At 70.4% G+C, this 86,511-nt stretch carries 79 protein-coding genes and 1 pseudogene (1 of these 80 only partly in view); 37 read left to right on the top strand and 43 right to left on the bottom strand.

Annotated elements, in window-relative coordinates; all coding sequences use genetic code 11:
* Positions 1-324: 324 nt before the first annotated feature.
* Genes HOW07_RS07270 through HOW07_RS07255 form a run of 4 tightly spaced genes read right to left on the bottom strand, consistent with a single transcriptional unit; the run spans position 325 to position 4,195 of the window.
* Entirely contained in the window at positions 325-1,128 is an 804-nt protein-coding gene (locus HOW07_RS07270; RefSeq protein WP_175116463.1) for an ABC transporter ATP-binding protein, read from the bottom strand.
* A gap of 1 nt (position 1,129) precedes the next feature.
* Positions 1,130-2,173: an iron chelate uptake ABC transporter family permease subunit gene (locus tag HOW07_RS07265; protein ID WP_175116462.1), complete on the bottom strand. Its 1,044-nt coding sequence runs from the start codon at positions 2,171-2,173 to the stop codon at positions 1,130-1,132.
* On the bottom strand, positions 2,170-3,240 hold the full coding sequence (locus HOW07_RS07260) for an iron chelate uptake ABC transporter family permease subunit (RefSeq protein ID WP_371743600.1): 1,071 nt from the start codon (positions 3,238-3,240) through the stop codon (positions 2,170-2,172). Before HOW07_RS07260 ends, HOW07_RS07265 begins: the two co-directional genes overlap by 4 nt.
* 4 nt (positions 3,241-3,244) lie before the next feature.
* On the bottom strand, positions 3,245-4,195 hold the full coding sequence (locus tag HOW07_RS07255) for a siderophore-interacting protein (protein WP_079001297.1): 951 nt from the start codon (positions 4,193-4,195) through the stop codon (positions 3,245-3,247).
* A 122-nt stretch (positions 4,196-4,317) separates the two neighbouring features.
* Here HOW07_RS07255 and HOW07_RS07250 point away from each other — a divergent pair, with 122 nt between their 5' ends.
* The 4 genes from HOW07_RS07250 to HOW07_RS07235 all read left to right on the top strand — a co-directional run bounded on the left by HOW07_RS07250 (position 4,318) and on the right by HOW07_RS07235 (position 8,903).
* Entirely contained in the window at positions 4,318-6,480 is a 2,163-nt protein-coding gene (locus HOW07_RS07250; protein WP_175116461.1) for an ATP-dependent Clp protease ATP-binding subunit, read from the top strand.
* A 224-nt stretch (positions 6,481-6,704) separates the two neighbouring features.
* The gene (locus HOW07_RS07245; protein WP_175116460.1) at positions 6,705-7,682 is read left to right on the top strand and encodes a PrsW family glutamic-type intramembrane protease; all 978 of its coding nucleotides are present in this window, start codon (positions 6,705-6,707) and stop codon (positions 7,680-7,682) included.
* An 87-nt stretch (positions 7,683-7,769) separates the two neighbouring features.
* On the top strand, positions 7,770-8,189 hold the full coding sequence (locus HOW07_RS07240) for a hypothetical protein (RefSeq protein ID WP_175116459.1): 420 nt from the start codon (positions 7,770-7,772) through the stop codon (positions 8,187-8,189).
* Positions 8,190-8,249: 60 nt separating this feature from the next.
* On the top strand, positions 8,250-8,903 hold the full coding sequence (locus HOW07_RS07235) for a DUF1345 domain-containing protein (RefSeq protein WP_371743599.1): 654 nt from the start codon (positions 8,250-8,252) through the stop codon (positions 8,901-8,903).
* 618 nt (positions 8,904-9,521) lie between these two features.
* On the opposite strand, the gene HOW07_RS07230 is transcribed toward HOW07_RS07235, so the two are convergent.
* Both HOW07_RS07230 and acs read right to left on the bottom strand, forming a co-directional pair.
* On the bottom strand, positions 9,522-10,103 hold the full coding sequence (locus HOW07_RS07230; protein WP_064295515.1) for a nitroreductase family protein: 582 nt from the start codon (positions 10,101-10,103) through the stop codon (positions 9,522-9,524).
* An 80-nt stretch (positions 10,104-10,183) separates the two neighbouring features.
* Positions 10,184-12,280, bottom strand: a complete 2,097-nt coding sequence (acs, locus tag HOW07_RS07225) for an acetate--CoA ligase (RefSeq protein WP_175116458.1) — start codon at positions 12,278-12,280, stop codon at positions 10,184-10,186.
* A 174-nt stretch (positions 12,281-12,454) separates the two neighbouring features.
* On the opposite strand from acs, the gene HOW07_RS07220 reads away from it, so the two are divergent.
* Positions 12,455-13,396, top strand: coding sequence for an NADP-dependent oxidoreductase (locus HOW07_RS07220; protein WP_175116457.1), 942 nt, complete (start codon positions 12,455-12,457; stop codon positions 13,394-13,396).
* Between the two features lie 115 nt (positions 13,397-13,511).
* On the opposite strand, the gene HOW07_RS07215 is transcribed toward HOW07_RS07220, so the two are convergent.
* The 14 genes from HOW07_RS07215 to HOW07_RS07150 form a co-directional block, all read right to left on the bottom strand.
* On the bottom strand, positions 13,512-13,853 hold the full coding sequence (locus HOW07_RS07215) for a hypothetical protein (RefSeq protein ID WP_147427131.1): 342 nt from the start codon (positions 13,851-13,853) through the stop codon (positions 13,512-13,514).
* A gap of 277 nt (positions 13,854-14,130) precedes the next feature.
* Positions 14,131-15,576 (bottom strand): threonine synthase, encoded by a 1,446-nt coding sequence (gene thrC / locus HOW07_RS07210; RefSeq protein ID WP_175116456.1) that lies wholly within the window; start codon positions 15,574-15,576, stop codon positions 14,131-14,133.
* Positions 15,577-15,668: 92 nt separating this feature from the next.
* Complete coding sequence (locus HOW07_RS07205) at positions 15,669-16,778, bottom strand: low specificity L-threonine aldolase (protein WP_175116455.1); 1,110 nt, start codon at positions 16,776-16,778, stop codon at positions 15,669-15,671.
* Positions 16,779-16,939: 161 nt separating this feature from the next.
* Entirely contained in the window at positions 16,940-17,377 is a 438-nt protein-coding gene (locus HOW07_RS07200) for a hypothetical protein (protein WP_175116454.1), read from the bottom strand.
* Positions 17,374-18,525 (bottom strand): ABC transporter permease, encoded by a 1,152-nt coding sequence (locus HOW07_RS07195; RefSeq protein ID WP_314140066.1) that lies wholly within the window; start codon positions 18,523-18,525, stop codon positions 17,374-17,376. Before HOW07_RS07195 ends, HOW07_RS07200 begins: the two co-directional genes overlap by 4 nt.
* Positions 18,522-19,406 (bottom strand): ABC transporter ATP-binding protein, encoded by an 885-nt coding sequence (locus HOW07_RS07190; protein WP_064295522.1) that lies wholly within the window; start codon positions 19,404-19,406, stop codon positions 18,522-18,524. The genes HOW07_RS07195 and HOW07_RS07190 overlap by 4 nt, the downstream gene beginning before the upstream one ends.
* A 187-nt stretch (positions 19,407-19,593) precedes the next feature.
* Positions 19,594-20,598, bottom strand: a complete 1,005-nt coding sequence (locus HOW07_RS07185; RefSeq protein WP_175116453.1) for an aldo/keto reductase family protein — start codon at positions 20,596-20,598, stop codon at positions 19,594-19,596.
* Between the two features lie 63 nt (positions 20,599-20,661).
* Complete coding sequence (locus HOW07_RS07180; RefSeq protein ID WP_079001312.1) at positions 20,662-21,369, bottom strand: response regulator transcription factor; 708 nt, start codon at positions 21,367-21,369, stop codon at positions 20,662-20,664.
* The gene (locus HOW07_RS07175; RefSeq protein WP_175116452.1) at positions 21,366-22,769 is read right to left on the bottom strand and encodes a sensor histidine kinase; all 1,404 of its coding nucleotides are present in this window, start codon (positions 22,767-22,769) and stop codon (positions 21,366-21,368) included. The genes HOW07_RS07180 and HOW07_RS07175 overlap by 4 nt, the downstream gene beginning before the upstream one ends.
* 133 nt (positions 22,770-22,902) lie before the next feature.
* Positions 22,903-24,336: a DUF6421 family protein gene (locus tag HOW07_RS07170; RefSeq protein ID WP_175116451.1), complete on the bottom strand. Its 1,434-nt coding sequence runs from the start codon at positions 24,334-24,336 to the stop codon at positions 22,903-22,905.
* A gap of 150 nt (positions 24,337-24,486) precedes the next feature.
* Entirely contained in the window at positions 24,487-25,326 is an 840-nt protein-coding gene (locus HOW07_RS07165; RefSeq protein WP_079001316.1) for an ABC transporter permease, read from the bottom strand.
* A 31-nt stretch (positions 25,327-25,357) separates the two neighbouring features.
* Complete coding sequence (locus tag HOW07_RS07160; protein WP_175116450.1) at positions 25,358-26,419, bottom strand: aliphatic sulfonate ABC transporter substrate-binding protein; 1,062 nt, start codon at positions 26,417-26,419, stop codon at positions 25,358-25,360.
* Positions 26,420-26,473: 54 nt separating this feature from the next.
* Positions 26,474-27,382, bottom strand: a complete 909-nt coding sequence (locus HOW07_RS07155; RefSeq protein WP_175116449.1) for an ABC transporter ATP-binding protein — start codon at positions 27,380-27,382, stop codon at positions 26,474-26,476.
* 131 nt (positions 27,383-27,513) lie between these two features.
* Complete coding sequence (locus HOW07_RS07150) at positions 27,514-28,095, bottom strand: TetR/AcrR family transcriptional regulator (protein WP_175116448.1); 582 nt, start codon at positions 28,093-28,095, stop codon at positions 27,514-27,516.
* A 138-nt stretch (positions 28,096-28,233) separates the two neighbouring features.
* Between HOW07_RS07150 and HOW07_RS07145 the strand changes: the two genes are divergently transcribed.
* Together HOW07_RS07145 and HOW07_RS07140 are read left to right on the top strand one after the other, a co-directional pair.
* Positions 28,234-28,620, top strand: coding sequence for a DUF1304 domain-containing protein (locus tag HOW07_RS07145; RefSeq protein ID WP_175116447.1), 387 nt, complete (start codon positions 28,234-28,236; stop codon positions 28,618-28,620).
* 111 nt (positions 28,621-28,731) lie between these two features.
* Complete coding sequence (locus HOW07_RS07140; protein WP_175116446.1) at positions 28,732-29,745, top strand: NADP-dependent oxidoreductase; 1,014 nt, start codon at positions 28,732-28,734, stop codon at positions 29,743-29,745.
* A 79-nt stretch (positions 29,746-29,824) separates the two neighbouring features.
* On the opposite strand, the gene HOW07_RS07135 is transcribed toward HOW07_RS07140, so the two are convergent.
* Positions 29,825-30,922: a Glu/Leu/Phe/Val dehydrogenase family protein gene (locus HOW07_RS07135; RefSeq protein WP_254628174.1), complete on the bottom strand. Its 1,098-nt coding sequence runs from the start codon at positions 30,920-30,922 to the stop codon at positions 29,825-29,827.
* A gap of 164 nt (positions 30,923-31,086) precedes the next feature.
* On the opposite strand from HOW07_RS07135, the gene HOW07_RS07130 reads away from it, so the two are divergent.
* From HOW07_RS07130 to HOW07_RS07120, 3 genes are all read left to right on the top strand, one after another.
* Complete coding sequence (locus HOW07_RS07130) at positions 31,087-32,007, top strand: AEC family transporter (protein WP_175116445.1); 921 nt, start codon at positions 31,087-31,089, stop codon at positions 32,005-32,007.
* A 160-nt stretch (positions 32,008-32,167) separates the two neighbouring features.
* Positions 32,168-33,760, top strand: a complete 1,593-nt coding sequence (locus HOW07_RS07125; protein WP_175116444.1) for an amino acid permease — start codon at positions 32,168-32,170, stop codon at positions 33,758-33,760.
* A 161-nt stretch (positions 33,761-33,921) separates the two neighbouring features.
* On the top strand, positions 33,922-35,502 hold the full coding sequence (locus tag HOW07_RS07120) for a DUF4832 domain-containing protein (protein ID WP_175116443.1): 1,581 nt from the start codon (positions 33,922-33,924) through the stop codon (positions 35,500-35,502).
* Positions 35,503-35,528: 26 nt separating this feature from the next.
* Here HOW07_RS07120 and HOW07_RS07115 read toward each other — a convergent pair whose 3' ends face one another.
* Positions 35,529-36,404: an exodeoxyribonuclease III gene (locus HOW07_RS07115; RefSeq protein ID WP_079001329.1), complete on the bottom strand. Its 876-nt coding sequence runs from the start codon at positions 36,402-36,404 to the stop codon at positions 35,529-35,531.
* Positions 36,405-36,575: 171 nt separating this feature from the next.
* Between HOW07_RS07115 and HOW07_RS07110 the strand changes: the two genes are divergently transcribed.
* The gene (locus tag HOW07_RS07110; RefSeq protein WP_175116442.1) at positions 36,576-37,274 is read left to right on the top strand and encodes a DedA family protein; all 699 of its coding nucleotides are present in this window, start codon (positions 36,576-36,578) and stop codon (positions 37,272-37,274) included.
* A 90-nt stretch (positions 37,275-37,364) separates the two neighbouring features.
* On the opposite strand, the gene HOW07_RS07105 is transcribed toward HOW07_RS07110, so the two are convergent.
* Complete coding sequence (locus HOW07_RS07105) at positions 37,365-38,315, bottom strand: LysR family transcriptional regulator (RefSeq protein WP_121291546.1); 951 nt, start codon at positions 38,313-38,315, stop codon at positions 37,365-37,367.
* A 71-nt stretch (positions 38,316-38,386) separates the two neighbouring features.
* On the opposite strand from HOW07_RS07105, the gene HOW07_RS19630 reads away from it, so the two are divergent.
* Positions 38,387-38,509, top strand: a complete 123-nt coding sequence (locus HOW07_RS19630; RefSeq protein ID WP_255376692.1) for a hypothetical protein — start codon at positions 38,387-38,389, stop codon at positions 38,507-38,509.
* Between the two features lie 90 nt (positions 38,510-38,599).
* On the opposite strand, the gene HOW07_RS07100 is transcribed toward HOW07_RS19630, so the two are convergent.
* The 5 genes from HOW07_RS07100 to HOW07_RS07080 form a co-directional block, all read right to left on the bottom strand.
* Positions 38,600-39,364 carry a FadR/GntR family transcriptional regulator gene (locus HOW07_RS07100; protein WP_175116441.1) on the bottom strand — a complete coding sequence of 255 codons (765 nt, stop codon included), beginning with the start codon at positions 39,362-39,364 and terminating at the stop codon, positions 38,600-38,602.
* Between the two features lie 53 nt (positions 39,365-39,417).
* A complete protein-coding gene (locus HOW07_RS07095; protein WP_194718745.1) occupies positions 39,418-40,206 on the bottom strand; it encodes a 3-oxoacyl-ACP reductase in 789 nt (262 codons plus the stop codon).
* An 82-nt stretch (positions 40,207-40,288) separates the two neighbouring features.
* Positions 40,289-41,644 carry an aldehyde dehydrogenase family protein gene (locus HOW07_RS07090; protein WP_175116440.1) on the bottom strand — a complete coding sequence of 452 codons (1,356 nt, stop codon included), beginning with the start codon at positions 41,642-41,644 and terminating at the stop codon, positions 40,289-40,291.
* Complete coding sequence (locus HOW07_RS07085; protein WP_175116439.1) at positions 41,641-42,477, bottom strand: gamma-glutamyl-gamma-aminobutyrate hydrolase family protein; 837 nt, start codon at positions 42,475-42,477, stop codon at positions 41,641-41,643. The genes HOW07_RS07090 and HOW07_RS07085 overlap by 4 nt, the downstream gene beginning before the upstream one ends.
* Entirely contained in the window at positions 42,464-43,831 is a 1,368-nt protein-coding gene (locus HOW07_RS07080) for a glutamine synthetase family protein (RefSeq protein ID WP_175116438.1), read from the bottom strand. Before HOW07_RS07080 ends, HOW07_RS07085 begins: the two co-directional genes overlap by 14 nt.
* Before the next feature lie 238 nt (positions 43,832-44,069).
* Here HOW07_RS07080 and HOW07_RS07075 point away from each other — a divergent pair, with 238 nt between their 5' ends.
* The 3 genes from HOW07_RS07075 (at position 44,070) to HOW07_RS07065 (ending at position 49,995) form a co-directional block, all read left to right on the top strand.
* Positions 44,070-45,626, top strand: a complete 1,557-nt coding sequence (locus HOW07_RS07075; protein WP_175116437.1) for an amino acid permease — start codon at positions 44,070-44,072, stop codon at positions 45,624-45,626.
* Positions 45,627-45,787: 161 nt separating this feature from the next.
* On the top strand, positions 45,788-46,336 hold the full coding sequence (gene pyrE, locus HOW07_RS07070; RefSeq protein ID WP_175116436.1) for an orotate phosphoribosyltransferase: 549 nt from the start codon (positions 45,788-45,790) through the stop codon (positions 46,334-46,336).
* The gene (locus tag HOW07_RS07065) at positions 46,336-49,995 is read left to right on the top strand and encodes a hypothetical protein (RefSeq protein ID WP_175116435.1); all 3,660 of its coding nucleotides are present in this window, start codon (positions 46,336-46,338) and stop codon (positions 49,993-49,995) included. Before pyrE ends, HOW07_RS07065 begins: the two co-directional genes overlap by 1 nt.
* A 24-nt stretch (positions 49,996-50,019) precedes the next feature.
* On the opposite strand, the gene HOW07_RS07060 is transcribed toward HOW07_RS07065, so the two are convergent.
* Both HOW07_RS07060 and HOW07_RS07055 read right to left on the bottom strand, forming a co-directional pair.
* On the bottom strand, positions 50,020-51,060 hold the full coding sequence (locus HOW07_RS07060) for a zinc-dependent alcohol dehydrogenase family protein (RefSeq protein ID WP_175116434.1): 1,041 nt from the start codon (positions 51,058-51,060) through the stop codon (positions 50,020-50,022).
* 62 nt (positions 51,061-51,122) lie between these two features.
* Positions 51,123-51,917, bottom strand: coding sequence for an HAD-IIA family hydrolase (locus HOW07_RS07055; protein WP_071262240.1), 795 nt, complete (start codon positions 51,915-51,917; stop codon positions 51,123-51,125).
* Between the two features lie 107 nt (positions 51,918-52,024).
* Here HOW07_RS07055 and HOW07_RS07050 point away from each other — a divergent pair, with 107 nt between their 5' ends.
* Both HOW07_RS07050 and HOW07_RS07045 read left to right on the top strand, forming a co-directional pair.
* Positions 52,025-52,693, top strand: coding sequence for a TrmH family RNA methyltransferase (locus HOW07_RS07050; RefSeq protein WP_079001339.1), 669 nt, complete (start codon positions 52,025-52,027; stop codon positions 52,691-52,693).
* Positions 52,694-52,940: 247 nt separating this feature from the next.
* On the top strand, positions 52,941-53,261 hold the full coding sequence (locus tag HOW07_RS07045) for a hypothetical protein (RefSeq protein WP_175116433.1): 321 nt from the start codon (positions 52,941-52,943) through the stop codon (positions 53,259-53,261).
* Between the two features lie 430 nt (positions 53,262-53,691).
* On the opposite strand, the gene HOW07_RS07040 is transcribed toward HOW07_RS07045, so the two are convergent.
* From HOW07_RS07040 to HOW07_RS07030, 3 genes are all read right to left on the bottom strand, one after another.
* Complete coding sequence (locus tag HOW07_RS07040) at positions 53,692-55,569, bottom strand: YhgE/Pip family protein (protein WP_121291556.1); 1,878 nt, start codon at positions 55,567-55,569, stop codon at positions 53,692-53,694.
* Between the two features lie 70 nt (positions 55,570-55,639).
* On the bottom strand, positions 55,640-56,296 hold the full coding sequence (locus tag HOW07_RS07035; protein WP_064295550.1) for a hypothetical protein: 657 nt from the start codon (positions 56,294-56,296) through the stop codon (positions 55,640-55,642).
* Entirely contained in the window at positions 56,286-56,981 is a 696-nt protein-coding gene (locus HOW07_RS07030; RefSeq protein ID WP_175116432.1) for a TetR/AcrR family transcriptional regulator, read from the bottom strand. Before HOW07_RS07030 ends, HOW07_RS07035 begins: the two co-directional genes overlap by 11 nt.
* 125 nt (positions 56,982-57,106) lie before the next feature.
* Here HOW07_RS07030 and HOW07_RS07025 point away from each other — a divergent pair, with 125 nt between their 5' ends.
* Positions 57,107-57,583 carry a DUF3151 domain-containing protein gene (locus tag HOW07_RS07025; protein WP_064295552.1) on the top strand — a complete coding sequence of 159 codons (477 nt, stop codon included), beginning with the start codon at positions 57,107-57,109 and terminating at the stop codon, positions 57,581-57,583.
* A 112-nt stretch (positions 57,584-57,695) separates the two neighbouring features.
* Here the strand turns inward: HOW07_RS07025 and HOW07_RS07020 are convergent, their stop codons facing one another.
* On the bottom strand, positions 57,696-58,448 hold the full coding sequence (locus HOW07_RS07020) for an HAD-IIB family hydrolase (RefSeq protein ID WP_064295553.1): 753 nt from the start codon (positions 58,446-58,448) through the stop codon (positions 57,696-57,698).
* Positions 58,449-58,700: 252 nt separating this feature from the next.
* On the opposite strand from HOW07_RS07020, the gene HOW07_RS07015 reads away from it, so the two are divergent.
* From HOW07_RS07015 to HOW07_RS06980, 8 genes are all read left to right on the top strand, one after another.
* A complete protein-coding gene (locus tag HOW07_RS07015) occupies positions 58,701-59,987 on the top strand; it encodes an adenylosuccinate synthase (RefSeq protein ID WP_064295554.1) in 1,287 nt (428 codons plus the stop codon).
* Between the two features lie 33 nt (positions 59,988-60,020).
* Positions 60,021-60,314: a winged helix-turn-helix transcriptional regulator gene (locus HOW07_RS07010; protein WP_064295555.1), complete on the top strand. Its 294-nt coding sequence runs from the start codon at positions 60,021-60,023 to the stop codon at positions 60,312-60,314.
* 42 nt (positions 60,315-60,356) lie between these two features.
* The gene (locus HOW07_RS07005; RefSeq protein WP_175116431.1) at positions 60,357-61,472 is read left to right on the top strand and encodes a beta-propeller fold lactonase family protein; all 1,116 of its coding nucleotides are present in this window, start codon (positions 60,357-60,359) and stop codon (positions 61,470-61,472) included.
* A gap of 49 nt (positions 61,473-61,521) precedes the next feature.
* Positions 61,522-62,154: a GNAT family N-acetyltransferase gene (locus HOW07_RS07000; protein WP_079001349.1), complete on the top strand. Its 633-nt coding sequence runs from the start codon at positions 61,522-61,524 to the stop codon at positions 62,152-62,154.
* A gap of 286 nt (positions 62,155-62,440) precedes the next feature.
* On the top strand, positions 62,441-63,550 hold the full coding sequence (locus tag HOW07_RS06995) for an ABC transporter substrate-binding protein (RefSeq protein ID WP_175116430.1): 1,110 nt from the start codon (positions 62,441-62,443) through the stop codon (positions 63,548-63,550).
* Entirely contained in the window at positions 63,550-64,518 is a 969-nt protein-coding gene (locus tag HOW07_RS06990; protein WP_254628173.1) for an ABC transporter permease subunit, read from the top strand. Before HOW07_RS06995 ends, HOW07_RS06990 begins: the two co-directional genes overlap by 1 nt.
* A complete protein-coding gene (locus tag HOW07_RS06985) occupies positions 64,515-65,327 on the top strand; it encodes an ABC transporter permease subunit (protein WP_175116429.1) in 813 nt (270 codons plus the stop codon). The genes HOW07_RS06990 and HOW07_RS06985 overlap by 4 nt, the downstream gene beginning before the upstream one ends.
* Positions 65,324-66,421 carry an ABC transporter ATP-binding protein gene (locus tag HOW07_RS06980; RefSeq protein WP_175116428.1) on the top strand — a complete coding sequence of 366 codons (1,098 nt, stop codon included), beginning with the start codon at positions 65,324-65,326 and terminating at the stop codon, positions 66,419-66,421. The genes HOW07_RS06985 and HOW07_RS06980 overlap by 4 nt, the downstream gene beginning before the upstream one ends.
* Before the next feature lie 23 nt (positions 66,422-66,444).
* Here HOW07_RS06980 and HOW07_RS06975 read toward each other — a convergent pair whose 3' ends face one another.
* Positions 66,445-67,599, bottom strand: coding sequence for an AI-2E family transporter (locus tag HOW07_RS06975; RefSeq protein ID WP_121291564.1), 1,155 nt, complete (start codon positions 67,597-67,599; stop codon positions 66,445-66,447).
* A 127-nt stretch (positions 67,600-67,726) separates the two neighbouring features.
* Here HOW07_RS06975 and HOW07_RS06970 point away from each other — a divergent pair, with 127 nt between their 5' ends.
* From HOW07_RS06970 to HOW07_RS06960, 3 genes and pseudogenes are all read left to right on the top strand, one after another.
* Positions 67,727-68,041 (top strand): hypothetical protein, encoded by a 315-nt coding sequence (locus HOW07_RS06970; RefSeq protein ID WP_121291565.1) that lies wholly within the window; start codon positions 67,727-67,729, stop codon positions 68,039-68,041.
* A 102-nt stretch (positions 68,042-68,143) separates the two neighbouring features.
* Positions 68,144-68,821, top strand: a pseudogene (locus tag HOW07_RS06965) (ABC transporter ATP-binding protein); the annotation flags it as partial.
* A 212-nt stretch (positions 68,822-69,033) separates the two neighbouring features.
* Positions 69,034-70,428, top strand: coding sequence for an FtsX-like permease family protein (locus tag HOW07_RS06960; RefSeq protein ID WP_371743597.1), 1,395 nt, complete (start codon positions 69,034-69,036; stop codon positions 70,426-70,428).
* Between the two features lie 85 nt (positions 70,429-70,513).
* On the opposite strand, the gene aztD is transcribed toward HOW07_RS06960, so the two are convergent.
* The 4 genes from aztD to aztB are packed head-to-tail and all read right to left on the bottom strand — an operon-like array spanning position 70,514 to position 74,937.
* The gene (gene aztD / locus HOW07_RS06955) at positions 70,514-71,758 is read right to left on the bottom strand and encodes a zinc metallochaperone AztD (RefSeq protein ID WP_175116426.1); all 1,245 of its coding nucleotides are present in this window, start codon (positions 71,756-71,758) and stop codon (positions 70,514-70,516) included.
* Positions 71,759-71,786: 28 nt separating this feature from the next.
* On the bottom strand, positions 71,787-72,719 hold the full coding sequence (gene aztC, locus HOW07_RS06950; RefSeq protein ID WP_175116425.1) for a zinc ABC transporter substrate-binding protein AztC: 933 nt from the start codon (positions 72,717-72,719) through the stop codon (positions 71,787-71,789).
* A gap of 2 nt (positions 72,720-72,721) precedes the next feature.
* Positions 72,722-74,047, bottom strand: coding sequence for a hypothetical protein (locus HOW07_RS06945; RefSeq protein WP_354293294.1), 1,326 nt, complete (start codon positions 74,045-74,047; stop codon positions 72,722-72,724).
* Positions 73,939-74,937, bottom strand: coding sequence for a zinc ABC transporter permease AztB (gene aztB / locus HOW07_RS06940; protein ID WP_121291568.1), 999 nt, complete (start codon positions 74,935-74,937; stop codon positions 73,939-73,941). The genes HOW07_RS06945 and aztB overlap by 109 nt, the downstream gene beginning before the upstream one ends.
* A 50-nt stretch (positions 74,938-74,987) precedes the next feature.
* Here aztB and aztA point away from each other — a divergent pair, with 50 nt between their 5' ends.
* The 3 genes from aztA to HOW07_RS06925 all read left to right on the top strand — a co-directional run bounded on the left by aztA (position 74,988) and on the right by HOW07_RS06925 (position 77,286).
* Positions 74,988-75,680, top strand: coding sequence for a zinc ABC transporter ATP-binding protein AztA (aztA, locus tag HOW07_RS06935; RefSeq protein WP_217485098.1), 693 nt, complete (start codon positions 74,988-74,990; stop codon positions 75,678-75,680).
* Between the two features lie 61 nt (positions 75,681-75,741).
* A complete protein-coding gene (locus tag HOW07_RS06930; protein ID WP_079001361.1) occupies positions 75,742-76,086 on the top strand; it encodes a chorismate mutase in 345 nt (114 codons plus the stop codon).
* A gap of 258 nt (positions 76,087-76,344) precedes the next feature.
* Positions 76,345-77,286, top strand: a complete 942-nt coding sequence (locus HOW07_RS06925) for an SDR family NAD(P)-dependent oxidoreductase (protein WP_175116424.1) — start codon at positions 76,345-76,347, stop codon at positions 77,284-77,286.
* A gap of 186 nt (positions 77,287-77,472) precedes the next feature.
* Here the strand turns inward: HOW07_RS06925 and HOW07_RS06920 are convergent, their stop codons facing one another.
* Positions 77,473-78,165, bottom strand: a complete 693-nt coding sequence (locus HOW07_RS06920; protein ID WP_121291571.1) for a FadR/GntR family transcriptional regulator — start codon at positions 78,163-78,165, stop codon at positions 77,473-77,475.
* Positions 78,166-78,402: 237 nt separating this feature from the next.
* Between HOW07_RS06920 and HOW07_RS06915 the strand changes: the two genes are divergently transcribed.
* From HOW07_RS06915 to HOW07_RS06895, 5 genes are all read left to right on the top strand, one after another.
* Entirely contained in the window at positions 78,403-79,635 is a 1,233-nt protein-coding gene (locus HOW07_RS06915; protein WP_175116423.1) for an aminotransferase class V-fold PLP-dependent enzyme, read from the top strand.
* A 107-nt stretch (positions 79,636-79,742) separates the two neighbouring features.
* The gene (locus HOW07_RS06910) at positions 79,743-81,041 is read left to right on the top strand and encodes a sugar ABC transporter substrate-binding protein (RefSeq protein ID WP_064294151.1); all 1,299 of its coding nucleotides are present in this window, start codon (positions 79,743-79,745) and stop codon (positions 81,039-81,041) included.
* Between the two features lie 6 nt (positions 81,042-81,047).
* Positions 81,048-82,028: a carbohydrate ABC transporter permease gene (locus HOW07_RS06905; RefSeq protein WP_064294152.1), complete on the top strand. Its 981-nt coding sequence runs from the start codon at positions 81,048-81,050 to the stop codon at positions 82,026-82,028.
* On the top strand, positions 82,025-82,861 hold the full coding sequence (locus tag HOW07_RS06900) for a carbohydrate ABC transporter permease (RefSeq protein ID WP_064294153.1): 837 nt from the start codon (positions 82,025-82,027) through the stop codon (positions 82,859-82,861). The genes HOW07_RS06905 and HOW07_RS06900 overlap by 4 nt, the downstream gene beginning before the upstream one ends.
* Before the next feature lie 145 nt (positions 82,862-83,006).
* Positions 83,007-83,999 (top strand): NADP-dependent oxidoreductase, encoded by a 993-nt coding sequence (locus HOW07_RS06895; protein ID WP_175116422.1) that lies wholly within the window; start codon positions 83,007-83,009, stop codon positions 83,997-83,999.
* Between the two features lie 195 nt (positions 84,000-84,194).
* Here HOW07_RS06895 and HOW07_RS06890 read toward each other — a convergent pair whose 3' ends face one another.
* The 3 genes in view from HOW07_RS06890 to HOW07_RS06880 are tightly spaced (at most 34 nt apart) and all read right to left on the bottom strand, a layout consistent with a single transcriptional unit that may run on beyond the window.
* Positions 84,195-84,335: a hypothetical protein gene (locus HOW07_RS06890; protein WP_175116421.1), complete on the bottom strand. Its 141-nt coding sequence runs from the start codon at positions 84,333-84,335 to the stop codon at positions 84,195-84,197.
* Between the two features lie 34 nt (positions 84,336-84,369).
* Complete coding sequence (locus HOW07_RS06885) at positions 84,370-86,484, bottom strand: YhgE/Pip domain-containing protein (RefSeq protein WP_175116420.1); 2,115 nt, start codon at positions 86,482-86,484, stop codon at positions 84,370-84,372.
* Positions 86,481-86,511, bottom strand: partial view of an MMPL family transporter gene (locus HOW07_RS06880; protein ID WP_175116419.1) — the 3' portion only. The gene runs 2,822 nt beyond the window's last position; only the last 31 of its 2,853 coding nucleotides appear in the window; the start codon falls outside the window, past its right edge; the stop codon is at positions 86,481-86,483. Before HOW07_RS06880 ends, HOW07_RS06885 begins: the two co-directional genes overlap by 4 nt.

Here is an 86,511-nt window from a genome sequence, read left to right as displayed (position 1 = left end):
TCACCGTGGACGTCGAGTACGCCGCCGAGTACCGCATCGGCGACAGCGGGTGGCTCCCCGTCATCGGGACCCTGCCGATCCCGACCGAAGAACCCCACACGGTCCAGATCGTCCGCAACTCGACCGTCGGCGTCGACAAGCCCTGCCGACCCGGCACACCCGCCATCGGCTGCTGACACCGGCACCCGCCCACCACGGTGAGCGCGCCCCACCGGCGTGAGCGCACCCCTCCGGAGACCCGCGCTCACGTCACCGGGGCGCGCCCACGCCAACAAACCCGCGCTCGCGCCAGCGCACCGCGCTGACGCACGCCACCACCACGGGTCAGTGCGCGCCCATCAGCGGGATGACGAGCGGCGTGTGCGACTCGGGGTCGTCGATGATCCGGCAGCGGAGCCCGAAGACCTCCTCGACGAGCTCGGCCGTCACGATGTCCGCCGGCGCACCCTGCGCGACCACGTGTCCGTCGCGCATCGCGATCAGGTGCGTCGCGTACCGGGCGGCCTGGTTGAGATCGTGCAGGACCGCGACGAGGGTGCGGCCACCCTCCTGGTTGAGCCGCGTGAAGAGGTCGAGCAGCTCCACCTGATGCGTGATGTCGAGGAAGGTCGTCGGCTCGTCGAGCAGCAGCAACGGCGTCTCCTGAGCGAGGGCCATCGCCACCCACACCCGCTGGCGCTGGCCGCCGGACAGTTCGTCGACGAGGCGACCGGACAGCTCGGTGACGTTCGTCGCCTCCATCGCCGCGAGCACCGCCGCTTCATCGGCCGCCGACCAGCGTCGGAGGATCGACTGGTGCGGGTACCGTCCGCGCGACACGAGATCGATCACCGAGATGCCGTCGGGCGCGATCGACGACTGCGGCAGCAGCCCGATGCGTTTCGCGACCTCCTTCGACGGGTAGCGCGTGATCTCCTGACCGTCGAGCACGACGTGCCCCTGGGTCGGCTTCAGCAGCCGGGCGAGGGCACGCAGGAGCGTCGATTTGCCACAGGCGTTCGGCCCGACGATGACCGTGAACGAGTCGTCGGGGATCGCGATGTCCAGCTCGTGGATGATGGTCCGCTGGTCGTAGCCGACGCGGAGGCCTGTCCCGGCGAGTCTGGTGGTGGGGCTGTCGGTCTTCATGTCAGCGCTTTCCCGCCTGCGTGATGAGCAGGGCGATGAGGTAGATGCCACCGAGGGTCACGGTCACCGCACCGACCGGCAGGGCGGCCGGGGCGATGATCCGCTGAGCCACGACGTCACTCACGAGGAGCAACGCCGCGCCCATGGCGGCCGAGGGGACGAGGGTGATGCCGGCGGACTTCGTCAGTCGCCGGGCGAGTTGGGGTGCGGCGAGGGCGACGAAGATGATCGGGCCGGCGACCGCGGTGACGGTCGCGGTGAGCGCGACGCCGATCACGAGCAGCAGCAGCCGCGTGCGCTCGACCGGGATGCCGAGGGCGCTCGCGATGTCGTCGCCGAACGCCAGCATGCCGAGTCGGCGGGACATGAGCGCGAGGAGGGGGACGAGGACCGCGACGGCGATCGTCATGGGCACGACGTCCTGCCACCCGAGGTCGGCGAGCGAACCCATGCCCCAGCTCGCGGCCGCGATGGCGGCGTTGAGGTCCGCCCGCAGCTGCAGGTAGTCGTTGAACGCGTTGAGGACGGCGCTGATCGCGATGCCGATCACGATGAGCCGGAAGCCCTGGACGCCCTTAGACCACGCGAGGAGATAGACGACGAGCGCCGTCGCGAGCCCGCCGATCAACGCACCGGACACCGTGGCCGCATAGTTCCCGCCGACGACGAGGGTGACGATGAGCGCGCCGGTGAACGCGCCGGAGTTGAAGCCGATGATGTCGGGACTGCCGAGCGGGTTCCGGGTGATCGACTGGAAGATCGCACCGGAGAGCCCGAGCGCGATCCCGCCGACGACGGCGATCACGACCCGCGGCAGGCGCCACTCCCAGACGATGCGGAGAACGCTCTCCGAGCCCGTGCCGGTGAACGCGGCGAGCAGCTTGTCGAGCGGGATGCGGTACTCGCCCTGGGTGAGCGCGAAGGCGCCGACCCCGACGACGACGGCGACCAGGGTGCCGACGACGACCAGCTCGCGCCGGTGGACCACCCAGCTGACCCGACCGACCCGCACGGTGCGCCGACCCGGCTCGGCGACCGCGGTCACAGCCCCTGCGCCTTCGAACGGCGGATGAGCACGATGAGGAGCGGGGCACCCACGAACGCCGTGACGATCCCGACCGGCATCTCGCCGGGGACGGCGATCCGCCCGACGAGGTCGGACAGCAGGAAGATGATCGGCGCGAACACCATCGTGAACGGGAGTACCCAGCGCTGGTCCGGTCCGACGATGGCGCGGGCGAGGTAGGGCGACATGAGTCCGAGGAAGGCGATCGGTCCGGCCGCCGCGGTGGCCGAACCGCACAACAGGGTGATCGCGACGACCGAGAGCACCCGCGTCCGGAGCACCTTCGTGCCGAGCGAGGTCGCGAGGTCGTCTCCGAGGGCGACGGCGTTGAGTGACCGCGAGACGACGAGCGCGAGGACGACTCCGACGATGAGGAACGGCAACACCCCGAGGAACACGTCCATCTGGCGGTTTTGCAGTGATCCAGCCTGCCAGAAGCGGATCTTGTCGAAGATGTCGGGGTTGCGGATCGTGATGGCGAAAGTCACCCCCTGCAGCGCTGCGGAGAGCGCGACGCCGGCGAGCACGAGGCGGACCGGGGTTGCCCCGGCGCGGCCCCGGGAGCCGATCACGTACACGATGACGGAGGCGAGGCCCGCGCCGGCGAAGGACCACCACACGTACGAGCTCAGGTCGGCGGTGCCGGCGATGGCGACGGCGAGCACGACCGCGATGTACGCGCCGGCGTTGACGCCGAGGATGCCGGGGTCGGCGAGCGGGTTCCGCGTGACGGCCTGCATCATCGCTCCGGCGAGACCGAGCGCCGCTCCGACGCCGATGGCCAGGAGCATGCGCGGCACCCGGAACCCGGTGACGAGGATCGCGTTGGTGTCGTCGCCGCCCTGCGTGAGGGCGCGCCACACATCTGCGGCACTGATGGTCCCCGAGCCGATGAAGAGGCTGCCGACGGCGATGGCGGCGAGCACGACGAGCGCTGCGACGAGGAGGAGCCAGCGTGAGGCGGTCGATCGGGCGATGCCGGTCGACGTCTCTCGTGCGCGGGCGGCCGCGGTCGGGAGCCGCAGGCTGTCGAGGTCGGCGCTCACCGGCTCATCGGTTGTCTTCGGCCTTGCCGTGTCGCCAGTAGCCCATGAACGCGACCGACTTGCGGTCGACGCCGCACCCGGAGACGAGGTGTCGGCGGAGCGTCTTGATGGCCGACGCCTCTCCGGCGAGCCACGCATAGAGCGGTGCGCTCTCGAGGACGGGGCCTCCGGTCGCGTTGACCGGTGCTTCCCAGAGCAGCTCGGTGTCGACGTCGACGTCCTCGAGTGCCGGCTGCGTGGCGATCGTGGCGGTGTCGACGCTCGGCGCGAGGCGGCTCGCGATGCGCTCGACCTCGGGGATGAGCAGGGTGCCCACGGGCTGGTCGCCGCGCGGGAGGACGACGACCTCGATCCCGTCGGGCTTCGTGGACAGGGCGGCGATGTCGTCCTCGTGCGGCAGCTCGACGACGGCGATCCCGCGCGCGGTGCTCGGCAGGCGCTCGAGGATCCCGGCGATCCCGGGCAGGGCCGTCTCGTCGCCGGCGAGGAGCACCTGGTCGACGGTGGCCGGCGCATGCCAGTCGATGCCGCCGGCCGGGACGGCCGACCGGGCGTTCGGGACGTTGACGACGAGCTCGTCGCCGACCTTCGCGTCCATCGCCCAGGTGGACGCGGGGCCGACGCGGCCGTGCAGGGCGATGTCGACGTCGAACTCGGCGAGCTCCGGCCGGACCTCGCGGATCGTGTACGTGCGCATCGGGTGACGCTTGTCGTTGGGCAGCAGCCGCCAGGCCTGGTACCAGTCGTCGTGCATCGGCAGCTCGTCGAAACCGGTGTCGGGCAGCGGGAAGAGCAGCTTGATGCGCTGATCGTGGCGGTTGTCCGCGATGTGCTGGACCTCGGGGCCCGTGAACGTGAAGCGCCGATAGCTCGGGCTCACCTGCTCGATGCGCCGGACGACGGCTGCGAGGAGGATGAAGATCGAGTCGGGGGTCTGTTCACTGAGGCGAGGCATCGATAGGTAAGCCTACCCTTCGATGCGCTGAAGGTCACCCGCCGATCGCACCTTGTCGGCGGGGAGTGGCGGTGGTAAACTTGAGTCAGATTCACTCAAGTTTTGAACAGGAGATCCTACCCATGCCAGCAGGCCAGACGCCTCAGCAAGAGGATCAGCGCAGCGCGCTCGAGCAGTACGGCGTCAACCTGACCGAGATCGCCGCCTCCGGCAAGCTCGATCCGGTCATCGGCCGCGACGCCGAGATCCGCCGCGTGAGCCAGGTCCTCACGCGGCGCACCAAGAACAACCCCGTCCTCATCGGCGAGCCCGGCGTCGGTAAGACCGCCGTCGTCGAAGGCCTCGCCCAGCGCATCGTCGCGGGCGACGTCGCCGAGAGCCTCAAGGGCAAGCAGCTCATCTCCCTCGACCTCTCCGCGCTCGTGGCCGGCGCCATGTACCGCGGGCAGTTCGAGGAACGCCTCAAGGCCGTACTCAAGGAGATCGACGAGTCCGACGGACAGATCATCACCTTCATCGACGAGCTCCACGTCCTCATGGGTGCCGGCGGCGGCGAGGGGTCCGTCGCGGCGGCCAACATGCTGAAGCCCATGCTCGCCCGCGGCGAGCTGCGGCTGATCGGCGCGACCACGCTCGACGAGTACCGCGAGTTCATCGAGAAGGACGCCGCCATGGAGCGTCGCTTCCAGCAGGTGTTCGTGGCGGAGCCGAGCGTCGAGGACACGGTGGCCATCCTCCGCGGCCTCAAGGAGCGGTACGAGGCGCACCACAAGGTGGCCATCGCCGACAACGCGCTCGTCGCGGCGGCAGCCCTGTCCAACCGCTACATCACGTCGCGGCAGCTGCCCGACAAGGCGATCGACCTCATCGACGAGGCTGCCAGCCGGTTGCGCATGGAGATCGACTCGGCCCCCGTCGAGATCGACGAGCTCCGACGCAGCGTCGACCGTTTGAAGCTCGAGGAGCTCGCCCTCAAGAAGGAGAAGGACGACGCCTCGAAGGAGCGCCTCGCCCGCCTTCGGGAGGACCTCGCGACCCGCCAGGCCGCGCTCGGCGAACTGCAGGCGCGCTGGGAGCGCGAGCGCGCGAGCCTCAACCGGGTCGGCGACCTCAAGAAGCAGCTCGACGCCGCCCGGAGCAAGGCCGAACGCGCCCAGCGCGAGGGCAAGCTCGAACAGGCGTCCAAGCTGCTCTACGCCGACATCCCGCAGCTCGAACGCGAACTCGCGCTCGCGGAGTCGGCCGAGCAGGACACCGACGGCGAACCCCGGATGGTCAACGACCAGGTGACCGCCGAGGACATCGCCGCCGTCATCGCCGCGTGGACCGGCATCCCCGTGGGTCGCCTGTTGCAGGGCGAAACGGAGAAACTGCTGCACCTCGAGCAGGAGCTGTCCCGCCGACTCATCGGGCAGCACCGTGCGGTCGCCGCCGTGTCCGACGCCGTCCGGCGCACCCGGGCCGGCATCTCCGATCCCGACCGCCCGACCGGCTCCTTCATGTTCCTCGGCCCCACCGGCGTCGGCAAGACCGAGCTGGCGAAGGCGCTCGCCGAGTTCCTCTTCGACGACGAGAAGGCCATGGTCCGCATCGACATGTCCGAATACGGCGAGAAGCACTCGGTCTCCCGGCTCGTCGGTGCACCTCCGGGGTACGTCGGCTACGAGCAGGGAGGGCAGCTCACCGAGGCCGTCCGTCGACGCCCGTACTCCGTCGTGCTGCTCGACGAGGTCGAGAAGGCGCACCCCGAGGTGTTCGACATCCTCCTCCAGGTGCTCGACGACGGCCGATTGACGGACGGACAGGGGCGCACCGTCGACTTCCGGAACGTCATCCTCGTGCTGACGTCCAACCTCGGCTCGCAGTACCTGATGGACGCATCGCTCTCGCTCGAGCAGAAGGAGGAGGCCGTCCAGCAGCTCGTGCGCCAGGCCTTCAAACCGGAGTTCATCAACCGTCTCGACGACATCGTCGTGTTCCAGCCGCTCAGCGAAGCGGAGCTCGGCCAGATCGTCGAGCTCTACATCGATCGCCTGCAGCGTCGACTGGGCGAGCGTCGGCTGCACCTCGCGGTCACGCCCGATGCGCGTGCGTGGCTCGCGGAGCGCGGATACGACCCCATGTACGGCGCGCGTCCGCTGCGTCGACTCATGCAGCGGGAGATCGACGACCGCCTCGCGCGGGCGATCCTCGACGGCTCGATCCGCGACGGCGACACCGTCCACGTCGGGCTCGCGAGCGACGGCGACGGCCTCACGGTCGAGCGAGCGGTGGTCCCGGCCTAGCCCGGCTGCTTGCGGCCAGCGCGGTGCGCTGACCCGAGCGCAGCCTATCGACGTGAGCGCGCCCCTCCGGAGGGGTGCGCTCGCGCGTCTGCCCTGCGCTCGCGCGACAGCACCGCGCTGGCATTGACCCCCGAGTGGGGGAGGAAACCCCTGGTGCCCGACGGATGCCGCGCACTAGCGTGATCCTCGCGGTGGGCCCGGTCGGCGCGCCCTGAGAGGACACGATGTCGCACGCAGCCCCGATCACGACGCCCGAGACCAGCGGCACCGCCGCGCCCCTCTGGCGTCACGCACACGCCCCCGCCTGGTTCTTCTTCGGCGGCCTGGCGCTCTGGCTGTTCCTGCTGCTGGTGCCGCACGTGCTCCTCGGCAACCCGGCGGTGGTCCCCGCGTGGATCCTGCTCGGCTCAGGGCTGGCCGCGTCCACCCTGCTGCTCATCATGGCTCGACGTCTCCAGTCGGGCGACGGCGTCACGACGGCGACGCTCCTCTGGGCGGTGCTGGTCGGAGGCTTCATCGCCATCACGCTCGGCAGCACCTTCGACTCCCTCATCGGCGTCGCCGCGACCGATGCCGGCGAGAACCCGCACGACATCGGGCTCTTCTTCGCCGGGGTCGCCGAGGAACTGGCGAAGATCATCGCCGTCGTGATCGTGGCATGGCGGTTGCCGGTGAAGACCGCCCGCGGTGGGCTCTTCGTCGGCGGTGCCGTCGGCATCGGCTTCGCCGTCCTCGAGAACCTCTGGTACATCGGACAGGGATGGGCGGCCGGCGTCGAAGCATCGCAGAAGCTCGCCGCCGGCTCACCACCCCTCGAGACCATCCTCACGCACCCGGCGTTCCAGGCGGCCGGAGCCGCGTTCGCCCGGACGATCTTCGACCCGGTCGGCCACCCACTGTGGACGGCGCTGCTCGCCGCCGCGGTGTTCGCCGCTGCACGCAACGGACGGTTCCGGATCACCGTGGGGGTGCTCCTGACCTACCTGCTCGTCGCGGTCATGCACGGCCTGTGGGACGGTAACACCGTGCTCTGGGGGCTGCTGTTCCCGGCCATGCCGGTGCTCAAGGTGCTCGTCGTCCCGGCCATGATCGTGCTCGTCGTCGCCTTCGCGCTCATCTGGCGGGCGCAGGCCCGTCGCATCAACCGCGACGCCGGCGTCGTGTCGCTCCACGTCCCGCGTCGCGAGCGGAAGCGGGCCTGACCACCGGACGCGCGAGGTCTGCTGCGATCCGGGCATGCCGGGGAGTAGCGTGAAGCGCACCCGATCCGCGACGCCGAGGAGACACCCATGCTGGGACGCAAGACCTTCGAACAGCGAGAGGTCGACCAGGCGAAGACGATGATCGCCGCGCTGGTCGCCGGACGCGAGACGCTGGCCGAGGCCGGGGCGGACCCCGCAGCGTTGGCCGTGGTCGACCCCGAGTTCTTCACCGGTCTCACCCTCGTGCTCGACCGGCCGTTCGTCCACCGGGTGCGCTCGGTGCTCGGGAAAGGTCCCGGGGCCCTCAACGAGCTCGAACTCATCGTCGCGTCGATCCTCCACCACGACCGGGTGTTCACGGTGGGGACCGTGTTGCAGTACGCCGAAGGGGCGTCGTTCACCGGCCTCGTCCCGGGCGAGACGATCCGGCTGAGCGCCGAGCAGTTCGAGCGCCTCGCCGTCGGCGTCTTCGCCGAGTTGGAGGAGTTGTTCGTCGAAGCGGTGTGAGGTGCGGCGTCGGCCGCGAGTCTGCGTCACGCACTCCGCGGACGGTGCCACGATCAGCTCGTGAGCTCATCGACGTCCGGACCGATCGCCCTGCGGCACGGCGCGAAACTCCGCCTGATCCTGTCCGCCGTCATCGGCTTGGGCGTCGGGGTGGTCACTGGCCTGACCTGGTTCTGGGCGGGGGCGATCCTGGCCGGCTGGGGAGCCACGTGCGTCGTCTTCATCGTCTCGCTCTGGGCGCGTATCTGGCGGATGGACCCGGCACGCACGCGCGAGCATGCGACCTCGGAGGAACCTGGACGGACGACGAGCGAGGTCCTCATCGTGCTGGCGAGCGTCGGGAGCCTCGTCGCCCTCAGCGTCGTGATCCTGCAGGCGCGGGCGTCGACCGGCATCGAACAGGGCCTGCTGGCGGGGTTCTCGGTGCTGAGCGTCGCCATGTCGTGGGCGCTCATCCACACGATCTACACCCTCAGGTACGCACGCATGTACTTCGCTGCTCCGGAGGGCGGCATCGACTTCAACCAGGAGGAGGCGCCCCAGTACAGCGACTTCGCCTACCTCTCGTTCGACCTCGGCATGACGTACCAGGTCTCCGATACGACGCTGCGGTCCAGTGAGCTGCGCCGCACGGTGCTCAAACACACCCTGCTGTCGTACCTCTTCGGCTCCGTGATCCTCGCGACCGTCATCAACCTCGTCGCGGGGCTGTAACGGCGTGTCGGACACGCCCTTCGACAGGCGGTTGGATGTCCGCCTGCGTTGAGCGGACGGGGGCGGTCTCCTCGACCGTCACCTGTCCTTGACCGATCGAGTTGTCGGACGCTGATCAAGATATACTTACATATTTCATATGTGGAATCGGATTGAGCATGAGAGGATACGCTCGCGGTTGGTACGAGTGTGCCTCGTCGTTGGTCTCCTGGCTGCGCCAGTTCAGTTTGGAACGGCGGACGGCGGCTCCGTGGTCGCGGTGTTTCAAGGGGTCGGCGTATGGGCTATAGCACGCCAGTCACGCGGTGCAACGGAGCCGGATACGTCGCGCGATTGGTGGCGTCTGACGGAACGACCTTCGATGAGCGCTCTCGCTGCCCTGCTCGCCGGTCTCGCGACAGTCAGCATGATCGTCTACGGGGCCCACTGGGGCGCGACTGGAGAACTCATCTTGCGATCATGCGTGGGAGCAGCCTTGACTGCGTTGTTCATCGTGTCGGCTGTTGGACTGCGTCGTCACCGGCCTACCTCGAGCGATGACGGATGAGCCCCGCGAACCACGACTGCGCAGCCCGGCGGACCGGACTGCGCAGCGTGATGGTGCAGGAACCGAGCGGACTACTCCTGGACGATCACGAGGTCGGCGAGCGGACGACGCTCGCGCGGAGCGGTCTCGCGGTCGCGGAGCATGCCCTCGGGCAGGAGTTCCGGGTCGCCGAGCTCGCCGAGCGCGGTGACGGTGAACGGAAGGAGGCCGTCCGGCAGCGAGAACGCCTCGCGGATGCCGTCGGCGGAGAAACCGGCCATCTGGTGTGCGAAGAGGCCGTCGCTGTGGGCCTGGACGCTCAAGTGCGCCATCGCCTGGCCGAGGTCGTAGATGGCCCAGGGACGCTCGTTCCCCTCGTCGTCGACCGTCTCGGCGACGGCGACGATGAGCGCGCCCGCCTGAGCGGCCCACCCTCGGTTGAACGCCACCAGCTGCTCAGCGATCGCGTCGAACGTGGCGGTCCCCTTGGTGCCGACGATGAACCGCCAGGGCTGCACGTTGTTGGCGCTCGGCGACCAACGCGCGGCTTCCAGGGCCGAGGCCATCTTCGCGGCGGCGACGGGCTCGCTCACGAAGGAGCGGGGGCTCCACCGGTCGGCGAGGACGTCGAGGATGGGGGCGTCGGTCTGGGCGGTACGGGTGACGATGGACATGCGGTCTCCAAGCGGAACAAGGGAAGTGGACAGAGGCTGCGTCGCCATTGACGATGGATGCAACTGCATCGATCGAGGCGCTATTCCCGGGTTCGAGGGGTCCGTGCAGCAGTGACGATCTCGGCGATCCGGTGCGGGGCCGCTTCGTCCTGCAGCGACGTCGTGTCGCCGAGGGGCCGCTGGTCGACGATGTCGCCGAGCAGACGCCGCATGATCTTCCCCGAGCGGGTCTTCGGCAGGTCTGGGACCACGAAGACGTCGCGAGGCTTCGCGATCGGGCCGATCTCGTTCGCCACGTGGGAGCGCAGTGCCTCGCGGAGTGCCGCAGAGCGATCCAACCAGTACGCCTCGCCGTCGGCCTCGGGCCCGTGGGTCCGCGAGCACGGGATGACGAACGCGGCGATCGCGCTCCCCGTGATCGGGTCGTGCACGCCGACGACGCCGGCCTCGCCCACGTGGGGATGCGACACGAGGGCCGATTCGATCTCGATGGTCGACAGGCGGTGGCCCGAGACGTTGATGACGTCGTCGACGCGCCCGAGGACCCAGATGTCGCCGTCCTCGTCCCACTTCGCGCCGTCGCCGGAGAAGAAGTAGCCCTGCCTCCAGTACTTCGCCCAGTACGAGTCGCGGTAGCGCTCCGGGTTGCCCCAGACCGTGCGTGCGAGCGAGGGCCCGAAGCGGCTGACGACCAGGTACCCGCCGGATCCGTACGGTACCGTCTCGCCGTCCTCGTCGACGACCAACGCCTCCAGGCCGGGGAGTGCGCGACTGCCGGAACCCGGCTTGATCGTGGTCGCGCCGGGGAGCGGTGCGATGACGGCCGACCCCGTCTCCGACTGCCACCAGGTGTCGACGACCGGGGTCTCGCCGCGCCCGATGCGCTCGCGGAACCACATCCAGGCCTCGGGGTTGATCGCCTCACCGACGGTGCCGAGGAGCCGGAGGGTCGAGAGGTCGTACTCGGCGGGCGGCCCCTCGGGGAACCACGTCATGAGGGTCCGGATGAGCGTGGGTGCCGTGTAGTACGTCGTCACGCCGTAGCGCTCGATGATCTCGAAGTGCCGTGCCTGGTGCGGAGTGTTCGGCGTGCCCTCGTAGATCACCTGGGTGAGCCCGTTCGAGAGCGGACCGTAGATCTCATAGGTGTGTGCGGTGACCCAGGCGAGATCGGCGGTGCACCAGTGGACGTCGTCCTCCTTGGCGTCGAAGATCGCCCAGTGGGTCCAGGACGCCTGTGTGAGATAGCCACCCGAGGTGTGGACGAGTCCCTTGGGCTTCCCGGTGGTGCCGCTCGTGTAGATGATGAAGAGCGGGTTCTCCGCATCGAACGCCTCGGCCTCGTGGGTGTCGGCGGCGACACCCACGGTGTCGTGCCACCAGACGTCGCGACCGGGGGTCCAAGGCACGTTCGGCGTCTCGTCGCCCGTGCGTGCGACGACGAGCACGTGCTCGATGGACGGCACACCGTCGACGGCGGCGTCGGCGTTCTGCTTGACGGGCACAGCGGTACCCCGGCGGTACTGGCCGTCGGTGGTGATGAGCAGCTTCGCCTCGGTGTCCTCCACCCGGAAGCGCAGCGCCTCGGCGGAGAACCCACCGAACACGAGGGAGTGGATGGCGCCGATGCGCGCGACGGCGAGGGTGGCGATGACCGTCTCGGGGATGACCGGCAGGTAGATGACGACGCGGTCGCCCTGCCCGATGCCGAGTGCCGTCAGGGCGTTGGCGGCCTTCGCGACCTCGCGCTGCAACTCGGCGTAGGTGATGGAGCGGCGGTCGCCCGGCTCGCCCTCGAAGTGGAGGGCGACCTTGTCGCCTCGTCCGGCATCGACGTGGCGGTCGACGCAGTTGACCGCCACGTTGAGCGTTCCCCCGGCGAACCAGGTGGCGGCGGGGACCGTGAGCTCGGGCTCGGGGTCCGTCGGGTCGGACCCGTCGACCGGTCGGGCCGGGTCCCACGTGTGCGCCGTGTCCCACGGAGTGACCCAGTCGAGGCGTCGGGCCTGCTCCTCCCAGAACGCCACGGGGTCGGCGGCCGCGCGGGCCCACTCCTCCGGGCCGACGTTCGCCGTCCGGGCGAGGTCGGTCGGCGGTGCGTAGCTGCGGGTCTCGGCGAGGAGGTTCGCGATGGTGGCGGCGGGCGCCGCGGACGTCGATCCATCAGTGGGAGGCATGCTGCAACGCTACGCGGGAGTCCGGTGCCGGTGCCATCCGCGGGTCATGCGGCGTCACGGTCCGGAGGTTCCGAGGGGCTGTGGAGGAGCGTCGGGAGTAGCCTCGGAGGGCCGCCGCGAAGCGTGGCGGACGCCGATCAGGGGTGCGCAGGCGCATCTCGGGAAGGGAACGACATGGCGACCGTCATCCAGTACCAGCAGCTCGGCTCGGCCGACGTCCTCGAACTCGTCGAGGTGCCGACGCCTCAGGCGGGCCCCGGCGAACTCGTCGTCGAGGTGCGAGCCGCGGGCGTGAACCCGATCGACTGGAAGCTCCGCAGCGGCCTCCGCGGCGGTGAGCTGCAGGGCACCCGACGCGTCGGGAGCGACGGCGCCGGCGTCGTCGTCGAGGTCGGCAACGGGGTCGACGGCTGGTCGATCGGCGACGAGGTCGTCGTCGTCAACGCCTCCGGGACGTATGCGACCCACGTCGTCGTCACACCCGACCAGATCATCCGCAAACCGGCTGCCATCTCCTTCGAGGAGGCGGCGGCGATCGGCATCCCCGTGAGCACGGCCTATCAAGCACTGCGCTCGCTCGGCGTGACCGAGGGGACGACCCTCCTGATCCACGGTGGGTCGGGCTCGGTGGGGCACGCCGCCGTGCAGTTCGCCGTGGCTTGGGGAGCGACCGTCGTCGCCACCGCGAGCGAAGGGAACCACGCACGTCTGCGGGAGCTGGGGGCGATCCCCGTCACCTACGGTCCCGGGCTCGTGGAGCGCGTGCGCGAGGCCGCTCCGCAGGGTGTCGACCGTGTGCTCGACGCCGTCGGCACCGACGAGGCGCTCGAGGCCTCGTTCGAGCTGGTCGAGGACCGTCAGCACATCGGCACGATCGTCGTCGGCGCGAAGGCGGCCGACCTCGGGATCCAGGCGTGGTCCGGCGGAAACCCGCTCCCGCTCACGGAGCAGGAGCAGGCCTGGCGGGCGGAGGCGATCCCGGCGGTCGCGTCCCTCGTCGAGCAGGGACGGTTCCACTTCGAACTCGGCACCGTCCGGCCCCTCGCCGAGGCCGCCGAGGCGCACCGCGAGAGCGAGTCGGGTCACCCGAGCGGGAAGCTCATCCTGGTCCCCTGAGCCCTTCGACAGGCTCAGGGACCGGGGGGATTCGGGCGGGGGTGCCCTTCGACAGGCTCAGGGACCGGAGTGACTTGAGCGGGAGTGCCCTTCGACAGGCTCAGGGACCGGGGAGCTACTCCGGGCCCTCGCCGAAGCTGTCGCCGACGGGCGCGCGGTCGGCGAGGTCGTCCTGGTCGTCGAGGTCTTCGACGGCATCCTCGGTGTCCGCGTCGTCGAGTCCGGCGTCGCCGACGACGTCGTCACCACCGACGCCGTCACCGGCGTTGCTCAGACCGCCGTCGCCGGGGGCCGCGTCGTCGGCCGAGCGGTCGACCGCACCGCCGTCGGGAACGACACCGCCGACCGAGCTGTCGGTCTGGTCCTCACCGGGCACGTGTGCCTGGGCGCCCGGACCGCCGTGGGCGAGGGCGTCGCGCTGGGCGTCTGCTGCTGCTGGATCCATGGGATTGCTCATGAGGGCAGCGTAGAGCGGACGCCGGGTCGTCGCTGGGGCTTGGCTCCGGGACGCCGGACGCCTATCCTCCGTGTTCCCCGTCGGACCGGACGCGGTGTCGACGGCGCGGTCGGATGCCCTTCGACAGGCTCAGGGACCGGCGCGGGCTCAGGGACCGGCGCGGGCTCACGGACCGGCGCGGGCTCAGGGACCGACGCAGGTTCAGGGACCTGCGCGAGCTCACGGACCGAGTCGGCTCAGGGATCGGGGCCGGGACGGGCTCAGGGAGCGGGGCGGGTCAGCGGCCGGTGTGCTGCGCGATGATCGCCTTGATGCGGTCGACGTCGGCCGGGACGATCTCGAATCGCTGCTCGAGACCCTCGATGCCCTCGAACGCCTCGGGACGCTCCGGCTCCTCGCCGAGCGCCTCGCGGACGATCTCGGCGAACTTCGCCGGCAGCGCGGTCTCGAGCACGAGCATCGGGACGCCCTCGCGCAGGTGGCGACGGGCGACCGTGACGCCGTCGGCGGTGTGCGGGTCGATCGTGACGCCGTAGCGCTCGTGCACGTCGCGGATGGTGGCGACGCGGTCGGCGTGGGTGCTGCGGCCAGAGACGAAGCCGAACTCGCTGATCCGCTCGAACTCGGGCGTCCCGGAGAGGTCGAACCCGCCCTCCTCGTCGAGGGACCGGAACAGCTCACCGAGGCGGGTCGCGTCCTGACCGACGAGGTCGTAGAGGAAACGCTCGAAGTTGGACGCCTTCGAGATGTCCATGCTCGGGCTCGACGTGTGGTGCGTCTCGGCCGCCGAGCGTGGGCGGTAGACGCCCGTGCGGAAGAACTCGTCGAGGACGTCGTTCTCGTTCGTCGCGACGACGAGCTGGTCGATCGGCAGCCCCATGGAGCGGGCGATGTGCCCGGCGCAGACGTTGCCGAAGTTGCCGGACGGCACCGAGAACGACACCTTCTGGCCCGGACCGTCGGTCGCGAGGAGCCAGCCGTGTACGTAGTACACGACCTGCGCGACGACGCGGGCCCAGTTGATCGAGTTGACCGTACCGACGGCGTGGAGCGCCTTGAACGGAGCGTCCTTCGAGACGGCCTTCACGATGTCCTGGCAGTCGTCGAAGTTGCCCTCGACGGCGAGGTTCACGATGTTGTCGTCCTGGAGGCTGAACATCTGCGCGCGCTGGAAGCTGCTCATGCGGCCGTGCGGGCTCAGCATGATGACCCGGATCCCCGTCTTGCCGCGCATGGCGTGCTCGGCCGCGCTCCCGGTGTCGCCGGAGGTCGCGCCGAGGATGTTGAGCTCGTCGCCGCTCTTCGCGAGCGTGTACTCGAAGAGGTTGCCGAGCAGCTGCATCGCCATGTCCTTGAAGGCGAGCGTCGGGCCGTTCGAGAGGCCGAGGAGTTGCAGCTCGGTGCCGCCCTCCTCACCGAGGATACGCAGCGGGGTGATGAGCGAGGCGTCGTCGCCGGCGCGGCCGTTCGAGTACACCTCGGCGGTGTAGGTGCGACGGGCGATGTCCTGGAGGTCGGCTGCGGGGATGTCGTCGGCGAACTTCGACAGCACGGCGTACGCGAGGTCGGCGTAGGACAGCTCGCGCCACGACTCGAGCTCCTCAGCGGTCAGCTGCGGGTACTCGGCCGGGAGGTACAGGCCCCCGTCCGGGGCGAGCCCGCCGAGGAGGATGTCCGAGAAGTGCTGGGGCAGATCGTGGCCCCGCGTCGACTGATAGTGCATGACCGTCTCTCTCATCCGGTTGGAAGCCCGATCTCCAACCTTGCCATATCGGGGGTCGACGCGCAGAGGCCTGCCGGCATCGTGACCGGCCGCTACGCGCGGGCGAGTTCCTCGCGGATCGCGGCGACGAACGCGTCGATGTCGTCCTCGGTGGTGTCGAACGAGCACATCCAGCGGACCTCGCCCTTCGCGGCGTCCCAGTCGTAGAAGCGGAAGCGTTCCCGCAAACGGTCGGGGACGCCCGCGGGAAGGGTCGCGAACACGGCGTTGGCCTGCGTCGGCTGGCTGAAGCCGAGTCCCGGTGCCTCGCCGGCGGCGATGAGGGCCTCGAGGGAGGTGCGGAGGCGCGCGGCCATCGCGTTGGCGTGGGTCGCGGAGCGGAGCCAGAGCCCGTCGCCACCGTCAGCCGCCGGCTCGAGCAGGGCGATGAGCTGCGCCGCACCGAAGCGCATCTTCGACGCCAGCTGCATGTTGAGCTTCCGGAGGTAGACGAGGCCCTCCGACGCCGACGGTTCGAGCACGACGATGGCCTCGCCGAACATGAGCCCGTTCTTCGTCCCGCCGAAGGACAGCACGTCGACGCCGGCATCGGCGGTGAACGCGCGCAGCGGGACGCCGAGGGCTGCTGCGGCGTTGGCGATGCGGGCACCGTCAAGGTGCAGCTTCATGCCATGACCGTGCGCGTGGTCGGCGATCGCGCGGATCTCCTCGGGCGTGTACAGGGTGCCGAGCTCGGTGGTCTGCGTGATCGAGACGACGAGCGGCTGTGCACGGTGCTCGTCGCCCCAGCCCCACGCCTCGCGGTCGATGAGGTCGGGCGTGAGCTTGCCGTCGGGGGCGTCGACCGTCAGGAGCTTGATGCCACCGACCCGCTCCGGCGCGCCGCCCTCGTCGGAGTTGATGTGCGCGGTCGACGCCGAGATGACGGCACCCCAGCGCGGGAGCATGGACTGCAGGCCGACGACGTTCGCGCCGGTGCCGTTGAAGACGGGGAACACGGCGACGTCGCGGCCGAAGTGATCGGCGAAGACCTCGTGCAGCCGACGGGTGTAGTCGTCCTCACCGTAGGCGATCTGGTGGCCGCCGTTGGCCGCCGCGAGGGCGTCGAGGATCTCGGGGTGGACGCCGGAGTAGTTGTCGGAGGCGAAGCCGCGGATGCTGGTGTCATGCAGAGAATCGGTCACTGATCCATCCTCGCGCATGCCACACGCAGCTTCCGTGCATCGCGGGCCGACTTCCTGCGTGCTCGGGTCGCCGTCGGGCATGTTCACGATTCAGGAGCGCCCGGGCGTGGCGCCCCCGCACCATGCGTGTCGGCAGGGACGCGCCGCGGCGCTCCTGAATGGTGAACCGAGAAGCGAGGTCAGTCGGCGGCGTGACGCGGGCCGTCGGAGGAGGGGACGCTCTCCTCGGGCACGGCGTCGATCGCGGCGTCGACGTCGGCGTGCGCACCGGGCTCCGGCTCCGCGTCCGGGGTCTCCTGCGCCAGCGCGTGCTCGTAGGCGAGCGCGTGCACGGCGATCGAGGATGCGACGGCGGCCTGCTGCTCGTCCTCGGCGGAGGGCTGAGCCGGCTGCTCGGCCGCGAGCGCGGCGGCCTGTTCGGGCGTCAGCCGGGCGTCCTGGTCCTCCTCGTCCTCATCGACGAGGTCGAGCACGATGGGGTCGTCGCCGTAGATGTCGCCCGCCGGGTCGCCCGCGAGCGGGGCCGGCGCGGGGAGGCGCTGCTCGGCGTCGAGGAACTGCTTGGCCTCGAAGGCACCCGGGTTGAAGACCTCGTCGATCCCGCCGAGCCCGCTCATGCCTTGAGCGCTTCCGTCAGTTTGACCCGGCCGCCCATCTTGAGCAGCGAGTTCTCGTAGATCCGCGAGCCGACGAGGATGACGAGCGCCGCCGTGATCGCGAGGATCAGCAGGGACAGGATCGGCTCCCACCACTGCGCCGAGCCGACGAAGAGACGGACGGGCATGCCCACGGCTGCCGAGAACGGCACGTAGGACATGATCGTCATCACCACCGGGTTGTCGTTGAAGAAGATGACGGCGAAGTACGGGATCATGATCAGCATCGTAATCGGGGTCGTCGTCGAACCGATGTCCTCTTGACGCGAGACCAGCGATCCGGCGGCGGCGAACAGCGCCGCCAGCAGGATGAAGCCGAGCACGAAGAACACCACGAACCAGACGACCGGGGTCCCGAGTCCTGCGAGCAGCTCCGTCTGGCCCGTCACCGTCAGCCCGATCACCGACAGCGCAGCGATCGCCAGGATCTGCCCGAACGCCAGGATGCTGTTGCCGAGCACCTTGCCGGCGAGGAGCGCCTTCACGGGGATGGCGGACATGAGGATCTCGACGACGCGGGTCTGCTTCTCCTCGACGACGCTCTGCGCGATCGACGCCCCGAAGGTGGTGGCGGAGACGAAGAACACGAGACCGAATCCGAGCGACACGATGTAGAGCAGGAAGCCGGCGGAGGCGTCGGCGTCGGGATCGAGGATGGTGACCTGCGGCTGCGCGCTCAGTTGCATGATGAGCGTGTTGGAGGCCTCGGAGTCGAAGATGACCTGGACCCCGGTGGGGTTGTCGTCGGTGGCGGGTGCGATCGCCGCCTCGACGTCGCCCGACTTCACGAGGGCTTCAGCGGCGGCGACGTCGGCCGCCTCGGTCACGTCGAAGGTCTTGCCGTCGACGAGTCCCGCACCCGCGTTCCCCACGACCGCGATCTTCGTGGTCTCCGAGGCGGTGTTCTTCGCGAGGAACCCACCGACGACGATGCCGGCGAGGATCACGAGGAGGAGGATGCCCGTCGAGATGAGGAACGTCTTGCTCCGCAGTCGCATCCTGACCTCGCGCTCGGCGACGAGACCGATGCTCTGCACGAGGCTCGGGGAGGCCGGGCCGGAGCGACGACGACCGGCGGGCTGGATCGGGGACTCGGTTGCCGTGGTCACTGGATGACCTCCTTGAAGATCTGGGCGAGGGTGGGTCGGAGGGGGGCGAAGCTCGTGACGTCGCCCTGGGTCAGCGCCTCACGGAGCACGGCCTGCGCCGCCTGGGCGTCGTCGGCGTCGAAGAGGGCGTAGCCGCCGTCGAAGTCGACGACGGAGATCCCCGGACGCTCGCGCAGCCAGCCGGTGTCGGCCGCGGTGAGCAGCTCGTAGCGGTTGCCGGCATGGGCTTCGCGGAGTGACTCGCGCGAGCCGGAGGCGCGGATCCTGCCACCGGCGATGATCACGAGGTCGTCGCAGAGGCGCTCCACGATGTCGAGCTGGTGACTGGAGAACAGGACGGGGGAGCCGTCTGCGGCGAACTCGCTGAGCACACCGACGACCACGTCGACCGCCATCGGGTCGAGGCCCGAGAACGGCTCGTCGAGGACGAGGACGTCCGGGTGGTGGACGAGCGCCGCGGCGATCTGCGCCCGCTGCTGGTTGCCGAGCGACAGGCTCTCGAGGGCGTCGTTCCGGCGCTCGCCGAGGCCGAGGCGCTCGAGCAGTTCGCCGGCGTTGCGCTTGGCGGCGTGGGTCGTGAACCCGTGGAGACGGGCCAGGTAGACGAGCTGTTCCTCGACCCGCATCTTCGGGTACAGGCCGCGCTCCTCCGGCATGTAGCCGAACCGGCGGCGGTCCTCCGGGGTGAGCGGGGTGCCGTCGAGGGTGACGGTCCCGGCGTTCGCGGCGAGGACACCGAGCAGGATGCGCATCGTCGTCGTCTTGCCGGCGCCGTTCCCGCCGACGAACCCCGTCATGCGGCCGGGGGCGACCTGGAAGCTGACGTCGTCGAGCACCTTCCGCTCGCCGTACGACTTGTCGATGTGGCTGAGTTCGAGCATCGGCCGCCTCCTGTGATCTGCGTGCTGGACCGAGTGTCCTGCGTCGGGTTCTCCCGGTATGGCGATCACGCTACGCGGCGCAGTGTGCCACCGGCATCCGCCGCAGGACGGGTTGACGCGACGACGCCCGGTCCCCTTCTCCGTCGAGTGGGGGATACCGGGCGTCGTGGACCAGCTGAGCGCTGGATCAGGCGGGGCGGGACTCCGGGGAGACCGTCTTCGAGGGGTCGGTCTCGGCGACGGAGCCGATGGCCTCGTCGATGCGGGCGATGACCGCGTCGTCGAGCTTCACACCGGCCGCGGCGGCGTTCGCGGTGACCTGCTCGGGACGCGAGGCCCCGACGATCGCACCGGCGATGTTGTCGTTGTGCAGCACCCAGGCGAGCGCCAGCTGCGCCATGGTGAGGTCGAGCTCGTCGGCGATGGGCTTCAGCTGCTGGACGGCCGTGAGCACCTCGTCGTCGAGGAAGCGCTTGATGGTGTCGGCGCCGCCCTTCTCGTCGGTGGCCCGGCTGCCCTGCGGGAGCTCTGCACCCGGCAGGTACTTGCCGCTGAGGACGCCCTGCGCCACCGGCGACCAGACGATCTGGGAGATGCCGAGTTCGCGCGAGGTGGGGACGACCTCCTCCTCGATGACCCGCCACAGCATCGAGTACTGCGGCTGGTTCGAGATGAGCTGGAATCCCAGCTCCTTGGACAGGGCGTGGCCGGCGCGCAGCTGCTCGGCGTTCCACTCGCTCACACCGATGTAGAGCGCCTTGCCCGCCCGGACGACGTCGGCGAAGGCCTGCATCGTCTCCTCGAGCGGCGTCTCGCTGTCGTAGCGGTGGGCCTGGTAGAGGTCGACGTAGTCGGTGCCGAGACGCGTGAGCGAACCGTCGATCGAGTCCATGATGTGCTTGCGCGACAGCCCGACGTCGTTGTGCCCCTTCGGGCCGGTGGGCCAGTAGACCTTCGTGAAGATCTCCAGGCTCGCGCGTCGTTCGTCCTTGAGGGCGTCGCCGAGCACCTGCTCCGCCGCCGTGTTGGCGTAGGCGTCGGCCGTGTCGAAGGTGGTGATGCCGGCGTCGAGGGCGGCGCGAACGCTCGCCGTGGCGACGTCGTTCTCCACCTGCGAGGCGTGGGTCAGCCAGTTGCCGAAGATGATCTCTGAGATCTTGAGTCCGCTGTTGCCGAGGTATCGAAATTCCATGGTCGTCACGCTACTCCTCGCATCCGACCGACCGACGGGGTTGCGCGGAGACGGAGCGAACCCTCAGCTCCGCGGCGACGCCAGCCCGTGCTCGTAGGTGTAGATGACCGCCTGGATGCGATCGCGGAGGGCGAGCTTCTGCAACACCTTCGAGACGTGCGACTTCACGGTCGCCTCGCCGACGAAGAGCGTGGTCGCGATCTCCTGGTTGGACAGGCCCTGGGCGACCAACTGCAGGACCTCGCGTTCGCGCTCCGTCAGCTGGTCGTAGTCTGCGCCGGTCGTCGGCCCGGCCGGGGCGGTGTGATCCTCCACGGCGTCCTCGACGGCTGGGGCCTGCCGGGTGAACCCTTCGATGACCCGGCGGGTGACCGCCGGCGAGAGGAGCGCCTCTCCGCCCGCGATCACCGAGACCGCTGCGACGAGTTCCTCCGGCGAGGAGTTCTTCAGGAGGAACCCGCTCGCACCGGCCCGGAGCGCCTCGGCCAGGTAGTCGTCGCGGTCGAAGGTGGTGAGGATGAGGACCGCGGCGTGCACCTCGGGATCCGCGACGATCCGACGGGTGGCCTCGAGACCGTCCATACCCGGCATCTGGACGTCCATGCAGATCACGTCCGGCGCGAGCGTCGTCGCGAGCGCGACGGCCTCGGCGCCGTCCGACGCCTCGCCGACGATCTCGATCCCTGGCTGTGAGCCCAGGATGATGCGGAAGCCCGCACGCAGCAGCTCCTGGTCGTCGACGAGGAGGATGCGGGTGGGCTGCTCGGTCATGCCTGGTCCTTCGTGGTGGTGGTCCGGGGTCGTCCTGCGGCGGCGGAGGCGAGGCGGGCGTCGGCGATGGACGCGGCGACGGGCTCCATCGCCTGGTCGCCCGGCCGGCCGAGCGGGATGGCGGCCCGCACGAGGAAGCCGCCGCGGGCGCGTGCCCCGACCTCGAGGACGCCGCCTGACGACGCCACGCGCTCCCGCATCCCGATGAGCCCGAGCCCACCGCGGCGGGCCACCGTCGGGACGGTCCCCGTGTTCGTGACCTCGAGCTCGACCGCGTCGTCCAGATAGCGGAGCCTGAGTTCGGCCGTCGCCGTGGTGCCACCGTACTTGCGGGCGTTCGTGAGCGCCTCCTGCGCGATCCGGTAGAGGTTGAACGACACGACGGCCGGGATCGCGACCGGTGTGCCCACGAGTTCGAACCTCGTCGGCAGCCCGTTCGCCGTCGACTCGTCGGCGAGCCGGCCCAGCTGGCCGACGCCGACGGTCGACGGGCTGCTCTCCTCGTCGGTCGGTTCGCCGTGCGCGCGGAGGGTGCCGAGCATCTTGCGCAGCTCGTCGATCGCGCTCCGTGCGCCGAGCTCGACGTTCGTGAGTGCATCCCGCGCGGCGGCCGGGTTCGCATCGAGCACGGTGCGCGCGGCACCGGCCTGCACCCCCATGACCGAGACGTGGTGGGCGACGACGTCGTGCAGCTCGCGCGCGATCCGCACCCGCTCGAGGGCGACCGCCTGCCGGGCGGACCGGGCGCGCTCCGCCTCGAGCTCGGCTGTGCGCTGCTCGAGCGCCGCCCGTTCCCGGGAGGACTGGTACACGCGCTCGCCGAAGAAGTACGCGGCTCCGAAGTAGAGGATGTTCGTCAGGATCTGGATGAGGATGAAGGCCACGAGGGGTGAGAAGAGCCCCACCCGGGAGAGGCTCGGCAACGAGTCGGGGTCGGTCGCCTGGATGAACATGGAGACGAGCAGCCAGACGAACATGGCGACGATGATGAGCACGCGGACGAGTGCGGCGCGACGTCGGTTCGGGACCCACGCCCCGACCGTGTAGATCGCGAGGAACAGGGTGATGTTCGTGAAGAGGACCTCGGGTACGAGCACCGTGCCGCCCACGATGAACATGACGGCGACGACGATCGAGACGGAGCACGGGAAGCGGCGACGGAACGCGAGCGGCGCGGTGATGCCGATCGCCCAGAGGACGGACGCCCACATCGGTGCGGGCTCGGGGTAGAACCCGGCGATCGTGTACAGCGTGAGGCTGAGGAGGGTGCCGACGCCGAGCGCGATGGCGAGGATGACGTCGGACCGCTGTTCCGACGGCGTCGCGGCCGGACGTCGCCACTCGGCGTCGTAGGGGTCGACCCGGCGGTCCTCCTGCTGGTCGACGGCGGGCTCGCTCATGCCGTCCACGCTAGCGCGACGCCCCGCCGGGGACATCCGTCGAGCGACGGAGCGCGGCGGCCCGGCCTCGAACAAGAGCCCGGAGCGGCACTCAGGAGAGTGCTGCTCCGGGCTCCTCCGCGGCACGGTCGGGTCAGGCCGCGGATCGCCCCGTGATCCCGGCGGTCGACGTGATGACGTCCGCCATCTTCTTGCCGAGCGCCTCGTAGAACATCGACAGGGGGAACTCGTCGTCGAGGACCGCGTCGGTGAGTCCACGCGGCGGTCCGCTGAGGATCTCGTCGGACAGCCCACGCGCCCACTGCGACGCGGGGTGCGGCGTCAGCGTCGTCCGGACGAGCTCGTACGCGGCGAGCCAGTGCGCGGTCTTCGGACGGTCGATCGATCGCCAGTACAGCTCGTCGATGCTCTCGCCGAGCCGCACGACCACGTCGGGGACCTCGTCCCAGTCGATCGTGAGTCTCGTGTCGGTCCAGTGCAGCACGCCGTGCTGGTGCATCCACGCGAACAGCAGCTGGCCGCCGACGCCGTCGTAGTTCCGGACGCGCGAGCCGGTGATGGCGAACCGGAAGATGCGGTCGAAGATGATCGCGTACTGGACGAGCTTCGCGTGCTCGAGGATCGCCACGTCCGCCGCGTCGAGCGTCTCGGTCTCCGCTCGGGTCGTCAGCGTGCGCTCCAGCCGGACCGACTCGCGGAACGCCGTGAGGTCGCAGCGCAGCTCCTCGAGCGAGTACAGGAAGAACGGCATCCGCTGCTTGATCATGAACGGGTCGAACGGGAGGTCACCGCGCATGTGCGTGCGGTCGTGGATGAGGTCCCACATGACGAAGGTCTCCTCGGCCAGCTGCTGGTCGTCCAGGAGGGACGCGGCGTCGGCGGGGAGGTCGAGCTTGGTGATCTCGGCCGCGGCTCGGACGACCCGACGGTACCGGGCCGCCTCGCGGTCCTGGAAGATCGCGCCCCAGGTGAACGCCGGGATCGCGCGCATCGCGACCGTCTCGGGGAAGAGGACCGCGGAGTTCGTGTCGTACCCCGGCGTGAAGTCGAGGAAGCGGATCGGCACGAAGAGTGCGTTCGTGTAGTCGCCGGCCTCGAGCGCGGCGATGAACTCGGGCCAGATGACCTCGACGAGCACGGCCTCGATGTGGCGGTCGGTCGAACCGTTCTGCGTGACCATCGGGAACACGACGAGGTGTGCCAGGCCGTCCACGCGGTGCCGCTCGGGGTGGAAGGCGACGAGCGAGTCGAGGAAGTCCGGGACGCCGAAGCCGTCGCGCTCCCAGCGGTCGAAGTCGGCGACGAGGGCGTCGAGGTACTCGGCGTCGTGCGGGAAGTTCGGAGCGAGGGCGCGGACACTCGCGACGATCGTGGCGACGTGCCCTGCCGCCGACTCGTGGTCGCTCGACTCAGGGATCGAGCCGTCCTTCACCTGGACGGCCTGCAGCGCGGTCGCGGCGGCCTTGAGGTCCGTCCAGGCCGGGTGCCCGACGAGTGCGGCGGCGTCTTCGACGACCTCCGGCTCTCCGACGATGCTCTTCGTGTGGGTGGTGGCGACGTTCGACATGGTGAACCTCCTTCCGCGTGCGCAGGCGTCGCCCGGGGTGGGTGACGATTCCTTCGAGCGTAGGGGCGGAGGGGGTGCGGATTTCTTGCGTCAGGAGCGACTTCGCTGCAACATTCGGCCGTTCACGCCGGGGAACTGCACGGCCGACCGCTATCCCCAGCGGCGCTTGATCCAGCGGTCGAGGACACCGACGAGCGCATCGGTGATCGCGCCGAGCAGCGCGAGCACGATGATGACGAAGAAGATGCGGTCGACCCGGCCGTTGTTCTGCGAGTCCACCAGGCGGAATCCGAGTCCCATGGACGAGGCGATGAGCTCCGCCGCCACGAGGAACAGCCACGACTGCGCGAGCGCGAGTCGGAGGCCGGAGACGACCGAGGGCGTCACGGCTGGCAGCTGCACCGTCCGGAACAACGCGACACCGTTCAGGCCGAAGGCGCGGCCGGCCTCGACCAGGTGCTTGTCCACGTGGCGGAGCGCGGCGGAGACCGTCGTGTACACCGGGAAGAACGCGCCGATCGCGATGAGCGTGATCTTCGACTCCTCACCGATCTTCAACCAGAGGATGAGCAGCGGGACCCACGCGAGCGACGGGACGGCGCGGATCGCCGCGAAGGTCGTCGACAGCAGGATGTCGCCGAGGCGCGAGAGCCCCACGACCGCGCCGAGGACGAGGCCGAGGACCGCACCGATGAGGAAGCCGATGAGGACCCGCTGCACCGAGATGGCGACGTCCTGCTGCAGCCAGCCGCGCTGCGCGAGGTCCACGCCGGCCGCCCAGACCTCGGCGGGTGCCGGGAGTTGCGAGGCCGGCACGAGGCCGAGCGCGGTGACGAGCTGCCAGGCTCCGAGGATGACGACGGGGACGATGAAGCCGCCGAGGACGACGACGATCCTGCGGGACCCGAGGACCGCGCGTGCTTCGCGGCCGGACTGGGTCGCCTGGGCACCCGCGGCTGCGGTGGTGCCGAGACCGGCGAACTCGGTCATGGTTTCCTCTCGGGACGGTTGAGGCGCCGGACTACTTCGCGCCGATGGCGGACGGGTCCGCGTCGTCCACGAAGCTCGGGTTGAAGAGGTCGGCCAGGGCGTCGTCGACCTTGTCCTGCGACGACACGTCGCCGGACTCCACGAAGATCGGGCCGATGATCGACAGGACCTGCTCCTGGGCCTTGCCCGGGGCCGGGTCGACGTCGAGGTTCGAGCGCTCCGTGATCACCTTCGTCGCCACGGCGAGGTCGAGGCCCGCGGCGTCCGCGAGGATCTGTGCCGTCTCATCGGGGTTCGACGCGGCCCATTCACGAGCGTGTTCATAGGCGTTCACGACGGTCTGCGCGACGTCCGGACGCTCGTCGATGAAGGACTCGGTCGCGGCCAGGATGCCGTAGCTGTTGAAGTCGACGTTGCGGTAGATGAGCTTCGCGCCCGCCTCCTCGGCGCCGGCCATGATCGGGTCGAGACCGGCCCAGGCGTCGACGGAGCCGTTCTGCAGGGCCGCCCAGCCGTCGGCGTGCTGGAGGTTCTCGATCGTGACGTCTGCGGCGGACAGGCCGGCCTCCTCCAGCGCCTGCTGGAGGAAGAAGTAGGGGTCGGTGCCCTTCGTGGCGGCGACCTTCTTGCCCTTGAGTTCGGCGACGTCCGTGATCGTCGAGCCCTGGCCGACGACGATCGCCGACCACTCGGGCTGCGAGAAGACGTCGATCGCCTGGATGGCCGATCCGTTCGCCCGGTTCAGGAGCGCGGCGGAACCGGCTGTGGACCCGACGTCGATCGCGTCGGCCCGCAGCGCCTCGTTGGCCTTGTTGGAGCCGGCCGACTGGACCCAGTTGACGGTGATGTCCTGGTCGTCGAGGGCGTCCTCGAGCCAGCCCTGGTCCTTGATGATGAGGGAGAGCGGGTTGTAGGTCGCGAAGTCGATGTTGAGCGTGCCGCCCTCGGTGGTGCCGGCGGTGCTGTCGCCGCCGGCTGCAGGAGCGTTCTCGCCCGCCACGCAGCCGCTGAGGAGGAGTGCTGCGGCGGCGGTCGCGGCGACGAGGGCCGCGCGCCCGGCGCGGGAGATGGTGAAGCGGCGTCGTGAGGTCATGCGTTGGTCCTTGCTGTGGATCGGTGCGGGATGACGGCGGAGGTGGTGGGTGGCTCAGTACGGGAAGTGCGGGATGGACGGCAGTCGTTGGTCGCCGCGGGCGAGACCGTGGCGGTCGATGCCGAGTCCGTCGAGGAGACGGCCGCGAAGTTCGGCGAGCTCTGCCGACCCGCGGTCGCGCGGGCGGTCGCCGGGGACGGTCACGGTCTGCGCGATGGTCGAACCGGGCTGTCCCTCCTCGCGACCCAGGAGGATGACCCGGTCGGCGAGCTGGAGGGCCTCGTCGACGTCGTGGGTCACGAGCAGGATGGTGGTGGGCGCGGCGAGGTGGATGGCGAGCAGCAGGTCCTGCATCTTCAGCCGGGTGAGGGCGTCGAGGGCGCCGAACGGCTCGTCGAGGAGCAGGACGCCCGGCCGGCGGGCGAGGGCCCTGGCGAGTGAGGCGCGTTGCGCCATGCCGCCGGAGACCTCCCGTGGGCGGTGCTCGGCGAAGTCCGCGAGCCCGACGAGTTCGAGCAGCTCGGCCACGCGGGCACGTCCTTCGGCTGCGGGTGTCCGCTTGGGCAGACCGAGTGCGACGTTCGCGGCGATGGTGCGCCAGGGGAGGAGCCGAGGCTCCTGGAAGCCGAAGGCCGTGCGCGGGTCGATGCCGGCGACGGGTGTGCCGTCGATGAGCACGGAGCCGGCGGTCGGGTGGTCGAGACCGGCCGCGATCCGCAACAGGGTGGACTTGCCGCAGCCGCTCGTGCCGAGGATGGCCACGACCTCACCGGCCTCGGCGGTGATCGTGACATCGCGCAGCACGGGCCGTGGGGCGTCGGCACGTTTGCCGACGCCGCTCGCGAAGGTGCGGCCGACCCCGGCGAACGCGACCGTGGAGGCGCGCTCCGCCGAGTCGACGGAGGAGGCGCCTCGGGCGTCCTTCGAGCTCGCGGCGAGCGGGCTTGTGGCAGCGTTCGTCATGGGTCTCGGGCTCCAGGGGTGGGGTGCCCGCCATGCTACGCGAGGGCGGGAGACCGCTCTCGGTCGCCGAAACAGAGCGTCACATTGGCGTCCGCCGGTGACATCCGGAGGGTTCCGGTGTTATGCATCCGCTACCAGCTGCCGACCTGCGTGACGGCGACGTCGAGGATGGCGACGGCCTCCTCCCGGTTGACCCGGGCGAGCAGCAGCGCGCTGACCGACAACGAGGTGAGCTGCCGGGCGGCCGCGGCGAGTTCGTCCGCGTCCGCCTCGGGACGGGCGAGGGCGAGGGCGTCCGAGACCGCGGTGGTGAGCTCGGCCCGGTAGCCGTCGACGACCTCGCGCAGTGCATCGTCGTGGGCCGCGAGGCCGGCCGCGCTGTTGAGGAGGAGGCAACCGCGGCGGGGGGAGTCGTCGGGCAGCGTCGCGATGACGGTCTGCACGCCCGAGAAGTAGGTGGTGAGCCCGGCTCTGCCGTCCGTCGCCCGCGCGAGCACCGAGAGGCGCGGTCGGATGACGGTGTCGAGGTAGTCCTGCACGGCGGCGTCGAACAGTCCGCGCTTGCTGTCGAAGGCGTGGTAGAGGCTCGACCGCCGCAGGCCGGTGGCCGCTTCGAGGTCTGCCAGCGAGGTCGCCTCGTAGCCGCGGTCCCAGAAGACGTCGCGCGCCGCCTGGACGACGGCGACGGTGTCGAACTCCTGCGTGCGTCCCATGGGTCCCTCCTCCTGGCTCGGCCGGTCCTCCGGACGGGTGGGTTGTGTACCGAGCGTTCCACTATTATAGTAGACCCATCGGTACAGAATGTCGCTCAGCCCGAGTGACTCCACCCCGACCTCCCGGAAGGCCGTTCCATGCTCGTCGTCAGTCTCGTCCTCGTCGGCATCGCCGCCCTCCTCCACGTCTACATCTTCGTGCTCGAGTCGCTGCGCTGGACCGAGCCGGCGACGCGCAAGACCTTCGGTACCAGCGAGCTGGAGGCGGAGACCACCCGGGGCCTCGCGTACAACCAGGGCTTCTACAACCTCTTCCTCGCGATCGGCACCATCGTCGGCATCGTGTTCCTGATCGCCGGCTCGACGGGCATCGGGGCCGCGCTCGTCTTCGCCTCGGCGGGTTCGATGCTGCTGGCCTCGCTCGTCCTCATCACCTCCGACCGCACGAAGGCACGCGCCGCGATCGTCCAGGGGACCGCCCCGCTGCTCGGACTCGTCGCGCTCGTCATCGCGCTGGCCGTCTGACGATCGCAGTCGACCGACTGCTCCGATCGTCCACCCCACCCCGTCCGCAACCCGACGACGTGCTGCGCCTCCACCGGAGCACCGAACCACCGCACCAAGGAAAGGCACCACGTGAACACCCCCACGCTCAGCACCCAGATCCAGCTCGTCTCGCGACCGGTCGGCTGGCCGACCGAGTCCGACTTCCGGACCGTCTCCGTCGAGCTCCCGGAGCTCGCGCCCGGCCAGCTCCGGGTCCAGAACCTCTTCCTCTCGGTCGACCCCTACATGCGCGGTCGTATGAACGACGCCCGCTCCTACGTCGCGCCGTACCAGCTCGGTGAAACGATGACCGGCGGAGCCATCGGCCGGGTCGTCGAGTCGGCCGCCGAGGGCTTCTCCGTCGGCGACGTCGTCCTGCACCAGTTCGGCTGGCGAGACCTCGTCCAGGAGGACGCCGGCGGGTTCCGCGTCGTCCCCGAGCTCCCCGGCGTCCCGCTGTCCGCCTACCTCGGCGTCCTCGGCATGACGGCCCTCACCGCGTACGTCGGTCTGCTCGAGGTCGCCAAGTTCCGAGAGGGCGACACGGTGTTCGTCTCCGGTGCGGCAGGTGCCGTCGGCACGATGGTCGGCCAGATCGCCCGTCTCAAGGGCGCGAAGCGCGTCATCGGTTCGGCCGGATCGGCCGAGAAGGTCGCCCTGCTGACGGAGAAGTACGGCTACGACGCCGCCTTCAACTACAAGGACGGACCCGTCACCGAGCAGCTCGCGGCCGCGGCACCCGACGGCATCGACGTGTACTTCGACAACGTCGGGGGCGAGCACCTCGAAGCGGCGATCGACGCCTTCAACGACGGCGGACGCGCAGCGCTCTGCGGCGTCATCTCGCAGATCAACGACACCGAGCGTGCCGAGGGCCCGCGCAACCTGTCGAACATCGTGACCCGCGGGCTCACCCTCACGGGCTTCACCGTCGGCAACTACACGCAGCACTTCCCGGCGTTCTCCGGTGAGATGGGTGCCTGGTTGCAGAACGGCGACGTCGTCTTCGACGAGACCGTCTACGAGGGCCTCGACCACACGCTCGACGCGTTCCTCGCCCTCATGCGCGGCGCCAACACCGGGAAGATGGTCGTCAAGCTCTGACGCGATCCCTCGACGTCGCCTGACACTGGCGACCGACGGCCCGTCCACCCGCTCCGGGTGGACGGGCCGTTCGCCGTCGTCAGACCGCTGTGAGGACCCCGCCCGCCGCATCGATGCGGGCCATCGCGAGGCGTTCGGCGGCGACGAGCGTCGTGACGCCCTCCGCAGCGGCGTCCCGGTAGATCGACTGCACGGTCCGCCCGATCGCCGACACCCGCTGCTCGATGGCCGCGGCATCGGCGCCCGGTTCGGACGCCATGGCGAGGTAGATGACGCCGCCGGCGTTCGCGACGAAGTCCGGCGCCCACAGGATGCCGCGCTCCTCAAGGGTCACTGCGTCGGCGCGGGTGGCGAGCTGGTTGTTCGCCGCCCCGACCACGGCGCGACACCGCAGCTGGCCGATCACCCGGGCGTTCAGGGCGCCGCCGACACCGCACGGCACGAAGAGGTCCGTCTCGACGAGGTGCTCGTCGCCCGCTTCGATCCAGCTGGCGCCGATCTCCTCGGCGAGGGCGCGCTTGCGTGGGTCGACGTCGGTGACGATGAGGCGTGCCCCCTCGGCCGCGAGGCGCCGGGCGAGTCGGCCGCCGACCTGGCCGAGTCCGGAGACCGTCGCCCGGTGGCCCGCGACGAGCGGGGTGCCGAAGACCGTCTCGAGCGTCGCGGTGATGGCCGCGTGCACGCCGGCCGCCGTCGCCTCGCTCGGTTCGCCGACACCTCCGCGGTCCGCCGGCAGCCCGCTGACGTGGTCGGTCCGCTCGGCGACGACGGCCATGTCGTCGGCGGTCGTGCCGACGTCCTCCGCGGTGCGGTAGGTGCCGCCGAGCGCTTCGACCGCGTCGCCGAGGTCGAGCATCGCGTCGCGGCGCTCCGCGGGGTCGAGGGTCGTGCCGACGGGCAGGTGGATGACGGACTTGCCGCCGCCGTGTGCGAGACCGGCGGCCGCGTTCTTCATCGTCATCCCCGCGGCGAGGCGGAGGGAGTCGTCGACGGCGTCGAGCCAGGACCCGTACCGCCAGAGTCGCGCGCCGCCGAGGGCCGGTCCCAGGGCGGTGGAGTGCAGGGCGACGCTGATGGTCAGCCCGGAGCGCGGGCCGCGGCTGATGGAGAGGCGTTCGTGGGGGAGGGTGGTGCTGTGCATCGCGTCGCTGGACGCGACCGGGTCGAATGACGTCATCGTCGGATCTCCTCGTGGGTGATTGGTGCGGGCTCCTGGTGGGAGCGGATCGCGGGGCGATGGTGGTGCCCGGCTCTCCTCCCCAGATTCTCCACGCCGGCCGCCCGCTCCACAACCGTCGGCTCGACCGGGCCGGTGGACGGGCTGCACCTAGGCTGGACGGCATGGGTGGAGTGCTGACGGGGTTCGCGATCATCGGCACCGTCATCCTCGTCGGCTACCTCGCCGGGCGTCTCGAGGTCGGGGGCCCGACGACCGGGCATGTGCTCAACCGGGTGGCGTTCTTCGTCACGAACCCGGCGCTGTTGTTCACCGTGCTCGCCACGGCCGACCTGCACGAGGTGTTCAGCAGTTTCATCTGGGTCGCCCTCGCCAGCGCGCTCTCGGCGGCGGCGCTCTTCGTGCTGCTCAACGCGGTGTGGCTGCTCAAGGACCTCTCCGTCGCGACGATCGGCGCACTCGGCTCGGGTTACGTCAACGCCAACAACATCGGCATCCCGGTCGCCGTCTACGTCCTCGGCGAGGCCGGCTACGTCGCGCCGGTCATCCTGCTGCAGCTCCTCGTCTTCGCTCCGATCGCCCTCACCATCCTCGACGCCAGACAGCGCGGCACCGTGTCGTTCGTCGGCATCGTGACGCAGCCGTTCCGCAACCCGATGATCGTCGCGTCGATCGTCGGCGTCCTCCTCAATCTCGTCGGCGTGCGCCTGCCCGAGCCGGTGATGGCCCCGTTCGAACTCCTCGGGGGCGCCGCCGTGCCGCTCATCCTCATGGCCTTCGGGATGTCACTGCACGGCATGCGACCGTTGCAGGCCGGGAGCGGGCGTCGCGAGATCTTCGTGGCGACGGCGATCAAGTCGATCCTGATGCCGGTGTTCGCCTACCTCATCGCCCACTTCGGTTTCGGGCTGAGCGGGACGCCGCTGTTCGCCTCCGTCGTCCTCGCAGCCCTTCCGGCGGCCCAGAACGTCTACAACTTCGCGAGCCGGTACGAGCAGGGTGTCGCGCTCGCCCGCGACACCGTCCTGCTGACGACCATCCTCTCCGTACCGGTCCTGGTCGTCGTCGCCGCGCTGCTCGCCTGACGTTCGGAACCGGTCGGTCCGCCGTGCCGCTGTCCTCCGAAGCATGGACAGTGATGGCCGGAAAAGCCGAACGTTCACGACTACTCTTGGGCGGGCAGGACTGAGATATACCACCGTCCAGCCCGGCGGAGCGCCGTCGGACCCGACCCGATGGGACGACATGACCGAAGGCACGACCCCACGACACGAACGCTCCGGAGACTGGGCGGCGTCCCGCGAGACCGTCGGCGACGAGATGCTCGCCGTGCAGGACTTCTCGGGCGAGGAACAGGGGTACCACAAGACCCTCAAGCCCCGACAGATCCAGATGATCGCGATCGGCGGGGCGATCGGCACCGGGCTCTTCCTCGGCGCGGGCGGGCGGCTGAACAGCTCCGGGCCGGCCCTCATCCTCGTGTACGCGCTGTGCGGGTTCTTCGCCTTCCTCATCCTCCGCGCCCTCGGCGAGCTGGTGCTGCATCGCCCCTCGTCGGGCTCGTTCATCTCCTACGCGCGTGAGTTCTACGGCGAGAAGATGGCGTTCGGCGCCGGCTGGCTGTACTTCCTGAACTGGGCGATGACCTCGATCGTCGATGTCACGGCGGCAGCGCTCTACATCAAGACCTTCGGCAAGCTGTTCGGCTGGAAGGAGCTCGAGGACTTCCCGCAGTGGGTCTTCGCGCTCGGTGCCCTGGTGGTCGTGCTCGCGCTCAACCTCGTCTCCGTCAAGCTCTTCGGGGAGATGGAGTTCTGGTTCGCGCTGATCAAGGTGTCGGCGCTCGTGATCTTCCTCATCGTCGGCGTCTGCTTCATCGTCTTCGGTGGCCGGACCGACATCGGTGCGGTCGGGTTCTCGGTCATCGGCGACAACGGTGGCCTGTTCCCGGTCGGGGCGTTCGCACCGATGATCGCGATCTCCGGGGTGGTGTTCGCTTACGCGGCGATCGAACTCGTCGGAACCGCCGCCGGTGAGACGGCGGAGCCGAAGAAGATCATGCCGAAGGCCGTCAACACGGTCATCTTCCGTATCGCGATCTTCTACGTCGGCTCGGTGCTGCTGCTGTCGCTCCTGCTGCCGTACACGGCCTACGAGGCCGGCGAGAGTCCGTTCGTCACCTTCTTCTCGCACATCGGGTCGGAGCAGGCCGGGGCGATCTCGGCGTCGGTGATGAACTTCGTGGTCTTGACGGCAGCGCTGTCGAGCCTCAACGCCGGGCTGTACTCGACGGGTCGCATCCTCCGGTCGATGGCCGTCAACGGTTCGGCTCCCGCTTTCACCGGCAAGATGAGTAAGAACGGCGTCCCTTTCGGTGGGATCCTGCTCACGGCAGTGCTCACCCTGCTCGGCGTCCTGCTGAACGCGCTCTACCCGTCGAAGGCGTTCGAGCTCGTGCTCGAGATCTCGGCCATCGGCATCATCGGCGGCTGGGCGACGATCATCCTCTGCCAGATCCAGCTGCAGCGCTGGGCGAAGCAGGGCAAGGTCGAGCGGCCGTCGTTCCGCTTGTTCGGGGCACCGTTCACGTCGTATCTGACGCTCGCGTTCCTCCTGTTCGTCCTCGTGACCATGGGCTTCTCCGAGACGGGCCGCTGGGTCCTCGCCTCGCTCATCGTCCTCATCCCGCTGCTCATCGTCGGATGGTTCGCGGCGAAGCCTCGAATCCTGGCTGCCGCGGCCGCACGGGAGGGGCACACGGGCACCTGGCCGGTGGTCGCGGAGCGTCCCGCCATCGATGCGAACAAGCGGAAGCGCGGGGGCGCACCGAAGTCCTAGGCGGGAGCGGGGGCGGCGACCTGGTCGGCGTTCCGAGGTGAATCGCTAAGCGATAGTGATCACTTGGGGTGGGTTTCGAGCATTCCCTTGCACCTCGGGTGTCGGTTCAGCAGGATGTGGGCAACCTCTTCCGTGCACCACCGGACCCCGCTGGAGTTCCCGTGAACCGTCGTCTCCGTCTCGTCGCCGTGCTTGCCGCATGCGGCATCGTCGTCGCCACCCCGCTGAGCGCCGCGGCGCAGGCACCTGCCCCGACCCCGGCCGACACGGTCGCCTACGAGCCGAGCGATGCGATCATCGCGAATCCCGAGCGCGGCTTCGACCACACCAACAACACCCATTACTACCCAGAGGGGACCGCGGGTGGGTCGGGGTACACGCCGCTCGACGTGGCGACCCTGGCGGCCTACCGCGAGGAGGGCATCACCGAGCTCGTCCGCGTCTTCTACATGGAACGGTTCGTGGCCGAGCCGACCCTCGACCCCGCCTGGCTCGCGCTCGTCCAGGCGGACTTCGACGCGGCTCGCACCGCCGGCATCTCGATCATCCCGCGCTTCGCGTACCTCGCGGGCGGTGACTGGCCCTACACGCCGCCCTACGGCGACGCGCCGCTCGACATCGTGCTCACCCACATCGAGCAGCTCACGCCGATCTTCCAGGACAACGCCGACGTCATCTCCGTCGTGCAGGCCGGGTTCGTCGGCCTCTGGGGTGAGGGGTACTACACGGATCACTTCGCCGCCGACCCGGCGAACCCCGGGGTACTCACGGAGGAGGACTGGGCGAAGCGACGTGCGGTCGTCGAGGCACTCCTCGAGGCGGTTCCCGCCGACCGCTCCATCCAGGTGCGGACCATGAACATGAAGCAGAACATCCTCGGGGTGCCGACCGGGACCGCCGGGGCCATCACCGAGGCGCAGGCCTGGGACGGCAGCGCCATCTCGCGCATCGGCCACCACAACGACTGCTTCCTCGCTGCGCCCGACGACTGGGGCACGTACCTGTCCGACCCGATCTCGCTCGATCAGGACTACCTCGCACAGGAGGGCGACTGGGTGCCGGTGGGCGGTGAGACCTGCAACGTGAACCCGCCGCGGTCGGAGTGGGCGACGGCCTCGGCCGAGATGGAACGCTACAACTTCAGCTACCTCAACTGGGACTACCTGCAGGACGTCCTGCAGTCCTGGGGTCAGGAGAACCTCGACACCACCGCGAAGCGACTCGGCTACCGCTTCGTGATGACCGAGAGCTCGGTCGTGGACGGCACGCTCTCGCTCACGGTCCGGAACGACGGTTGGGCGGCTCCGTACAACAGCCGGCCCGCCTACCTGGTCCTGTCGAACGCCGAGCGCACGGTGCGCGTCCCGTTCGGTTCGGACGCCCGCACCTGGGGCGCGGGGGAGACCGTCACGCTCCAGGCGTCACTCGCCGACGTCCCGGCCGGTCGTTACGACACCGCGCTGTCGCTGCCCGCCACGCACGAGTCGGTCGCGACGAATCCGCTCTACGCCGTCCAGACGGCGAACGTCGGCACCTGGGACGCGGAGACCGGTGTGAACAGCCTGCAGCGTCAGGTGAGCGTCGGCGCTGACGGCGTCGTCATGGCCGAACCGGTGGCCGGTGCTGCGGCCAGGCTGCCCGACACGGGCGTCTCGTCTATCGCTCCCGCGGTCCTCGGCGGTGGCGTGGTGGCGCTCGGAGCCCTCGCGCTCCTGCTCGCCCGCCGGCGTCGGAACGCCTGACCGGACTCGGGTGCAGGGGCGACGGCTCAGCCGAAGATCATCGGTGAGTCGTCGTCCTCTTCGTCCGACAGGGTGAAGTCGAGGTCGACGACCACGGGAACGTGGTCGCTCGGACTGTCGCCCTTGCGCTCGTTGCGGTGGATCGACGCCTCGACGACGTGGTCCGCGAACGCCTGCGAGCCGTAGATGAAGTCGATGCGGAGGCCCTCGTTGCGGGGGAACCGGAGCTGCTTGTAGTCCCAGAAGGTGTAGCCCTCGGGGACGAACGGGCGGACGGTGTCCTGCAGTCCCGCGTCGACGAAGGCGGCGAGGGCGGCGCGCTCCGGCGCGGAGATGTGGGTCGAGCCAGGGCCGAAGCTCGGGTCGCCGACGTCGGAGTCGAGCGGGGCGACGTTCCAGTCGCCCATGAGCGCGAGCGGCAGTTCGGGGTTCTCGGCGAGCCAGGAGCGGGTGTCGGCCTCGAGCGCGGCGAGCCAGCGGAGCTTGTAGTCGTAGTGCGGGTCGCCGACCGCGCGGCCGTTCGGGACGTACAGGCTCCAGAGGCGGACGCCGTCGACCGTCGCGCCGATGGCTCGAGCTTCGAGCGGCAGGCCGTCGGCGTCGAATCCGGGACCGTCCAGCGCGAGGCTCGCCGGCGGCTTGCCGAAGCCCGGCATGTCGGGGAAGCCGATCTGCACGTCCTCCATCGGAAGGCGGCTGGCGATGCCGACGCCGTTCCACTGGCTGAGACCGTGGAGCTCCACCTGGTAGCCGGCCTTCGTGAAGGCCTCCATCGGGAACTGCTCGGGCTTGCACTTGAGCTCCTGCATGGCGAGGACGTCGACGTCCTCACGGACGAGCCAGTCGACCACGCGGCCGACGCGGGTACGGATCGAGTTGACGTTCCAGGTGGCGATGCGCATGCCCCAACGCTATCGGTTTCCGTTCTCAGGAGACCTCCGGCGTGTCGCGCCGGGTGAGGCTCGCCACGCCGGAGCGGTCCTGAGAACGGGCCGGTTCGGTGGAACCGACGGGTGGGGGATTGAGCGGAGGTTCCCAGGGATGGCGAGCGGGTGTCGCGTAGCGTCGAGGGTATGACGACGTCCACCGCCGCCACGTCCAGCCTGTCCGCCGCCTCGACCGGAGGGGACAGCGCCCTCGGAGGGGTTGCCGACTGGGCGGTCGACCTCATGGAGACGTTGGGCGGTCCGGGAGCCGGGCTCGCCATCGCCCTCGAGAACCTCTTCCCGCCGTTGCCGAGCGAGATCATCCTGCCGCTCGCCGGATTCGCCGCCAGTCAGGGCAAGCTCGGTCTCGTCGAGGTCCTCGTCTGGACGACGGCCGGTTCCGTGATCGGTGCGCTGGCCCTCTACGCGATCGGGGCGGTGCTCGGACGCGACCGGATGCGACGGCTCGCCGAGCGCGTGCCGCTCGTGCACGTCGAGGACGTCGACCGCGTGGAGGCCTGGTTCCAGAAGCACGGCTCGAAGGCGGTGTTCTTCGGTCGGATGCTGCCGATCTTCAGGAGTCTCATCTCCGTCCCCGCCGGCGTGGAACGGATGCCGGTCCTGCGGTTCACCCTGCTCACCTTCGCGGGCAGTGCGATCTGGAACACCATCTTCGTCCTCGCCGGCTTCTTCCTGGGCGAGCAGTGGCACATCGTCGAGGAGTACGCGGGCATCCTTCAGAAGGTGGTCATCGCGGGCGTCGTGATCGCCGTCGGCGTCGCGGTCTGGCGCGGCGTGCAGCGGTACCGCCGGGAGCGCAGCGGCGTCGGTCGGGCCGAGGGCTGACCGTCCCGCCGGGACCGTCCTCAGGACTCGAGCGGTGTGTCCGCGGTCGCCGCCACCGGCGCACCGACGGACTCCTGAGAACGGTCCAGCTCACACCCAGCGGGGCGTGGTGAGTTCCTCGGGTTCCTGCGCCGTGTGCGAAGCGGCGACCGACTGCGCCTCCGCGCGGATCGCGTCGAGGACCGTCCGCACCGCCAGGCGTTCGGCGCGGTCGGGACGCGACAGTGCGACGATCCGACGGGTCGCGTCGAGCCCCGCGAGCGGACGGAGGACGATGCCGCGCTCCGGGCCGCTCGCCGTGTACCGCGGGAGGAGCCCGATGCCGAGGCCCGCCGCGACCATCGCCTCCGCGATGCGGTTGTCGCTCACCCGCTGCACCACTCGGAGCTCGCCGCCCGATTCGGCCTCGATGCTGCGGAGCAGGCGGTCGAGCGGATAGCCGACCGGCACGCCGATCCAGGACTCGTCCGCGAGGTCCGCCGGGGTCAGGACGGTCTGGCCGCTCAAGCGATGCCCGACCGGTAGCACGACATCGAGCGGCTCGGAGAGCAGCTGCGTGATGCGGAGACCGCGACGGACCCAGTTGCGCTCGCCGCTGATCGCCTGCGCGATGACGATGTCGAAGTCGGCCGCCAGATCGGGGAAGTCCTCGAGGTCGGGGTCGCGATCGCTCACGACGACCCGCAGGCCGGGTACCGCCTCGAGGCTGCGGAGCACGGCGGGGACGACCATCTGCCCGAAGGTGGGGAAGGTCGCGACCGTGACGGTGCCGATCGGACGGTTGCGGTACTCGTCCCACACGCTCGTCGCCCGCTCGAGCGCGACGGCGACGTCCGTGGCGCTGGCCGCGAGTGCCCGGCCGGCGTCGGTGAGGACGAGGCCGCGACCACGCCGTTCGGTGAGCGGCAGGCCCGCCTCGCGCTCGAGGACCTTGAGCTGTTGGGAGACCGCGGACGGGGTGCGATGTGTGGCCTCGGCGACGGCGTGCACGGAACCGCGCTCGGCCAGTTCCCGCAGCAGGTCGAGTCGGCGGACATCCATGTAGAAATGCTACCGAATCGCGTCAGAATTGTTCGCTTGTCCTTCATCCCGATCGGGCGTTTCATAGAACCATGACCATCTATCTCGGCATCATCGCCCTCCTCGCTGCGAGTGCGGCCGTCGGATCGGTCGTCGTCGTCAAGCGCGACGGCTACCGTGCCATTCCGGCCCGCACCTACCCGAAGTCCTTCTAGGACCTCGCACCCGCCGGCACGACCGGCGCATCCGACCTCCTCGCGACTCGTCGCCGGGAGGTCGTTCCATGTCCGCGCCGCGACAGGCGCTCAGGCGAGGAAGCCTCGCAGGAGCGCCTCGGAGCCGGCGACGTGCTCGGCCATCGCCTGCGCCGCCTCCTCGGGGTGACCGCGCAGGATCGCCTTGACGATGCGCTCGTGCTGCTCGTCGGAGTGGGCGATGTTCACCGCCAGCAGCGGGATGCCGTTGAGGAGTTCGTTGACCCGCATGCGCGACTCGGCGACGAGCGGCAGCAGGCTGGGCGCTCCCACGAGCTCCGCGATGAGCAGGTGGAGACGGGAGTCGTGGCGGCGGTAGTCGGCGGGCGCCGCATCCCGGCAGTCTCCGAGCGCCTGCCACAGGCGTTCGCGGTCGGCGCCGGACAGCTTGCACTGCGCCGCCTCGCGCGCAGCACCGACCTCGAGGATGCTGCGGAGCGTGAGCGTGTCCTCGATCTCCGCCGCCGAGATCGAGACCCGGCCGGCCTCGGGGGAGTGGGACCCGGTGATCGCCTCGTCATCGGGCAGCTCGTCCATGACGAACGTCCCGCCGTAGCGTCCTCGCCGCGAGGTCAGGTAACCGGCCTCGGTGAGCGCGGCGATCGCATCCCGCACGGTGTCTCGGCTGACCCCCTGCATCGTCGCGAGTTCGCGCTCGGCCGGCAGACGACCGCCCGGCTCGATGAGCCCGAGACGGATGGACTGCAGGAGCCGCTGGACGGTCTCCTCGAACGCGTTCCCGGCGCGGCCCGGACGCAGGAGGAGCTCGGCGCTGAGCACCTCGGTCGCCTCGTCGCCCTTCCGCGTCTCGCTCATCGGATCAGTCTATTTCCCCGGGGTCGCGTCCCCCGCCCGGGCATGTCGTCAGCTCATTCCGGCGTCACGTAGGCGGAGGAGATGCCGCCGTCGACGAGGAACGTCGACCCGGTGATGAAGGAGGAGTCGTCGCTCGCGAGGAAGGCGACGGACGCGGCCAACTCCTCGGGCTCGGCGAATCGTCCGAGCGGGATGTGCACGAGTCGCCGCTGCGCGCGCACCGGGTCCTTCGCGAAGAGCTCCTGCAGCAGCGCGGTGTTGACGGGACCGGGACACAGGGCGTTGACGCGGATGCCCTGCCGGGCGAACTGCACGCCGAGCTCGCGGCTCATCGCGAGCACTCCGCCCTTGGACGCCGTGTACGAGATCTGCGAGGTGGCCGAACCGAGGACGGCGACGAACGACGCCGTGTTGATGATCGAGCCCTTCCCCTGCCGCACCATGTGACGGATGGCGGCGCGCGAGCACAGGTAGACCGACTTGAGGTTCACGTCCTGCACGCGCTCCCAGGCCGGGAGTTCGGTCGTCTCGATCGAGTCGTCGTCGGGCGGGGAGATGCCGGCGTTGTTGAAGGCGATGTCGACCGAGCCGTAGGTCTCGGCCGCCGTGTCGAACAGGTGGTCGACCTGCGCCTGGTCGGTCACGTCCACCTGGACGAAGAGCCCACCGACGAGCTCGGCCGCCGCCTGGCCGGTCGTCGGGTCGAGGTCGCCGATGACGACGGTCGCGCCCTCCGCGGCGAAGCGCTTCGCCGTGGCGAGGCCGATGCCGCTCGCGCCGCCGGTGATCACGGCGACCTTCCCGGCGAGCCGCTGGGTGAGGTCGATGGGGGTGATGGTCATGTGGTGCTCTTTCTCTCTGCCCCGCCCTTCGACAGGCTCAGGGACCGGGGATGGTGCTCAGGGGCCGGGTGGTGCGGGTCGTTCAGTCGACGGCGAGGAAGACGTTCTTCGTCTCCGTGAAGGCGAGCGGGGCGTCGGGACCGAGCTCGCGCCCGAGACCCGACTGCTTGAACCCGCCGAAGGGGGTGGAGTAGCGGACGGAGGAGTGGGAGTTGACGGACAGGTTGCCCGACTCCACCGCTCGAGCGGCCCGTACCGCGCGACCGACGTCGCGGGTCCAGATCGAGCCGGAGAGGCCGTAGTCCGTGTCGTTCGCGAGGGTGAGAGCGTCGGCCTCGTCCTCGAAGGGCAGGACGGCGACGACGGGACCGAAGATCTCCTCCCGGACGGTGCGGTCGTCGCGGCCTGGCGTCAGGACGGTCGGCGCGAACCAGTACCCCGGGCCGTCAGGGGCGCTCCCGGTGAAGGCGATCGGCGCACCCTCGGGCACGTACGAGCGCACGGCGGCCAGGTGTGGAGCGGAGACGAGCGGGCCCATCTCGGTGGCCTCGTCGTTCGGATCGCCGACGACCACACCCTGCACGGCCGGCTCCAGCAGCTCCATGAACCGCTCGTAGACGCTCCGTTGGACGAGGATCCGGCTCCGGGCGCAGCAGTCCTGGCCCGCGTTCTCGAAGACGCCGTAGGGGGCGGCGGCGGCCGCGCGTTCGAGGTCGGCGTCCGCGAACACGATGTTGGCGCTCTTGCCGCCGAGTTCGAGGGTGACGCGCTTCACCTGCTCCGCCGCGCCGGCCATGATGCGCTTGCCGACGGCGGTCGACCCGGTGAAGACGACCTTCCGGACGGTCTCGTTCGTGACGAAGCGCTCGCCGACGACCGATCCGCGGCCCGGCAACACCTGGAACAGGCCCTCGGGCAGGCCGGACTCGAGGGCGAGTTCTCCGAGGCGGATGCTCGTCAGGGGGGTCCACTCCGCGGGCTTCAGGACCACCGCGTTCCCTGCCGCGAGCGCCGGCGCGAAGCCCCAGGCCGCGATCGTCATCGGGAAGTTCCACGGGGTGATGATGCCGACGACGCCGAGCGGTTCGTGGAAGGTGAGGTCGATGCCGCCGGCGACGGGGATCTGCTGACCGAAGAGCCGTTCGGGTGACGCCGAGTAGTACTCGAGCACGTCGCGGACGTGACCGGCCTCCCACCGCGCCTGGGTGATGGGGTGGCCGGAGTTGACGACCTCGAGGCTGGCGAGGTGCTCGCGGTCGGCGTCGACCGATGCGGCGAACCGGCGGAGCGCCTGGGCGCGGTCGGCGGGGCTGACGGCCGCCCAGGACCGCTGGGCGACAGCGGCGCGGGCGATGGCGGCGTCCGTCTCGGCGAGGTCGAGGTGCTCGACCGTCGTGACGACGTGCTCGTTCGCCGGATTGAGGATCGTGTAGCTCACGGTGTGGTGCTCCTGCTCTCGGTGCCGGGTGTGGTGCTGGTGCTGAGTCCTACGGTGGTCCCGGCGTCGCGGTGTCGACGCGCGGCGTCCACGAGCCCGGCGAAGAGGCGCCGGTCGGCCGTCTCCTCCTCGGGGTGCCACTGCACGGCGAGACCGAAGGGGACCGTCGGCAGCTCGACCGCCTCGATGACGCCTTCCTCGGTGCGGGCGGTGACGACGAGTCCGTCGGCGACGCGGTCGATCGACTGGTGGTGGTAGACGTGCACGTCGAGCTCGTCGTCGTCCTGCCGGAGCAGCGCGGCCAGCCGTGAGTCGGCGTCGATCGCGACGGTCTTCGGCCCGAAGACGCCCTCGCCGGGCTGGAAGGAGTCGTCGCCGACGAGGTCGGGGAGGTGTTGGATCAGCGTCCCGCCGAGCGCGACGTTCAACAGTTGTGCGCCACGACAGATGCCGAGGAACGGCAGCTCTGCGTCGATCGCCGCCGTGAGCAGCGCCTCCTCCCAGGCGTCCCGATCCGTCCGCGGCCGACCGGTGCGTGGGTGGGCGGCCTGCCCGTACAGGCCGGGGTCGACGTCGGCGCCACCCGAGACGATGAGCCCGTCGAGGCGGGCGAGCACGGAGGCGGCCACCGCTCGGGTGACCGGCTGGGGTGGAAGGAGGACCGCGATCCCGCCCGCATCCGTCACGGCGTCGAGGTACACCTTCGGCAGGAAGGACGCCGGGACGTCCCACACCCCGGTCTGGGCCTGTTCGAGGTAGGTCGTGACACCGATGAGCGGAGCGCTCGAGACGGGCGGGTCGGTCGCTGGGACGTCCGGGTCAGAGGCGTTCAAAGCCGCGCACCCGCTCCCAGTCCGTCACCGCGGCGTCGAAGGCGGCGAGTTCCACCTTCGCGAAGTTCAGGTAGTGGTCGACGACCTCGTCACCGAAGGCCTCGCGGGCGATCGTCGACTGCGAGAAGAGCTCGGCCGCCTCCCGGAGCGAGGTCGGGACGCGGGGCGCACCGCCCGTATAGGCGTTGCCGCTGGTCGGGTCCTCGAGCTCCAGTTCGTTCTCGATGCCGTGCAGTCCGGCGGCGATGAGCGCGGCGACGGCGAGGTACTGGTTCACGTCGCCACCCGGCACCCGGTTCTCGACGCGCATGCCGAGCCCCCGGCCGACGACCCGGAGCGAGCAGGTGCGGTTGTCGTGTCCCCAGGCGACGGCCGTCGGGGCGAAGCTGCCGTCGACGTAGCGCTTGTAGGAGTTGATGTTCGGCGCGAAGAACATCGTCAGCTCGCGCATCGCGGCGAGCTGCCCGGCCAGGAAGTGCCGGAAGAGCTTCGACATGCCGTCGGGCGCGTCGGGGTCCGCGAACACGGCCGAACCGTCCTCACCGCGGAGGCTGATGTGGATGTGGCAGCTGTTGCCCTCGCGCTCGTCGAACTTCGCCATGAACGTGAGGCTCTTGCCGTGGGCGTCGGCGATCTCCTTCGCCCCGTTCTTGTAGATCGAGTGGTTGTCGCAGGTGACGAGGGCGTGCTCGTAGCGGAACGCGATCTCCTGCTGCCCGAGGTTGCATTCGCCCTTCACGCCCTCGCAGTACATGCCGGCGCCGTCCATGGCGTTGCGGATGTCGCGCAGCAACGGCTCCATGCGGGTCGAGGCGAGGATCGCGTAGTCGATGTTGTAGTCGGTGGCGGGGGTCAGCTTCGTGTAGTCCTTCGCCCAGGCCTCCCGGAAGGTGTCGTCGAAGACGAGGAACTCGAGCTCCGTGCCGACGAACGGGACGAGGCCGCGTTCCGCGAGCCGTTCGAGCTGGGCGATGAGGATCTGACGGGGTGAAGCGACCACCGGGGCGTCGTCGAGCCACTGGAGGTCGGCGGTGACGAGGGCCGTGCCCGGCAGCCAGGGCGCGCGGCGGAGGGTCGAGAAGTCGGGGATCATCGCCATGTCGCCGTAGCCGCGTTCCCAACTCGACATCGCGTAGCCGTCGACCGTGTTCATCTCGACGTCGACCGCGAGCAGGTAGTTGCAGCACTCCGCCCCGTGCTCGGCGACGTCCTCGACGAAGAGGCGTGCCGAGACGCGCTTGCCGACGAGTCGGCCCTGCATATCGGTGAACGCGAGGATCACGGTGTCGATCTCGCGCGCGGCGACGGCCGTCGTGAGCTCCTCGAGCGTCAGGTTTCCTGAGCGTGGGTGCATGGCAGCTCCTCGTTGATCGGGGGACCCGTCGTCGGCGTTCTACCTCGATGGAGAACTGAAAGGTCGCGAACCCGACCATTACATCACAACGCCTCCAGCGGATCGATGCATTTGCGAAAGGGATTTCCTCACAAAGGTATGTACACGCGACCATTGCGGGCCCTAGAGTCGGGCCAACCGAATCTGAGGACGTTGTGCGAGCCCGACGAGCGCGCAACCCGAGCGACAGGACGCATCGATGGCTGACGACACGCGCAAGATCTCCGGGGTGACCTACACCGCGGCCGGCGAGGGGTACTTCGAGAAACGCAGCCTGAAGCGGTCGGCCGGGGTGTGGGGCCTCTGGGGCCTCGCCGTCGCCGCGGTCATCTCCGGCGACTTCTCCGGCTGGAACTTCGGCATCGACTTCGCCGGGTTCGGCGGCATGCTCATCGCCTTCGTCATCCTCGTCGCGATGTACTACGGGATGATCTTCTCGATCGGGGAGATGGCCGCGGCGATGCCGCACACCGGTGGGGCCTACTCCTTCGCGAGAGCGGCGATGGGACCGCTGGGCGGGTTCGTGACCGGACTCGCGGAGACCATCGAGTACGTCGCGACCACGGCCGTGATCGTGTACTTCTCGGCCTCCTACGCCGACGCCATCACGAGCGAGCTGCTCGGGTTCTCCATGCCGTCGCCAGTGTGGTGGGCGATCCTCTACGTCGCGTTCATCGCGCTGAACTCCGCCGGTGCGAGCATCTCCTTCCGCTTCGCGATCGTCGTCTCGATCATCTCCATCGGCATCCTGCTCGTCTTCTCCGCGATGGCGATCTTCTCCGGCCAGTTCGCCTGGGCCAACCTGTTCGACATCGCCCCCGACGCGGGCCAGACCGAGTTCCTGCCGCACGGCGTCCTCCCGATCCTGTTCGCCCTGCCCTTCGCGATGTGGTTCTTCCTCGGCATCGAGGAGCTGCCGCTCGCGGCGGAGGAGTCCCACAACCCGGTGCGCGACATCCCGAAGGCCGGGTTCTGGGCTCGTGGCACGCTCATCGTGACCGGCCTCCTCGTCCTCTTCCTCAACACCGGCGTCATCGGTGCCGAGGCGACCGGGACGGCAGGGGAGCCCTTGCTCGACGGCTTCCGGGCCATCGTCGGTGACGGTGCGGCGGCGGTCCTCGCGCTCTTCGCCCTGATCGGGCTCCTGGCCTCGCTGCAGGGCATCATGTTCGCCTACGGTCGTAACATGTACTCGCTGTCCCGCGCCGGGTACTACCCGCGGTTCCTCTCCCTCACCGGCAAGCGGCAGACGCCGTGGGTGGCCCTCGTGGCCGGGGCGATCATCGGGTTCGTCGCGTTGCTCATCGTCGACGCGGCCGGCGGATCAGGCGGCGTCGCCGGGGCGATCGTGCTGAACATCGCGGTCTGGGGCGCGGTGCTCGCGTACCTCATGCAGATGATCGCGTTCCTGCTGCTGCGGAGGAAGTTCCCGAACGCCAAGCGGCCCTACCTGAGCCCGTGGGGTGTCCCGGGGGCGGTCATCGCGGCCGTCATCGCCGCGCTCATCTTCGTGGGCTTCCTGCTCAACCCGACGTTCCTCCCGGCGATCATCGCGATCGTCGTCGTCTACGTCGTCATGCTGGTCGCCTTCGCCCTCTGGGGTCGCCACCGGCTCGTCATGTCACCGGAGGAGGAGTACGCGGTCTCGGGCGGCCTGCACGGCGACCCGGAGACCGAGGGCTACGGCGGCGCGACCGAGGCGGAGCTGCTCGCAGCCGACCGTCCTGAGGACCCGGGCTCCGGCACGGCGCGTTGACCCCCGGACGCAGCCGCCCCGATGCGGGACGGCGGCGGCGTGGCGTCCCGGAGCCCCGGCGAGTCGTACCGACACGCCGGGGCTCTCGCGCGTCGGGGACGCGGACCGCCCCCATCCGGGCGACTGCGGCGATGGGGGTCACAGCTTGTAGACTCTCCGACGTGACGGACGCACGAGCTCAGCTCATTGACCACATCTCGGCGGAAGCCGTGTTCCACGGTGACTTCACCCTGACGAGCGGCAAGAAAGCGACGTACTACGTCGACCTCCGCAAGGTGAGCCTCGACCACCGCGTCGCGCCCCTCATCGGGCAGGTCATGATCGACCTCATCGCCGACGTCCCCGACGTCTTCGCGGTCGGTGGCCTCACCATGGGTGCCGACCCCGTCGCCGCCGCGATCCTGCACCAGGGTGCCGCGCGCGGACTCACCTACGACGCCTTCGTCGTCCGCAAGGAGCCGAAGGACCACGGCCGCGGCAAGCAGGTCGAGGGCCCCGACCTCCAGGGCAAGCGCGTGATCGTGCTCGAGGACACCTCGACCACCGGTGGATCACCGCTCAAGGCGGCCGAAGCACTCGAGAAGGTCGGAGCCGAGGTGGTAGCCGTCGCCGTCGTCGTCGACCGCGCGACCGGCGCCCGCGAGATCATCGAGGCCGCGGGCTACCAGTACCTGGCCGCGATCGGCCTGGAAGACCTGGGACTCGTCTGATGTCCGGCGACGGAACCGGACGCGGCGGGGCCGGGCTGCCGGAGGAACCCGCGGACGGAACCGATTGGCTGCTCTCGCAGCTCGACGCCGACGACACGGAGGCGATCGAGACGCAGCCCGACACCGACGCGGTCGACGAGCACCCCTCGGCAGGCGTCGCTCCGGCGCCCGCTGACGACGACCGGACGCGAGTCCTGCCGGTCGTCGGCGACACCGATGCCCAGGCCGCCGCTGCTTCGTCGGTGGCTGCGCCGGTCCCGGCCGAGCCCCAGTGGTCCGCGCCCTCCGTGCCGGATGCGCCGGCGGCTCAGACGCACGCTGAACCGACGCCTGCTCCGGTCGAACCGCTGCCCGCTCCCGTCGAGCAGACGACCGCTGCCGCCGAGCCGAACCCCGCCGCCTCGGCCACTGCTCCCGGTGAATTCGCGAGCGAGGCCGAACTCCTCGCCTGGTGGCAGAACCAGGTGCCGAACCCGGCCGACGACACGACACCGGCCTCCGCGCCGCCGGCGCCGGATGCACCCAGCGCGGAGCCCGCCGCACCCGCCACGCCTGCAGCCCCGGCCGACCCGATGCCCGAGGAAGCTCCCGTCCGGTCGGAGGGTCTGCGTCACCCAAACGCCCTCGAGCTCCCGGTCGTCCCGCCGACCCCTGCCCCGGCATCGCCGGTGCCGCCCGCTCGCAACGAGCTGACGGTCGACACCGACTCCGTCCTCCAGCACGCGCCCGCCGGCACCTTCCGGCCCGCACCGACGAACCCGGTCGTCCTGCCACCCGTCGCCGACGAGCCCTGGAGCCTCGGCGGCAGCGACGACATCGACGCCGACTCAGCAGCCCCCGAGGACGTCTCGACGGCCGTCCTGCCCACGGCCCGAGCGCTCGCAGCCGACGACCCGGCGGCCTGGGCCGCGGTCGAGGCGGAGGAGATCGGCGCGACCACCGCCACCTCGTCGCCCGACGGTGGCACTCCCGCCGCACCGCTGCCGCCCGCCGCCCCGTCGGTGACGCCGTCGCCCACCGCCGCGGACCGCGATGTGCCGTCCGGCTCCGCGTCGACACCCGACGCCGAGGTGCAGGACGACGATCTGCCGGAGGGCTCCTGGAGCCTCTCCGAGACGTTCGGCGACGACGTCCTCGGCGGAGAGACCGTCGAGGTCCGTGACACGACGATCGACGCTTCGACGCCCGTCGCCGCACGCCCCGACGAGGCCACGGCCGATGAACCGGCTGCCGACGAGCCAGCTACCGACGACGTCTGGACAGCCGAGCCGGCGCCTGCCGAGTCCGCAACACCGCGGACGGATCCGCTGGCCTGGTTGACGGAACCGTTCGGTGAGACGTTCGGCGCCGCGCCCGCGGTACCGGAGGAGCAGCCGTCTCAGGTGGAACCGGTCGACGAAGCGCCCCAGCCGCTCGACACCGCAGACGAGTCCGTCGTCGGCACCATCACCGAGGAGGCGACGTCCCCGTCCTCGAGCGAGTCGGTCCAGCCGACCGCCGATTCGGATCCCGAGCCCGCGTCCGACGGCGTCGTCGCCTCCGAGCCGATCACCCCCGCGGCACCGTTCCGCTGGGACACGGTCGCAGCGGCGTCGCCCGCGAGCGCTGCGGAGCCGACCTCGCCCGCCGAGGTCCCGTGGCCCGAGACGGTCCCCGACGTCGACGCCGAACCGCTCGATGAGACGCGGCCGTTCGACAGCCTCGGCGGCCCGGGCTTCTCGGCCCTCGCGGGTGCCGCAGCCGCAGCAGCAGCCGTTCCTCCGGCGCCGACACCCGACCCCGATGCCGAGTCCGGCCGTGACGATGCGCCGGCCGACGACGACGCGACCGACACCGCCGACGTCCCCCCGGCCTTCGGCCCGCCGACCCCGAAGGCCGAGCGTTCCATCACGGAGCTCATCTCCCTCGACGGCGTGCAACCCGAGCCCACGGTCAGCCCCTTCGGCACCGCACCGTTCGTGTGGGACCTCGCTCCGAACGACGCCCTCGACCCGCTCGTGCACGCGGCTCCCACGACCCAGCCCATCCCGGTCCCGCCGGTGGAGTGGGAGGGCGCCGAGTCGTCAGCCGTGAGTGCGGAGTCCCCGTCGGAACTCGCGCTCGAGGGCGAGGTGCCCGATGCCGCGTTCATCGCCGGCGACGTCCAACCCTTCGCTCCGGGCCTCGCCGCCGTCACGCTCGGTCGCCCGCTCGTCGACGGACCCGGTGACGAGTTCGCCAGCTGGACCGACGACGCGACCGAGACCGACGGCTCCGCGCCGGACGCCGCACCGATCGTCCCCGCCGCGAACGACACGGTCGACCTCTTCCCGACGCTGTCGCTCGGTGGGTTCGACGCAGCCGTGGCGGCCGGTGGCCTCGCCGCCGCAGGGGCCGCAACCGCTGCCGGTGCCGCTTCCGGCCTCGGCTCGGACGACGACACCGTCGTCACGGAGACCTCGGCCGACCGCGCCGCCGATTCCGCTCCCGAGACGGCACCGACCCCGGTCATCGGGACCCCAGCTTCCGAGACCCCGGCGTTCGCCGTCGACCCGGAGGAGCTCGACGACGAGTTCGACGAGGAGATCGTCGAGTTCGACGCCGTCCCACTCGCTGCGGCGGGCGTCACACCGCTTCCGTCGTTCGTGCCGGACGGGGCCGTCGCCGACGGTGCGACCGATCCCACCACGGGTGCCGCCGCGTCGGATCCCGCGGTCGCTGACCAGGACTCGATCGACCCTGAGCCGGTCGGCGAGCCCGAGCCGGTCAGCGAGGAGCTGCGGCTCGAGTCGCTGTTCGACCTCGGACCGGAGACGGATGCGGTCCAGGTCGCCTCGGTCGAAGGCGCCGCGACCGACGGTGAGCCGGCTGCCACGCCGCTCGCCGACACCGAGCAGGCCGAGGACTCCGCCACGGTCGCCCCTGCCGATCCGTCCGATCAGCCCGACGCCACCACCACCGCCACGGCGGAGGCGGCCTCAGCACGGTCGCTCGCCGACGCCTTCGCCGCCGAGGGCGGCTGGTCGCTCCAGGCCGACGCGATCGCCGACCCCGATCTCCCGCTCGCCCCCGTCCCGGGCCTCGTCGCCGCCGACGGCACCGATGTCGGCGGCACGGATCCCGACGACGACACCGGCGGGTCCCGGCGGAACGGCGCCCACGCCGCCGGAGACGACGACAGCGCTCCACACACCTCCCAGGCGGCTGAGCCGGATGTCGCCTCGGACACCGCGCCCACACCGGTGACCCCCGCCTCGGTGTCCGTCTTCGGCGCACACGCCGCGGCAGTCCCCTCGCAGGGGCCGATCGCGAACGTGCCGCAGACGGCGCCGGCCGCGCTCCCGGGCGAGACGGTCGCGTTCCCGGAACTCGACGGCGCGAGCGCGCTCACGACCCCGGCCGCGGCTGCGGGTATCGTCGGCGCCACCTTGCCACCGCAGGCCACGCAGTCCGCGCCGGACCGCGATCTCCCCGAATACCGCGGAGAGCACGCGGATCAGGGCATCCCGAAGGCGCTGCTCTGGGCGGTCGTCGGCCTGGGGGCCGCGGTCCTGCTCCTGCTCGCGTTCTACTTCGGAACGCTCGTCGGTGCCGCGAACGCGGCCGGTGCGGCTGCGGACGCCACGATGCCGAGCGTGTCCGCAGGATGGTCGACGGCCGGAGCCCCGGACACCCTTTGACGACGCACCCGACGTCGTCGCGGGTCAGGCGACGTCGATGACGGTCACACCCGTCGAGCGGTCTCCGGATGCCAGGGCGACGAGTGCCGCCGGCGCCTCGTCGAGACCGATGCGGTGTTCGATGAGATCCTGCGGACGCAGCGCACCGCTCGAGACGAGCTCGAGCAGCTCCGAGTAGTCGGACGCCGGCATGCCGTGGCTGCCGTGCAGTGACAGCTCCTGCGAGATGATGCGCGGCAGCGGGAGGGTCGGTTCGCTCGAGAACAGGCCGATCTGCACCTGACGGCCCATCGGTGCCAGCGCCAGGAGGCTGAGGCGCATCGTGGACTCACGCCCGAGGGCTTCGACCGACACCTGCACGCCCGCCGGTGCGGCTTCGGCGATGCGCGCGAGGACGGCGGCCTCGTCGAGACCGCTCGAGTCGATCGTGTGCGTGACGCCGATCGACGCCGCGCGCGCCAGGGCCGAGGCGTCGATGTCGACGGCGATGACCTCGGCACCGAGCGCGACGCCGATCATGGCGGCGCTCAGCCCCACGCCGCCGCAGCCGACGACGAGCAGGCGCTCCCCGCTGCGGAGCCCGGCGCGGTGGACGAGCCCGCGGAAGGCCGTCGCGAACCGGCACCCGAGGAGGGCGGCGGCACCGGCGTCGAGGGACTCCGGCACCGGGATGAGGTTCACGTCCGCGTCGTGCAGGGCGACGAGCTCGGCGTAGGAACCCCAGTGGGTGAAGCCCGGCTGCGTCTGGTTCGGGCAGACCTGCCCGTTCCCGGCGAGGCACTGGGCGCAGCGTCCGCACGCGCACACGAAGGGCACCGTGACGCGGTCACCCACGCGGAACCGCTCGACGGCGGGGCCGACCGCATGGATACGCCCGACGAGTTCGTGGCCGGGCACGTGGGGGAGGGCGATGCCGTCGTCGTGCCCGAGCCAGCCGTGCGCATCGCTCCGGCAGAGACCCGTGGTCTCCACGCGCACGACGACGCCGGCGTCGGACGGCACCGGATCCGGCACGTCGCGGACCTCGGGCTCGGCGGTGAACTGGTCGTAGACGACGGCGCGCATGGAAGTCCTCGGTGCGTGGCGGGGCGGGAACGGAACGGTGGGGATGATGGTGGCCGAACGGCCTAGATCTCGACCTCGACGGGCTCCGTCACGAGGTCGATGACGCCGCTCAGGATCTCGTTCGGACGGAACGGGTAGCGGTTGATCTCGGCCTCGTCACTGATGCCCGTGAGCACGAGGATCGTGTGGAGACCGGCCTCGATGCCCGCGACGATGTCGGTGTCCATGCGGTCGCCGATCATGCCGGTGTTCTCCGAGTGCGCGCCGATCTTGTTGAGCGCCGATCGGAACATCATCGGGTTCGGCTTTCCGACGACGTAGGGCTCCATGCCGGTGGCCTTCGTGATGAGCGCCGCGATGGCACCGGTCGCCGGAAGCGGACCGTCCTTGCTCGGTCCGGTCGCGTCCGGGTTCGTCACGATGAAGCGCGCGCCGCCGGCGATGAGGCGGATCGCCTTGGTGATGGCCTCGAACGAGTAGTTGCGGGTCTCGCCGACGACCACGTAGTCGGGGTTCGTCTCCGTCATGGTGAAGCCGGCCTCGTGGATGGCCGTGGTGATCCCGGCCTCCCCGATGACGAACGCCGAGCCGCCCGGCTCCTGCTCGGCCAGGAAGGCGGCCGTCGCGAGCGCGGAGGTCCAGATGAACTCCTCGGGCACGTCGAGCCCAGAGGCACGCAGCCGGGCGCTCAGGTCGCGCGGGGTGAAGATCGAGTTGTTGGTGAGCACCAGGAAGGGCGTCCGCTGGTCCTGCCACTGCTGCAGAAGCGCGGCGGCACCCGGGAGGGCGTGGTTCTCATGGACCAGCACGCCGTCCATGTCGGTGAGCCAGCATTCGACCTCGTCGCGTCGTGACATGCGTTCCTCCAGGTGCTCCGTGCGGGCTGCGCGAGCGCTGCGCCGCGGGGGTGGCGCGGCGTCGGGCCCGGACCTCCAGTGTGGCACGGCGCGGGTAGGGTTGGCTGGTGCCAGAGACCCCGCTCCACCCGGACGACCCGGTCGCCGGCCCCGATCAGGCCGAGAGCCCGACGGCCGGCGTCGGTCCATGGCAGGGGGAGTGGCCGGACGACCCCTGGTACGACCCCGAGCTGCTGCGCGAGGGCGACACCCGGAACGTCGTCGACCGCTACCGCTACTGGTCGATGGAGGCCATCGTCGCCGACATCGACGACCACCGCCATCCGTTCCACGTCGCCATCGAGAACTGGCAGCACGACATGAACATCGGGTCGATCGTGCGCACCGCCAACGCGTTCGCGGCCGACACCGTCCACATCGTCGGCCGCCGTCGGTGGAACAAGCGCGGAGCCATGGTGACCGATCGCTACCAGCACGTCGAGCACCACGTCGACGTCGCGGCGCTCGTCGCCTGGGCGTCGGCGGCCGAGCTGCCGATCATCGCGATCGACAACGTGCCGGGGTCGGTCCCGATCGAGACGTTCCGCCTTCCCGAGCGGTGCCTCCTGCTCTTCGGACAGGAGGGGCCTGGGCTCTCACCGGAGGCGCTCGCCGCTGCCGACGCGGTGCTCGAGATCACCCAGTTCGGGTCGACGAGATCGATCAACGCCTCCGCGGCGGCAGCCGTCGCGATGCACGCCTGGGTCATGCAACACGTCTCCTTCGACGCGTCCTGATCGGGTTGGCCCCCGTCCGCGGGTGGTTTCGAACGGCACCCGTGTCCGTACCTCAGGAACACCTCAAGATTGCCTCAATTGCCCCCGAGGTCCCCCAAAGTGCCGACACCCCCCGGCATACTGTCTAGCGGAGCAACACTCCACCGCTGAACCCGAATCCCTCCGGCACCCGAAGCCACCGAGGGCCACCGCACGGACCCGAATCCGTGCGGTGCGAATCGGCGGTCACCCGAAGGATGAATCGAAGATGAAGCACCGCTCTGCCCTGGGAGTCTCGCCCGAACGAGGAACCCACCCGTCCAAGGTCCGTGGCGTCGCCGCGCTCGCCGTCCCCGCCGCCCTCGCGGTCGCCCTCATCGTCGGTGTCGCCGCGCCGGCTCAGGCCGAGGCCCGGCTCGACGAGGCGTCGAGCTCGATCAGTGCGACGCAGACCGGCTCGAGCGAGCTCATCGCTCCGGCCGGTGCGTTGTTCGCCTCGCTCCTCATCTGGGGGGCCGGAGCCGCCTTCGCGACGCGTCGTCGGATGCTCGCCGAACAGCGCGAGGAGGCGTCGCTGCTCTCCCGCTGAGCAGCGCGCTGCACCCGCAGCTGATCGCCGTGGCCCGAACCACGACGCTCAGCTGCTCCAGACGGAACGCGCCCGTTCCGTCGCACCGGTGGCCGCCGGGAGTCCCCCCACTCCCGGCGGCCTCCGGTGTTTCCGGGATGTGTCGGCGGGGTCTTCGCCCCGCACGAACGCCGGTCCTTCCGGTGGCTCGACGACCGTTCCGAGAATCTGCCGCGTTCCGCGTCATGATCGCGCCTCCGGTCGATCACTCAAGGGAGTGCAACGCTGTCGGGCGGACCCGAACCCGGATCGACGCGGCGCTCAGACGCCGACGTCGAACGATGCCCGACCCGAATGGGCGTCGCACGCAGCAGGCCGACCACACGCGCCGGAGCGTCGTCCGACCCGAGGACGACGCTCCTGCGCGGGCTCCTGCGCGCTCGATGGCTGCCTAGCCGATGAGGCTCGGCCGGAGGTCGCGGAGCGTCCTGGCGTGCGTCATCCGCGTCACGCCGATCGCCGAGAGGCTCAGTGCGATCGCCAGCCAGGCCAGCAGGACCCCGGCGTCCTGCAGGGCGGCGTCCATCCGTCCCCCGTACATCAACTGGCGCATGCCGTCGACGGCGTAGGACATCGGGAGCACGTGGTGCAGTGCGGCCAGCGGCGCCGGGAGTGTCTGCCACGGGAACGTGCCTCCGGCCGTGACGAGCTGGGCGACCATGAGCACGAGGCCGAGGAACTGTCCGACGCTGCCGAACCACACGTTGAGCGTCAGGATGATCGCCGCGAAGGTGAGGGACGCGAGCGCCATCATCCCGTAGGTCGCGAGCGGGTTGTGGACCTCGAAGTGCAGGGCGCCGGCGAGGATCCCGAACAGCGCGACCATCTGGATCGTGCCGAGGAGGCCGGGCGTGAGCCAGCCGGCGACGGTCACCTTGATGGGACTGTGGAGCGCCGTGATCGCGCGCCGCGAGACCGGCTTGACGATGAGGAAGAGCGCGTAGATGCCGATCCAGGCGGCGAGGCTGACGAAGAACGGCGCGAGTCCCGCTCCGTAGGTGCCCGCGCTCGTCACCGAGGAGTTGGTCAGCTTGACCGGGTCGGCGATCGTCTTGGCCTGGAGTTCGCGGGAGTCCGCGGTGGTCGCGGGGATGGCGTCCGCGCCGGACTGCAGACCGTCGCGGAGGGTGACGATGCCGTCACGGAGGGTGCCGAGGCCCGTCTGCAGGGTCGCGAGGCCGGTCTGCAGCGACGCCGCACCGTCGGCGGCCTGCTGCGTCCCCGAGGCGAGCGCTGGCATCGCGTCACTCAGCGTCCGCGCGCCTCCGGCGACCTGCTGGGCGCCGCTGTTGAGCTGGTCGACCTGCGAGACGACGGTCTGGACGCGCTCGTTCGCCGTCGTGGCGTCGGCTGCCACCGGATCGAGGAGCGCCAGCACCTGGGCGATCTGCTCGGGGGTGAAGCCGTTCTCCGCGAGCGTCTGTGAGATCTGGGCGCGGGCCGTGGGGATCGAGTCGACGAGTCGCTGGGCGGCTGCTCCGACCTCGTCACCCTTGCCGGCGAGCGTCGACGTCCCGGACGCCACCTGCTCGGCACCCGAGGCCAGTTGATCGGTCTGCGAGGGCAGACTGGCCGTCCCCGCGGCGATCTGGGCCGTGCCGGACGCGAGGGTCGCCGCGCCCGCCTGGGCGGTCCCGGCGCCGTCGAAGGCCTGCTGTGCGCCGTCGGCCAGCTGCGTGGCGCCCGAGGTGGCGTCGACGAGCTTCGTCTTGATCGTGTCGAGAGCGATGAGGAACCGGCCGGCGGCCTGACGGTTGACCGTCTGCACGATGGTCGCCTTGATCTGCTTGACGGCCTGCTCGCCGATCGTCGTCGCCAGATAGCTGTTGGCGTCGTTGGTCGTGAGCTGCACCGTCGCCTGCTGCGGGGCGTCGCCCGACGCGGAGGTGAGCGAGGTCGAGAAGTCGGCGGGGATCGTGACGCTGAAGTCGAAGGTCCCGTCGTTCACGCCCCGGGCGGCGTCGGCCGCGCTGACCTCGTGCCAGGCGAACGAGCCGTCCTCGATGAGCTGGTCGGCGATGTCGTCGCCGTAGTTCTCCGTCTCGCCGGTCGCATCGCCGGTGGTGTCGTCGGTCGCCGGCGCACCGGTGTCCTCGACGACGAGGGCGACGGGCACCTGGTCGAGCTTGGCGTACGGGTCCTGGTTCGCCCAGAGGTACAGGCCGCCGTAAAGCAGCGGGACGCACATGAGGGCGACGAGGGCGAGTCGCGACATGGGCGTGGCCCACAGGCGGGACAGTTCGGCGCGGATCATCGCGAAGATCTTCACAGGGGGTCCTTCTGGGGACGGGTGGTGCGGGATGAGGTGGTGGCTGGACGGTGGTGGTGCACGGTGTGCGTCACGACCAGTCCTGCTGGAAGAGGGGGACGAGTTCGTCCGTGGCGTTCTCGGACACCGGGGCGTCCGCGGTGGCGTTGATGGCTGTCGCCGAAGCGTCGCCGGCGATCACGAGGACGCCGTAACCGCGGGCGGCGAGCTTGCGGGCGAGGTTCCACCACTCGAGCGGGTCGCCGCCGTGGCGGTCGGGGGAGACGAGGACGAGTGCGGTGACGTCCTCCCGGAGGACCGCGAGCTCGGTGAGGAGCCGCACGCGGTCGGTCGGCGCGACGGTCGAGATCGGCTGCTTCGCGAGGTGTGCGAGGTCGAGCGACTCGAGGAACCGCGCGACGGCGAAGGGGTGGCTCGCCCGGCCGGCGAACATGAGCTCCTCGGCGACGACGCCGGAGACCGCGACGCCGCTGGCCGGTTCGGAGACGTCGGGCGCGTCGATGAGGGCGATCACGCGGCGCATCGTCTTGCGGTCGGTCGCTCCGTCGACGAGGACGGTCCCGGTGTCGGGCTTCATCCGGCCGGAGGCGATGAGGCCGAGGACGGTCGGCCGCTGCTCGGTCTCGGCGCGGGCGAAGGTCGCCTCGCCCGTCCGGAAGGAGAGGGAGGTCGGCTCGAGGACGATGCCGCCCTTGCCCTTGGAGACGCCGTCGAGTTCAACGCGCATGGGAGGACTCCTCGTTCGTGCCGGTACCGGCGGTGTGCCGGTGGGGGTCTGCGTGTCCGGTGTCGGCGCGGTCGGCGACCGCCGTGGCGTCCTGCCACGACAGACCGACAGCCCCGAGGGTGGCGAGCATGACGAGGCGGCGGCCGGCGCTCGTCGAGAGGCCGGACCGGGTCGCCTCTTCGAGCACCCCGACGGCCGTGCTCTCGACGAGTCGGGCGAGGACGCCGGCGTCGATGTCGGGGCGGATGGAACCGTCCGCGACACCGGCCTCGACGGTGCGGAGGAGGAGGGTCCGAACGGGTTCGAGGGCTGCCGCCGTGACGGCGCGGAGCGGCCCGCGGACGGCGAGCGGCGCCATGATGCGGACGTGGTCCACCTGGGCCCAGAGGACGTCACCGATGAGCGCGATGGTGGTGAGCGGGTCCTCGCCTCGGACGGCCGTGATCGACGCGGCGACGCGCTCGGCCCCAGCCACGACGACGGCGTTCACGAGCTCGTCGCGCGTGGCGAAGTGTCCGTACACCGAACGGCGGGTGAGGCCGGCGGCCGCCGCGATGGTCTCGAGGCTGGCGTCGGGGTCGCTGCGGAGCGCCAGCCGGGCGGCTTCGAGCAGCGCGAGGCGGTTCTCGGCGGCGTCGCGACGAGGGGCGCGCGACCCGCTCGCAGGCGCTTGGGTGGTGGTCATGCCAGCGATCGTACTATCTTGCACAGCGGTGTGCAATATCGATGTCGGAGAATGCGGCGAGCTCTCAGCGAGGGCTGCCAGCTTCCTCCCACGCCGGGCTCCGGGAACGGAGCTATGGTTGAACGATGACCGGTGAGAATCTGATGGCAACCCCTCCGACACTGCTGCCGGACGACAGCGCCACCGATGCCGAGTTCCACGCGGCCGTCGGTTCGATCGAGGCGCTGGCGGACCTCCTTGCGGCCCACCCCCGCTCCTCGCTCGGCTGGGCGCTCCTCGCCGACGCCGTCCACGACCCGCAGTCGCCGATCCCCGGCTACGCGGCCGCGCGGGTCGGGTACCACCGCGGCCTGGACTCGCTCCGTGCCGCCGGCTGGCGCGGTCAGGGCCCGATCCCGTGGTCGCACGCGCCGAACCGCGGGGTGTTGCGCTCGCTCTACGCGCTCCGCCGCTCCGCGAAGGCGATCGGCGAGACCGAAGAGGTCGAGCGTCTCGACACCTTCCTGCGCGAGGCCGACCCCACGGCGTCGGAGGAGATCGAGTACCTCGTCGCGGCGGCGGCCCCGCCGACCTCCGCGATCGTCATCCTCGGCTCCGACTGACCCCTTCCCCGGTCCCTGAGCTTGTCGAAGGGCGGTCCTTGAGCCTCATACCCGGTCCCTGAGCCTGTCGAAGGGCAGGCCGCGTCCCCGGTCCCTGAGCCTGTCGAAGGGCCTACAGGCCGAGCGACTCCAGGTACGCCGCCGTGTCCTGCCAGCCGTGCACGGCCACCGACGGCACCCCGAGCGCGAGGACCGGGTAGTCGTTGCCGCCCTCGTCGAGACGGTCGCCGACGAAGACCATCTCCTCCAGCGGGATGCCCGTGTGCTCGGCGAGCCGCGTCATGCCGAACGCCTTGTCGACGCCCGCCATGGTGATGTCGACGGAGGTCGAGCCGCCGGAGCGGACCTCGAGGTCGGGGAGCAAGGCCTGCACGGCGGCGCGCAGCGACTCCTTCTTCGCGCCGTCGGGGTCCCAGGCGGTCTTCTCGGCGACCGGCGCTGCCTGCCCGAGCGCGGAGAAGGTGATCTGCGAGCCGCGGTCCTCGAGGATCGGTCCCCAGGTCTCGTCGGCCCAGAGGCCGAGTCGCTTGGCCTCGGTCTCGAGCGCGCCCATGGCGCGGGCCTTCTGGTCGTCGGTGAGGTCGTGCTTGTAGACGGTGACCCACGCGGTGCCGTCGAAGCGGTCGTACCGGGTGCCGCAGGTGGGCATGAGGTGCAGTCGGCCGAGGGCCTCGGGCGACGCGGCTCCGAGCCGGTCGAGCACCTGGTTCTGGAACTGCACGATCTGGCCGCCCGAGATGATGCACACCGAGGTGCGTTCGAGGAGCGCGACGAACAGTTCGGCCATGCGAGGGTCGAGCGCGGACTTCGACGGGGCGAGGGTGTCGTCGAGGTCGAAGGCGACGAGGCGCGGCAGGGAGGTCATGGGTTCCGTTCGGTCGGTCGAGAGGACGGTCGTCGAGGGCCATCGGCAGGCAGGACGGCCGCCCGAGGCCTGAACATCCCCTCATGGTATCGAGCGCAGCCCGGGACTCGGTGCCCGTGACCCTCCTCCGGTACGATGGAGGGGTGCGTGCACGAGACGCCCGCCCGCAGAGGGTGGGCGTCCGGCCTGTCAGGGCGTGGTTCCCCAGCGGATCCGCCGGGCACACGAGAATCCGGAAGGGGCGGCATCCAGATGCCAGCAATCGTGATCGTCGGCGCCCAGTGGGGCGACGAAGGCAAGGGGAAGGCCACCGACCTGCTCGGTGACCGCATCGACTACGTCGTGAAGTTCAACGGCGGCAACAACGCGGGGCACACGGTCGTCATCGGTGACGAGAAGTACGCGCTCCACCTCCTGCCGTCCGGCATCCTGACGAGCGGCGTCGTCCCCGTCATCTCCAACGGTGTCGTCATCGACATCGAGGTGCTGTTCCACGAGCTCGAGGCACTCCAGGCCCGCGGCATCGACGTCTCGCGCCTCCTCGTGAGCGCCAACGCGCACGTCATCACCCAGTACCACCGCACCATCGACAAGGTGACGGAGCGCTTCCTCGGCAAGCGTCAGATCGGCACCACCGGCCGTGGCATCGGCCCGGCCTACGCCGACAAGATCAACCGCGTCGGCATCCGCATCCAGGACCTCTTCGACGAGAACATCCTGCGCCAGAAGGTCGAGGGCGCCCTCGACCAGAAGAACCACCTGCTGGTCAAGGTCTTCAACCGCCGCGCCATCACGGTCGACGAGATCGTGGCCGACCTCCTCGCCTACGCCGAGCGACTCCGCCCGATGGTGGCGGACACCGCGCTCGTCCTGAACGAGGCGCTCGACGACGGCAAGATCGTCCTCTTCGAGGGTGGGCAGGCCACGATGCTCGACGTCGACCACGGCACCTACCCCTTCGTCACCTCCTCCAACGCGACCTCGGGTGGTGCGGCCACCGGCTCCGGTGTCGCCCCGAACCGCCTCGACCGCGTCATCGGCATCGTCAAGGCCTACACGACCCGCGTCGGCGCCGGCCCGTTCCCGACCGAGCTGTTCGACGAGTCCGGCGACTACCTCCGCTCGAAGGGCTTCGAGTTCGGCACGACGACCGGCCGCCCGCGCCGTGTCGGCTGGTACGACGCCCCGATCGCCCGGTACGCGGCGCGCATCAACGGTGTCACCGACTTCGTCCTGACGAAGCTCGACATCCTCGACGACCTCGCCACCATCCCGGTGTGCGTCGCCTACGAGGTCGACGGCGTCCGGGTCGACGAGGTGCCGGTCTCGCAGACCGACTTCCACCACGCCGTCCCGATCTACGAGGAGTTCCCCGGCTGGCAGGAGGACATCACCGGTGTCCGCCGCTTCGAGGACCTGCCGAAGAACGCCCAGGACTACGTGCTGGCGCTCGAGGCGATGAGCGGTTCGCGCATCTCCGCGATCGGTGTGGGTCCCGGCCGCGACGCGATCGTCGTGCGTCACGACCTCGTCGACTGACCCGAGCAGCGAACGACGAGCGTCGAACGCGCCATGGTGGACGAATCCAGTCAGCCGTCCCTGCCCGGGCTGCCACCGGTCGAGGAGCTCACGAGCGGTGAGGTCAGGCCTCGCCCGGCGGTGCGGGCCCAGCGCGACACCGGAGCGCTCGACCCACGGGTCCGGCGCGCCCTGGCGACGCTCGACGACGATCCCGACCTCTCGCTCGTCACCCTCGCGAACGCGCTCGGCATCACCCGCGCGACGCTCATCCGGATCGTGCGTGAGGCGATCGGTATGACCCCGAAGGAGTACGCGGCAGGCGTCCGTGCCCGCCGCGCCTCCTGAGCGGGCGCCGATGTCAGACGGCGCAGGTGAAAGACTGTGGGGGTGAGCGACGACAACCCCTACCTCCTGCTCGGTTCCTACACCTCGGAGGCCGACGGCACCGGTGCCGGTATCAGCCTGCTGCGCCAGGACGAGGCGGGCACCCTCCGCCTCGTGCAGTCGTCGGAGGCGCAGTCGCCGTCCTTCCTCACCCTGCACCCGACGCTGCCGATCGTCTACGCCGCGAGCGAGTCGACCGGGGCCGTCGAAGCGTTCAAGCGCTCCGGCGAGTTCGGGCTCGCGCCGTTCGGCAAGCCCATCGAAGCCGGCGACTCGGTGTGCCACGTCGCGACGGTCCCCGGTGCCGACGTCCTCATCGCGAGTTGCTACGGCGACGGTCGGGTCGTGACCGTCCCGCTCGCGGAGAACGCGGCGTTCGCGGGCGACCCGCGTCTCGGTGAGGCGTCCGTCGACCCCTGGGCGTCGCCCACCGCGCTCGCTGCGGAGTCCGCGGACGCGGGCGAGGACGCGCTCACGCTGCTCGCGCTGGAGGCCGCTGTCGGCGAGGCTCTGCCGTCCCGACCGTCGCGCGCGCACGCCTCGGCGCTCCTCCCGGACGGCCGCATCGCGACCACCGACCTCGGCCACGACACGGTCCGCATCTGGCAGCTCCGTGGGTCGCGGTTGGTGCTCGACCACACCGTCGTGTTCCCGCGAGGCACGGGTCCGCGACACCTCGTCGTCCACCCGAGCGGCCACCTCCACGTCATCACCGAGTACTCGGTCGAGGTCTTCACACTCGGTGTCGACGGCACCGACGGGCACTGGCACATCCTCGCGGCGACCGTCGCCACCTCGGAGGGCGTGTCCGAGGGCGACACGGGTGCCGAGATCAGCCTCGCCGCCTCGTGCGAGCAGCTGCACGTCGGCGTCCGCGGGAGCGACCGCATCGCCACCCTGCGTGTCACCGGCGACGGTTCGCGGATCGAGGCCGTGGCCGACGTCGAGTGCGGCGGGACGATGCCGCGCCACCACCGGGAGTCGGGACGCTTCCTGCACGTCGCGAACCAGCTGTCGAACTCCATCGCGAGTTTCCGGCTCGACGAGCGCACGGGGGTCCCGACGACGCTCCTCGGGACGCTCGACGCCGGTTCGCCCACCTGCCTCATCCTCGCCTGACCGCGAGACCGGTCCGCGCGCGACGCCCGTCACCGGATACGGTGGAACGGTGACCGCACGACGCCCTGAGCCCCGCCCCATCGACGGCCGGACCATCCGCCTCGAACCGCTTGAACGCGCGCACTATCCGGAGCTGTTCACGGCGATCGCACACCCGGAGGTCTTCGCCGGTGGCTACGGCGGCGGGCCTGCGGGGTTGCCGACGACGCAGGCCGAGTTCGACGCCTTCGCGGACGGCTACTTCACGACCGGCGTGCGCAACACCTACGTCATCCGTCTCGTCGGCGGCGAGCACGACGGGCTCCTCGTCGGCACGTCCACGCTCGGCGACTTCGACGAGCCGGGGGAGGCCGCCCACCTCGGTTGGACGGCGTACGACCCGCGCGTCTGGGGCACCGCCGTCAACGCCGAGACGAAGCTGCTGCTCCTCGGGCTCGCGTTCGACGCGGGCTTCGGCCGGGTCAAAATCCAGGCCGACGAGCGCAACGAGCGCTCGCGCACGGCGATCCTGCGCCTCGGGGCCACATTCGAGGGGCTCATCCGACGGGACAAGCAGCGGGCCGACGGCACGTGGCGGACCACCGCGCTGTTCTCCGTGATCGCCGAGGAGTGGCCGGAGGTCCGGTCCGGTCTCGAGGAGCGCCTCGCCAGGAGCCCCGGCCCAGTGGCCCTCCGCGGCTGACGCGGCCCCGGAGCCCCCACCCCCGCCCGGTCCCTCACCCCCCCCGGTCCCTGAGCTTGGCGAAGGGCGGTCCTCCCGGTGGCGCCCCTGCCCTTCGACAGGCTCAGGGACCGGAGGTGGGCCTGGGCGATGGCGACGGGCACTGTTCACCTGCGCGACACCGGCAGGCCCCGATCGCGCTACGTCGCGACCCTAGCTTGTCCTCCAGACGACGGACGCGGTATCCGACGGCCCGACAGCACGGGCGGCCGCCGACGTCACTGGAGGAACCGTGAACACCAGGCGTATGACCGCCCTCGCCATCGTCGCGCTCGCAGCGACCGCGCTCACCGCATGCTCCGCCGGAGCGGACACCGGAGCCGGCTCCGACGTCGACGCCAAGCAGGCGACCTCCGCCGAGGACTTCGGCGGGATGGACGCGCTCGTCGAGGCGGCGAAGGCCGAGGGCCAGCTGAACGTCATCGCCCTCCCCGACACCTGGGCGAACTACGGGAAGATCATCTCCGCGTTCGAGGACAAGTACGACATCACGGTCAACTCGGCCGACCCCGACGTCTCGAGCGCCGAGGAGATCACGGCCGCGAAGAACCAGCAGGGCCAGGACACCGCTCCCGACGTCTTCGACCTCGGCTCCGCCGTCGCCCTCGACAACCTCGACCAGTTCGCGCCGTACCAGGTCGCCAACTGGGACGACATCCCGGAGGGCTCGAAGGAGAAGACCGGCCTGTGGGTGTACGACTACACCGGCCTCGTCTCCATCGGCTACGACGCGGACGCCGTCCCCGCACCGAAGTCGCTCGACGACCTCCTCGGCTCCGAGTTCGCGGGCAAGGTCGCGCTAAACGGCGACCCGACCCAGGCCGGTGCCGCCGCGGCCGGCGTCTACCTCGCCGCCCTGCAGTCCGGTGGTTCGGCCGACGACATCCAGCCCGGTGTCGACTTCTTCCAGAAACTCAACCAGGCGGGCAACTTCCTGCCCCTCGACCCGACCCCGGCGACGATCGCCTCGGGTGAGACCCCCGTCGTGATCGACTGGAGCTACAACAACCTCGCCGCAGCGACCGAGAACGAGGGCCAACGCAACTGGAAGACCACCGTCCTCCCGGGTTCGGCCGTCGGCAGCTACTACAACCAGGCCATCAACGTGGACGCGCCGCACCCCGCGGCCGCGCGACTCTGGCAGGAGTTCATCTTCAGCCCCGAGGCGCAGAACCTGTACCTCGCCGCCGGCGCGTACCCTTCGACCCTCGCCGCGATGGTCGAGGCCGACACCGTCGACCATAAGGCCCTCGACGCCGTGGGCGAGATGCCCGCCGACCTCGTGCAGTTCACGCCCGAGCAGACCGAGCAGGCCACCTCGCTGCTCGCCGAGAAGTGGGCGGCAGCGATCTCCTGATGACCACCTCCGCCACCCGGCGGAGTGAGGCGGGGTCGGCACACGCCGGCCCCGCCGTCTCGCTCCCGCCGACCGACGCATCGGACGCCTCGGCCGAACCCGCTGCGGCGCGCCCCCGCCGCCGTCCGCGCTGGGCGCTCCTCGGCCTGACGCCGTTCGCGCTGTACGCCCTGCTCTTCCTCGCGGTCCCGACGTTCCTCGCCCTCGCCACCGGCTTCTTCGACGGCGACGGCGCGTTCACGCTCGACAACCTCACGGCGCTCGCCGAACCGGCGGTCCTCGGGGCCTTCGCCAGCTCCTTCTGGGTCTCCGCCGTCACCGCGGTCGCCGGAGCCGTCGTCGGAGCCCTCGTCTGCTACGCGCTCCTCGCGGTCCGGCCCGACGGACTCATCCGCACCTTCGTCGATGCGGCTTCGAGCGTCCTCGCCCAGTTCGGTGGCGTCATGCTCGCCTTCGCCTTCATCGCGACCATCGGCATCCAGGGCCTCGTCACCGTGTTCCTCAAGGACCGCCTCGGGGTCGACCTCTTCGCCGACGGCGTGTGGCTCTACCAGGTCCCAGGCCTGCTCCTGCCGTACCTGTACTTCCAGGTGCCGCTCATGGTCATCACCTTCATGCCGGCGATGGAGGGGTTGAAGCGGACCTGGTCCGAGGCGAACGCGACCCTCGGCGGCACCCGCTTCACCTACTGGATCCGGATCGCGATGCCGATCCTCGCCCCCTCCTTCCTCGGGTCGCTCCTGCTGTTGTTCGCGAACGCGTTCTCGAGCTACGCGACCGCCGCTGCGCTCATCAGCCAGGGGGCGCAGATCGTGCCACTCCAGATCCGCGGTGCCCTCATCAGCGAGACCGTCCTCGGCCGGGAGAACCTCGCCGGTTCGCTCGCGATCGGGATGATCGTCGTGATGGTCGTCATGATGACGGCCTACTCCGCCCTCCAGGCACGGACGGAACGGTGGCAGCGATGAGCGCGGTCCGCGACTCGGCCACGCCGTCGAAGCTCACCAGCCGGATCATCCTCGTCGTCGTCGCGGTGGTGTTCGCCGTCCCGATCCTGTCGATGGTCGAGTTCACCCTGCGCGCCGGGATCGACGGCGGCCACGACCTCGGCCACTGGGCTGCGATCCTCGACCCGGAGAACTCGCGGAAGTACCGGGTGCTCTTCCAGGGCATCGGCAACTCCGTCGTGCTCGCCGCGGTGACCGTGCTGATCGTCGTGGTGCTCCTGCTGCCGACGATGATGCTCGTCAAGCTCCGCTTCCCGAAGCTGCAGCGGGTCCTCGAGTTCGTCTGCATCATCCCGATCACCGTGCCGGCCATCGTGCTCGTCGTCGGACTCGCGCCGGTCTACTCGGTCGTGGCCAGGCTGCTCGGCAGTGCGCCATGGACGCTCGCGTTCGCGTACGGGATCACGGTGCTGCCGTACGCCTACCGGGCGATCGCCGCGAACCTGCAGTCGGTCGACGTCGGCACCCTCGCCGAGGCCGCGCGCACGCTCGGCGCGGGCTGGGGGACCGTCCTCGTCCGCGTCCTGCTGCCCAACCTGCGTCGCGGCGTGCTGACGGCGTCGGTCATCTCGGTCGCCGTCGTCCTCGGTGAGTACACGATCGCCTCGCTCCTCGGACGCAACACGCTGCAGACCTCGCTCGTGCAGGTGTCGAAGAGCGACCCCTTCGTCGCGGTCGCCTTCGCCCTGCTGGCGCTCGCCTTCGCCTTCGTCCTGCTGTTCATCATCGGCCGCGTCGGATCGATCCGCCGCATCAGGGAGACACCATGACCACCATCGACCAGTCGGCACCGGCAGCGACGCCTGGAGACGGACGCCCGGCCGGCGCGGCGGTGCGGTTCGATCGCGTCGTGAAGGACTACGGCTCGGGTGCCCGTGCCCTCGACGGCGTGAGCCTCGACCTCGCGCCCGGTGAGTTCGTCGCGCTGCTGGGGCCGTCGGGGTGCGGGAAGACGACTGCGCTCCGCAGCCTGGCGGGGCTCGAGGACATCACCTCGGGGAGCGTGCTCATCGACGGGGTCGACGTCGTGTCCGTGCCGACGAACAAGCGCGACCTCGGCATGGTGTTCCAGTCGTACTCGCTGTTCCCGCACCTCACGGTGCTCGAGAACGTCGAGTTCGGCCTGCGCATGCGGAAGGTGCCCGCGGCCGAGCGACGGACGCGTGCCGCCGAGAGCCTCGACCTCGTCGGCCTCGGCCACCTCGCCGCCCGATACGCCCACCAGCTGTCGGGCGGGCAGCAGCAGCGCGTCGCCCTCGCCCGGGCGTTGGTCACGCGTCCTCGGGTCCTCCTCCTCGACGAGCCGCTCAGCGCACTCGACGCCAAGGTGCGCGTCCAGCTGCGCGACGAGATCCGTCGGATCCAGTCGGAGCTGCGGATCACGACCCTCTTCGTCACGCACGACCAGGAGGAGGCGCTCGCCGTCGCCGACCGGGTCGCCGTCATGCGTGCCGGCGTCATCGAGCAGATCGGGACGCCGGAGGAGCTCTACTCGCGGCCGTCGTCGCCGTTCGTCGCGGAGTTCATCGGCCTGAGCAACCGGATCCCGGGTGTGCTCGTGCCCGGTGGGGTCGAGGTGCTCGGGCAGGTGCTCCCGGTGATCGGCGAGCAGCCGGGGGATGGCGCCGTCGTCGCGCTCGTCCGGCCTGAGGACGTCGTGTTCACCGACGCGACGGAGCCCACGGTCGGGTCTGCTGCGGTCGTGCTCACCTCGAGCTTCCTCGGCCCGGTGCGTCGCACGACCGTCGAGCTGCCGGACGGCACGCTGGTCGCGATGCAGCACGGCGCGACGGAACGACTCGAGGCGGGGGAGTCCGTCCGCATCCGCTTCGCGGGCCGTCCCGTCCCGGTGCAGACGGCCTGAGGCCCCTCACCGGCCGGGGGCGGCTACGCCTTCGCGTTCTGCCGTGGCACGACGACCTGCTTGATGATCAGCAGGATCGACGCCGTCACGGGGATGGAGACGAGGGCGCCGAGCAGCCCGATGAGCGAACCGCCGACCATCGCGCCGATGACGACGAGGGCGCCGGGCACCGAGACCGCCTTGTTCATGACCCGCGGCGTCAGCACGTACGACTCGATCTGCATGTAGACCAGGTAGTAGACGATGACGATGAGTGCCGTCGTCGGTGAGTCGAACAGCCCGACGGTCGCGACGATGACGGTCGCGATGATCGAGCCGACGAGCGGGATGAGCGTCACGAAGAAGATGACGACGGCGAGGATCCCGGCGTACGGCACCCCGACGATGAGCATCATGATGAGCCCGAGGACGGCGTTGATCCCGGCCAGCACCACCATGCCGCTCACGTACCCGCCGATCGAGGCGGTGATCTGGTCGGTGATCGACACGACGCGCGGCCGGGAGCGACGGGGCACGAGCGAATAGAACGCGTTCTTCATCGCCTGCATGGAGGCGAGGAAGTAGAGCGCGAGGACGAGGGCGATGAAGCCGCCGAAGAGGCCGTTCGCGATGCCGACGCCGATGTTGAGCGCGCCGCCGGCCAGGACCACCCAGGTCTTCGGGTCGGCGGCCACCCCGTAGAGCCAGTCGAGCGCGCCCTGGAGGTCGACGCCCGGACCGAGGTAGTCGCTGAGTGACCGGAACCACTCCTGGTCCTGGATGCCGGTGAGGAAGGTGGGGGCATTGCTCACGAGCTCGACGGCCTGCCGGGTGACGACGGGGATGACGAGGGCCAGGAGGAGCGCGAGCAGGACGGCGAAGGCGGCGAAGACGATCGCGATGGCGAACGGGCGCTTGATGCCTCGTGCCTCGAGTCGGACGACGACCGGGTCGAGGCCGAGGGCGATGAAGAGTCCGACCGCGATGGAGACGAGGATGGTCGACAGCGAGCCGAGGGTGAGGACGAGCAGGATGGCCGCGAGGGCACCGAGTGCTCCGACGAAGCCGATCGCGAACGGGCGCTGGAGGGTCGTCCTGACGGTGGTCGTCACCTCGGCCGGGCGGCGGGCGCGGAACCGGACACGCTGCTGACGTGCCGCCGGACGGAGCGGCTGGTGGCGATGGGGCGTACTCGTCATGCCGCAAGCGTATTGCCCACCACCCGTTTGCCCGACAGCTGTCGTGGTACCGGAGGATGAGACCGGGTCCCGCAGGATCACCCGACTGCGGGATGTGTCGGGTGCTCGGGTTCAGGACGATGGGAACATGTCATCGATCACCCGCTCGCACGCCGTCCACACCCGGGTCACCGCACCGCTGCGGGCGGTCCCGCTGACGGAGCCGATGCCGAGCCGGCGCGACGAGGCCGCGGAGCAGGGGGTGGTCGCCGAGCGCGTGAGCGCCACTGCGCACGTCGCAGCCGGCGCTGCCGGGGTCGACCTCACCGCCTCGGTCGAGCCGGCGCAGGCGCCCGCGGCCGGAACCGACGGGACCGACGCCGGAACAGGCCTCCGGTTCCTCGGTGCCGGCTGGGCGGCCGACGCGGCGGTCTTCGCCCAGTACCGCCGCCGCGGCAACTGACCGCGAGGTCCACGCCGGGTCCACCTCGCGGATGACCCGCACAGCGGAGCTTGCATCGCCCGGCCGACGCGCTGCGGGACACCCGCCGCCGACGATGGGAGCATGAACACTTCGATCCTCTCCGCTCGCGGACTCACGAAACAGTACGGGCCGACCGTCGCCCTCGCCGGCGTCGACCTCGACATCCTCCCCGGTGAGTCGGTCGCCATCATGGGTGCCTCCGGCTCCGGCAAGACCACGCTCATGCATGCGCTCGCCGGGATCGTCACCCCCGACACCGGCTCGATCGCCTTCAGCACCCCGACGGGCGTCGTCCGCGTCGACCAGCTCGACGAACGCCACCGCTCGCAACTGCGTCGCGAGTCCTTCGGCTTCGTCTTCCAGCAGGGCCTGCTCATCCCCGAGCTGACCGCCGTCGAGAACGTCGCCATCGCCCTGATGCTCGGCGGGACACCGCGGATCGCTGCCGAGTCGAGTGCGGCAGCGTGGCTCGCCGCCCTCGGACTGGCCGGCATGGAGACCCGTCGGATCGGCGAACTGAGCGGTGGTCAGGCGCAGCGCGTCGCGATCGCCCGCGCTCAGGTGACCGGTGCGCCGATCGTCTTCGCCGACGAGCCGACCGGCGCGCTCGACTCCCGGACCTCCGCCGACGTCATGGGGGCGCTGCTCCACGCGACCACCGGGCAGGGACGCACGCTCGTCCTCGTGACGCACGACGAGACGGTCGCCGCGCGGTGCTCTCGGATCATCCGCCTCGCCGACGGTCGGATCATCGGGCAGCCGGGCGGGATCGGCGCACCGACCCCGGCGCAGCAGTTCGCGAGCGGGCAGGCACCCGTGCCGCAGCAGGCGCAGCAGCCGTACCCGCCGCAGCAGCCCCTGTACCAGCAGCAGCCCGCCGGGCAGCCGTACCCCCAGCCCGCTGCGCAGCCGTACCCGCCGCAGACCTACCCGGGTCAGGCGACCGGTGTCGTCCCGAACGGAGCCCGACCGTGACCGCCGCACTCGGGGTCGCACCGACCCGGATCCCGGTCCCCGCCGGCAGCGGTCGGAGTCCCGTCGTCCATCTCACCTGGATGCTCGCCCGCCCCGGCGCGCAGAGTCCTGCGACGATCGTGCTCCCGGCGGTCGCGTTCGCCGTGACCACCGCACTCGTCCTCACGGTGCTCGGCGGCGCGATGATGTTCTGGCGGTGGACCGGTGAGACGGCCTTCGTTTACCAGGTGCTCAGCGTGCTTGCGCTGGCCCTGCTGCTCGTCCCGCTCGGCTCACTCGGCGGGGCCGCCGCGCGGCTCTCCGCACGGCGCCGCGACGACCGACTCGCCACCCTCCGACTCCTCGGCGCGACACCCGGCACGGTCACGGCGATGACCGTCCTCGAGTCGGCCGGGGTCGCCCTGCTCGGTGCGTTCGCCGGGATCCTGCTGTACCTCGGCATGCTGCCGCTCGTCGGGCTCATCCCGTTCGGTGGTTCCCCGATCGGGGTCGAGGGCGTCTGGGTCGGTGTCCCGATCATCGCCGCGGTGGTCCTCGGGGTCGTGCTGCTCGCAGCAGCGAGCGCCGCCATCGGGCTCCGCGCCGTGAACGTGAGTCCGCTCGGCGTCCGCACGAAGCAGCAGGCGCCGACCGTGCACTGGCTGCGCATCGTCGTCGGGGTCGTCGTCGTGATCGTCGCCTACGGCATGCTCTCCGTCGTGACGGGGTTGCAGGAGGTAGCCGCCATCATCGCCGTGCTGGGCGTCGGGTTCGCAGCCGGTGTGGGCGTGCTCGGATTGATCGGCCCCTGGGTGGTCGGGATGATCGGCCGTGGGTCGGCCAAGCGTGCCAAGACACCTGAGCGGCTCCTCGCTGCACGCACGATCCTGGAGTCGCCGAAGGCGGCGTGGCGTCAGGTCAGCGGCGTGGCGATGACGAGTTTCGTCGCCGTCGTCGCGGGGACCGGTGTGGCGCTCATGGATGCCGCCGGCGGTTCCGACCTCGACCGCGAGAGCGCCATCCTCATCGTCGACATCCGCACCGGCGTGATCATCACGCTCGTCGCGTCGTTCCTCATGGTCGCGTGCTCCGTCGGGGTGAACCAGGCCTCGGCGGTCCTCGACCGCCGCGACCTCTACGTCAGCCTCGACCGCCTGGGGGTGCCGCGGGACGTCATGGAACGGGCTCGCGGTCGCGCGGTCATGCTGCCCCTGCGGGTGGTCGCGCTGGGCTCGGCCGGACTGGGTGTCCTGCTCGTCCTGCCGATGGCCAGCATCAGCGTCATCCTCGCGCCGCTGTCGGTCCTCGTCATCGTCGGGTGCTTCGCCGGTGGCATCGGGCTCGTGTCGGCGGCCCTTCGCGCGACCCGTCCGGTCGTCTCCGGGGTGCTCCGAGCGCCCGAGCGCGTCTGACCGCCCGGCCCGCACGACGAGAGCGCCCGTTCCGTCCCCTGCAAGACGCGGGGAGGACGGAACGGGCGCTCTCGGTGAGGTCGGGTCAGCCCGTGACGACCGCGATCTCGTTCGGGACGCCGGGCAGCTCACCCGTCGTGATGTCGCCGGACGCGAGATCCACGGCGTGGATCGACTTCGTCGCCGGGTCGGTCACGTAGGCGACACCGTCCTGAACGACGAGCGCCGGGTGGGCGTCCTGCCACTCGGCCGGCGGCTCCCAGGCGTCGATGACCTCGATGGTGTCGGTGACGGCACCCGTCTGCTCGTCGAGGATGTGCAGCGAACCGTCGTTGCCGAGCACGATGACCTCGTCGTTCGGCCCTCGGGCGACGTCGCGCCAGGTGTAGCCGACGCCCTCCGGCAGGTCGACGATCTTCGTCGTCTTCGCGACCGTGTCGGTGAACGCGAGCTGGCGGAGGTCGTAGCCCTCGGCGTCCGGGTCGCTGTTGTAGTCGCCGACCGCGATGGAGGACGTCTCGCTGACGTACTGGTTGCCCGTGCGCCCGTAGGCGTCCGGCGCCTGGATCTTCGTGAAGACGCCGCTGTCGTAGACGAGCACGCCGTCGCTGCAGCCGAACACGACGACCTCGTCCTTGACGGTGCCTTCACCGTGCACCGACGGGCACTGCTCGTTGCGGGCGATCTCGGTGCGCGAGTCGTCGAGCACGCGGACACCGGTCCGGGCGTCCGGGGTGCCGATCGTGGACAGCACGGTGCCGTCCTCGAGCTCGATGGCCACACCGTGGTGCGCGGCCTCCGACGGGATGGTCTCGGTCTCAGGCAGCTCGTCGGTGGCCTCGAGGAGGTCGGCGCTGTCGAAGATCGTCGTGTCGCCGGAGCCGTCGGCGAACAGGATGGTCTTGTCGGCGTGACGGACGACGTGGCCTGCGGTGTCGGCGGGGAAGACGAGGTCGGTCAGGACCGGGTCGGCCTGCTTCGAGGTGCCGTCCTCGTCCGTCCACGTCCCGGTGTCGAGGACCTGGAAGCCCTTCGTCGTGGTGACGAGCACGTGCCGCCCGTCGCCGGCGGCGTTCACCCGGTTGAACCCGTCGAGGGGGAGGTCGCCGACCACCTCGAGGGAGGCGGCGTCGAGGACGAGGAGGCCGCCGTCATAGGTCAGGGTGATCCGACTCTGCGGGTCGGCGGAGGTCGACGCGGTCGCGTCCGGCGCGGAGCCGCTCGCGGTCGAGCAACCGGTGAGGAGGAGGGCCGCGGCGGTGCCGACGGCGAGGAACGGGACCCGGCCGCGCTTCAGGCGCGATGCCCGGGGACTGCGGTGCTGCTGCATGGTTTCCTATCGGTTCGTGGACGCCCGCTCAGGGCGAGAGTCCGGTGGCGATGCGCTCGGTGTTCGCGCGCATCATGGTGAGGTAGGTGGGGGCGTCGCCCGACTCGGCGGTCAACGACTCGGTGAACAACGGGACGACGGCGACGTCGACGTCGGCCTCGTCGGCGAGCACCTGCACGAGCCGGTCGGGTTGGGAGGAGTCGGCGAAGATCGTCCGGACGCCGGCCTCCTCGATCGCGGTCGACAGTTCTTCGAGGTCCGAGGCGCTGGGGGCCGCGAGCGTGGTGCCGCTCGGGATCACGGCGCCGATGACCTGGAAGTCGTAGCGGGCGGCGAGATACCCGAACACGTGATGGTTGGTGACGAGCTTCCGCTGCTCGGCCGGGATGGCGGCGAACGCCTCGGCCATCTCGGCGTCGAGCGCCTCGAGCCCGGCCGTGTACGTGGCGGCGTTCGCCTGCAGCTCGGCCGCGTCGAGCGTGGGGATCTCCTCGAGCAACGCCTCGGTGACCCCGTCCACGACCGACGTCATCTGCGTCGGGTCGGTCCAGAAGTGCGGATCGGTCGCGCCCGACTCGGTCTCGAGGACGTCGACGAGCGAGCCGGCCTCGACGATCGGCACCCCCTCGTCGGCCGCGGTCTCCAGGTGCTGGGTGAGTCCCTCCTCGAGTCCCAGGCCGTTCGACACGAGCAGCTGCGCACCGGTGATGCGTGCCGCCTGCCGTGCGGAGATCTCGAAGGAGTGCGGATCGGCGTCGGGCGGCATGAGGGTCATGACCTCGGCCTGGTCACCGACGAGTTCACCGACGACGTCGCCGAGGATGTTCGTGGTCACGACGACGAGCGGGCGGTCGTCGGCGCTCGCCGCACAGCTCGTCAGGCCGGTTCCGAGCACGAGGCCGGCCGCGAGGACGGCGGTCGTGCGCAGGAGGGCGGTCGTCCGGGGGATGGTCGCTCGCATGGTCAGCGTCCCGTCTCGGCGAGGAACGCCGGTGCCGTGTCGAAGGTGAAGGTGCGGGCGATCCGCGCGGCGTCGCCGTAGTCGATCTCGGAGACGGTGCGCGTGCCCGGGGTGTTCAGGTAGGCGCGGTTCTGGTCGACCTCCAGCTGGACGCCCGTGGCGAGGTCGGCTGCACCGACGAGTGCGGCCGCGGTCCCCGTCACGGCGCCGGTGGCGCCGTCGAGGACGAGGAGGTCGCCGGTCGTCGTGAGGCCCACGACGTGCTGGTCGCGGTCGTCGACGGCGGTGACGAGCTGGAGCGGCGTGGAGGTCGGCAGCAGGGCCCAGCTGCGCTCGCGGGTGTCGAGCAGCCAGGCGCCGGAGGTGCCGGCGACGGCGGCGACCGTCGGACGACCGGGGCGCGAATGGAAGGACATCGCGCGGTCGTCGGCGGCGACAGCCTGTGGATAGGGGATCGCCTCGAACGTGGGGACCGGGTCGGCCTCGCTCGAACTGCGGTCGACGACGGCGAGGACCGCGCCCTCCGCGCAGCCGATGACGACGCCGACGTTCGTCGTGATGCTGCCGGCCGGATCGGTGCACCCGGCGAGCACCGCGTCGGCAGCGGTCACGGACGCCGACGAAGGGTCGAGGAGGTCGCCGTCAACGCCATGGAGATGCAGCTTCCCGCTCCCGTCGGTCGCGACGACGGTCTCGCCGATCGGCACGGTGAGCCCGGGAGCACCGGGCGACGTCCGGATCCGACCGGACTGCGTGATGTCGCCCGTGCCGAGTGCGGCGGTGTCGAGCAGGAGTGTCTCGCCCGAATCGGCGAACCGCACGGCGGTGGTCGTCGAACCGGCGGTGATCGTCGCTGGTCCGTCGCCCTCGATCTCGCCGACGACCCGCGCCTCGGCGCGGTAGTAGTGCTGGTGGTCCTCATGATCGACCGTCCACACACCGGTGTCGATGATCGTCACGGTGCCGGCGGGCTCGGACTGCGCGGCGACGAACCGGCCGTCGCCCGTGAGTGCCGAGATCGGGCCGAGGTCGGCGAGCGTCGCGCGCTCCTCGCTGAGCAGGTCGGTCAGCTCGACGGTGCCGTCGACGTCGGCGGTCGCGAGGTGCAGCTGCGGCTCGGGGAGCTCACTCGCGCCCTCGACGTAGCCGTGTCCGCGCGGTTCGTCCGAGGCCGACGCGGTGGGTGATGCCGACCCCTGCGGCGCGCAGGCGGTGAGGGTCAGTGCGAGCGCGCCGAGAGCGAGCGCGGTGCGTGTGACGCGGGGGAACCGGTCGTCGGTCGGGCGGGAGCCGCCTGGTCGGATGGTCGGTCGGAGGAGTCGGTGCACGGTGCGCTTTCCAGATGGGTCGGTTCGGAGAGGTGGTCGTCGGGGTGGTCGAGGTGTCGGTCGGTGGGCCGCCGGAGCCGTCCGACGAGCGCCCGCGCGCCCCAGGACACCGTGGCGAGCACAATCGAGCAGGCGGCGATGGACGCTCCGGCCGCGGTGTCGCCGTACCAGGAGAGGAGCAGGCCGAGCAGCACGGCGAGGCCGCCGAAGCCCGAGGCGAGCAGCATGATGAGCGGGATGCGACGCGCCCAGTGGGCCGCGGCGACGGCCGGCCCGAGGAGGAGGGCCACGACGAGCAGCGTGCCGACGGCACTGTACGAGGCGACGACCGCGAGGGTCACGAGGCCGACGAGCATCGCGTGGGCGAGTCTCGGCCGGAGGCCCATGGTCTGCGCGACCCGGCGGTCGAAGGCGAGCGCGACGAACGGGCGGTGGAAGGCGACCGCGACGCCCACGGTGACGAGGAGGGCGATGGCGAGGCCCACCAGGTCCGCGGGCCGGATGGCGAGGATGTCGCCGAAGAGGATCGCCGTGAGGTCCGTGGCGAACGATCTGCTCGACGACACGATGATGACCCCGAGGGCCAGCATGCCGACGAAGAGCAGACCGATCGAGGTGTCGTGGGACAGCCTGCCGCGCCGCGAGACGAGGCTGACGCCGGCGGTCATGACGACCGCGCTGACGGCCGCGCCGGCGACCGGCGGCAGGCCGAGGAGCGCGGCGGTGGCGACGCCGGGCAGCATGCCGTGGGCCATCGCCTCCCCGAGGAACGCGAGGCCGCGGAGGACGACCCAGGTGCCCACGACACCGCAGACGGCCGCCACCAGCAGACCGCCGACGAGGGCGCGCAGGAGGAAGGCCGCGGTGAACGGCTCGGTGATCCAGGTCATGGTCGAGCACTCTACATGAAAACGATTCTCAGTATTGATAGGGTGGTGGCATGCGATCCGTGACGAGCACCCCTCGCCCTCCGATGGCAGGCCGATCCGTCGTGTCCGGCATCCGACTCCGCGACGTGACGGCCGAGTACGACGGCGCGCGCGTCCTGCACGGGATCTCGGTCGAAGTCGGGGTGGCCGCCATGACCGTCGTCACCGGGGCGAACGGGGCGGGGAAGTCGACGCTGCTCGCGGTGATCGCGGGCCTGCACCGACCGAGCTCGGGCGGCGTCGACGGTCTCGACGGTCGGTCCGCCGCCTACGTCCCGCAACGCAGTGCCGTGCCCGAGCGCTTCCCGGTCACGGTGCGCGATGTCGCGTCGATGGGGCGCTGGCCGACGCTGCGTCGCTGGTGGGGTCGACTCGGGGCGAGGGACCGCCGCATCGTCGACGAGAGCCTCGCCCGCCTCGACGTCCTGCACCTCGCCGGACGCTCCCTCGGTGAGCTGTCGGGTGGACAGCGCCAGCGGGTCCTCGTCGCGCAGGCGCTCGCGCGTGAGGCCGACCTCCTGCTGCTCGACGAGCCGACCGTCGGTCTCGATCGTGCGGCTGGGCTGGCGATCCGCGAGGTGCTCCGGGCGGAGGCCGACCGTGGCGCGACGGTGGTGGAGGTGACGCACGATCCGGTCGCGGTCGCTGACGCCGACGCGCGGCTGCATCTCGAGGCCGGCTGTCTCGTCGCGGCTCCGCGGTGAACCGGCTGGGGATCGCCCGGCGACCCGTCTACCGCCCCGGGCGCGTTGCTAGAGTTTTCGCATGAGTCAGGCCGAGCAGCAACCCGAACCCACGACCGGCGCCGCTGCGGCGGACGACCAGGCGGCCACCGAGCGATTGGGCCGCCTGCGGAGCAGCATCGACAACATCGACGCGGCGCTCGTCCACCTCCTGGCCGAGCGGTTCAAGTGCACCCAGGAGGTCGGTCGTCTGAAGGCCGAGCACGACATGCCCGCGAGCGATCCGGCGCGCGAACAGCGGCAGATCACCCGTCTCCGGGCGCTCGCCGAAGAGTCGCACCTCGACCCGGCCTTCGCCGAGAAGTGGTTCAACTTCGTCGTCGCCGAGGTCATCCACCACCACGAGCGTCTCGCCAACCAGCACTGATCCCGCATGTTCCCTTCGGCCAGCGCGGTGCGCTGACGCGAGCGCGGGTCTGTGGCGTGAGCGCGGGTCTCCGGAGGGTCGCGCCCACGCGTGTGGCCCGCGGTGAGGCCCGTTCGCGTGCGATCAGGCCCGTTTGCCCGCACTCGGCCCGATTCGCTCGCGGTCGCGTCGGCGCACCGCGCTGGCACCTCGGGTGAGCCAGGGCAAGGGGTGACGCTTCTTCGGGCGGTGTCCAGCGTCCTACGCCATCATGAGTCCATGACCTGGAACGCCGACTCCCTGCCCGATCAGACCGGACGTGTCGTCCTCGTCACCGGAGCGAACGCCGGCCTCGGCTTCTGGACGAGTCTCGGACTCGCACGAGCGGGGGCGGAGGTCGTGCTCGCTTCGCGGAGTGCGACCAAGACCCAGGCGGCGATGCGGGCGATCCGGGTGAAGGTGCCCGACGCTCGACTCAGCCACCTCCCCTTCGACACCTCCTCGCTCGACTCGGCGCGCGCGGCGGGCGAGCGACTCGCGGATCTCGACCGTCTCGACGCCCTCGTCGCGAACGCCGGCATGGTGCACATGCCGAAGGAGCGGCAGGAGACGGCCGACGGCATCGAGCTGGTCTTCGCGACGAACGTCGTCGGCCACGCCGCCCTGCTCGCCGAGGCCCTGCCGGTGTTGCAGCGCACAGCGGACGCCCACGATTCCGCGCCGCGCGTCGTGCTCCTCGGAAGCCTCTCCACCCTGCTCGTCCGGTTCCACGGCGACGACCTGCAACTCCGCGACGGGTACAGCGGCTGGCAGGCGTACGCCCAGTCCAAGATCGCCCTCTCGTCGCTCGGCTTCGAGCTCGACCGTCGGCTCGCGGCGTCGCACAGCACCGTCCGGGCCCTCGTCGCACACCCCGGCTACTCGGTCAACGGACTCGACCGTCGCGTCCCCGGCGTCAACGAGCCGACCCGTGGGCGACGCTTCTCCGACACCCTGCAGTCCGTCTACGCGCAGAGCAAGCAGCGGGGTGCCGAGCCGACCCTCCGAGCGGTCACCGACGAGGCGGCCGACGGAGGTTGGTTCTACGGTCCCCGGTGGTTGACGAAGGGCGACGCCGTCCGACAGACGCCGGCAGCGATCACGACCGATCGAGACGTCGCGTCGGCGCTCTGGACCGACCTCGAGCGGCTCGTCGGCACGCCCATCCTCCCGACCTCGTAACCGCAGCCGTCAGCGCACCGCGCCGGCACGAGCGCGGGGGAATCGGCCCCAGCGCGGTGCGCTCGCGTGACGGCGCCTCAACCGGCGTGGCTGCGGGCCATGGCGCCGAGCGCGCCCCTCCGGAGACCCGCGCTCGCGCCACAGACCCGCGCTGACGTCAGCGCACCGCGCTGGCGCAACCAGACCTCAGTCGGCGGGGGTCGCCGGCGGCTGCAGGACGCGCAACCACTCCTCGGTCTGCGCGACATGCGCTGACGCCGCCCCGGCCGCCCCGACGGGGTCGCGCGAGATGATCGCCTCGGTCATCGCCCGGTGGCCGCGGTTGCTGACCCGACGCAGCTCGTCGCCGGCGGGCAGGCTGAAGACGTCGTAGGCACGTGAGCGCGACCGGAAGACCTGCAGGAGCGCCGTCAGCGTGGCGTTCCCGGCCGTCCGTGCGATGAGTTCGTGGAACCGGTGGTCCAGCTCGCTCGACTCGGCGGGGTCGGTCGTGCGTTCCATCGCCTCCACGAGCTCGGCGAGTTCAGTGCGTACCTCGTCACTCGCGCGGGCAGCGGCCTGCGAGGTGGCGTGGGTCTCGAGCACCCGCCGCAGCTCGTACATCTGCAGGAGACCGTCGAGGGGGAGCAGATCGACCGTGAGTGACAGGCTGCCGATGATCTCCTCGGGCCGGAGCATCGACACGTAGGTGCCCGAGCCGTGCCGCGACTCGATGATCCCGAGGGCGGCCAGCATGCGGACGGCCTCACGGAGGGACCCGCGTGACACGCCGAGTTCGTCGCAGAGCTCGTTCTCGGCCGGGAACCGCTGCCCCGCCACGAGTCGTCCCGACGCGATCATGTGTCGCAGGCCGTGGAACGCGGTGTCGACAGCGGACATGCGGCTCCTCCTCAGGGGTCGTCCCGCCATCGTAGCGGCCCCTCGCCGTCGATCCGCGAGCCGCCGCGGACCATGAGACATCCGATGACTCCACCTGCGAAGACCAAGTCATCCGATGAGTCGATCCGGGAACGACCTGAGCGATCACTTGTAACACGACAGAAACCCAAGTCATCAAACGTTGCCCCTATGGTTATCGGACAATCCACTGCATAATCGACTCGGAGGAACGTCACTGTGGACACTCGCACCATCGCACGGCCAGCGCCGCTCACGCTCGGCGACGGCCGACCGGCAACGGCCGGGTGGACGCTGGATCCGACCAAACGTCACATCAACCACGGATCCTTCGGGGCGGTCCCGATCGTCGCGCAGGATCACCAGCAGGCCCTCCGCCGCGAGATGGAGGCCGCACCCCTCACCTGGTTCCCGGCCCTCCCCGCCAAGGTCGGCGCCGCCCGTGTCGGGATCGCCGACTTCCTCGGGGCGTCGGTCGACCAGCTCGCCATGGTCCCGAACGCGAGCGCCGGGGCGAGCGTCGTCTTCTCCAGCCTCCCCGTGCAGCGCGGCCTCGAGATCATCGTCACCGACCACGGCTACGGCGCCGTCACGATGGGAGCGGAGCGCCTCGCGCGTCGCTGGGGCGGCACCGTCCGGACCGCCCGCATCCCGCTCGACGCCGACGCGCAGACCGCCCACGACGCCGTCGTCGCCGAGTTCAGCGAACGCACGGCCCTCATCGTGATGGACCAGATCACCTCGCCGACCGCCCGACTCCTGCCGGTCCAGCAGATCGCCGCCACCGCCCGCGCCGCCGGCATCCCCACGCTCGTCGACGCCGCCCACGTGCCCGGCCTCTACGCCGATCCCATGCGCGACCTCGACTGCGACTTCTGGGTCGGCAACCTGCACAAGTTCGGGTGCGCCCCGCGCGGTGCCGCCGTCCTCGTCGCCCGCAGCCCGCTCGCGCAGGAGCTCTACCCGCTCATCGACTCCTGGGGCTCCCCGTACCCGTTCCCGCAGCGCTTCGACACCCAGGGTACGGTCGACGTCACGAGCTACCTCGCCGCGGCGACCTCGCTCGGGTTCATCGAGGACGTCTGGGGCTGGTCGGCCGCCAGGGACTACATGACCGAGCTGGCCGACTACGCCGTCGAGGTGGTCGCGGACGCCGTGACCGCCATCACCGGCGAGGACAGCCACGTCGACGTGGGCATGCCCGTCAACGCCCTCCGGCTCGTCAAGCTCCCGACCGGCCTCGCGACGACCCACGCGACCGCGGACGGGCTCCGCGACCGCGTCTCCGCCGAGCTCGGTGTCGAGGGCGCGTTCACGAGCCTCGACGGGATCGGCTACGTCCGACTCTCCACCCACGTCTACAACACCCCCGAGGACTTCGAACACTTCGCCGAGCACGCCGTCCCGGTGCTCGCGCGATGGACCGAGGAGGAGCGCGCTGCCACGAGCTGAGCGCGGACCCGCCCGACCCGACATCACCACACCCGCACCACCGCACCGGCACCACAGCATCCACCCCCGCAGCACCCCCACCAGCACCACTCAAAGGAGAAGCGAGCATGAGGAAGTCACGCGCAACGGCCGCCATCGGCCTGTCCGTCGTCACCGGCCTCGCCCTGTCGGCCTGTGCCGGCGGCGCGAGCGACGGCACCGTCACCCTGCAGATGGTCGAGAGCCTGACCAACCCCGCCCGGACCGAGGTCCTGAAGTCGCTCATCGCGGACTTCGAGGCCGACAACCCGAAGATCAAGGTCGAGCTCATCTCGCCGCCGACCGATCAGGCCGACCAGAAGATCACCCAGATGCTGCAGTCCGGCTCCGGCGTCGACGTGCTCGAGGTCCGCGACATCACCGTCGGCCCGTTCTCCACCAACGGCTGGCTCGACGACATGAGCGGCGAGCTCGAGGACTGGAAGGGCTGGGACGACCTCACCGACAACGCGACGAAGTACGCGAAGGGCGAGGACGGCAAGGTCTACTACGTGCCCTACGGCTTCTACGGTCTGAGCCTGTTCTACCGCACCGACCTCATCAAGGAGGCCGGCTTCGACGGACCCCCGACGAGCTGGGACGACCTCCTCGAGCAGGCCTCGGCGATCCAGGACCCCTCGAAGAACCAGTTCGGCTACGCCTTCCGTGGCGGCACCAATGCGAACAGCAACGTCGTCGCGGCCATCGAGGCCTACGTCGCCGACGACCTCGACACCGAGAACGCGTTCAAGCTGACCAACGGCGACACGATCTTCTCCGCACCGGAGGCGCTCGACGCCGTCAACACCTACTTCGACCTCTTCAAGGAGGCCTCGCCGCCGTCGTCCGTCGCGTGGGGCTACCCCGAGATGGTCGAAGGCTTCTCGAACGGTTCGACCGCGTTCCTCCTGCAGGACCCGGAGGTCATCGCGACCGTCGAGCAGTCCGAAGCGATCACGGCCGAGCAGTGGAGCACCGCTCCGCTGTTGACCGGCCCGACCGGCAAGGCCGCACAGCCCATGGCGACCGCGGGCTGGGGCACGGCGGCGTCGAGCGAGCACAAGGCCGAGGCCGCGAAGCTCATCGAGTTCCTCTCCGAGGACAAGCAGGCCACCACCTTCGCCCAGGAGAACAGCCTCGTCCCGATCGTCAAGAGCGCGGCGGACAGTGACTTCTACAAGACCGGCCCGTGGGCCAGCTACGTCACGATGAACGAGAACCCGGACACCTACCTGAGCGTCACGCAGCCGCGCGGCTCCTCCTGGTGGACCGAGTGGATCCAGAAGTCCGACTCGGAGATCCAGCAGGTCCTCATCGGCCAGCTGACGCCGGAGAAGCTCCTCGCGGGCTGGGACGAGTACTGGACCGAGAAGTGGAAGAGCGAGTAACCGTCCATGACGACCACCACTGACGAAGCGGGTCGCACGCAGCAGCGTGCGACCCCGACACCCCCGGCCGGTCCCTCGCGGACCGCCGGTGGGCGTCGGCGGCGCACCTTCACGGTGCGCCGCGGCTTCGGCCTCCTCGCCTTCCTCGCCCCCGCGTTCATCTTCGTGGCGATCTTCATCTACTACCCGATGATCGCCGGCTCGCAGATGGCGTTCCGCAACTGGAACCTCGCCAACCTCACCGACACCTCGTGGGTGGGCTTCGCCAACTTCCTGGCCGTCTTCGCCGACCCGGCCTTCGGCAGGGTCGTCGCGAACACCGTGCTCTGGGTGGTGGCCTCGATCGTCCCGCAGTTCGTCATCGGCTTCGGCATCGCCCTGTGGCTGCGACGGAGGTTCCGTTTCCGCGGCCTCTACCAGGCGATGATCTTCTTCCCGTGGGCCATCTCGGGCTTCCTCATCGGCATCCTGTTCCGCTGGATGTTCAACAGCGAGTTCGGCGTGATCAACGACCTGCTCCAGAAGGTCGGGTTGATCGACACCCCGATCCCGTGGTTGGCCGACCCGAACACCGCGATGTTCGCCGTCATCGTCGCGAACGTCTGGTACGGCGTCACCTTCTTCGCGATCATGATCCTCGCCGCGCTGCAGTCGGTGCCGGAGGACCTCTTCGAGGCCGCAGCGCTCGACGGCGCGGGCAAGGCGCGCATGCTCTTCCAGATCACGATCCCGTACATCCGTACGACGCTCGCCCTCACGGTGCTGCTCCGGGTCATCTGGATCTTCAACTTCCCCGACATCATCTACGGCATGACGGGCGGTGGTCCGGCGAATCAGACCCACATCCTGACCACCTGGATGATCGCGACCACCCAGCGTGGCGACTACGGCCGGGCCTCCGCGATCGGCCTCATCGTCGTCGCGATCCTGCTGGTGTTCACCGCGTTCTACCTGTTGTCCATGCGTGAGAAGAAGGTGAAGGCATGATCGACCAGGAGACCCGGACGGCGAAGGTCGTCAAGTTCCTCTTCCTCGGGCTCTGGCTCGTCATCACGGTGTTCCCGCTGTACTGGATCGTCGTCACCTCGTTCAAGAAGCCGGGCGCGATCTTCTCCTACCCGCTGACGTACTGGCCGGAGGTGTTCTCGATCGAGAACTACCTCGGCCTGTTCAGCAAGGCGCAGTTCGGCACCTACGTCGTCAACAGCCTCATCGTGGCGACGATCGCAGCCCTCGTGGCGACCTTCATCTCGATGCTGTCGGCGTATGTGTTGGCGCGGTTCGAGTTCCGGAGCAAGGGGGCGATCCTGCTGGCGTTCCTCGCCACGCAGATGATCCCGTCGTTCATCGCACTCGGCCCGCTCTACCTGCTGATGACGCAGCTCAAGCTCGTCGACAACCGGTTCGGGCTCATCCTCATCTACATCGCGGTGTGCATCCCGTTCTGCACCGTCATGCTCCGAGGGTTCTTCGAGAACATCCCCGACGCCCTCGAGGAGGCGGCCATGATCGACGGCTGCTCGCGGTTCGGCGCGCTCTTCCGGGTACTCGTCCCGGTGCTGAAGCCCGGGATCGTCGCGGCGTTCATCTTCAACTTCGTGAACTGTTGGAACGAGCTGTTCCTCTCGGTGACGCTCATCAACAGCGATGCGAACAAGACGATCCCGACGGCGCTCAACGGCTTCATCACGAGCTACAACATCGACTGGGGCTCCATGTCGGCGGCCGCCGTGCTGACGATCATCCCGACGATGGTGCTGTTCGCGTTCGCGAGCCGGTACATCGTGCAGGGCCTGACCGCGGGAGCGGTGAAGGGCTGACCTCGCTCATTCGCCCGAAGATGGGCGAACCGACGCCCGTTCGCCCATTCCTGGGCGAGCGGGCGTCGTCACGGGCGGTCCTCGGTGAATCTGGAAGCCCGCTGATAGTTTGACGCTCTAGCGACCTGCAGGTGGAAGATGAACCATGTTCGGTTCGAAGCAGACGACGAGGTCACTCCGCTACGCCCGCTACGGCGGGCCCGACGTACTCGAGTTCATCGAGTCCGAGATGCCGCATCCCAGATGGGGCGAGGTCGTGGTCGACGTCCTCGCGAGCGGCATCAACCACATCGAGGCGTTCGTCCGCGAGGGGCACCTCGCCGAGACGGTGCCGATCGAGCTGCCGACGGGGCAGGGGAGCGACTTCGCCGGGTTGGTCCGCGAGGTCGGGACCGGGGTCGAGGGCTGGAAGCGGGGCGACGAGGTGATCGGTCACGCCGTCCGTGGCGCGCACGCCACCCAGGTCGTCGTCCCGGCGTCATCCCTGGTCCGCAAGCCGAAGCGCGTGAGCTGGGAGGAGGCCGGCGGGCTCTACCTCGCCGGACTGACGGCGCTCGACACGCTCGACGGGCTGCACCTCAAGCAGGGCGACACGCTCGTCATCTCGGCGGCGGCCGGTGGCGTCGGCAACATCGAGGCGCAACTGGCGAAGTTCGCGGGCGTGCGGGTCATCGGCACCTGCGGTGAGCGCAATCACGACTTCCTCCGTGAACAGGGCGTCAAACCGGTCGTCTACGGCGAGGGCATGGCTGATCGGATCCGCAAGCTCGCGCCAGAGGGTGTGACGGCGTTCATCGACAACTTCGGTCAGGACGGTCAGGAGCTCGCGTTCGAACTCGGTGTCCCGCCGGAGAAGTACCGGTCGAGCGAGGATCGGAAGGCCATCGAGCTCGCCGCACTCGAGCCGGACGAGGAGTTCTCGGCGCACGCCACGAAGCAGCTGCAACGCCTCGCGGACTACGCCGCCGACCACGCGTTGAAGGTCGTCGTCTCGGCGTTCTACCCGTTCGACCTGATCATCGACGCGTTCGAGGATCTCGAGCGGTTGCACGCGCGGGGCAAGATCATCGTCGGCATGCGTCCGGCGAACCCGGAGCGCATCGTCAAACAGCGAGACCTGCACGACGCCAGGCCCTGACGACGGTCAGCGCGGTGCGCTGGCCCGAGACGTCGGGTTCCGGCGCCAGCGCGGTGCGCTGAACCGAGGTGCACGGTTCCGGTCTGGGCGCGGGTCTCGCGCATGAGCGCGACCCTCCGGAGACCCGCGCTCGCGCGTGTGGGGCGCGCTCGCGTCAGCGCACCGCGCTGGCAACCGGAAGGGGAGGGCGGTCGGCTAGTTGAAGATGAAGCCGAGGACGGTCGCGCCCCCTCCACCGAGGACGAGCGCGATGACGAGGACCCAGGCGATGAGTCGCTGACGACGCTTGCGCTGCTCGCCCCACTCGGCCAGTTCCCGGTCTTCGCTGCTGCTCATCACCCCAGCCTACCGGCGGGGTGCTCGCCCGGCATCAGGCGACGGCCGGGACGAGGGCCTTCACCGACGTGGTCCTCGCCCGGGCGATCGCGAACGTCGTGGCGGCGAGCGATCCGATGAGCCAGAGGACGAGGCCGACGACGCCGGCCGCTGCTCCCGCGTCACCGATCGCGATCGCCTGCAGACCACCGAGAGCCGGAGCGATCGGCAGGAACGCGAGGATCTGGTCCAGCACCTGCGGAGCGGTCGCGATGATCCCGGTCGCCAGACCGACGAGCGCGACGATCATCGAGATGAACCGACCTGCACCGCCGAACAGGGCGTTCAGTGCCTGGTTGGCGGCGGCGAAGACGAGCCCTGCGAGGATGGCGACCCCGGCGAAGCCGAGCCAGCCGCCTGCGTCGAGGTCCAGCAGCGGTGCGGTGATGACGGCGACGAGCAGGCCCTGCAGCATCCCGATCGCTCCGGCCGGGACGAAGGCCCCGAGCGCGAGCCGCAGCGATGAGCGGGTGGATCCGAACGCCCGCACGGGCACCGGCCGCAGCACGAGGAAGCTCGCGAGCGCACCCAGCCAGAGGGCGAGGACGGCGTAGAAGGGAGCGCTGTTCGTGCCGAAGGACACCGTCGCCGAATCGCCGGCCGAGACCGGGTCGGCGACGACGTCCGCGAGCGTCTGTCGGTCGGAGCTCGTGTAGGTCGGCAGGCTGTCGACCGCGCTCTGCAGACCGGACGCGAGCGAGGTGATCCCGCCGGACAGGGTGCCGGTGCCCGAAGCGAGCTGGTTCGATGCGTCGGCGAGCTGGGTCGTACCGGTCGCCGACTGCGCCGCGCCGTCGGCGAGTGCGGACGCCCCCGTCTGCAATTGCGTCGTCCCGGAGGCGGCTTTGGACGCGCCGTCGGCGAGGCCTGCCGCTCCGGCCGCGATCTGTGCTGCCGCCGTGTTGATCTTGGCGATGCCGTCGACGAGTGCGGGCATGCCGGAGGACAAGTTCGTGGCACCGGTCGCAAGGGCGGCGGCGCCGGCCGCCGCCTGTACGGTCCCGTCGGCCAAGGTCGCGGCGCCCGGATATTCCGTGTTCGCATCGATCGGTCCGCCGGTGGCGACCGTAGTGGCGAGTCTGCTCGCCGTCGCGACGTCCGCGCAGTACGTCGCGGAAGCTCCGGACGCAGCGCAGTCGGCGGTGAGCGACGCGAGTTGCGCGGCCACCGCGGCCGTGAGCTGCTTGGTGCCCTGGGCGCCGTCCGACAGGTCGGCTAGCCCTGCGGACACGTCGTTCGCGCCGCTGGCTATCCTCGCTGCCCCGCCGACCAGCCCCGGGTTGTCCGCGGTCCCGTCACCCTGCGTCCCGGCGTACAGCGTCGCCGCTCCGCTGGCGAGCTGGCTTGCGCCGCCGCTCAGTTGCGACGCACCGGACGACAGCTGCGTGGCGCCGTCGGCCAGCGCATCCACCCCGTCGCTCAGCTGCGTCGCACCCGACGACAACTGCGTCGCGCCCGTGGCCAGCTGCGTGGTGCCGTTCGCGAGTTGCTGCGCACCCTGCGCGAGCGAGAGTCCGCCTGTCGAGAGTTGCTTCGCACCGTCGGCGGCCTCACCGAGCTGGTCGTGGAGGGTGTTGAACCCGACGTAGACGTTCTCGAGGTAGGTGGTGGTGAGCTGCCGACCGAGGAGCGAAGCCGCGGTCTGCGTGATCGTCTGGGAGATGGCGTCGTCGACGAGCTTGCTGCGGTCGCTCGTCGTGACGTCGAGGCGGGCGCGCTCGGCGTCGGCTGCGTCGCCGGAGAACGAGGTCGCCGCCTTCGAGAAGTTCTCCGGGATCGTCACGACCGCCGTGTACGAACCGTCGGCGAGGCCGGCCTTCGCGTCGGACGCGTCGGTGATGACCCAGGTGTAGTTGGTCTTCTGGTCGCCGTCGACGAGGCCCGCGGAGAGCTGGCGTCCGAGCGGCACGGTCTGGCCGTCGACGGTGACCGGCTTGTCGTCGTTCACGATGGCGGCGGTCACCTGGCCGAGTCGTTCCGCCGGGTTCCACAGCGCCCAGACGAGTCCGCCCGCGATGACGAGCGGCACGAGGATGAGGCCGATGATCGAGACGACCGTGATGCCCTTGCCGGAGCGGGCCCGTTCGAGGCGGTTCAGGATGGTGCTCATGCGTCGACCTTCGATTCAGCGATGGCG

Origin of the sequence: Plantibacter sp. MCCC 1A11337, assembly GCF_013349365.1 — a bacterium.
GTDB classification, from domain to species: Bacteria; Actinomycetota; Actinomycetes; order Actinomycetales; family Microbacteriaceae; genus Plantibacter; species Plantibacter flavus_A.
The sequence above is the reverse complement of the archived record's forward strand: the minus strand, read 5'-3'. Positions and strand labels throughout refer to the sequence as shown.

What these genes read in the sequence shown, in the direction of transcription:
- HOW07_RS07100 (WP_175116441.1), bottom strand. Translation starts at nt 39,364, where the DNA reads ATGAGCGAGACGCGGAAGGGCGACGAGGCGACCGAGGTGCTCAGCGCC.
- HOW07_RS06895 (WP_175116422.1), top strand. Translation starts at nt 83,007, where the DNA reads ATGTTCGGTTCGAAGCAGACGACGAGGTCACTCCGCTACGCCCGCTAC.
- HOW07_RS07015 (WP_064295554.1), top strand. Translation starts at nt 58,701, where the DNA reads ATGCCAGCAATCGTGATCGTCGGCGCCCAGTGGGGCGACGAAGGCAAG.
- HOW07_RS07045 (WP_175116433.1), top strand. Translation starts at nt 52,941, where the DNA reads ATGAAGCACCGCTCTGCCCTGGGAGTCTCGCCCGAACGAGGAACCCAC.
- HOW07_RS07125 (WP_175116444.1), top strand. Translation starts at nt 32,168, where the DNA reads ATGACCGAAGGCACGACCCCACGACACGAACGCTCCGGAGACTGGGCG.
- HOW07_RS07055 (WP_071262240.1), bottom strand. Translation starts at nt 51,917, where the DNA reads ATGTCACGACGCGACGAGGTCGAATGCTGGCTCACCGACATGGACGGC.
- HOW07_RS06890 (WP_175116421.1), bottom strand. Translation starts at nt 84,335, where the DNA reads ATGAGCAGCAGCGAAGACCGGGAACTGGCCGAGTGGGGCGAGCAGCGC.
- HOW07_RS07200 (WP_175116454.1), bottom strand. Translation starts at nt 17,377, where the DNA reads ATGAGCGGGCTCGGCGGGATCGACGAGGTCTTCAACCCGGGTGCCTTC.
- HOW07_RS07245 (WP_175116460.1), top strand. Translation starts at nt 6,705, where the DNA reads ATGTCGCACGCAGCCCCGATCACGACGCCCGAGACCAGCGGCACCGCC.
- HOW07_RS07145 (WP_175116447.1), top strand. Translation starts at nt 28,234, where the DNA reads ATGCTCGTCGTCAGTCTCGTCCTCGTCGGCATCGCCGCCCTCCTCCAC.
- HOW07_RS07170 (WP_175116451.1), bottom strand. Translation starts at nt 24,336, where the DNA reads ATGTCGAACGTCGCCACCACCCACACGAAGAGCATCGTCGGAGAGCCG.
- HOW07_RS07110 (WP_175116442.1), top strand. Translation starts at nt 36,576, where the DNA reads ATGACGACGTCCACCGCCGCCACGTCCAGCCTGTCCGCCGCCTCGACC.
- HOW07_RS06970 (WP_121291565.1), top strand. Translation starts at nt 67,727, where the DNA reads ATGTCATCGATCACCCGCTCGCACGCCGTCCACACCCGGGTCACCGCA.
- HOW07_RS06885 (WP_175116420.1), bottom strand. Translation starts at nt 86,484, where the DNA reads ATGAGCACCATCCTGAACCGCCTCGAACGGGCCCGCTCCGGCAAGGGC.
- HOW07_RS06985 (WP_175116429.1), top strand. Translation starts at nt 64,515, where the DNA reads ATGAGCGCGGTCCGCGACTCGGCCACGCCGTCGAAGCTCACCAGCCGG.
- HOW07_RS07030 (WP_175116432.1), bottom strand. Translation starts at nt 56,981, where the DNA reads ATGACCACCACCCAAGCGCCTGCGAGCGGGTCGCGCGCCCCTCGTCGC.
- HOW07_RS07255 (WP_079001297.1), bottom strand. Translation starts at nt 4,195, where the DNA reads ATGCCTCGCCTCAGTGAACAGACCCCCGACTCGATCTTCATCCTCCTC.
- HOW07_RS07190 (WP_064295522.1), bottom strand. Translation starts at nt 19,406, where the DNA reads ATGCTCGAACTCAGCCACATCGACAAGTCGTACGGCGAGCGGAAGGTG.
- thrC (WP_175116456.1), bottom strand. Translation starts at nt 15,576, where the DNA reads ATGCACTATCAGTCGACGCGGGGCCACGATCTGCCCCAGCACTTCTCG.
- HOW07_RS07165 (WP_079001316.1), bottom strand. Translation starts at nt 25,326, where the DNA reads ATGACCGAGTTCGCCGGTCTCGGCACCACCGCAGCCGCGGGTGCCCAG.
- HOW07_RS07105 (WP_121291546.1), bottom strand. Translation starts at nt 38,315, where the DNA reads ATGGATGTCCGCCGACTCGACCTGCTGCGGGAACTGGCCGAGCGCGGT.
- HOW07_RS06930 (WP_079001361.1), top strand. Translation starts at nt 75,742, where the DNA reads ATGAGTCAGGCCGAGCAGCAACCCGAACCCACGACCGGCGCCGCTGCG.
- HOW07_RS07065 (WP_175116435.1), top strand. Translation starts at nt 46,336, where the DNA reads ATGTCCGGCGACGGAACCGGACGCGGCGGGGCCGGGCTGCCGGAGGAA.
- HOW07_RS07150 (WP_175116448.1), bottom strand. Translation starts at nt 28,095, where the DNA reads ATGGGACGCACGCAGGAGTTCGACACCGTCGCCGTCGTCCAGGCGGCG.
- HOW07_RS07185 (WP_175116453.1), bottom strand. Translation starts at nt 20,598, where the DNA reads ATGGAATTTCGATACCTCGGCAACAGCGGACTCAAGATCTCAGAGATC.
- HOW07_RS07010 (WP_064295555.1), top strand. Translation starts at nt 60,021, where the DNA reads ATGGTGGACGAATCCAGTCAGCCGTCCCTGCCCGGGCTGCCACCGGTC.
- aztA (WP_217485098.1), top strand. Translation starts at nt 74,988, where the DNA reads ATGCGATCCGTGACGAGCACCCCTCGCCCTCCGATGGCAGGCCGATCC.
- HOW07_RS06975 (WP_121291564.1), bottom strand. Translation starts at nt 67,599, where the DNA reads ATGACGAGTACGCCCCATCGCCACCAGCCGCTCCGTCCGGCGGCACGT.
- HOW07_RS07095 (WP_194718745.1), bottom strand. Translation starts at nt 40,206, where the DNA reads ATGACCATCACCCCCATCGACCTCACCCAGCGGCTCGCCGGGAAGGTC.
- HOW07_RS07205 (WP_175116455.1), bottom strand. Translation starts at nt 16,778, where the DNA reads ATGCGCGAGGATGGATCAGTGACCGATTCTCTGCATGACACCAGCATC.
- aztB (WP_121291568.1), bottom strand. Translation starts at nt 74,937, where the DNA reads ATGACCTGGATCACCGAGCCGTTCACCGCGGCCTTCCTCCTGCGCGCC.
- HOW07_RS07115 (WP_079001329.1), bottom strand. Translation starts at nt 36,404, where the DNA reads ATGCGCATCGCCACCTGGAACGTCAACTCGATCCGTACCCGCGTCGGC.
- HOW07_RS07080 (WP_175116438.1), bottom strand. Translation starts at nt 43,831, where the DNA reads ATGCACCCACGCTCAGGAAACCTGACGCTCGAGGAGCTCACGACGGCC.
- HOW07_RS06995 (WP_175116430.1), top strand. Translation starts at nt 62,441, where the DNA reads ATGACCGCCCTCGCCATCGTCGCGCTCGCAGCGACCGCGCTCACCGCA.
- HOW07_RS06910 (WP_064294151.1), top strand. Translation starts at nt 79,743, where the DNA reads ATGAGGAAGTCACGCGCAACGGCCGCCATCGGCCTGTCCGTCGTCACC.
- HOW07_RS07180 (WP_079001312.1), bottom strand. Translation starts at nt 21,369, where the DNA reads ATGACCGAGCAGCCCACCCGCATCCTCCTCGTCGACGACCAGGAGCTG.
- HOW07_RS07240 (WP_175116459.1), top strand. Translation starts at nt 7,770, where the DNA reads ATGCTGGGACGCAAGACCTTCGAACAGCGAGAGGTCGACCAGGCGAAG.
- HOW07_RS07130 (WP_175116445.1), top strand. Translation starts at nt 31,087, where the DNA reads ATGGGTGGAGTGCTGACGGGGTTCGCGATCATCGGCACCGTCATCCTC.
- aztD (WP_175116426.1), bottom strand. Translation starts at nt 71,758, where the DNA reads ATGCAGCAGCACCGCAGTCCCCGGGCATCGCGCCTGAAGCGCGGCCGG.
- HOW07_RS07250 (WP_175116461.1), top strand. Translation starts at nt 4,318, where the DNA reads ATGCCAGCAGGCCAGACGCCTCAGCAAGAGGATCAGCGCAGCGCGCTC.
- HOW07_RS06980 (WP_175116428.1), top strand. Translation starts at nt 65,324, where the DNA reads ATGACCACCATCGACCAGTCGGCACCGGCAGCGACGCCTGGAGACGGA.
- HOW07_RS07160 (WP_175116450.1), bottom strand. Translation starts at nt 26,419, where the DNA reads ATGACCTCACGACGCCGCTTCACCATCTCCCGCGCCGGGCGCGCGGCC.
- HOW07_RS19630 (WP_255376692.1), top strand. Translation starts at nt 38,387, where the DNA reads ATGACCATCTATCTCGGCATCATCGCCCTCCTCGCTGCGAGTGCGGCC.
- aztC (WP_175116425.1), bottom strand. Translation starts at nt 72,719, where the DNA reads ATGCGAGCGACCATCCCCCGGACGACCGCCCTCCTGCGCACGACCGCC.
- HOW07_RS07230 (WP_064295515.1), bottom strand. Translation starts at nt 10,103, where the DNA reads ATGTCCATCGTCACCCGTACCGCCCAGACCGACGCCCCCATCCTCGAC.
- HOW07_RS07135 (WP_254628174.1), bottom strand. Translation starts at nt 30,922, where the DNA reads ATGACGTCATTCGACCCGGTCGCGTCCAGCGACGCGATGCACAGCACC.
- HOW07_RS06900 (WP_064294153.1), top strand. Translation starts at nt 82,025, where the DNA reads ATGATCGACCAGGAGACCCGGACGGCGAAGGTCGTCAAGTTCCTCTTC.
- HOW07_RS06925 (WP_175116424.1), top strand. Translation starts at nt 76,345, where the DNA reads ATGACCTGGAACGCCGACTCCCTGCCCGATCAGACCGGACGTGTCGTC.
- HOW07_RS07155 (WP_175116449.1), bottom strand. Translation starts at nt 27,382, where the DNA reads ATGACGAACGCTGCCACAAGCCCGCTCGCCGCGAGCTCGAAGGACGCC.
- HOW07_RS07060 (WP_175116434.1), bottom strand. Translation starts at nt 51,060, where the DNA reads ATGCGCGCCGTCGTCTACGACCAGTTCACCGCCGAGCCCGAGGTCCGC.
- HOW07_RS07025 (WP_064295552.1), top strand. Translation starts at nt 57,107, where the DNA reads ATGACCGGTGAGAATCTGATGGCAACCCCTCCGACACTGCTGCCGGAC.
- HOW07_RS07035 (WP_064295550.1), bottom strand. Translation starts at nt 56,296, where the DNA reads ATGCGCGTTGAACTCGACGGCGTCTCCAAGGGCAAGGGCGGCATCGTC.
- HOW07_RS07270 (WP_175116463.1), bottom strand. Translation starts at nt 1,128, where the DNA reads ATGAAGACCGACAGCCCCACCACCAGACTCGCCGGGACAGGCCTCCGC.
- HOW07_RS07175 (WP_175116452.1), bottom strand. Translation starts at nt 22,769, where the DNA reads ATGAGCGAGCCCGCCGTCGACCAGCAGGAGGACCGCCGGGTCGACCCC.
- HOW07_RS06990 (WP_254628173.1), top strand. Translation starts at nt 63,550, where the DNA reads ATGACCACCTCCGCCACCCGGCGGAGTGAGGCGGGGTCGGCACACGCC.
- HOW07_RS07215 (WP_147427131.1), bottom strand. Translation starts at nt 13,853, where the DNA reads ATGAGCAATCCCATGGATCCAGCAGCAGCAGACGCCCAGCGCGACGCC.
- acs (WP_175116458.1), bottom strand. Translation starts at nt 12,280, where the DNA reads ATGCCTCCCACTGATGGATCGACGTCCGCGGCGCCCGCCGCCACCATC.
- HOW07_RS06905 (WP_064294152.1), top strand. Translation starts at nt 81,048, where the DNA reads ATGACGACCACCACTGACGAAGCGGGTCGCACGCAGCAGCGTGCGACC.
- HOW07_RS07220 (WP_175116457.1), top strand. Translation starts at nt 12,455, where the DNA reads ATGGCGACCGTCATCCAGTACCAGCAGCTCGGCTCGGCCGACGTCCTC.
- HOW07_RS07075 (WP_175116437.1), top strand. Translation starts at nt 44,070, where the DNA reads ATGGCTGACGACACGCGCAAGATCTCCGGGGTGACCTACACCGCGGCC.
- HOW07_RS06920 (WP_121291571.1), bottom strand. Translation starts at nt 78,165, where the DNA reads ATGTCCGCTGTCGACACCGCGTTCCACGGCCTGCGACACATGATCGCG.
- HOW07_RS07020 (WP_064295553.1), bottom strand. Translation starts at nt 58,448, where the DNA reads ATGACCTCCCTGCCGCGCCTCGTCGCCTTCGACCTCGACGACACCCTC.